The 115,343-nt window shown below is 46.2% G+C and carries 105 protein-coding genes, 1 other RNA gene and 1 pseudogene (2 of these 107 only partly in view); 42 read left to right on the top strand and 65 right to left on the bottom strand.

Annotated features, from left to right (window positions below):
- On the top strand, window positions 1-687 hold the 3' portion of the coding sequence (locus tag QP775_RS16825) for an efflux RND transporter periplasmic adaptor subunit (RefSeq protein WP_239326653.1). The gene continues 402 nt to the left of window position 1, outside the view; only the last 687 of its 1,089 coding nucleotides appear in the window; the start codon falls outside the window, past its left edge; its stop codon occupies window positions 685-687.
- A gap of 94 nt (window positions 688-781) precedes the next feature.
- Here QP775_RS16825 and QP775_RS16820 read toward each other — a convergent pair whose 3' ends face one another.
- The 9 genes from QP775_RS16820 to QP775_RS16780 form a co-directional block, all read right to left on the bottom strand.
- Entirely contained in the window at window positions 782-1,255 is a 474-nt protein-coding gene (locus tag QP775_RS16820; RefSeq protein ID WP_239326651.1) for a DUF309 domain-containing protein, read from the bottom strand.
- Window positions 1,206-2,021, bottom strand: a complete 816-nt coding sequence (gene yjbM / locus QP775_RS16815; protein ID WP_239326649.1) for a GTP diphosphokinase — start codon at window positions 2,019-2,021, stop codon at window positions 1,206-1,208. Before yjbM ends, QP775_RS16820 begins: the two co-directional genes overlap by 50 nt.
- Before the next feature lie 59 nt (window positions 2,022-2,080).
- Window positions 2,081-3,175: a quinone-dependent dihydroorotate dehydrogenase gene (locus tag QP775_RS16810; RefSeq protein WP_239326647.1), complete on the bottom strand. Its 1,095-nt coding sequence runs from the start codon at window positions 3,173-3,175 to the stop codon at window positions 2,081-2,083.
- Between the two features lie 431 nt (window positions 3,176-3,606).
- Window positions 3,607-5,025 (bottom strand): L,D-transpeptidase, encoded by a 1,419-nt coding sequence (locus QP775_RS16805; protein WP_285107975.1) that lies wholly within the window; start codon window positions 5,023-5,025, stop codon window positions 3,607-3,609.
- A 55-nt stretch (window positions 5,026-5,080) separates the two neighbouring features.
- Window positions 5,081-6,769, bottom strand: a complete 1,689-nt coding sequence (locus QP775_RS16800) for an NHL domain-containing protein (RefSeq protein WP_285107720.1) — start codon at window positions 6,767-6,769, stop codon at window positions 5,081-5,083.
- A 116-nt stretch (window positions 6,770-6,885) separates the two neighbouring features.
- Window positions 6,886-8,856: a FecR family protein gene (locus QP775_RS16795; RefSeq protein ID WP_285107718.1), complete on the bottom strand. Its 1,971-nt coding sequence runs from the start codon at window positions 8,854-8,856 to the stop codon at window positions 6,886-6,888.
- Window positions 8,857-8,922: 66 nt separating this feature from the next.
- The gene (locus tag QP775_RS16790; RefSeq protein ID WP_285107716.1) at window positions 8,923-10,791 is read right to left on the bottom strand and encodes a CHASE2 domain-containing protein; all 1,869 of its coding nucleotides are present in this window, start codon (window positions 10,789-10,791) and stop codon (window positions 8,923-8,925) included.
- 232 nt (window positions 10,792-11,023) lie between these two features.
- Window positions 11,024-11,257, bottom strand: coding sequence for a ferredoxin (locus tag QP775_RS16785; protein ID WP_239326639.1), 234 nt, complete (start codon window positions 11,255-11,257; stop codon window positions 11,024-11,026).
- A 229-nt stretch (window positions 11,258-11,486) separates the two neighbouring features.
- The gene (locus tag QP775_RS16780) at window positions 11,487-12,728 is read right to left on the bottom strand and encodes a DNA polymerase IV (protein ID WP_483312025.1); all 1,242 of its coding nucleotides are present in this window, start codon (window positions 12,726-12,728) and stop codon (window positions 11,487-11,489) included.
- Between the two features lie 327 nt (window positions 12,729-13,055).
- Here QP775_RS16780 and cimA point away from each other — a divergent pair, with 327 nt between their 5' ends.
- A complete protein-coding gene (cimA, locus tag QP775_RS16775; protein ID WP_239326637.1) occupies window positions 13,056-14,669 on the top strand; it encodes a citramalate synthase in 1,614 nt (537 codons plus the stop codon).
- A 66-nt stretch (window positions 14,670-14,735) separates the two neighbouring features.
- Here cimA and QP775_RS16770 read toward each other — a convergent pair whose 3' ends face one another.
- Window positions 14,736-15,299, bottom strand: coding sequence for a TlpA family protein disulfide reductase (locus QP775_RS16770; RefSeq protein ID WP_239326635.1), 564 nt, complete (start codon window positions 15,297-15,299; stop codon window positions 14,736-14,738).
- Between the two features lie 231 nt (window positions 15,300-15,530).
- Here QP775_RS16770 and QP775_RS16765 point away from each other — a divergent pair, with 231 nt between their 5' ends.
- Window positions 15,531-15,926 carry a M67 family metallopeptidase gene (locus QP775_RS16765; protein WP_285107712.1) on the top strand — a complete coding sequence of 132 codons (396 nt, stop codon included), beginning with the start codon at window positions 15,531-15,533 and terminating at the stop codon, window positions 15,924-15,926.
- 46 nt (window positions 15,927-15,972) lie between these two features.
- Here QP775_RS16765 and QP775_RS16760 read toward each other — a convergent pair whose 3' ends face one another.
- Together QP775_RS16760 and QP775_RS16755 are read right to left on the bottom strand one after the other, a co-directional pair.
- Window positions 15,973-16,803 carry an exonuclease domain-containing protein gene (locus tag QP775_RS16760; protein WP_285107710.1) on the bottom strand — a complete coding sequence of 277 codons (831 nt, stop codon included), beginning with the start codon at window positions 16,801-16,803 and terminating at the stop codon, window positions 15,973-15,975.
- Window positions 16,793-18,022, bottom strand: a complete 1,230-nt coding sequence (locus QP775_RS16755) for a DUF294 nucleotidyltransferase-like domain-containing protein (RefSeq protein ID WP_285107708.1) — start codon at window positions 18,020-18,022, stop codon at window positions 16,793-16,795. Before QP775_RS16755 ends, QP775_RS16760 begins: the two co-directional genes overlap by 11 nt.
- Before the next feature lie 395 nt (window positions 18,023-18,417).
- On the opposite strand from QP775_RS16755, the gene QP775_RS16750 reads away from it, so the two are divergent.
- Together QP775_RS16750 and QP775_RS16745 are read left to right on the top strand one after the other, a co-directional pair.
- Window positions 18,418-18,837, top strand: a complete 420-nt coding sequence (locus QP775_RS16750) for a MerR family transcriptional regulator (protein WP_239327719.1) — start codon at window positions 18,418-18,420, stop codon at window positions 18,835-18,837.
- A gap of 37 nt (window positions 18,838-18,874) precedes the next feature.
- Window positions 18,875-19,555 (top strand): zinc metallopeptidase, encoded by a 681-nt coding sequence (locus QP775_RS16745; protein WP_239326627.1) that lies wholly within the window; start codon window positions 18,875-18,877, stop codon window positions 19,553-19,555.
- A 61-nt stretch (window positions 19,556-19,616) separates the two neighbouring features.
- Here QP775_RS16745 and gltC read toward each other — a convergent pair whose 3' ends face one another.
- Window positions 19,617-20,528, bottom strand: coding sequence for a glutamate biosynthesis transcriptional regulator GltC (gene gltC, locus QP775_RS16740; protein ID WP_285107705.1), 912 nt, complete (start codon window positions 20,526-20,528; stop codon window positions 19,617-19,619).
- A gap of 83 nt (window positions 20,529-20,611) precedes the next feature.
- Entirely contained in the window at window positions 20,612-21,214 is a 603-nt protein-coding gene (locus QP775_RS16735; protein WP_239326623.1) for a rhomboid family intramembrane serine protease, read from the bottom strand.
- 146 nt (window positions 21,215-21,360) lie between these two features.
- On the opposite strand from QP775_RS16735, the gene tpx reads away from it, so the two are divergent.
- Complete coding sequence (tpx, locus tag QP775_RS16730; protein WP_239326621.1) at window positions 21,361-21,879, top strand: thiol peroxidase; 519 nt, start codon at window positions 21,361-21,363, stop codon at window positions 21,877-21,879.
- A 66-nt stretch (window positions 21,880-21,945) separates the two neighbouring features.
- On the opposite strand, the gene QP775_RS16725 is transcribed toward tpx, so the two are convergent.
- From QP775_RS16725 to QP775_RS16715, 3 genes are all read right to left on the bottom strand, one after another.
- Window positions 21,946-22,338 carry a DUF1499 domain-containing protein gene (locus tag QP775_RS16725; protein WP_028546341.1) on the bottom strand — a complete coding sequence of 131 codons (393 nt, stop codon included), beginning with the start codon at window positions 22,336-22,338 and terminating at the stop codon, window positions 21,946-21,948.
- Between the two features lie 169 nt (window positions 22,339-22,507).
- Window positions 22,508-22,690: non-coding RNA, 6S RNA (gene ssrS / locus QP775_RS16720), on the bottom strand.
- 52 nt (window positions 22,691-22,742) lie between these two features.
- Window positions 22,743-23,507, bottom strand: coding sequence for a YesL family protein (locus QP775_RS16715; protein WP_239326619.1), 765 nt, complete (start codon window positions 23,505-23,507; stop codon window positions 22,743-22,745).
- A gap of 165 nt (window positions 23,508-23,672) precedes the next feature.
- On the opposite strand from QP775_RS16715, the gene QP775_RS16710 reads away from it, so the two are divergent.
- Window positions 23,673-23,798 (top strand): sporulation protein YjcZ, encoded by a 126-nt coding sequence (locus QP775_RS16710; protein ID WP_239326617.1) that lies wholly within the window; start codon window positions 23,673-23,675, stop codon window positions 23,796-23,798.
- Window positions 23,799-23,896: 98 nt separating this feature from the next.
- Here QP775_RS16710 and QP775_RS16705 read toward each other — a convergent pair whose 3' ends face one another.
- Both QP775_RS16705 and cshA read right to left on the bottom strand, forming a co-directional pair.
- Window positions 23,897-24,469, bottom strand: a complete 573-nt coding sequence (locus QP775_RS16705; protein ID WP_239326615.1) for a hypothetical protein — start codon at window positions 24,467-24,469, stop codon at window positions 23,897-23,899.
- Window positions 24,470-24,681: 212 nt separating this feature from the next.
- On the bottom strand, window positions 24,682-26,337 hold the full coding sequence (gene cshA, locus QP775_RS16700; protein WP_239326613.1) for a degradosome RNA helicase CshA: 1,656 nt from the start codon (window positions 26,335-26,337) through the stop codon (window positions 24,682-24,684).
- 270 nt (window positions 26,338-26,607) lie between these two features.
- Here cshA and QP775_RS16695 point away from each other — a divergent pair, with 270 nt between their 5' ends.
- Window positions 26,608-27,435: a YitT family protein gene (locus tag QP775_RS16695; protein WP_239326611.1), complete on the top strand. Its 828-nt coding sequence runs from the start codon at window positions 26,608-26,610 to the stop codon at window positions 27,433-27,435.
- A gap of 292 nt (window positions 27,436-27,727) precedes the next feature.
- Here QP775_RS16695 and pfkA read toward each other — a convergent pair whose 3' ends face one another.
- From pfkA to QP775_RS16680, 3 genes are all read right to left on the bottom strand, one after another.
- Window positions 27,728-28,699 carry a 6-phosphofructokinase gene (gene pfkA, locus QP775_RS16690; RefSeq protein ID WP_239326609.1) on the bottom strand — a complete coding sequence of 324 codons (972 nt, stop codon included), beginning with the start codon at window positions 28,697-28,699 and terminating at the stop codon, window positions 27,728-27,730.
- Window positions 28,700-28,726: 27 nt separating this feature from the next.
- A complete protein-coding gene (locus QP775_RS16685; RefSeq protein WP_481857214.1) occupies window positions 28,727-29,809 on the bottom strand; it encodes a tetraprenyl-beta-curcumene synthase family protein in 1,083 nt (360 codons plus the stop codon).
- A gap of 101 nt (window positions 29,810-29,910) precedes the next feature.
- On the bottom strand, window positions 29,911-30,228 hold the full coding sequence (locus QP775_RS16680) for a hypothetical protein (RefSeq protein ID WP_239326607.1): 318 nt from the start codon (window positions 30,226-30,228) through the stop codon (window positions 29,911-29,913).
- Window positions 30,229-30,471: 243 nt separating this feature from the next.
- Here QP775_RS16680 and QP775_RS16675 point away from each other — a divergent pair, with 243 nt between their 5' ends.
- The 3 genes from QP775_RS16675 to QP775_RS16665 all read left to right on the top strand — a co-directional run bounded on the left by QP775_RS16675 (window position 30,472) and on the right by QP775_RS16665 (window position 33,953).
- Window positions 30,472-31,650 (top strand): MFS transporter, encoded by a 1,179-nt coding sequence (locus QP775_RS16675; RefSeq protein ID WP_285107697.1) that lies wholly within the window; start codon window positions 30,472-30,474, stop codon window positions 31,648-31,650.
- Window positions 31,651-31,810: 160 nt separating this feature from the next.
- A complete protein-coding gene (locus QP775_RS16670) occupies window positions 31,811-32,458 on the top strand; it encodes a nitroreductase family protein (RefSeq protein ID WP_239326603.1) in 648 nt (215 codons plus the stop codon).
- 124 nt (window positions 32,459-32,582) lie between these two features.
- Window positions 32,583-33,953, top strand: a complete 1,371-nt coding sequence (locus QP775_RS16665) for a M20/M25/M40 family metallo-hydrolase (protein ID WP_285107694.1) — start codon at window positions 32,583-32,585, stop codon at window positions 33,951-33,953.
- Window positions 33,954-34,057: 104 nt separating this feature from the next.
- Here the strand turns inward: QP775_RS16665 and QP775_RS16660 are convergent, their stop codons facing one another.
- A complete protein-coding gene (locus tag QP775_RS16660) occupies window positions 34,058-34,255 on the bottom strand; it encodes a cold shock domain-containing protein (protein ID WP_028546332.1) in 198 nt (65 codons plus the stop codon).
- A 217-nt stretch (window positions 34,256-34,472) separates the two neighbouring features.
- Here QP775_RS16660 and QP775_RS16655 point away from each other — a divergent pair, with 217 nt between their 5' ends.
- The 6 genes from QP775_RS16655 to QP775_RS16630 all read left to right on the top strand — a co-directional run bounded on the left by QP775_RS16655 (window position 34,473) and on the right by QP775_RS16630 (window position 39,755).
- The gene (locus tag QP775_RS16655; protein ID WP_239326599.1) at window positions 34,473-34,706 is read left to right on the top strand and encodes a hypothetical protein; all 234 of its coding nucleotides are present in this window, start codon (window positions 34,473-34,475) and stop codon (window positions 34,704-34,706) included.
- 14 nt (window positions 34,707-34,720) lie between these two features.
- On the top strand, window positions 34,721-34,900 hold the full coding sequence (locus QP775_RS16650; RefSeq protein ID WP_239326597.1) for a phosphoethanolamine transferase CptA: 180 nt from the start codon (window positions 34,721-34,723) through the stop codon (window positions 34,898-34,900).
- A gap of 301 nt (window positions 34,901-35,201) precedes the next feature.
- Window positions 35,202-36,998, top strand: a complete 1,797-nt coding sequence (gene pepF, locus QP775_RS16645) for an oligoendopeptidase F (protein ID WP_239326595.1) — start codon at window positions 35,202-35,204, stop codon at window positions 36,996-36,998.
- A 122-nt stretch (window positions 36,999-37,120) separates the two neighbouring features.
- Window positions 37,121-37,492, top strand: coding sequence for a LapA family protein (locus tag QP775_RS16640; protein WP_275444465.1), 372 nt, complete (start codon window positions 37,121-37,123; stop codon window positions 37,490-37,492).
- 131 nt (window positions 37,493-37,623) lie between these two features.
- Window positions 37,624-38,667: a M42 family metallopeptidase gene (locus tag QP775_RS16635; RefSeq protein ID WP_239327716.1), complete on the top strand. Its 1,044-nt coding sequence runs from the start codon at window positions 37,624-37,626 to the stop codon at window positions 38,665-38,667.
- A 53-nt stretch (window positions 38,668-38,720) separates the two neighbouring features.
- Window positions 38,721-39,755, top strand: coding sequence for an oxidoreductase (locus QP775_RS16630; RefSeq protein ID WP_239326593.1), 1,035 nt, complete (start codon window positions 38,721-38,723; stop codon window positions 39,753-39,755).
- 292 nt (window positions 39,756-40,047) lie between these two features.
- On the opposite strand, the pseudogene QP775_RS25780 reads toward QP775_RS16630, so the two are convergent.
- Together QP775_RS25780 and QP775_RS16625 are read right to left on the bottom strand one after the other, a co-directional pair.
- Window positions 40,048-40,198 (bottom strand): annotated as a pseudogene (locus tag QP775_RS25780) (3-hydroxyisobutyrate dehydrogenase); the annotation flags it as partial.
- A 9-nt stretch (window positions 40,199-40,207) separates the two neighbouring features.
- Window positions 40,208-41,152 carry an alpha/beta fold hydrolase gene (locus tag QP775_RS16625; RefSeq protein ID WP_285107688.1) on the bottom strand — a complete coding sequence of 315 codons (945 nt, stop codon included), beginning with the start codon at window positions 41,150-41,152 and terminating at the stop codon, window positions 40,208-40,210.
- A gap of 98 nt (window positions 41,153-41,250) precedes the next feature.
- Between QP775_RS16625 and QP775_RS16620 the strand changes: the two genes are divergently transcribed.
- Entirely contained in the window at window positions 41,251-42,162 is a 912-nt protein-coding gene (locus QP775_RS16620) for a helix-turn-helix transcriptional regulator (protein ID WP_285107686.1), read from the top strand.
- A gap of 176 nt (window positions 42,163-42,338) precedes the next feature.
- On the opposite strand, the gene QP775_RS16615 is transcribed toward QP775_RS16620, so the two are convergent.
- On the bottom strand, window positions 42,339-42,467 hold the full coding sequence (locus QP775_RS16615) for a hypothetical protein (RefSeq protein WP_285107684.1): 129 nt from the start codon (window positions 42,465-42,467) through the stop codon (window positions 42,339-42,341).
- Window positions 42,468-42,971: 504 nt separating this feature from the next.
- Between QP775_RS16615 and QP775_RS16610 the strand changes: the two genes are divergently transcribed.
- Window positions 42,972-43,121, top strand: a complete 150-nt coding sequence (locus tag QP775_RS16610; RefSeq protein ID WP_285107682.1) for a hypothetical protein — start codon at window positions 42,972-42,974, stop codon at window positions 43,119-43,121.
- Window positions 43,122-43,186: 65 nt separating this feature from the next.
- A complete protein-coding gene (locus QP775_RS16605) occupies window positions 43,187-43,675 on the top strand; it encodes a hypothetical protein (RefSeq protein WP_285107680.1) in 489 nt (162 codons plus the stop codon).
- Between the two features lie 845 nt (window positions 43,676-44,520).
- Here QP775_RS16605 and QP775_RS16600 read toward each other — a convergent pair.
- The 9 genes from QP775_RS16600 to QP775_RS16560 all read right to left on the bottom strand — a co-directional run bounded on the left by QP775_RS16600 (window position 44,521) and on the right by QP775_RS16560 (window position 55,743).
- The gene (locus QP775_RS16600) at window positions 44,521-45,966 is read right to left on the bottom strand and encodes a serine hydrolase domain-containing protein (protein WP_285107678.1); all 1,446 of its coding nucleotides are present in this window, start codon (window positions 45,964-45,966) and stop codon (window positions 44,521-44,523) included.
- Window positions 45,967-46,482: 516 nt separating this feature from the next.
- On the bottom strand, window positions 46,483-46,761 hold the full coding sequence (locus QP775_RS16595) for a hypothetical protein (protein ID WP_285107676.1): 279 nt from the start codon (window positions 46,759-46,761) through the stop codon (window positions 46,483-46,485).
- Window positions 46,762-47,182: 421 nt separating this feature from the next.
- A complete protein-coding gene (locus tag QP775_RS16590) occupies window positions 47,183-48,415 on the bottom strand; it encodes a hypothetical protein (RefSeq protein WP_285107674.1) in 1,233 nt (410 codons plus the stop codon).
- 383 nt (window positions 48,416-48,798) lie between these two features.
- Complete coding sequence (locus QP775_RS16585; RefSeq protein ID WP_285107672.1) at window positions 48,799-50,757, bottom strand: ABC-F family ATP-binding cassette domain-containing protein; 1,959 nt, start codon at window positions 50,755-50,757, stop codon at window positions 48,799-48,801.
- 110 nt (window positions 50,758-50,867) lie between these two features.
- Window positions 50,868-51,443 carry a TetR/AcrR family transcriptional regulator gene (locus tag QP775_RS16580; RefSeq protein WP_239326575.1) on the bottom strand — a complete coding sequence of 192 codons (576 nt, stop codon included), beginning with the start codon at window positions 51,441-51,443 and terminating at the stop codon, window positions 50,868-50,870.
- 98 nt (window positions 51,444-51,541) lie between these two features.
- Window positions 51,542-52,369 (bottom strand): DUF92 domain-containing protein, encoded by an 828-nt coding sequence (locus QP775_RS16575; RefSeq protein WP_285107669.1) that lies wholly within the window; start codon window positions 52,367-52,369, stop codon window positions 51,542-51,544.
- Between the two features lie 7 nt (window positions 52,370-52,376).
- Complete coding sequence (locus QP775_RS16570; protein WP_285107971.1) at window positions 52,377-53,018, bottom strand: fumarylacetoacetate hydrolase family protein; 642 nt, start codon at window positions 53,016-53,018, stop codon at window positions 52,377-52,379.
- 137 nt (window positions 53,019-53,155) lie between these two features.
- Window positions 53,156-54,574, bottom strand: coding sequence for a CapA family protein (locus QP775_RS16565; RefSeq protein ID WP_285107667.1), 1,419 nt, complete (start codon window positions 54,572-54,574; stop codon window positions 53,156-53,158).
- A 119-nt stretch (window positions 54,575-54,693) separates the two neighbouring features.
- The gene (locus QP775_RS16560) at window positions 54,694-55,743 is read right to left on the bottom strand and encodes a ThiF family adenylyltransferase (protein WP_239326567.1); all 1,050 of its coding nucleotides are present in this window, start codon (window positions 55,741-55,743) and stop codon (window positions 54,694-54,696) included.
- A 181-nt stretch (window positions 55,744-55,924) separates the two neighbouring features.
- Between QP775_RS16560 and QP775_RS16555 the strand changes: the two genes are divergently transcribed.
- Together QP775_RS16555 and QP775_RS16550 are read left to right on the top strand one after the other, a co-directional pair.
- On the top strand, window positions 55,925-56,863 hold the full coding sequence (locus QP775_RS16555) for a glycosyltransferase family 2 protein (protein ID WP_285107664.1): 939 nt from the start codon (window positions 55,925-55,927) through the stop codon (window positions 56,861-56,863).
- Window positions 56,864-56,901: 38 nt separating this feature from the next.
- A complete protein-coding gene (locus QP775_RS16550) occupies window positions 56,902-57,576 on the top strand; it encodes a glycosyltransferase family 2 protein (protein ID WP_285107662.1) in 675 nt (224 codons plus the stop codon).
- Window positions 57,577-57,657: 81 nt separating this feature from the next.
- Here QP775_RS16550 and QP775_RS16545 read toward each other — a convergent pair whose 3' ends face one another.
- The 5 genes from QP775_RS16545 to hemE form a co-directional block, all read right to left on the bottom strand.
- Window positions 57,658-58,950, bottom strand: coding sequence for a molybdopterin molybdotransferase MoeA (locus QP775_RS16545; RefSeq protein ID WP_285107660.1), 1,293 nt, complete (start codon window positions 58,948-58,950; stop codon window positions 57,658-57,660).
- A 71-nt stretch (window positions 58,951-59,021) separates the two neighbouring features.
- On the bottom strand, window positions 59,022-60,023 hold the full coding sequence (moaA, locus tag QP775_RS16540; protein WP_285107658.1) for a GTP 3',8-cyclase MoaA: 1,002 nt from the start codon (window positions 60,021-60,023) through the stop codon (window positions 59,022-59,024).
- A 168-nt stretch (window positions 60,024-60,191) separates the two neighbouring features.
- Window positions 60,192-61,691: a protoporphyrinogen oxidase gene (gene hemG, locus QP775_RS16535; protein ID WP_285107655.1), complete on the bottom strand. Its 1,500-nt coding sequence runs from the start codon at window positions 61,689-61,691 to the stop codon at window positions 60,192-60,194.
- Window positions 61,692-61,734: 43 nt separating this feature from the next.
- The gene (gene hemH / locus QP775_RS16530; protein ID WP_239326557.1) at window positions 61,735-62,679 is read right to left on the bottom strand and encodes a ferrochelatase; all 945 of its coding nucleotides are present in this window, start codon (window positions 62,677-62,679) and stop codon (window positions 61,735-61,737) included.
- Between the two features lie 13 nt (window positions 62,680-62,692).
- The gene (gene hemE / locus QP775_RS16525; RefSeq protein ID WP_239326555.1) at window positions 62,693-63,742 is read right to left on the bottom strand and encodes a uroporphyrinogen decarboxylase; all 1,050 of its coding nucleotides are present in this window, start codon (window positions 63,740-63,742) and stop codon (window positions 62,693-62,695) included.
- A 330-nt stretch (window positions 63,743-64,072) separates the two neighbouring features.
- Between hemE and QP775_RS16520 the strand changes: the two genes are divergently transcribed.
- From QP775_RS16520 to QP775_RS16505, 4 genes are all read left to right on the top strand, one after another.
- The gene (locus QP775_RS16520; RefSeq protein ID WP_239327715.1) at window positions 64,073-65,491 is read left to right on the top strand and encodes a spore germination protein; all 1,419 of its coding nucleotides are present in this window, start codon (window positions 64,073-64,075) and stop codon (window positions 65,489-65,491) included.
- Window positions 65,488-66,618, top strand: coding sequence for a GerAB/ArcD/ProY family transporter (locus tag QP775_RS16515; RefSeq protein WP_285107651.1), 1,131 nt, complete (start codon window positions 65,488-65,490; stop codon window positions 66,616-66,618). Before QP775_RS16520 ends, QP775_RS16515 begins: the two co-directional genes overlap by 4 nt.
- The gene (locus QP775_RS16510) at window positions 66,615-67,685 is read left to right on the top strand and encodes a Ger(x)C family spore germination protein (RefSeq protein ID WP_285107649.1); all 1,071 of its coding nucleotides are present in this window, start codon (window positions 66,615-66,617) and stop codon (window positions 67,683-67,685) included. Before QP775_RS16515 ends, QP775_RS16510 begins: the two co-directional genes overlap by 4 nt.
- Window positions 67,686-67,806: 121 nt before the next feature.
- A complete protein-coding gene (locus QP775_RS16505) occupies window positions 67,807-69,018 on the top strand; it encodes an MFS transporter (RefSeq protein ID WP_239326549.1) in 1,212 nt (403 codons plus the stop codon).
- 95 nt (window positions 69,019-69,113) lie between these two features.
- Here QP775_RS16505 and QP775_RS16500 read toward each other — a convergent pair whose 3' ends face one another.
- The 3 genes from QP775_RS16500 to QP775_RS16490 all read right to left on the bottom strand — a co-directional run bounded on the left by QP775_RS16500 (window position 69,114) and on the right by QP775_RS16490 (window position 72,632).
- Window positions 69,114-70,466, bottom strand: a complete 1,353-nt coding sequence (locus tag QP775_RS16500) for a sodium-dependent transporter (protein ID WP_239326547.1) — start codon at window positions 70,464-70,466, stop codon at window positions 69,114-69,116.
- Window positions 70,467-70,518: 52 nt separating this feature from the next.
- Window positions 70,519-71,859: a sodium-dependent transporter gene (locus QP775_RS16495; RefSeq protein ID WP_239326545.1), complete on the bottom strand. Its 1,341-nt coding sequence runs from the start codon at window positions 71,857-71,859 to the stop codon at window positions 70,519-70,521.
- Between the two features lie 137 nt (window positions 71,860-71,996).
- Window positions 71,997-72,632 (bottom strand): O-methyltransferase, encoded by a 636-nt coding sequence (locus tag QP775_RS16490; RefSeq protein ID WP_239326543.1) that lies wholly within the window; start codon window positions 72,630-72,632, stop codon window positions 71,997-71,999.
- Between the two features lie 113 nt (window positions 72,633-72,745).
- Here QP775_RS16490 and QP775_RS16485 point away from each other — a divergent pair, with 113 nt between their 5' ends.
- The 8 genes from QP775_RS16485 to QP775_RS16450 all read left to right on the top strand — a co-directional run bounded on the left by QP775_RS16485 (window position 72,746) and on the right by QP775_RS16450 (window position 82,760).
- Window positions 72,746-73,900, top strand: a complete 1,155-nt coding sequence (locus tag QP775_RS16485) for a THUMP domain-containing class I SAM-dependent RNA methyltransferase (protein ID WP_239326541.1) — start codon at window positions 72,746-72,748, stop codon at window positions 73,898-73,900.
- Between the two features lie 26 nt (window positions 73,901-73,926).
- On the top strand, window positions 73,927-75,909 hold the full coding sequence (locus QP775_RS16480; protein ID WP_285107643.1) for an LTA synthase family protein: 1,983 nt from the start codon (window positions 73,927-73,929) through the stop codon (window positions 75,907-75,909).
- Between the two features lie 328 nt (window positions 75,910-76,237).
- Window positions 76,238-76,999, top strand: a complete 762-nt coding sequence (locus QP775_RS16475) for an MBL fold metallo-hydrolase (RefSeq protein ID WP_285107641.1) — start codon at window positions 76,238-76,240, stop codon at window positions 76,997-76,999.
- An 8-nt stretch (window positions 77,000-77,007) separates the two neighbouring features.
- Entirely contained in the window at window positions 77,008-77,895 is an 888-nt protein-coding gene (locus QP775_RS16470; RefSeq protein ID WP_285107639.1) for a Cof-type HAD-IIB family hydrolase, read from the top strand.
- A 227-nt stretch (window positions 77,896-78,122) separates the two neighbouring features.
- Window positions 78,123-79,127 (top strand): ABC transporter substrate-binding protein, encoded by a 1,005-nt coding sequence (locus tag QP775_RS16465; protein WP_483312024.1) that lies wholly within the window; start codon window positions 78,123-78,125, stop codon window positions 79,125-79,127.
- A gap of 19 nt (window positions 79,128-79,146) precedes the next feature.
- On the top strand, window positions 79,147-80,898 hold the full coding sequence (locus tag QP775_RS16460) for an ABC transporter permease (protein WP_285107637.1): 1,752 nt from the start codon (window positions 79,147-79,149) through the stop codon (window positions 80,896-80,898).
- Complete coding sequence (locus QP775_RS16455) at window positions 80,895-81,941, top strand: ABC transporter ATP-binding protein (RefSeq protein ID WP_285107634.1); 1,047 nt, start codon at window positions 80,895-80,897, stop codon at window positions 81,939-81,941. The genes QP775_RS16460 and QP775_RS16455 overlap by 4 nt, the downstream gene beginning before the upstream one ends.
- Window positions 81,942-81,977: 36 nt before the next feature.
- Entirely contained in the window at window positions 81,978-82,760 is a 783-nt protein-coding gene (locus QP775_RS16450) for a Cof-type HAD-IIB family hydrolase (RefSeq protein WP_285107632.1), read from the top strand.
- Between the two features lie 105 nt (window positions 82,761-82,865).
- Here QP775_RS16450 and QP775_RS16445 read toward each other — a convergent pair whose 3' ends face one another.
- The 5 genes from QP775_RS16445 to QP775_RS16425 form a co-directional block, all read right to left on the bottom strand.
- Window positions 82,866-83,825 (bottom strand): sugar-binding transcriptional regulator, encoded by a 960-nt coding sequence (locus QP775_RS16445; RefSeq protein WP_239326527.1) that lies wholly within the window; start codon window positions 83,823-83,825, stop codon window positions 82,866-82,868.
- A gap of 301 nt (window positions 83,826-84,126) precedes the next feature.
- Window positions 84,127-84,408: a hypothetical protein gene (locus QP775_RS16440; RefSeq protein WP_239326525.1), complete on the bottom strand. Its 282-nt coding sequence runs from the start codon at window positions 84,406-84,408 to the stop codon at window positions 84,127-84,129.
- 101 nt (window positions 84,409-84,509) lie between these two features.
- Entirely contained in the window at window positions 84,510-84,731 is a 222-nt protein-coding gene (locus QP775_RS16435; protein ID WP_028546298.1) for a YuzB family protein, read from the bottom strand.
- Window positions 84,732-84,826: 95 nt separating this feature from the next.
- Complete coding sequence (locus QP775_RS16430) at window positions 84,827-85,111, bottom strand: hypothetical protein (protein WP_285107629.1); 285 nt, start codon at window positions 85,109-85,111, stop codon at window positions 84,827-84,829.
- A 108-nt stretch (window positions 85,112-85,219) separates the two neighbouring features.
- On the bottom strand, window positions 85,220-86,485 hold the full coding sequence (locus tag QP775_RS16425; RefSeq protein ID WP_239326521.1) for a M14 family metallopeptidase: 1,266 nt from the start codon (window positions 86,483-86,485) through the stop codon (window positions 85,220-85,222).
- Window positions 86,486-86,670: 185 nt separating this feature from the next.
- On the opposite strand from QP775_RS16425, the gene QP775_RS16420 reads away from it, so the two are divergent.
- Genes QP775_RS16420 through QP775_RS16405 form a run of 4 tightly spaced genes read left to right on the top strand, consistent with a single transcriptional unit; the run spans window position 86,671 to window position 92,372 of the window.
- Window positions 86,671-88,008: a YncE family protein gene (locus QP775_RS16420; protein WP_285107626.1), complete on the top strand. Its 1,338-nt coding sequence runs from the start codon at window positions 86,671-86,673 to the stop codon at window positions 88,006-88,008.
- Between the two features lie 54 nt (window positions 88,009-88,062).
- Entirely contained in the window at window positions 88,063-89,199 is a 1,137-nt protein-coding gene (locus QP775_RS16415; protein ID WP_285107624.1) for a DegT/DnrJ/EryC1/StrS family aminotransferase, read from the top strand.
- 18 nt (window positions 89,200-89,217) lie between these two features.
- Window positions 89,218-89,769, top strand: a complete 552-nt coding sequence (locus tag QP775_RS16410) for a GNAT family N-acetyltransferase (RefSeq protein WP_285107622.1) — start codon at window positions 89,218-89,220, stop codon at window positions 89,767-89,769.
- Complete coding sequence (locus QP775_RS16405; RefSeq protein ID WP_285107620.1) at window positions 89,766-92,372, top strand: glycosyltransferase; 2,607 nt, start codon at window positions 89,766-89,768, stop codon at window positions 92,370-92,372. The genes QP775_RS16410 and QP775_RS16405 overlap by 4 nt, the downstream gene beginning before the upstream one ends.
- 168 nt (window positions 92,373-92,540) lie before the next feature.
- Here the strand turns inward: QP775_RS16405 and racE are convergent, their stop codons facing one another.
- Together racE and QP775_RS16395 are read right to left on the bottom strand one after the other, a co-directional pair.
- Complete coding sequence (racE, locus tag QP775_RS16400) at window positions 92,541-93,350, bottom strand: glutamate racemase (protein ID WP_285107966.1); 810 nt, start codon at window positions 93,348-93,350, stop codon at window positions 92,541-92,543.
- A gap of 349 nt (window positions 93,351-93,699) precedes the next feature.
- Window positions 93,700-93,981, bottom strand: coding sequence for a hypothetical protein (locus tag QP775_RS16395; protein ID WP_285107618.1), 282 nt, complete (start codon window positions 93,979-93,981; stop codon window positions 93,700-93,702).
- 187 nt (window positions 93,982-94,168) lie between these two features.
- Here QP775_RS16395 and QP775_RS16390 point away from each other — a divergent pair, with 187 nt between their 5' ends.
- On the top strand, window positions 94,169-95,194 hold the full coding sequence (locus tag QP775_RS16390; protein WP_285107616.1) for a phosphodiester glycosidase family protein: 1,026 nt from the start codon (window positions 94,169-94,171) through the stop codon (window positions 95,192-95,194).
- Window positions 95,195-95,344: 150 nt separating this feature from the next.
- Here QP775_RS16390 and QP775_RS16385 read toward each other — a convergent pair whose 3' ends face one another.
- The 13 genes from QP775_RS16385 to QP775_RS16325 form a co-directional block, all read right to left on the bottom strand.
- Complete coding sequence (locus QP775_RS16385) at window positions 95,345-95,785, bottom strand: YtxH domain-containing protein (protein ID WP_239326509.1); 441 nt, start codon at window positions 95,783-95,785, stop codon at window positions 95,345-95,347.
- 53 nt (window positions 95,786-95,838) lie between these two features.
- Window positions 95,839-96,297 carry a phage tail length tape measure family protein gene (locus tag QP775_RS16380; RefSeq protein ID WP_239326507.1) on the bottom strand — a complete coding sequence of 153 codons (459 nt, stop codon included), beginning with the start codon at window positions 96,295-96,297 and terminating at the stop codon, window positions 95,839-95,841.
- A gap of 328 nt (window positions 96,298-96,625) precedes the next feature.
- Window positions 96,626-97,495, bottom strand: coding sequence for a MurR/RpiR family transcriptional regulator (locus QP775_RS16375; RefSeq protein WP_239326505.1), 870 nt, complete (start codon window positions 97,493-97,495; stop codon window positions 96,626-96,628).
- A gap of 60 nt (window positions 97,496-97,555) precedes the next feature.
- The gene (locus tag QP775_RS16370) at window positions 97,556-99,748 is read right to left on the bottom strand and encodes a metallophosphoesterase (protein ID WP_285107611.1); all 2,193 of its coding nucleotides are present in this window, start codon (window positions 99,746-99,748) and stop codon (window positions 97,556-97,558) included.
- A 26-nt stretch (window positions 99,749-99,774) separates the two neighbouring features.
- Window positions 99,775-100,677, bottom strand: coding sequence for an N-acetylmuramic acid 6-phosphate etherase (gene murQ, locus QP775_RS16365; RefSeq protein ID WP_285107609.1), 903 nt, complete (start codon window positions 100,675-100,677; stop codon window positions 99,775-99,777).
- A 181-nt stretch (window positions 100,678-100,858) separates the two neighbouring features.
- Window positions 100,859-101,893, bottom strand: coding sequence for an N-acetylglucosamine kinase (locus QP775_RS16360; RefSeq protein ID WP_285107607.1), 1,035 nt, complete (start codon window positions 101,891-101,893; stop codon window positions 100,859-100,861).
- A 57-nt stretch (window positions 101,894-101,950) separates the two neighbouring features.
- Window positions 101,951-103,093 (bottom strand): exo-beta-N-acetylmuramidase NamZ family protein, encoded by a 1,143-nt coding sequence (locus tag QP775_RS16355; protein ID WP_285107605.1) that lies wholly within the window; start codon window positions 103,091-103,093, stop codon window positions 101,951-101,953.
- Between the two features lie 52 nt (window positions 103,094-103,145).
- Window positions 103,146-104,000 carry a carbohydrate ABC transporter permease gene (locus QP775_RS16350; protein ID WP_239326495.1) on the bottom strand — a complete coding sequence of 285 codons (855 nt, stop codon included), beginning with the start codon at window positions 103,998-104,000 and terminating at the stop codon, window positions 103,146-103,148.
- An 11-nt stretch (window positions 104,001-104,011) separates the two neighbouring features.
- Entirely contained in the window at window positions 104,012-104,974 is a 963-nt protein-coding gene (locus QP775_RS16345) for a carbohydrate ABC transporter permease (protein ID WP_343224423.1), read from the bottom strand.
- Between the two features lie 105 nt (window positions 104,975-105,079).
- A complete protein-coding gene (locus tag QP775_RS16340; RefSeq protein ID WP_285107603.1) occupies window positions 105,080-106,417 on the bottom strand; it encodes an ABC transporter substrate-binding protein in 1,338 nt (445 codons plus the stop codon).
- A 183-nt stretch (window positions 106,418-106,600) separates the two neighbouring features.
- Window positions 106,601-107,566, bottom strand: a complete 966-nt coding sequence (locus QP775_RS16335) for a GNAT family N-acetyltransferase (protein WP_285107601.1) — start codon at window positions 107,564-107,566, stop codon at window positions 106,601-106,603.
- 103 nt (window positions 107,567-107,669) lie between these two features.
- Window positions 107,670-109,112 (bottom strand): (Fe-S)-binding protein, encoded by a 1,443-nt coding sequence (locus QP775_RS16330; RefSeq protein WP_285107599.1) that lies wholly within the window; start codon window positions 109,110-109,112, stop codon window positions 107,670-107,672.
- Complete coding sequence (locus QP775_RS16325) at window positions 109,109-110,524, bottom strand: FAD-binding oxidoreductase (RefSeq protein ID WP_285107597.1); 1,416 nt, start codon at window positions 110,522-110,524, stop codon at window positions 109,109-109,111. The genes QP775_RS16330 and QP775_RS16325 overlap by 4 nt, the downstream gene beginning before the upstream one ends.
- Before the next feature lie 299 nt (window positions 110,525-110,823).
- Here QP775_RS16325 and QP775_RS16320 point away from each other — a divergent pair, with 299 nt between their 5' ends.
- The 3 genes from QP775_RS16320 (at window position 110,824) to QP775_RS16310 (ending at window position 113,015) form a co-directional block, all read left to right on the top strand.
- A complete protein-coding gene (locus tag QP775_RS16320; protein WP_285107595.1) occupies window positions 110,824-111,522 on the top strand; it encodes a FadR/GntR family transcriptional regulator in 699 nt (232 codons plus the stop codon).
- A 210-nt stretch (window positions 111,523-111,732) separates the two neighbouring features.
- Window positions 111,733-112,329, top strand: a complete 597-nt coding sequence (locus QP775_RS16315) for a TetR/AcrR family transcriptional regulator (RefSeq protein ID WP_285107593.1) — start codon at window positions 111,733-111,735, stop codon at window positions 112,327-112,329.
- Window positions 112,326-113,015, top strand: a complete 690-nt coding sequence (locus tag QP775_RS16310; RefSeq protein WP_285107591.1) for a YqeB family protein — start codon at window positions 112,326-112,328, stop codon at window positions 113,013-113,015. Before QP775_RS16315 ends, QP775_RS16310 begins: the two co-directional genes overlap by 4 nt.
- 226 nt (window positions 113,016-113,241) lie before the next feature.
- Here QP775_RS16310 and QP775_RS16305 read toward each other — a convergent pair whose 3' ends face one another.
- Both QP775_RS16305 and QP775_RS16300 read right to left on the bottom strand, forming a co-directional pair.
- Entirely contained in the window at window positions 113,242-114,696 is a 1,455-nt protein-coding gene (locus QP775_RS16305; RefSeq protein ID WP_285107589.1) for an MFS transporter, read from the bottom strand.
- Between the two features lie 219 nt (window positions 114,697-114,915).
- Window positions 114,916-115,343 carry the 3' portion of a helix-turn-helix domain-containing protein gene (locus tag QP775_RS16300; protein WP_285107587.1) on the bottom strand. It continues 604 nt past the right edge of the window, so the window shows 428 of its 1,032 coding nt (coding positions 605-1,032); the start codon falls outside the window, past its right edge; the stop codon is at window positions 114,916-114,918.

Here is a 115,343-nt window from a genome sequence, read left to right as displayed (position 1 = left end):
GGCATGACAGAAGATGAGGTCAAGAAACAATTTGTGCAGAAGGAAACCGCTCGCCTGCAGCAAGAGCTTGGCAGCGTATCCCGTGACATTCAAATGCAAGAGATGGCTGATAAACGCAAGAAGATTGCAGCAGCCCGCTTCTCTTCACCTGCATCGGGTATTTTCCTTTATGATGAGGCGAGCAAGCTGCCCCAAGTGGTGCAAGAGAATGCTCGCATCGGCAAAATTGTAGATACGAAGAAACTTCAGTTAGTATCGCTTGTAGGTGAGCAAGACATTTTCTCCATCAAAGTGGGTATGCCTGTAAAAGTAAAGATTAATGCGATGAAAGAAGTACCTTTAAAAGGAAAAGTACTGAAAGTATCCAAATTTGCCAAGAGTGGTACGGATCAACCTTCGACAGTGACAAACCAAGCCGTACAATTCGAAGTCATCATTAGTTTGGAAGCTAACCAGAACCTTATAGCAGGATTAAGCTTAACTGGCCAAGTCGAAGCTGCTCGCAAACCAAATGTGATTGTAGCGCCAACTGTTGCAATTATGAAGCAGCAGGACAAAGCTTATGTTCAAGTGCAAAAGGCAGACGGTCAAGTGGAGCGCCGTGACATTAAGATTGGCATGGAAACTCCGGATAAAACTGAAATTATTGAAGGACTGAAACCAGGGGAAACAGTTGTGCTGCAATAAGCTGGTGGATGAAATAATGAGCCTAGACTGAATACAACATAAATACACAAGCAAAGAGCCAAGGTATCCTAACGCCTTGGCTCTTTGCTTAAACTTATTTGTCTATTAGGCCATCATCTGCTTCAACTAAATCAGTGAGCGAGCACATAATTACAGCATCCGCAAGCTCACTATCTTCAATGGTAATCGTCAAATGCTCCAAAGGGACAGCACCTTCTGACGTCCGTAACGCTTTAAGCAACCTGAGTGTATCATGGCGAATGAGGTCAAGCCGGATGCCCAACTCTAAGTCTGCATAACTATCGAGCTTCTGCAAAGCGGCTTCCCATAACTTCACGGCACCAGAATTGTTTCCATTATGCCAATGATGAAGTCCTACAGCCACTTGCAGCAATCCTTGATAGAGCGGCTTCCGTCCCTCCTCAAGCCATAATTCCTCCATGACGTCATGGCAAGCGTAATAGTCCCGCTCTTCATTAAAGAGCTTTATAAAAGCCACATACAGCCTATCGTAGCCCTTATTCGTCATCTGCGCTCCGACTGCTTCTCTTAGCGGTGCTAATCGCATTGATGAGATCTTCTTCCAGCCTTCTTAAGCCTGCCAAATCATTCTGCTCCCACAATTCGTTAAACCGGAGCTGGAAGTGAATCGCTTCCGTAATCTTATGATAAAAATACAGCTCTTGGATAAAGGACAGACAATTCTGCACAATCTTCGACTTGTCTTCAAAGCTCCGCTGCGCATCCAAGATCTCATGTCTAATACTTGTCATCTCATTATCAAGAATAAATGCTGCCTCAGCGGCCTTCTTCAGCCGCTCTCTTACATCGTCTGGCAGGCTGTCTTTATATTTATAGTTCAGAGAGTGCTCAATCGTAGCCCAGAAATTCATCGCCAGCGTGCGAATTTGAATCTCAGCAAGTACGATCTTCTGACCTAGAGCCGTCTGAACCGGATATTCAACGATCATATGAAAGCTTCGATAACCGCTGTCTTTGAAATTGGTAATGTAGTCTTTCTCATACAACACGCTCATATCTTTGCGATTGCGAATGAGCTGTGCCACATAACGAATATCTTCGACAAACTGGCACATAATGCGGATACCCGCAATATCCTCTATCCCACGTTCAATATGTTCCCGGGGAACATCAAGCCGCCTTGCTTTCTCCAAAATGCTCGAAATACGTTTGACACGACCCGTCACAAACTCGATAGGCGCGTATTCCTCACGCTTCTTCAGCTCCGAGCGCAGCGTCTTGAATTTGACCTTCAGCTCCTCGACGGCCTGTTCATAAGGCAGCAAAAATTTTCCCCAATCTCTTCCGTCCATCCGAACGCCTCCTGTCCGTCCAACCGTTCATCCAGCACATTGTATAGTTGCACTGCTGTTTATTTATGGTCTCTCCCTACTGCCTCTGAAATATGCTTATAACCATCCTGCTCAAGCAATTGTTTAATCCCTCGAGCAAGCTCACGCGTAATCTCGGGGCCACGGTAAATAAAGGACGTGTAAATCTCAACCAAACTAGCTCCAGCACAAATATGCGCATACGCATCCTTTGCTGTGAACACGCCTCCAGAACCGATAATAGGCAGCTTACCTTCTGTCAGGCGATATACCTGACGAATTACTTCAGTTGATCTTTCCGTTAGCGGCTTGCCGCTTAATCCCCCAGTCTCCACCCGATTGGAGTGCGTTGTCCCCATCCGGGACAACGTCGTATTAGTTGCAATAATGCCGTTTACACCGCTTGATACGATTGTATCCGTCATATGCGCCAACTCTTCGTCTGAGACATCAGGAGCAATTTTCACAAGCACAGCCTTATTCTTGCCGCTTGCCTTATTCTGTGTATTCATCTCGTTGACTACCGCTTCCAATAAGGAGCGGAGCTCGTCGCCGTGCTGAAGATTACGCAGATTAGGCGTATTCGGGGAACTAATGTTCACAACAAACAGATTAGCAACATCATACAACGTCCGAATACATGTTAAGTAATCCTCGTTAGCTTGCTCGTTCGGTGTCACTTTGTTCTTGCCGATGTTAACAAATACAGGCACAGTGTAATTATCCAACCGCTTCAGCCGTACGTTCAACATCTCAGCACCGTCATTGTTAAATCCCATTCGGTTAATTAAGGCTTCATCCTCTGGCAAGCGAAACATCCTAGGCTTCTCATTACCCGATTGACCGACAGGTGTCACAGTTCCTACCTCAATAAATCCAAATCCAACTGAGGATAACGCCTCAACCGAAGTCGCATTCTTATCTAAACCAGCCGCCAAACCAATAGGACTATGAAAATGCAGCCCAAATAGATCCGTGGCCAGCATAGCCTCCTCCTTTACGCCATACATGCCTCGTAAAAGTGCAAGTGAACCTGGAACTTTAGCCGCAGTCGCCATTCCGTCCAGCACAAGGTGATGGGCCCGTTCCGGATCCATGCGAAAAAACATCGGTTTACCAACATAACGATATAACAAAGGTTCCACTCCGTTCGTCTGTGATCATGTTATTTATTCTAACATATATTATTAAATTTGGTTAGAGGAACTCCCTGTCTACATCCGAGGGGAAACTGATCCTATGTTACAGTTTACTGGTTTCGCCGCTAAAAGAAAAGAGCGTCAAATCACACGCAAGACCTAGCCAAAACAAAAGAAAACGGTTACAATATAGAGTATAGAACCACATAAGAAAGGTGATGACCTATGTCAGCCAAACGCATGCCTCCTACTCGGACGTCTCACAATTCAGACCCCGTCAATAGCTCAGCGATCACCTGGATTTCCGGCATTCTATTGTTAAGCATTATACTTATTACAGTATTACTTATCATTAACGGTTAGACCTTTACGATATATATTCAGGAGCCGCTCCCTAGATCTAGGGAGCGGCTCTTTTGTCATCGATATTATCCTAACCATTTGTAAATCTTATTAGGGTTGTCCTGCTTTGGAGTAAGCGGCACTTGATATTTCTCACCCGAGGGCGGAGCTACGTCAACATCGGGAAGTACGCCTTTTGAAATCTGAACCTCTGTGCCAATTGGCACAAGATCATATAGCTCCTCCACGTCCTGCCTCGTCATTCTAACACATCCCAACGAGCGATTGGCTCCTATACTATCCGGCTCATCCGTTCCATGAATCGCGTATAACGTATTGGAAAGTGTCATGCCTCTGCTGCCAAAAGCTCCTGTAGCACTGCCATTCGGGTTCACAACCTTTTCCGATATTGTAAATTTCCCTTCCGGCGTCCGCTTACCACCCAATCCAACTTTATAACTGCGGATGATCTGATCTCCGCTTATAAGAGCAAGCCGATGTGAGCTTTTATCAACCACGATCCGCAGCGCTTCCTTGAAGGGCTGCTTCCCAGCTTTGGTTTTCGAAGCCCACAATAGTTTTAATCGTTCGCTGCGGGATGGAGTTGTCTTTGCACTGGAGTTCCATTGTTTCACGGCCTCCTCATAATAAGGAGCTGCGAGCGAATCTACGCCAGCGATCCGATTGCGCGGATATGATTTCGCCAGCGTCTCAAGTCGAGGCGGCGGCTCTGCCCCGCTGCGAATAACTGCCGTCACAATGGAACGTGCAATGAGCGTGCTCTCCGCTTGAGCAGCCCAAGCCTTTGCATACCGATTGGCTTTGTCCCGCTCTGGTTTACACTCACATTCGGGAAGTTTTAGGTTATCAACTTGAGCCTGGCCCTTTGTAGCTGCCGGTCGAATGGACATCGACGGTTCGGGGGAGCGACTCCACAGCAGCCAGCGCTCTCTCTGTTCCTGTTCAATAATAAGCGTGTTTGTCTGTGCTTGCTCATTTTGAGAAGCAACCTTTACTGCTTTCTTCAAAGCATTGCCGACTGCATCGGGAGAGTTCTTGCCAACTAGTTCAATAATCGGTATGACTATCGCTGGTTCTTTGACCTCTTCACTCGGCTTGACTTCTTCAGTCGCCTTCTGGAACGCAGGTGCAGCTGCTTCTCCACCTGGTATAGCAATTAATAAGGAGCTAAGAAGGAGAAGCAGCAGAACTGAACGGATTGCCAATTGACGACGTTGGCGCACCAATTGACGATGACGAAACGCTTGTTGTCTCAAGGATCGTTCCTCAGCAGCCGTTTCAGCGGGCAGTGGACCATTCTCAAACGCTTTATAAATATCTCCAGCTTGATTAAAGCAATAATTGGCCTTGTTGTTTTCTCCGGCGCGTTCATACTGCTTGCCTAGCAAATACCAAGCCATACGACTGTCTGGATGAGACTCCAGGTACTTTTTCATATACGCTTGATCTTTTTCTGAAAATGGCGATTCGCCCTGAATTTTCATCACCTTAAATGCTCATCTCCTTCCCCTGCCTGCTACTCCACAATGCCTACTACCGTTACTGCGGCGGCAGCGAAGATCCGGTTACTTCGTATCTGACAAATAACGTATCTCGGATGACAACCGTTCTCATGGTTGGCAGCCAATCTGCTTGAAATCCGAATTGTTCCGCAATAAATCGTATAGGCAGCATGACCCGATCTTGTTCGATATAAGGTGCAGCATGCATCCCTACAATCGTCCGCTGTCCTTGATCCACACGAATAGCTTCGCGGCTTCCAACTTTTAATTCATACTGAATTGAACCATAAGATAGTATTACCGTTCCCTCTTTGCTCATTGAAGTCTTCATTCCTACAGCATCAGCAAGAGCACGTAAGGGAAGCCACACGCTCCCGTGTTTGAGCTGCGGAGTAACTTCGTCAGGTAGGATCTGCTTATTGTAAACAAGAGAGATGTGTTCAGCTGCTGAACTACTTTGATGACTTGTCTTCATGCCTATGGGCAGCTCATATCGCTGCAGCACACGTATTTTATTGTTAAAAGAGTCTGTGAATGCTATTCGTCCATCCTTAAGTGCCGCTACTCCTGTCGGTTCATGCAGAGTCGCCCTCTCAGCAAAGCCGTCTATCGCTCCGCTCAGCTCTGGCTGCCCCGCTATCGTGTAGACTTTATCGTCTTTGATCATACGCAGCACATGATTCCAACGATCCGCTACTATAATGCTTCCATCAACTGCTATCGCAAGTCCGTTTGGACTATTAAACAGGGCTTGATTTGCAGCACCATCCCGATAATCTCCTGGTACATACAGCTCATGACTACCATATAGCCGTTGTGTCGACTTGTCATATGCCCCGCTGCCGGCAAGCGTGGATACCGTATTCAGCTTCAAATTTATCGTACGAATCCTCTGATTGCCTGTATCGCTAACGACCAGCGTATCTGGATTCAGCCATATTAGTGCGGACGGCTCATTAAAGAGGGCATCCGCAATGGTTCCGTCTTTATAATTGCCTGCTGCAGCCAGAGCCCCATCTATATACTCTACAACACGGCTTGAACGAGAAGTAATCGTCTTCACGTTCCCCGTCCGATCAATCGTTCGGATAACATGATTTAATGAATCCGCTACATATAATGTCCCGTCGTCTCCAATAGCGATCCCGCGCGGAGAATGAAATCTCGCCTGCTTCGCAGCGCCATCCTGCCAACCTGCCAATCCATCGCCCGCAACAGTTGATACAGTACCATCTATAGTTCGTTTACGAATAACATGATTACCGCTGTCCGCAACATATAATGTTCCGTCCTTGCCTATTGCCATTCCCATAGGAGATTGAAAGAGTGTGTTTGCGCTTTTCCCATCCAGCCATCCACCCACGGGATTCCCTTGTTCATTCAACCCAAGCTGCGCACCTGCTATTGTATTAACGTTTCCTACAGCATCAACTTCACGAATCAAATTATTATCCGTATCTGCTACAATCAGCTTACCGGCACTATCTACCACGAGACTAGTCGGATAACGGAAACGTGACAAGGCTCCCTCACCATCCTGCCAACCGGATTCACCATTACCAGATCTGTGAACCAGTTCATACCACTGCGAACCTTCCAGCCATCCTTCCAGATGCACCGCAGGAGACTTCATCTGAAGTAACGCATTTTCATTTGGAATGGATGCTTTGTCCACAGGAGGGGCTGACGCTGACACAGTCAACGGTTGTAACACTACCATTGCCATCATCACGCATGTGATCCCAGCTATGAGAATTCGCTTTGACTGGTGAGTTAATCTATGGATGCAATTATTCAAAGCCCTTTTCATCATTGACTTTCTCCTTTATGTTCATAAACCAATTAAGGAACAATCGGAATAATAAGCGGCTTCTGTGCAGCAGTCGCCGTTATCGTTTTACCTTCAGCATCATACATTTTAAGCTGCTTAATAGTCAGCTTCAGCTCCTTGCCGGCTTGTGCTACGTAAGGTAGACTTATCAAAACGTCATCGTTGGAGAGCTGAGCAGCTCCTGTCTTTGTCCTTAACAGCTGATAATAAAATAAGTTCCCTGTGCTGCTCCATTGATCTATAGCGTTACTAATCACATATTGATCAGCATTATGAGCTATCTTAAATTTCCCGTTGACCCCATGACGATAAATCGTAGATTGAGAATCAAGCAGCTTCGTATCGAGCTGTCCACCCTCGACTTCGATTGCCAACTCAAGAGAACCTACAAGCGGGCTCACTTGGAACCTTTTTAATACCGCGTGTACCAATACAGCCTTTCCAGCTTGTAAAGAAGCACTGTCACCTTTCAGTTCCAACACGTTTAATGTCTCAGGTGGAGGTGTAACAATTCCGCCACCATTCCCGCCTGCGCCCGCTCCTCCACTACCACCCGGATTGTCCTCATCGGTCTCGCAGCTAAGCACATTGGCCGCATTCTCGCACAGTTCTGTATGGGCTTGGTTTTTCCGCTCGTTAAATTGATCACGCTCTTTAGCTGTCAGTTGTTCGAGATAGCTTGCTACAAGCTGTTTTGATACCTCTTTGTCTAGCTTTTTTTGCACTTCTTCCCGCTGGCGTCCTTCTTCCATAAGCTTATCCTTTAGATCGCGCAATTCTTCGGATAATACCGTCACAGGAAGCGTCTCCTGCAGACGCTCCGCAACATAAGCCGTCTGCTTTAATTCATCAATAGACAGACGAAGCTGTTCCTGATTGGAACTAGAACCTGCTTGTTGCGAATCTCCTCCACGCTGCCGCCAGTTTGCAGCTTCACCCTCTGTAATGACACCTGTACGTACAGACATCGACAACACTGCATCCAGGTAGGACTGCACATTATGTATCGCTCTTTCCTTTAATGCTTTTACAGCTTCTGCAGACAAGGAAGATTCTTTACTATCGTTCGGCATGCCTAGCCGACTGTAGCTGTATAATGAAGAACATATCGACTCAACCGCGCCATTCAAGCAGCTTCGGCTCCATTGATCCAGCATGGTCTTATTCTCTGCCTGCGCCTCCGTATATCCTTCCACCATTGCTCGAATAATTGCCGTGTCCCCAGGAGCCACGCCCTTCGGGTCCGCATAGCTCTGAAGTGCCAGCATGCCAGTCCTGCTGCCACCTACAGGGATAAATGTACTTGACTGGGCCGGATAAATATCCTGCTTACCTAACGTAAGCAGCGGGCCCCCCGCTTTCATCCAGGAGGCGGGTGCAATGGCGTATGCCGCATTCCGATCCGCACCTGATACTTCACCCGCCATTAACGTGTCATCAGCAACCCCATACGGATAATACACCCTTACGACACCTGCTGACACAGTAAGTCGCGACCAACCAGCCATAGGATGGACGTAGACACCAAACTGAGTTCCACGTACCGCCATAACTGTTGTTGGTGTCTCCAGTTCAAAGCGGTCATCAGCGCCTGCAATCGATTTTACTTTTAACCAAGCCGAACCTGCCCAGACACTGATCCGGGTGACGACTCCTTTATCCTTTTTCAGCTCCGTGAAGCTGACATCTGAATTTTCACCAATCGTTACGACATCCTGTTCTGCTCCGCCTGCAAGTTGAAGAACTACTTTGGACTTCGCTCCAGTCGTAATCCGATCCCCTTGATTAATACTCATCTTCTTAAACACTTGGAGAGGCTTCTTGCCCCCTACTTTCTCGACTAGAACTTTACCTTTCCATTCGGTAACAACTGCTGCACGAACTAACTTAGCTGCTGCGGCAGTTGTTTGTATGCTTACTCCACCACAAATGGCGGCAAACAACATCACAAAGGACAACACGATACAAGTTACTCGTTTCATTCGTATACGCCTCCTTACTTATTTATCGGCTGTGATGGATCATTGTTCAAGATCTTAAGCACTCATTTATATTCGCTTTTTCAGATATTCGTCTCGCTGCAGCTCAAACACCATGACAGGCTCTGACTTGCCTTTGAGCGTCATCGGGCCAATCGTCCGCAATGGATATGAATCCGCTATGCGACTCGCTGCATTCGGGCCAATTAACAACTGCCCTGGTCCCGCCTTAGACTCCAGCCTTGCCGCAATATTTACCGTGTCCCCAATCGCAGTGTAATCCATGCGCAGCTTTTCAGACCCGACGTTCCCCACTACAGCTTCACCGCTTTCAAGTCCTACCCCAAACCGAACGATAATTCCTGACTCACGCTCTAGCTTTTCTTGCAGTTCACAAGCTTGAACAAGCAGCTCTGCAGCAGCTTCAACGGCTCGTTCTGCATGCTGCTCCATACAATTAGGCGCCCCAAATATAGCCATGACACCATCTCCAAGAAATTTATCCAGTGTACCTTCAAATCGAAATATAGTATCCGTACATAAGTGTAAATACTTATTTAAAATAGCTATCGTCTGCTCCGGAGGAAGCTGCTCCGACAGCGGCGTGAATCCCCTCATATCAATGAACATCACCGTTATGTCCATACGGTTGCCACCAGGTTTAATGGGTACTTGGGATTCTAACAGCTGTTTGACCACCTGTGGAGATACATACCGGCCAAATAAATGTGTGACATGCTTTCTTCCCCTTCGTTCCTCTTCACTTCGCTTGACTGCGGCGATCATGTATCCCAGAATCATACCTATCCAACCGTATAGAAAAGGAATATAGACCGATTTCCATTGGAAGCATACATAACCAAACACGACATAGGCGCCAATCATCAACATGATCATTCCCATTCCGCGAATTCCCCGCAGCATGTGGCCGCTTGCAAAGGCCAGCACTACAGCAAGAAGAATGACCAAGAACGCCGCAACTTTTGGGATCTCTTTATAAAAATGTCCTTCTACTAAGGACTGGATCATGTTGGCATGCACTTCAAGCCCATGCAGAGGCAAAGAACGGCTAATCGGAGTCATGTGCATATCCCCTAAAGATCTAGAGGAAGGTCCGATGATTACGATACAATCTTTGTAATATTCAGGTTCAATATTACCGAACAGTACATCTGCAAGGGATTGTCGGTCATACCCCTCTGTTACAGTTGATTTATCGTCATAAGCTGATGAATAAAAATCAACTGTCACCTGATTCCACCCCTCTGTCGGGATATCCGCTCCTCCACGTTTCCAGCTTTGGCTGCTTTCCTCCCATTCGATGCGCTGATCGACTGGAAGCAGCTCATTAGCCAGCAACACATCAATAGAAGGAATCCAATTTCCTGACTCATCCGGGAGTCCTATAGTCAACTTGCGAATCACACCATCTTTATCCGGCATTACATTGGCGTGCCCTACCTGCTTCGGGTTAACGCGCAGCGTTGCTGCCGGTCTATCAATTCTGGTTATGTTCATTCGATTCGCATAGTCCTGGAGCGGCGGGAAATTGACTTGCAATGGAACATATACTTGCGGCCACTTGTTTATCGTGGCAGCTAACTCTTCATCATCAGATAAGTCAGCAGAGGGTTCTAGCATCAGCAGATCTAGCAATACCGATTTGGCGCCTGCATTCATTAGCTGCTCAATCAATTGAGCATATATAGACCGAGGCCATGGATATGCGCCAAGCTGTTGAATGGAATAATCATCGATTGTGATCAACTTAATACGATCATTCGGTGAGCGTTCCTGCTCTGTTTTGAGTAGGAGTACATCTCGAACAGCATTTTCACCCATTCGAAACAAGCCGCCGTGTCCCATCAAGGTCATCGACAAGCTCAACACAATCGTTATCGTGGTAACTACAACTATAGAAAACGCTTTCTTACGCATCCGCAATTCCTTTCGCTTGCTTATTTAATAAGTATAAGGACATGCTTCTCAGGAACGCATACTTTTACTTTATTCAACATTTGTAATATTCATTGTAAAATGAAAAGGTAATTTGTGCAATTTGATGATGCACATTTCGACGCTTATCCGTATAAAATGTAAAAACCCCGCCATTGGCGGGGTTTTGGTTGGTTGTTCTCTCTCTAAATGTTATCCTCGTATGAATAGCAGATTAGTTGAAAGGCGCATCAGCAATTCTGATGGAATCTGTAGGACATCCGTCAGCTGCGTCTTGCAGATCATCAAACAAATCTTCCGGAATTACTGTAATGCCTTGATTGTTATCTCCATTGAAGATAACTTCTGCCAATCCCTCATCATCATAATCATAGATGTCCGGAGCTGTAGCTCCGCAAGCGCCACATGCGATACATGTGTCTTTATCAACCCAAGTGTATTTTGCCATTGGTTAGTTCCCTCCTGTTATCAGTACAGATCTTCTTGGTTCCTCCGTAATCAATATAATACAAACAGGGGTGAAATTCAAACGATTTCCAAGTTTTATCCAACAAAAATGCTAGACTACATATAGCTTTGACACCCCTGTCACCCATAAATCAAAATGATCGTGACACCAGTCTCAAATGACAAAATTGGGGGTACTATACATGGACTATGACGTTTGATATGTTAACTTATGATTTTTTGTCTCCTTGCTCCCAATCTCTTAGAAAATCAGTTTGCAAAGACGTGCCCCGCCGCCGATGGTTGCGAAGAAGTGAAGACGGGTCTTCTCCTACCATCCCTAACGTAATAAGCGAGCTTTCACCGAACTTATCCCTTATTTTGTCCATTGTTTCATTTAATTTATCCTTCTTAGGCTGCTGTTCATACTCAAATAAATCCAATTGCACGGCCGCTTCCTCTTTGGAAACCAAGTTTTGCCCTGTGATACCGAGCAATCGGATGGGATCGCCTTTGTTCCAGTGCTTCTCATATAGCCACCAAGCTTCTTCCATAAATCTACCAGTATCATCTGATGGCACATCGATGGTTACCGAGCGTGTTATCGTCTTCATATCCGGATTACGTATCGTAAGCTGAATTGTATGTGCCATCAGCGCTTGCTTACGCATGCGCCTCGTCACTTGATCAGCAAGATTAAGCAGCACCCTTCGTACCTCTTCATCAGTTCCAATATCTTGCGGCAGCGTTGTCGTATGACCAATCGATTTGCTCTGTTCCCGTTCAGACTTAACCAATGAATGGTCCAGTCCATTCGCCGCCAGTCTCATTGCATCACCATATACGCCAAAAGTGTGGTGAAGCCGTTCAATGTCCGCATTGGCTAATTCTCCAATCGTACGAATCCCCATCTTGAGCAACTTATCGGCGGTCTTCCGACCGATACCAAACAATTCATGACACGGCAGCGACCATAGCAGCTTCGGAACTTCCCGGATACGCAGCACAGTGATACCATTAGGTTTCTTCATATCCGATGCCATCTTGGCAAGCAGCTTATTGGGAGCTATTCCGATCGAACAGGGAATACTTAGCTCTTCTCGAATCCGCCGCTGTAGTTCTGCGGCAATCTGATGCGGTGTTCCAAATGTCTTGGATCCGGTTATATCCATATAACACTCATCAATAGATACAGCTTCGACAAGGGGAGTATATGAATTGGCGATTTCCAGAAACGCTCGAGAATAACGGCGATATAAATGAAAGTCTGGCTGAATCAGAATAAGCTGTGGGCAAATTCGCTCTGCTTGCCTCACAGTCATACCTGTTCGAATTCCAAGACCCCGCGCTGCATAAGAACAAGTCACAATAATCCCTTTTCTCAGCTCAATACTGCCCGCAACTGCTGTTGGCTTCCCTTTATACGTATCTGGATCTTCTGCTTCATGGACAGAGCAGTAGAATGCATTCATATCCAGATGTAAAATGACTCGGCCTTTGGTCGGATAATATTGACGGACATCTTGATGGTGATCTTCTCTGCCAGAACTCACTTTATTCACCGCCTTCCTTGTTCATTAATGTTTCCCTTTTTATTTTATCGGATTATACGCTTGATGTGCATCTCTTTTCCCGAAATAAACATCATCTGACCTCGTAATACGACATCGTGTGATCGCGTTAATGAAATAAACTCATTACAAAAGCAAGATCGCTCTATACAATCTTAAATCGAATGCTATAATAGGAAAATAATTGTATCCGGTTCATCCTCGCACGAACTGAAGGAGGTTTATCGCATGTCCAAATCTATCGCCATATTCGACACGACCCTTCGGGATGGTACACAGGGCGAAGGCATTAGTCTCTCCGCTGACGACAAAATTAAGATCGCACGCAAACTTGATGCCCTAGGCGTTCACTATATTGAAGGCGGGATTCCAGGCAGCAACGGCAAAGATATAGAGTTTTTTAAGCGTGTTCAATCTTATAATTGGCAGGCCAAGCTAACGGCCTTCGGCAGCACAAGACGTAAAGAGTCACGAGCAGAACAAGACACCGGCTTAAACCGGATAATCGAAGCGCAGGTCCCTGCGGCCACGCTTGTTGGAAAGTCATGGGACTTTCACGTGCACACCGCTTTGCAGACAACACTCGATGAGAATCTAGCTATGATTGCGGACTCCATCGCTTATTTGAAGCAGGCGGGCCTTGAAGTGATGCTTGATGCTGAGCATTTCTTCGACGGCTACAAACACAATCCTGAGTATGCGCTGGCTGTTCTGAAGCAGGCCGAGCAGGCAGGTGTAGACTGGGTCGTGATGTGCGATACAAATGGGGGTACATTACCGAATGAGATCTCTGACATTGTGCATGGCGTGTCACAAACCGTACAGGTAAAGCTTGGCATCCACACGCACAACGACTGTGAATTAGCCGTAGCTAATGCTTTAGCTGCCATTTCAGCAGGAGCACAGCAGGTTCAGGGCACGATCAATGGCTACGGTGAAAGATGCGGCAATGCCAATCTGTGCTCAATTATCCCTACCTTACAGTTAAAGATGGGATATGATTGCCTGCACAACAACAAGCTCCGCGATTTAACAAGCGTGGCACGCTATGTTAGTGAGATTGCAAATGTGCATATGCCTGTTAACCAGCCTTATGTTGGCAATGCTGCTTTTGCTCACAAAGGTGGCATTCATGTATCCGCCATCCTAAAGGATCCCCGTACCTACGAGCACATTCAGCCAGAGCTTGTAGGCAACACACAGCGCGTGCTGATGTCTGAGTTGGCAGGGCAGAGCAATGTCTTATCCAAGGCACAGCAGCTCGGTTATGAACTTGATGCCACGAACCCGGATACACGCTCTATTATGGAGCGTATTAAAGACCTCGAGCATCAGGGCTATCAGTTCGAAGGTGCTGACGCCTCGTTGGAACTTCTGCTGCGGCAAGCAACTGGCGTTGAGCAGGAGGCATTTAAATTTGAATCGTTTAAGATTATTAACGAGAAGTCCCAAGACCGCTCGGTAGGCTCTGAGGCAATCGTGAAGCTTACAATTGATGACGAGACGATATATATGGCAGCTGAAGGCAACGGCCCTGTTAACGCGCTCGATAACGCGCTGCGCAAGGCGTTAGAGCGCCATTATCCATTTATTCATGAGATGCACTTAACGGACTACAAGGTACGTGTGCTGGATGAAAACGACACAACAGCAGCCAAAGTTCGTGTCTTGATTGAATCCACTGATTTCGTGAATACATGGAGTACAGTAGGGGTATCTTCCAATGTGATCGAAGCAAGCTGGGAGGCTCTTGTAGACAGTATTCGTTATGCATTAATCGACAAGGAGAGGCTGTCAACCAGCTCCGAACGCAAAGAACATCATGGCATAGTGAACCACTAATGCCTCTAATACAAACACCGCCTTCGGAGCAAACTTCCGAGGCGGTGTTATTTGTATAGTCCCTGATTATTGATCCTCAATAACTTTTTTTATTGCCTTTTCCATCTCATTGGCAGGTCTCATGCCTACAAATATTTCCCGCACAACGCCATTGCGGTCTATAAGAATGTTCGTTGGGAAAGCAATACCGTTATACTTCTTAAACACTTCACCTTTGGAGTCCGTTAATATGGGGTTAATAAGACTGAACTCATCCACAAACCCCTTTGCATCTGCTAACGAGTCATTAGTGGTCACATTCACAGAATACATGTCCAATTGCTGCTTGTATTTGGCATATAACTTCACCAAATCAGGTGCCTCAGCCTTACATGGACCACACCAGGATGCCCAGAAGTTAATAAACACTGGCTTACTGCGTTTGCCGCCAACTTCATAATTGTCATTCCCCTCTAGACTTGACAACTTAAAGCTAGGCGCCATGTATCCGACACGAGGAGACTCTTGAGTCGAAACAACTGCCGATTGAGCGGAAGCAGAATCGGTGTTCCCCGTTATTCCACTGTTGTTCACTACACCTAATACGATTAGGACAACAGTTAGAATCAATATGCCCGTACTTTTTCTCATACCATCGATGTCCTTTCCATTTTAACAGGTTACCTATTCATTATTTTACCCGTTTTATCACAGAAATACGACTGCCCTTGGCCTCTTATTTACACTTGTATTTATAATGCTTGAGATTAACACAAGAATGACTTATCAAGCCTAAAGAGTGACAGGAGCTATTGATTGACGACTTACTTTAGGACACATATGATTAAAACATATGTGAAGGATGACTAAAGGAGGATATGTATGCGGCAGACTGACATACAAATTAGCGATCGTGCGCATCAGCAATTGCTGGAGCATGCTCTAACAGCTGCCCCTGAGGAGTGCTGTGGCCTCTTGCTGCGCAGCCATGCCAATGCACCATTGGTATACCATACATATGAGGAGCTTACAAATGCAGCGTCGAATCGTACGCATACGTTTCTGCTGGAGCCGAATCAGCTTATTGACCTTGTATATCGGTATCCCAAATCCATGTGGGACATCCTATTTGTACACTCACACCCCTTAACTCCTCCTACCCTGTCAGCCACTGATATCCAGGGACTTGCCTTATCCGCGCGACTCTTTAATGGGATATTTATCGTATCGCTTCAGCATGGAAGCGAGCATCCTAGCTACGCTTGTTACGAGTTATAGAACTGCGACTCAAACAAAGTGCAAAGTCGCCCCACATCAGAGATCCTTAATATTGGCTGAGATACATGTACAATTCACGCAATGTTGTCACCCGCCGTGCCACTGCTTGCTCTACAAATTGTATCCATAATGCCCCCGTTGCCTGTGCATCGTACAATGCATGATGACGTCTCTCGTTCTGGATTCCAAGCAGATTAGTCAATGAATCCAAATCCAACTGCCTTTGCTGCGGATACAACCACCTGGCTACCAACATAGTGTCCAGCATCCGATACTTCCATGACTGCTTATGATAGCGCCATAATGCCGCTCTTAGAAATGCTTTATCATGACCACTCGCGTGTGCAATCAGAATTCGGCCATCAACGAAGCTGCTGAATCTCGTTAAACCTTCGCCTACCGACACCGCACTCACAGCATCAGCATTCCTAATTCCAGTCAATTCTTCGATGAGCGCTGGAATAGGAATACCTGGGTTCACGACCGTATAGAATGCCCCTGCACCAGCTTCATCCGACACCCATTGTGTACCATTAATATGCCAGGCACCAAAAGAAATAATTTCATCTGCATGTGGTTCAAAACCTGTCGTCTCCAGATCAATTACTGCAATTGGCAGCTCTAATAGTGGAATATCAAGTAGTTGGGCACGCCCTTTCATGCCGACTCCTGATTTCTGCTGCTTGGCTAGGGAGCGTTCATAAGCGTATCTAGCTCCCATTGTATGCAGTTCTTGCTGCGTCGTGACGTGAAGCGACTCTACATCAGGCTTATCACTTGCCGGAGGCATAGAGGATGGCGAAGGCCCTGTAATCCTGGTACGCGCGCGCAGACGTTCAAGCCAAGCCGGACCACTTCTTCTTTCATCATTTCTCATTTGTATACCTCCGCTCCAAATGTCTAAGCCATTTCGTTATCGCATGTGAATTTTGTCTAAGTGCCATCTTTCGTGCAGGCGGCAACACAGCGGGATCTACCATGCCAGAACAATTCCACCATCCATCTGCTTGATATCCACCTGCCTGCCACCTGCTCAGCAGCACATCATCCCACCATTGATACACTTCGCTAACAGCTGCTTTAATTGATACATCATCGAGCAGATGTGCTATCGCTATTGCAGTTTGCAGGCGCTCTCTTGTTGCCATCGATCGATTCAGCCTGCCGCTTATCCACATACTACTTCTTGCCAGCTGTGCTATGGGCACATAGGCGCGGTATTTTATATCAAAAAGACCCGCATTTACACCATATCGTTCACAAATCAACTGCCCAAAGGTGTTGTGTGCACGCTTGCGATGAAGCAGGTTGCTTACGATAGCTTTGTTCAATTCATAGCCGTGTTGCTCATGGATCTGTTGAAGGTGTGCACGCCATTGCTGCTCAAGGCACGTCTCACCAAAGCACGTTCTCATATCAAGCGACATCGAAAAGTAACGCATGTTCTCCCAATTCAGATGCTGGGTCCAACATTCTATACGCTGCCGCCATTCTGATATTGAACCACGCCATTCTGCTTCGCTTGCCAACACTTTACCCGAGCAGGGCGGAAATCCAAGACGTGCCAGCAGTTTCGTGTATACACTCCCCCACTTGTCAAAATAGATAGCAGCACCTGCTTGTTGGTCAGCAGGAACATCAGCCCATAACAGACCGTGATCCTGGTCACTCCACGGGGTCATCTCTCTGCGCCCCCCACTGCCAAATAGCACGCAAGCGTAGGCCGCAGGCGGCGAACCGTATCCAACCTGCCGCAGCAAAGTCTCGACTTGCAAAGCCGCAGCCTGATAAAATGCGTCTACAATTAAAGCAACCATCTCATATCGTGCAGTAGCTGAAATTCGACTAGAATCCATCAAAGCACTCTGCTCATTCTGTGCCCCATGGCATTCGCACAAATACTTATCGGTAGGTAAAGGAGGGCTCGAAGTATCGGAATCAGCAACAAGTGGAGAGGTCATCCATTCCGTCCTTACTTGTAACCAGAATTGAATTCGATCTTCAAATAACGTGTAAGGGTTATGCATAATCCGTTCCACCCAAGGCTTGGCTAACTGTTCTCCCTGCGACGGAGCATGATTTTGATTATCAAACATGCAGCACCGCCTTTATGTCATATTATATAACATATGTTTTCGATTATTGATGATTATTATAAGCAAAACCGGTCCATTTTGGCAATTGAAATGTAATATTAGTTTCATACAACCATAAACAATATCATTTTCTTATTTTACGTTATATTATCTGACATAAATAAAAACCATTACGTTTGACTGTATGGTTTGTTATGCAGTATCATAGAATAGAAGTAAGCATTATTACCAAGAAGTATTTACAACTTGAATTATGGTGTGTATATTGGAATCTTTCTTGTTCTATTTGAATTCGTGATCGGTATCACATCCGAAGCCATCCAGATCAGAAAGGTTACATAGCGCACTAGAGTGAATCGAGGTGAGGTAACGATGGGGATACGCAACTTTTTCGTATCGGCGAACTAGCTCGGGTCGCGTCCGTAAGTCAACGCACAATTGATTATTATACTTCAATCGGACTCATACAACCCGCTACACGCACCGATACCAATTATCGGTTATATCCTTACGAAACGATAGAGCGTCTCAATCGTATTAATCAATTAAAGCAAGAGAAGTATTCTTTAGAAGAGATCAAAGAATACTTTAGGCAGCTTAAGCAGATCGCAAGCGAATCAGATCTTGCCAAGCGTCTAACTGACCTGCAGGTTCACCTACAGCAAGTAGAACGTGAGGCCAAGGAACTGAAACCAATGCTCGAACAATTAAAGCCTAAGCAGGCTAAGTCCTTATTCCAACGGATTGGCCCTCAAAGCGCAGCATGTATCGAGGTATTGGTTGCCTTGCTTGATAAGCAGCAGCATTTGCTTTAAAGACTATTTATGAATGGGACACGAAGGAGGCTTCTCAATGTTTTTTCACCCTATGGATTTTTTAATTCTCATCGCGTTTGGCCTGTCCATCTGGGCTCAATTCCGAGTAAAGGGTACATTTACACGCTGGTCTGAGGTACGCGTCATGAGTGGTATGACAGGCTACGACGCTGCACGACGAATGCTGGACTCTAACGGATTGCATGATGTACCTGTTGAGCCTGTTCAAGGAACATTAACAGACCACTATGATCCGATCAAACGAGTCGTTCGTTTGTCGGAACCTGTATACTATGAAAGCTCTATCTCAGCAATATCTGTTGCTTGTCACGAAGTAGGGCACGCCATTCAGCATCAGCATTCCTATCCGATGCTCGTCCTACGTCACCGGATGTTCCCGGTCGTTAACTTTGCATCCGGAGTTGCACCATTTTTGTTAATCGCAGGTTTCTTGTTTAATGCAATGAACCTTGTTGGTGTAGGTATTATCTTTTTCTCCGCAGCCGTTGCTTTCCAGCTCGTTACACTCCCCGTGGAGTTTAATGCCAGCAACCGAGCTCGTGAGTTGATGATTTCGGAAGGCTTTATTACCAACGAAGAAGAACGAGGTGTCGCTAAAGTGTTAAATGCCGCAGCATTAACATATGTTGCTGCAGCGCTCATCTCATTACTTGAACTTATCAAGTACATTATGATCTTCACTAGCAACAGGGATTAAGTCCCTGTACAGCAAGAAGCCCCCAAGCATGTATTGATCATGCTTGGGGGCTTCTTTGTTATTACTGATGTGTGGATGGTTGATTATGCACATTAAAGTATTCCAACAAAAAGCGATGAAACGTCTTTGCCACAAGCGGAAGCTTCTCATCTGCTCGACGAATAAGCCCAATTGTCCTCATGACTTGAGGCTCCGAAATCCGAACTGCAACCGGCTGCAGCTCTGTCATATGTTTTAATGCCATATCAGGCAGCAGACTGACACCCATTCCTGCCGCAACCAAACCACGAATTGTGTCCGTTTCTTCACCTTCAAAACCGATATGGGGAGTAAAACCCGCCTTGATACAAGCATCCCACACTAGCGGACGAAGTGAATAACCTTGACTGAACAGTACAAATGTATCATCTTTAAGCTGCGCTAGACGAATTTCTTCTTGCCCAGCTAGCGGATGCGTAGGAGGAAGGATTGCATACAGTTGCTCCGTTAACACAACTTCACCGTCAACCTGATCACAATCTTCCGGGAAAGGAGAGATAAACGCAAGATCAACCTCTGCTCTAACAATATCCCTAATCAATGAAGGATACATCCCTTGTTTAAAACGAAACTTCACGTTAGGATGAAGCTTGCGGAATGCCGCCACGACAGAAGGAATAAGGTGAACCCCCAGACTGTGCGGGAAGCCAATTCGAATTTCCCCTAATTCAGGGTCCATAAATTCTTGAACTTCCTGTACCGCTCGATCCAGCTCCTTCAGAATGACTTCTGCTCTTTTTAGAAAGAGCTGCCCTACTGGCGTCAGCTGGAGGTTACGACCTTTCTGCAAAAACAATTTAACGCCAAGCTCTTCTTCCAACTGATGAATTTGGCGGCTAACTGCGGATTGTGCCACATGCATCTCTTCCGCAGCCTGTGTGACATGTTCCTTTTGCGCTACTTTGACAAAGTAGTGTAACTGCCTAAGCTCCACGACAATTCAACGCTCCGTTCTGTATTATGCTCCTACTTTTGCATCCAACTGTTCGAAATGCACGCCAATCTACTAATACCACCTTACTTGCGATGAATCCACCGCATTAAGCCGTACACGACAAAACCGGCTGCAAGTCCGCCCAAGTGTGCACTCCAGCTGACATTGCTCATCAGAAACGACTGAATGATGCCTAAACCTAAAATAATATATAACGTCTTGCGTGAAGCTTCATCCAGTGCCCATCGTTGAAATAAAGCAATAAAGAAATACGCACCGTACAGACCGTAAATAGCGCCTGACGCGCCGGCAGACAGCGTCCCCCATTCTGATAACCATACACTCACCGCACTCCCAAGAACACCACTCGCCAGATACAGCACTGCATACTTAAAGCTGCCAAGAGCCTGTTCGATCGGGGGTGCAAAAACATACAAGGCAAACATATTAAACAATAAATGGTCAAAACCGATATGAAGGAACATAGATGTGAACATACGCCATGTCTCATGCACGTACGGTTCTTCTTTCCACATCGCTCCAAATCGGAGAAGCGTCTCTCCGTCCTTCGAACCACCGCTAATCGCTAAAACAATAAACATGATTATGTTCGCCAGCAGTAAGAGCGTTGTCACAGGATACTGCTTCACATAAGTCCGCCATTTCTCATAGCGAATAAAGATCATAACGTCTTTAGCTCCTTTACGTTAACATCGTTCTCACAGGTGTGTGCAACTGATAGCACAGCAACATTGGACAATGTATGATGTCACCCCTTATAATAAAGGGGGTTTACCAAATATTAGCCCCTATCGCAAGGAGGTTTCCGTTAATGACAACAGAACGCACTGGTGTTGCCACACTTAAAGGCAACCCAATTACACTTATCGGCACACAACTACAACCAGGTGATCAAGCGCCAGACTTCCAACTTAACAAGTCGTTAGTGGACACCGTAAGTCTCAATGACTTCACTGGCAAGATCAAATTGATCAGCGTAGTGCCATCAATCGACACTGGAGTATGCGACATGCAGACTCGCCGTTTTAATGAAGAAGCAGCTAAGCTTGGCGATCATGTCGCTGTATTGACAGTCAGCGCAGACTTACCAATGGCCCAAGCACGCTGGTGCGGCTCTGCCGGAGTTGATAAGCTCGTTATGTTGTCCGATTATAAAGACAATAACTTCGGTGCTGCATACGGTGTTCTGATCAAAGAACTTCGCCTTGATATGCGCTCGATTTTCGTATTGGATGCAGACAACAAAGTAACTTATGTTGAATACTTAAGCGAAATGACAGAGCACCCGAACTATGAAGCAGCACTTGAAGCTGTTCGTGGACTTCTGTAAGGAACTACAATACAAAAGCGAGAGAAGGGTTTCGGCTCTCCTCTCGCTTGCCTTATTTCCGAATAATCAGCCCTTAATAACGTTAGCAGACATCTTCTTATCAAGAATCGCGAATAGGTCCAGCACAACGCGATAATTAGCTCCCAGATCCCCCATACCACCACGAGAAGCGGAATAAACATCTACTGCTGTCTTGGCAGGACTAACAGAAATAACAGACACTGTAATATCCATCACACGCCCCATGGCTGTACGCTTCTCCATCGTAATTTCACCTACAGATGGAACTTCATGCAGTATCTTGTACCCTTGAATCTTCTTCAGCGTAGATGTAACCTCTGCCCAAGCCTTGTCTTTCGATAATTGGTAATAATGCGTTTTCAATTTCGGGTCTTTGGCACGGTCACTGCTCGATTCAAAGCTTCGAACAATCCCTACTAGAGTTCTTTTGAGTGACAAAAGCGTGTTCCTCCTTTATTCGACTGCCGTTGCTCACTTATGTATAGTTTATCATTGAAAGCCTATAGAAGGAAAGTGCAAAACCTCACGATCACCAAAATGGTTACGTTATGTGTATTAAAAAAGCCTTCAACATGAACAATGTCCATATTGAAGGCGCTTCATGAAAAGGTAACCCGCTAATGCCGTTCGGCTTTAATGTTTCTGAACCTGCTCTAGCAGGTGGGTGTCCGCAAAGGCGCCTTTGACTACTCTAACAAGAGAGCTTGTCAGTAACGACTCAATATTGAACTCCCGGGAAACAAACATTGGTTCAAAACAACGAAAACCGTGACGCACATCGCAGGATGTTCCTTTATTATAGTGTTCTTTTCGACAAAAGTAAACCCAAAGCCAGGTCGAAATTATTTCAACTCATCTTTAATCGTGCCTTCTTCGGCCGCTTCCTCTTCATCCTTCGCGTTCAGCTTTTCTTGCTGATCCTGCATCTTCTGATACGTTGTGTAGAAGTTAAAGAATGCGTAATAAGCGATAATGGAGCCCGCGAAGAAAATAAAGATAACGGGCCACTTCATGCCAAAGTACAACAGCATCCCACTTACAACAGCAGTTAGCACAACTCTTACTGGACGGAACAACGTCAGTAAGATACTGTTCTTTAATATCTGGAACGTCTTCATATGGTAATGTGAAACCATCGAGAAGAAGTTAAATAACGACACAAACAATACAATCAACAAACCTAACATCACATAGCCAACTACTTGCAGCGTTTGGAGCTGGGTCATGTAGACAGTATAGTCAATATACATAATAACAAACAACAATGTATAGAAGAAACCACCAATCATCGCTTGCTTGTAATTATCTTTGTAGGACTTAAAGAACGTTTTTACAAGCTTAGCATCCGTGTCCCCCATTACCCATTTACGTGCCACAGAGAACATTGCAGCGGTTGCAGGGAACAATGTAAACGGTGCCGCAATTCCCATCATCCAATTCATCTGCAGCGATTCATTGGCCAGATTGCTCTGCAATACTAACAACTTCGTTACCATAAAAAAGAAAAACGGGGACGAACAAAGCAACCACAATATGTTCGTTACCGAGAATCGCATGATCCATTCGGATATGCGGTAAAACCCACCCATTATCCCACGATATTCCAAAACAAACTCCTCCTCCTACACATCCTGTCCCTTTAACTATAATACAAACGCGAAGTGTAAGCCAGTGCCTAATTTAACACAATTGGGTTATGGTCTAAGCCGAATAAACGTCTAGACCATATGATGTATCGTGTTAGATGAGTTTAGATTTAAGGAGGTTACAATATGAGTCAAGTCGGTTTTGGTGGCGGGTATGGCGGCGGTTGCGGTGGAGGTCTGTTTACTTCCGCAGGTTCTATCCTCGTACTTTTTATTTTACTTGTTATCATAAGCCGTTCCATTTTGTACTAAATGGATAACTTTGCGGCACCCCTCTGGGGAGTCGCAGTTCAAAGGAGAAGGCAACTCGCCTTCTCCTTTGAATTATCAGGCTAGATTCGTATGCCCTGTTATGCCGATACCATATGATTAGTATTAGCATCAAATGAGCTAACTACATCTTTTAAGTCCCCCATAAACTCAAGCTTTAATGCTTGACAATGCCTAAAATCATCCGGAGTAACCATCTCAGCTTCTTTACTCATTAAACGCAAACCGCACTCCTGAAATAACGCAGCAATAAATTGTGAACAAAAATACGCATTTTTGCGGGCGATCGGAATTCTCAAAGCAATTCCCAGCAAGCCCAGAAAATTATATTTATAATGATGCTCATTTCGTTCTATATCTTGAATACGACTGCGAAATCGATTGTACACCTCAAGACTCACCGTACAGCTATACAATGCGCATCTAGTCCGGCGTGACTGCGAACGAATAAGATCACCCATGACACGTTCACGCACAAATCCGCCAACAAAAGGATTCACCGGGTCTTTACGACCAAAGCTGAATACCTCATTTAACGATTCATCCAAGGCTACGGAGGCATGATTCATGGGATGCCTGGTATACATCTTAATCACCTGCGAGAACAAAGTCCCAGTATCAGTTAACAGCACATAAATACGTTTTTGTTCCAATGTTCGTCCACCAACTTGTCGTCAATAATTAATATTATTGTAAATGAATAAGACAGCTTCAGATACAATCTTAAGACGTAAATGGTTCTCGACCATAGTCGGGGAAGCAGTGCTGTTATATTGTACTTTATGCGCATTTGCGTACATATGTACTGCTGCGAAACAAATAAAAAAGACAGCTCCCGAAGGAACTGCCTATTTCATTTGAAATATTATTCAGAATCAGGCGTGCGACGCGGCTCACGATTCTCATATGGACGACGTGGACGACGATCTCCGCTTCCACTGCGATCGCTGCTGCTGCGTTCGCCACCACGGTCACTCCACTCACGACGTCCACCGTTGTCACGGCTTCCGCCAGAACCGCCACCGTAGCCTCCACGGTTGTTGTTATCGCGGCTGCCGTAGCCTCCACGGTAACCACCACCACCGCCACTGTTGCCTTGACGACGGTCTCCATCGCCACGTGGAGCACTGGAGCGTCCACGTCCGTATGGAGCGGATACTTTACGACCGCTAGTGCGAACATCAGGCTTGCGACGTTTCGCACGAATCGGATCTTCCGGTGTTAATTGAACTTGAACGTCCTTCTTCTCACCTGTCAACAACTTGAATGCTGCTGAAAGAAGCTGTACGGAATCATATTGCTCAAGCAATTGAATTGTAATTGCTTTGTATTCGTTAATCTCTCCAGCTTGAAGCACTTCAAGCAAACGCTCACCAACGATACGTTGCTTACCTTCAATCGCTTCTGCCAAGCTAGGCATCGGCTTACGGGAGATACGATGACGTGTAACACGCTCAATAAAGTGCATATGATCGATCTCACGTGGAGTTACGAAGGACCATGCGCTACCTTCTTTACCAGCACGACCTGTACGGCCGATACGGTGTACATAAGATTCTGGATCTTGTGGCAAGTCAAAGTTAATAACATGTGTAACGCCAGATACGTCAAGACCACGTGCAGCAACGTCTGTCGCTACTAGTACATCAATGCTGCCGTCACGGAATTTGCGCATAACCGCATCACGTTGGTTCTGAGACAAGTCACCATGGAGACCATCTGCAGAATAACCACGTTTCTGCAACGCCTCTGCTAATTCATCGACACGACGCTTCGTACGACCGAATACGATCGCAAGCTCTGGAGATTCCATATCAAGCAAGCGGCTTAATGCGTCAAACTTATTCCGTTCGTTAACTTCAATATAAGATTGCTCGATAAGCGGAGCACTGATCTGCTTAGGCATAACGGACACATGCTCTGGGTTCGTCAAGAAAGTGTTAGCCAACTTCTGGATGTTAGGTGGCATTGTTGCGGAGAACAACATCGTTTGACGATTGTCTGGTACAAGCTTCAGAATGGAAGTAATATCTTCCATGAAGCCCATGTCCAGCATTTCATCTGCTTCATCCAATACTACAGTGTTTACATCATTAAGACGAATGGTCTTACGGTTGATGTGGTCAAGAAGACGACCAGGTGTACCGATAATGATCTGAGGGTTTTTCTTAAGGGCACGGATCTGACGTCCGATATCCTGTCCGCCATAGATCGGCAAAGAGCGGATGCCTTTAAAGCGGGACAATTTACTAATTTCTTCAGCAACTTGAATCGCAAGCTCACGTGTTGGTGTCATAATCAATGCAACTACGCGGTTCTCTTCTGGTTGGATCTTCTGGATAAGCGGAATACCAAAGGCGGCCGTCTTACCTGTACCCGTTTGCGCTTGTCCAATCATATCACTACCGGTCATCGCTATAGGTATTGCTTTTTCCTGAATTGGAGTCGACTCTTCAAACCCTAATTCTGTGATTGCTTGTAGAACTTTCGTTTCCAAGCCAAATTCTGCAAATGTCTTCAAAATTATTCAAGCTCCTTCATTGTGGACAATCCACAGCCATATCTGTATTCTTAAGTAGCGTGATCAATTGGTGACGAATGGCACATCGGGCCGGCCGTCTCATCATATACAATGCGAGGTGGAATACGGAATCGTTTCCCCCGCTAGTTCGTTCATGTGTACATTTCAGAAAAAAAAGCATACTCAAGAATATCCAACACATTATAACACAATCATAACGAGGAATACCAGTAAGGAACTCATTATTCCTACATTTTGGGGTGAAATGGTTTGAAAAGACTGCTCGAATGCTTCGTAATCATTATTGGAGGCGCACTTATTGCTTCTGCTTTTAACCTGTTTCTCGTTCCGCACCACTTCTTGAGTGGGGGCGTATCCGGTGTATCCATGATTACAAGTTATTTTACAAAATGGAATATCAGCATCCTTTATTTCGCATTTAATGTGCCGTTGATCATCTGGGGATGGTTCATTCTTGGACGACGGTTTGTTACATATAGCATGCTAAGCGTAGTATCGACTACTTTGTTCATCTCCATCATACCTGTTGTATCCATCTCCAAAGAACCGCTGCTTGCTGCTGTATTTGGAGGTACATTTGTTGGGATCGGAAGCGGATTGTCACTCCGAGTAGGAGGATCGTCAGGCGGTTTCGACATCATAGGTGCTATCGTTACCAAATTTCATGACTTTCCAATTAGCACCGTATCGGTATCCCTGAATGCAATGGTTATCCTCACCCATGGCATGCTAACGCAAAGCTGGGAATTAGCACTGTACTCCATGGTTTCGATTTTCACTACAGGTAAAGTGATGGACACCATTTATATTAACCACTATAAGGTCACTGTATATATCATTACAGGCAACAAAGATTTACTATTGGAGAAAATGTTAAGCCTGCCTCATGGTATTACCGTCATTAAAACACGCGGCGCATTTTCTGAAATTGAGCGAGACATGTTGATGACCGTGACAACGCGGTATGAATTACAGGATCTGAAGCGCGTTATTAAAGAGGCTGATCCTAAAGCTTTTGTGAATATTGTAGAAACGGTTGGGATTATGGGTAACTTCCGAAGACCTAAACATACTTAGATTACTTACATAAGTATTATTACCACACACATAAGAGCTGCCTGTTACGTCACCATTAATGACGACTAGGCAGTTCTTTTTTTATACTTCCATTTAATAATACAGCAAATCGTTAATGCCTAGATCATTCCCCATACAACTTTGTTCTCATAGTTCTCATAGAGGTATGAGCACTTAAATGCTTCCCATCTCGTCCGAATGAACGGAACTTATCATAATTTAATAGAAAAGCCGTTCCCTGCCTACAACAGGAAACGGCTTGCTTATTTATATGGAATGTAATACGAATCAACTACTGAGACAGGCGTGTCGCAAGCTCATACAATTCCATATTAAACTCTTTCTTTGTATTAACAACAAGATCAATGTCGGTTGCAACCAATTGACCGTTAATGATACCACAGCCTTTGCCAGAGATACCTTCCATCAAGCTTCGTACAGCAAAGTCGCCCAAGCGGCTTGCCAAAATACGGTCAGCCGGTGTCGGCGCGCCGCCACGTTGAATGTGGCCTAGTACCGTAACACGTGGTTCAATCGAAGGTACACGTTCGATGATGCCGTTGCAAATATCTTCACCTTTGCCCACGCCCTCTGCAACAAGTACAATGCTATGGCGTTTGCCGCAATCGAAGTTGTACTTCATACGTTGAGACACCTCGTCAATGCTGAACGGCACTTCTGGCACAAGGATTGATTCAGCACCACTGGCAAGACCCGCATACAATGCGATGTCGCCACAATGACGACCCATAACCTCGACAACAGAAGAACGCTCGTGAGAGCTCATCGTATCACGAAGCTTGTTAACTGCGTCTACAACTACACTTACGGCCGTATCAAAGCCGATCGTAAAGTCTGTAAACGAAATATCATTGTCAATTGTGCCTGGAAGTCCCATTGTTTTGATACCAAGTTTGCTTAATTTGTTGGCACCTTGATAAGAACCATCACCACCGATAACGATAAGTCCATCAATACCATGAGAGCGAAGAATCTCTGCACCCTTCTCCTGACCTTCCGCTGTGCGGAACTCTTGGCAACGTGCTGATTGTAGAATTGTACCTCCGCGCTGAATGATATCCCCTACGCTGCGAATGTCCATTTGTCTAATATCATTGTTAAGCAAACCTTGGTAGCCCCGCTGAACCCCATATACCTCGATACCGTGGTACAAAGCGGTACGCACAACAGCGCGAATAGCAGCGTTCATCCCTTGAGAGTCTCCCCCGCTCGTAAGAACGGCAATTTTTTTAACAGCAGACATGATGTTTCCTCCCTCGTATCCTCTAGTCTAATACATATGTTTGCGAATCCAGCGACTGTTGATCCAGAAGAAAAGCCTCATTAAAGGACTACCCTTCATCAGCCGCTTGGAAACGTTAAGCACTTCTTTTTGTTCGCGCACTTTCGGATCGGACAAATAAAGAGCAAGCAGCCCTTCTATGATCATCCGATGGAATCGTGGATTTTCAAGCTGTTCCACACGCTCAATTGCGGTGTTCGCGAAATACTCAATGCGACGGATAACAGCGTCATTATTCTCGTAATAATTGCAGAAATTCAAATCTCCCCCGATACGGTCCTCTTCTTGATCAATTAAATAATCAAGTAAAATGTGAAGACCATTTACATAAGGAAAATAAGCGCTGCGAATCAACCGGGCTTGTCCTTCATCTGCATCTTCATTCACTGCCACTGCAAACAGTTGGAACATCCCCAACGTCGAACCTGTAGCAGCCGCAAACTCATTCCATTCAATCTCGGCATAACGGGACGCATATGGCTCCCACCAGTTCAGCAGGGCTGCCTCCCGATCATTACGATGGATATGCTTGTATATTTGCAATTCGGTGTACATACGAACAAGCGGAACAAGTTCATGACGTACAGATTCATAACCTGGTAATTGAGAAATGCAAGTTCGGCACTGCTTGACTAATGCGTGTAAATATCCACCGTCATCTTGTTCCTCACGCAGCGCATAATAATCAGCCAACTGCCCTTCAGGCTGAACGGCATCCAGCATCGATTGATGCAGTAGTCTAAAGTCCTCCGGGTCAAGAGAGGTGCTGCGATCACACAAATTGTCCAAATAATCGCTGATCGTCTGAAATGCTACAATAAGCGGAATCAACACCTGACGCTGATTCATATAAGGAGCAGCATACACAGCGCCACCTTCGCAATGGAATTGCTTGGTCGCGATGCTTGCCAATGCTTGTCTCTTCAATTCATCATCGGGAATCGAATGGGCGTGCTGCGTCCATCTGGCAAGCTCGGACCGAACTTCCGGCAATATGTATTTATATACGCGGTACATTAATCGAACAGGTTCTTGTGGCGCACCTTTTCGATACTGCCTCTGACGGTCCAATGACAGCCTCCGTTCTACACGCTATTCGTGGTTGTGTTGATGTTCTCATTTTAGCCAAAAACTATTATATTACGAAGTGACAGATTGCACAAACGTTCTATTCAATGGTGCATTTTGACATCTACGTCCTGCTGTGTGCGATACCACAAATGCAGATCGGTAATCATGCTGGCATGCTCCGCAATCTCGCTATTCAGTTGGCAGGACTGTGCAAAGTCATCCTCATCGTATAACGCTTCTTGCTTCGCAACAATAATACGTTCCAATTGCTTGATACGTTCTGGAATTCGCCCGCGAATCCCTTCCCATTGAGACAAGATCTGACTCTGCGCTTCGATGTCCAGTGACTCCCAAGGACAATGCAGCAAAGGCGTATGAATACCCAAGCGTTCATTCCATACAAAGTGTTCATTATCCATACCTCTAATGCTCCCCTCTAACACAGCAAGATCCATACGGCCTTTTATATTTCATATCCATATCGTAAATTCATACAGCCATCCAACAACATTCGTCCCGCTATTCCATCTTTCAGAACCATGTTATACTAAACCATATTTTATATATGAAATACGACTAATCTCATACCATATTATTCTTATACCTGCATCACCGTATCTCGTATTTACAAGTGTGAGCGAGGTTGGAAGGAGTTATGCATCATGACCAGTCAGCATCGTCGAGAGACAACCGCTCTGCGCGCCTATTCATTCGCAATCTTTATGACATCTGCGGTAATTATCTCGTACATGCCCTTGTACTTTAAGTCTCTTGGGTTCTCAAGCACCCAGATCGGCTTTCTGTATTCGTTAGGTCCACTTATTAGTATTGTATCAAACTTTATGTGGGGCGTCACAAGCGACCGCATGCAGACAATTAAAAAAGTTCTTCTCATTCTGTTAGCTGCACAGACCGCTATGACCCTGCTGCTTGGATTGGCTTCCTCTTATGGTGCTGTGATTGTTCTGCTGTGTGCGTTTAACTTTTTCTTTTATCCGATATATCCCTTGACGGATAGCTTATCCATAGTAACCACACAAATGCAAGGACGCAGCTTCATTGGTATTCGAGTGTTCGGATCAATTGGCTTTGCAGTATCTGCACTCGTATTTGGCTTTCTGATTGGCAAGCTGGGCGCATCCTATACGATATATGTCGTGTTCGGGCTAAGCCTGCTCTCGCTTGCATTGGCCTTTACAGTTGCTGATAAGCGCGCCTCCGTCAAGAAGATGGAGTTCGGTGGCTTATGGAACATTTTGAAGCAGCGCGAGGTCATGATGTTTCTGTTGTGTGCCCTGCTGCTGGCAGTTGCACATCGATTAAATGAAGCTTTTCTTGGCTTATCTATTGTGATGTTGGGCGGGAGCGAGTCATTGGTCGGATATGCCTGGATGATATCTGCAGTCAGCGAGATCCCGATGTTCTTTCTACTTAATGCTTATGGTGAGCGTTTCAAAGAACTGCCTTTGTTAGCGTTATCAGCAGTATTATACGTCATTCGCCTGCTGCTGGCGGGACTAATTCAGAATCCATTGTGGTTGATGAGCACTCAATTGCTGCATAGTATTACGTTTGCAATCTTTTACTTTGTAGCTGTGCGATATTTGAACCGAGTTATTCCTGAGGAATATCGAGCAACAGGCATGGCCATTTATACAATAGTATGGTCAAGCTTGGCAGGACTGCTCAGTGGCACAATCGGAGGTCCTTTGCTTCAATCTTATGGTAAAGACATCGTCTATTTTGTGGCTGCCTGTTTTGCTGCAAGCGCGTGTGTCGGATTCACCCTTCTTACTTGGTATTCCGCACGAAGCAATCGAGGCTTGCATAGCAGACCTTAGCTGCTGTTAATTACCCAGCTTATATGTTCGCAGCTAAGCTATTGCATAGAACCAATTGCATTTTTATGCCGCTCGGATATAATATTAGTAGGTCTTAGTACTTGGTCTTAATTATTATTAAATTGTGACGTCATTTCACCGTGAGAGGACGATTAAGTGTATGCATTACAATGCGTTTAAAGATATTATTCATGGACGACGAAGCGTACGTCATTATACAGAGCAGCGTGTTACCGAAGAAGATGTACGGGAATTGATCGACTGCGCCCGCTACGCACCAAGCGATACGAATTCACAGACGTGGGAATTTATCGCGATTCTGAACACCGAGATCATCAAGCAGATTGAATCGTTAACTTGGGATGCCTTGCACGAACGAGCGCAAGCTGCTGAAGCCAAGGGCTTAACGAGAGAAGCACGCATGCTGGTGAAATCATTTGGACCCTACGCGACCGCCTTTTCAGGCGCACCGGCTTTAATTATTTGTCTTGCAACGCCCTATACGTCAAAGTTTCGTGAAAAGATCTTTGATCCTATTGAGTTGGTTCCGAACTCAGTCTGGGAAGAAGAAGGGATCAAGAGCAGCTGCTTAGCTGTTCAGAATCTCATGCTGGCTGCTTATGCTCGTGGTATGGCAACGTGCCCAATGACGGGACCTGTGCTGCTTGCTGAGCAGCGTATTAAAGATCTGCTTCAGATAGACGAAAGTCGTACCATTAATATGGTTCTTTCCCTTGGCTTCCCTACTGATACACCTGCCAAGCTTGCACGGAAGCCTGTCGAAGATATTTTAACGATCGTGCATTAATTTACCTCTACTCCATACAGCCAGGGAATTTCCTTGGCTGTACTATCCTTAGTTAATTTCATTGGTAAGCCTGCTATCAACGACATCCGTTCTGTCTTTTACCTAGATAACGGGGGGATTCCTTATGAAACTTGCACCTCATCTGAACAGGTCCCGATCAGAGGACCAACAAATCCAGCGTTATCCCGTACAACTACTTCAGCAATTAATCTCATTTAATACCTCCAACCCGCCTGGCCATGAAGCAGCCTGTATTGACTATATCCGAACTATTCTCGAGAATATTGGAATTCCCTGCTGCATTATTGCTTCTGACAATGAGCGGCCTAATTTGATCGCACGTATTAAAGGCAGCGGCAAGGCCCCTCCCCTCATGTTATATGGACATGTTGACGTTGTTGGTGTTGATAATCAAACATGGACGCAAGACCCGTTCGAAGGTCAATTGATAGATGGTTTCGTCTGGGGTAGAGGTGCGCTGGACATGAAGGGCGGCGTAGCTATGATGATTGCCGCCTTTATGCGCGCATATGTAGAGGGAACTTACCTAGCAGGTGATGTAATATTACTCGTGGTAAGCGATGAAGAAGCAGGCGGTGAGTATGGCGCCAAATATTTGGTCGAGCAGCATCCTCACCTTTTTGATGGTGTAAAGTATGCAATTGGCGAATTTGGAGGATTCTCGTTATATGTAGGAAACCGTAAATTGTATCCGATCATGATTGCAGAGAAGCAAGTATGTTGGCTGCGTGCTACGATACGAGGGGATGGCGGGCATGGTTCCCTCAGTGGAAATGGCGGAACGAATAGCATGGCAAAGCTTGCTGACATGCTGCTGCGACTGCAACGAGCAAAGTGGCCTGTCCACGTTACACCAGCTGCTGCACATATGATTCATGCGATGGCGGATGCCCTGTCTTGGCCAACGGGCACCGTGCTGCGTCAACTGCTGCGTCCACGACTAACCAACCAAGTACTGCAGGCACTTGGTGACAAGGGCCGTTTGTTCGATCCGCTGCTGCATAACACCGTTAACGCTACGATTGTTCAGGGCGGCGAGAAGATTAATGTCATGCCAAGTATGATCGTTGTGCAGTTAGATGGCAGACTGCTTCCAGGTTTTAAGCCTGAACAGTTGATAAGCGAGCTGCACAACATCATCGGACAGGACATCGAATTGGAAGTCATCAAGTATGATCCTGGTGCATCTCTACCCGATATGGGACTATTCCCGCTGCTATCACGCCTGCTAAAGGATGCTGATCCCGCAGCACACCCTGTTCCGATGCTGCTTCCAGGGGGAACAGACGGACGTTTCTTTGCTCAACTTGGCATTCAGACTTATGGTTACTTGCCTATGCCTCTTCCAGCAGAGTTACAGTTCACTTCCCTTATTCATGCTGCTGATGAACGCGTACCTGCAAGAGCGATTGAATTTGGTACAGACGTTCTTTACAGTCTGTTACAGCAGTACGGACACGACGAATCCGTATAGCTATGTATACTAAAAAGCAGTTCTGACCGGGTCACGGTACAGAACTGCTTCTGCGATGCTATTGTGCACTATTTATGAATGATGTCCCTCAGCGGGTGATACCATTATAATTTAATGACATTAGCCGCCTGTGGTCCACGATTTCCTTCTGTCACATCAAACTCAACCGCTTGGCCTTCATCCAAAGACTTAAAACCATCAGTTGCGATTGCGGAGAAATGAACGAACAATTCGTCGCCGTTTTCTGCTTGGATAAATCCATAGCCTTTCTCTGCGTTAAACCATTTAACAGTACCTTTCAAAGTCAAAACCTCCTCTTACTTCATCACCTTTAACAGGCGAATATTCACATTATACTGGAGCGATTAAGCGATTGCAAATTTCAGCCCTGCGGTAACTACCGCTATTTCATTTGATTTCAATTATGCCCTGCGTTATGATGAACTTTAATGGGCAGTTTGTTGATGCTCTACATTATATGCAGGCTGATTGCAGCAACACAGAAATGAGGTTTAATGAATGGCTAAGAAATATGTAATTTACAAGAAAGACAACTGGAACATGCTGACGGTTGAAGTTCAAGGTCGCCAGATCGTTCTCCGTGAAATATCAGACCAATGGGGCGAGGAATGCCACAACTTTATTGCACGGGCTGAGATGATGGCATGGGTAAACAGACGCTTCCCTAAGTCTGACTATGTTGGCAATGAAGAAGAGTGGGAGCAACTGATGTCCGCTTTTAAAGAAGTGTAAAGGCTGGGTGGGTTATGGATTCGACATCTACGCTTATATTTATTATTTTAGCCTTTTCATTAGGTGCTGTGCTTATATGGAAGAGAGAATCCGTGCCTGCACGTTTGCGTCGCTCTATGGCGCTTGGCGCGATCGTATTTATCGCGTTTGCTTTTTTCCTGATCGTCTACTCTTTTGCTACAGCTGGAGGCTAAGCTTCTGTTAACGACTTAACCATCTCGTTTGTGTGTGGTAGCTCTATTTCCTGTAATTGTACTCGCTGAGCAATAACATCTTTTAATTCAGGCTATACTACTGAAAAGTCTGGGTTAATTGGCAGCATACAACAGGAGGTGCTATATGGCTTGCCGCACTACATTCAGATGGATTATGTGCTGTCTACTTGTCACGATCATACCGGCTCCGACCAGCTTGACTGCACTTGCAAGCCCACATTCGGAGACTCCGGCTGTGATAAGAACACACACAACATACAACGATTCGAGGAGGATACATATGCATCAAGTAACAAAACGTTCGGAAGTCTTGCCAGAAGATCGCTGGAAGTTGGAGGATCTGTTTGGCTCTCAAGCAGAATGGGATAAAGAATATACACTTGTTCAACAGCTTACTGAGAAGATGAAGCAATTTCAAGGCAAGTTAGGCGAAGCAAGTGCACTTAAAGCTTGTTTTGAGCTCGAAGATGATATTTCCCTACATACGGAACGTTTATATGTATACGCTAATATGCGTCATCACGAAGACACTGCGGAAGCGACGCACCAAGCTTTGGCAGAGAAATCAACCAAATTGAGTATTAATGTAGGCGAAGCCATGTCATTTATTACTCCTGAGGTACTCGCCTTGTCAGATGAGAAGCTCGATGAGCTCATTGCAAATGATGAACTTAAAGCTTATCGCTTCACATTGCAGGAGATGAAGCGCCAAAAAGCGCACGTCCTAACAAAGCAAGAAGAAGCACTGCTAGCTCAGGTAGGCAATTTATCCAAAGCACCGGAATCCATATTCAGCATGATTAACAATGCAGACATGAAATTCCCTAAAGTAAAAAATGAAAAAGGCGAAGAAGTTGAATTAACGCATGGCAGTTACGTTCAATTTCTGGAAAATCGCAGTCCTGAAATACGTAAGGCTGCATTTGAAACCGTCTACAGCACATACCGCAAACAGCGTAATACGATTGCTGCTACCTTAAGTGCCAACGTAACCAAGAACCTGTTCTATGCGCGTGTACGCAAATACCCTTCTGCACTGGAAATGTCCTTGTACGGTGACAACATTCCGAAGGATGTTTACACGAATCTGATTAACACTATTCATAAACATCTGCCGCTCATGCATCGTTATATGAAGCTCCGCCAAAAGCTGCTTAAAGTGGATGAACTCCACATGTACGATCTATTTGCACCTGTTGTTGAACAATTCGATATGAACATTTCCTTCCAAGATGCTAAAGCTACAGTTAAAGAAAGCTTGAAGCCGCTGGGTGAGGATTATTTGAATGCGCTTCAAGACGGCTTTGATAACAGTTGGATTGATGTATATGAGAATGAAGGCAAGCGTTCCGGTGCTTATAGTTGGGGGGCTTATGGCACGCATCCATACGTGCTGTTGAACCATAAAGACAACCTAAACAGCATGTTTACATTGACGCATGAGATGGGTCACGCGCTTCACTCGCACTATTCAGACAGCAGTCTGCCATACCGTGATGCTCAATATACGATCTTCCTTGCCGAGGTTGCTTCCACGCTGAATGAAGCACTTCTTATGGATTACATGCTGAAGAAATCAACAAATGCAAAAGAGAAAATGTATCTGCTTGCCTATTACATCGACCAATTCCGCACGACGGTATTCCGTCAAACGATGTTCGCAGAATTCGAGATGCTCATTCACGAGCGGGCTGAAAATGGTGAGGCGCTGACGCCACAACTGCTAAGTGAAATTTACTATGATTTGAACAAAAAATACTACGGCGATGCTATGGTTGTCGATCAAGACATCGAAATGGAATGGGCGCGTATTCCGCACTTCTATTCCAGCTTCTATGTTTATAAATATGCTACCGGCTTCTCGGCTGCACAAAGCTTTGCCAAACAGATCCTCGATGAAGGTCAACCGGCAGTCGATCGTTATCTTGGCTTCTTAAAGAGCGGCGGCAGCGACTTCTCCATTAATATTTTGAAGAAGGCTGGCGTGGATATGTCCACTCCTGCCCCAATTGAGGAAGGCATGAGCGTACTCGAATCACTTATTACGGAAATGGAAAAGATGGCCGAAGCGCAATAAACAAGCCAAAAGGGGGGTCATGGATGCCATGAGCCCCCTTCTTCCATACAGCTTGCATACTTAATATGGTTATTCCAGGTTAAGTGTAAGCAAGTCTACATACATCAAGAAGGAGTGGCATTATGAAAAAAAATTCAAAAACGCCCGTATCCAAAAAAAAGACACCGATCCGGATGCAATGGATGCTGCTTGCGACACTCTTTTTTGCATTAATCACTGCTATTTTTGCTGTAATTAATGTAAATCCGGTTCAAGTTAACGTGTTATTTGGCACATTTGATGTACCGCTAATTCTGCTTATTTTGGGATGCACACTGCTTGGTGCTATTATCGTTGGCTCATACAGTCTATACGTTCAATACCGAACACAGCGTAAAGTAGCACGATTGGAGACACAGCTCGCGCAAGTTCTGGAAGCGACTGGTTATGATTTCGATCAGCCTATCGCTACTGAACAACTTGAACCGTTACAGGATCAGGCGAATTTGAAATAAGTATAGTTAAGACCACTCTTGCCAACTAGTTACCACGTTTCTGATACGAACTTTTTATTCTCATATAAAGGAGTAGAACTACTATGACTTTGATCTTTGACAATCCGTATCCTGATATTACAAATAAACCACTGCATATAAACATAGATAAAAACTATGTGATGTCCTTGCTTCTGGAGTGCCTGCAGACAGCCAGTCCTACCGGGTACACCCACGCGCTAATGAATCGATTAAGTGTTGAAGCCGAACACCTCGGCTACAAGATGGAGCGTAACGCTAAAGGCTGCGGTTATATTCGCGTCAAAGGCTCCAATTCGAGCTCCAATCGTGTCATTGCCTTGTCTGCGCATGTCGATACACTTGGGGCGATGGTCCGCTCTGTAAATGCAAACGGCACACTTCGTCTTACCTCATTGGGCGGATTTATGGCAAATGCTATGGAAAATGAGTATTGTACGATACATACTAGCTCTGGAAAAACATATACAGGCACCATTATGACCAATCAACCATCCGTGCACGTCTTTGCTGGTGCTCGAGATCTGAAACGTGAAGAATCTGTTATGATCGTCCGCATCGATGAAATGGTCAACAGCAAGGCCGATGTTGAGCAGCTTGGTATACGTACCGGTGATTATGTGTCCTTTGACGCACGACCGCAGCATCTTCCAAGCGGATACATCAAGTCACGCCACCTTGACGACAAAGCAAGTGTTTCTGCGTTATTTGGTTTGCTGCACAGCATGCGCGAGCATAATTGGCAGCCTGTCCATGACATTGTTATTATCATTACGAACTATGAAGAAATCGGACACGGCGCTTCCTTTATTCCACAGGACATCACTGAGATGGTAGCAGTTGACATGGGCTGCATCGGTGATGACTTAAACTGTAAGGAAACCGATGTGTCCATCTGTCCAAAAGATTCAAGTGGACCGTACGATTATTTTATGACGAATCGTCTGATTGCGTTAGCAGAGCGCGAGGACATTCCTTTCGCGGTTGACGTATACCCGCATTATGGCTCAGACGCTTCCGCAGCGCTTCGCGGGGGCAACGATATTCGCGCAGCCCTTATTGGTCCAGGTGTACATGCTTCTCATGCCATGGAACGAACTCATGAGCAAGCTGTTATCAATACCGCCATCTTGCTGGCGGCTTATATTACGGAGTAACAAAATTTTATTATTTAATAGTTATACTGAATAATGTTGTAAAGGAGACCGTTATGAATTCTTCCTCAGAACTAACAGCTTTGCCCTCATCTTTTTATGCTCTTGTCGTTGACAAGGATGAACAGGGTCGTATAACGCCAGCGGTCAAAGAAATAACGTTTGCTGACCTGCCTGACGGCGATGTTACGATACAGGTTGCTTATTCCAGCCTTAACTACAAGGACGCCCTTGCCTGTTCTCCAGACGGTAACATCGTGAAGAGTTATCCGTTTATCCCAGGTATCGATGCTTCAGGCATCGTTGTAGCTTCTAAGGATGATCGTTATCAGCCTGGTCAAGCCGTTATCGTGACTGGTTATGAGATGGGTGTATCTCACTTTGGTGGGTACAGCCAATATGCACGTGTGCCTGGTGACTGGCTCGTGCCACTGCCTACCGGTCTCAGCCTGCGTGATGCAATGGTGTTTGGGACAGCTGGCCTCACGGCTGCTCTCTCTGTCAAACGCTTGGAGCAGCACGGCATTAAACCCGAGGACGGGCAGATTCTGGTCACCGGCGCTAGCGGCGGCGTAGGCAGCCTGGCACTTGCAATGCTGGCGAAGCTCGGTTACAGTGTGACCGCCGCTTCAGGCAAGAAGCAGGCGGAGCCAATGCTGCGTGCGCTAGGTGCAGCAGAGATTGTCAGCCGTGAAGCTTGGCTGCCGGAACGGCCGCGCTCACTGGATAAGCAAAAGTGGGCTGGCGCAGTAGATGTATGCGGCGGCGATATATTGGCAGCTGCGCTAGCATCTGTAAAATATGGTGGTGCCGTAGCCGCGAGCGGGCTGACGTCAGGTGGGACGCTGCCAACGACGGTGTATCCTTTTATACTGCGTGGCATCACCTTATATGGAATCGACTCTGTGTATACAGAGCAGGATCATCGTGTTCACGTGTGGGCGCGAACGGCGTGGGAGTGGAGCTCCATCTCTCAAGTAGAAGGTTTTGTCAATGAGGTGACGCTGCAAGAACTGCCTGCATTGGCTAGTCGAATGCTGCAAAGTCAGGTGATGGGAAGAACAATCATTCGTATTGCCCATTGTCAATAGCAAGCACTTTTTATTATGATAAATGAATTCAGCAGGGTTCAATATTCTCTATCTAGACTTTAAGATGTGTGATATAGATCCATCGTTGTAGAAAATACGTATTTGAAATGCAAGGAGCTAAGCAGCCTATTCTGCCTAGCTCCTTTTCATTTGTCATCCTTTATTTTTTCTTAAGCAGATTCGAGCAAACGAAACAAAAACAGACGCTCTTGTCAAAAGAAAATAGAGTTCTAGACAGAAAATTATCAAGACCTAAACTTAAGGAAATCAAATAAAATAAAGGGTTCTACATAGCTGCACTCATGATGATTTTTTTATGGGATAGGTCATTGCCAGCGACCGCTATAGCAATGCGTCCATCCGTCCCTTCAGGAGTCCCATGATGCTAGCGTATAGGCTAAGAAATTGTTGAATGCTTTAATGATTGGTCTTCCTAAATGATGCTCTTGGGACTAGATGGAATTCTGCTGTTCCAGCCATCTCAAAATCGCTTTATTTGATTCCTCCGGCTTTTCTTCCTGGATCCAATGACCGCAATCCAGATTGACCACTTCCACATTGGGCACGAACTTTGTCAGGTTTTCAGACTTCGCAACCATATCCCGATCACCGTAGATCATGAGGGTCGGCTGCTGGATGATTGGGTTCACCTCCGCCAATAAGTGCCAGTTGCGGTCAAGGTTCCTGTACCAATTTATGCTGCTCGAGAACCCTGATGTTTCAAAAGCGGAGACGTAAACGGCCAGATCGCTTTCGCTCATTACGGGCTCACCGAGCGGTGTTTCCGCGTTGGCGAGATTGATCAACGCCATACCTGGCTCAGGTGCTCTGAGAGGCTCGTTCTTCCGGTATAGGTTACGAAGGAATCTGTACGTATTGTCTTCGAATACGGCGTCCGCGACGCCTGGCTGTCGATTGAAGTGGACGAAATAGAAATTGCCGCCAAGTATTTCTTCCATGAACTCGATCCAGGGTTTTTCTCCGCGCTCTTGGTAAGGCAAGCTCAGATTTATCACTTTATTGACGCGGTTTGGATGCAACAAGGTCAGTCCCCAAACGACGAATGCACCCCAGTCATGACCGACAAAGGTAGCGTCTTCGTATCCGTAGTGATCGAGAAGGGCGACGAGATCACCCGACAAGTGTTCAATGTCATAGTCTGTTACTTCGGTCGGACGGGATGAGTTGCCGTAACCCCGCTGGTTGGGGACGATGACATGGTAGCCCGCTGCAGCAAGTGCGTCCATCTGATGGCGCCAAGAAAAGGCATGCTCTGGCCAGCCGTGGCAGAGTACAATAGGTTTTCCTGCGTTTTCTCGGCCTGCTTCAAACACTTCGAGTTCCACACCGTTGACTGAAATAAGGGTGGGTTTAGGAAAATTGGTTGAATTAAACATTGAATTAATACCTCCTTCTTGTGATACATGTAGTATAATCGATAAACGGTGACATCTTATTGTCACCGTTCTGAAATCATGTAAAAAAGAGGGCAATTATGGACAAAGTGGAGAGACTCATTTCAATTATTATGATATTGCTGAAAAAAGAGGTTGTTGCGGCAACGGAATTCTCACAACTATTCAATGTCTCCAAAAGAACGATCCTTCGCGATATGGACACATTGGGCTTATGTAACATCCCCATCTACTCTGTCATTGGGGTCAAAGGCGGCTTCGGCATAATGGATGAATACAAGGTGGATAAACGCTTATTAAGCAGCTCCGATTTACAGAATATATTAACTGCGCTGGGTGGATTGGAACAAATTCTCCTTACCGAAGAAGTTGAAAGAACGATAAAAAAAATAGAGGCAATGGTTAGTCCATTGTCTCTTAATCGTTCCATTCAACTATCGTTTTATGATTGGAAAGGTCGGTCCGAAATTCTTGAAACCGTAAAGACATGTCAAGAATCCATAACAAAGAAAAGGCTGGTTTCGTTTAATTATACAGATAAAGACGGGGCTGTAACGGATAGAATGGTTGAGCCCTATGAGCTGCATTTCAGCGAATCAAGTTGGTACTTGAAAGGATTCTGTTTACATCGACAGGGATCTCGAACATTCAAGTTATCCCGGATCGATCATATTTCTATGGATGAACGCGCGTTTCATCCAAGAGACGATTGGTCTGAGCAAGGACACGAAGCAAGTTATCTACCGCAGTTCGTCACGATTAAGGCATGGATATCGCCTAGCATAAAAGATCAAATCATCGAAAGGTATGGTCGAAAAAGTATTGAAGACCATGGTCCTGGACTTTTATTAGCAACCATATATGTCCCTCAAAATTATATGGGATTTCAACTTTTAGCAAGCTTCGGCACTCATCTAAAAGTTGTAGAGCCCAAAACCTACGTTGATGACTTTCGAAATTATTTATCTCAAATGATGGATAACTATTCCTGATCAAGGTCTTTTCTCGGCCTATATGACTTATTTCACATGAGTTGGGGCTTTACGCGCTTCTTCATAGATTTAGCATCGAAGCTTCAACCTTCAACTCAACTTTTCGCCGCTACTTATAGTAAGGTTCAGCGCGAATAATCTTCAACTATCCTGCCAGTTAGCTCAATGTAGTGCAACTAAATTTTTTCGTAAATCTGAGCATAAGCCTTTTTCATTTCTTCTCGTAATTCTTTGTTCTCGTTCTCCAGTGCTTTGATTTTGCGTTTTAACGTTTCGATGAGTATATCCTTTTTCGCATCATTCATCTCACACTTTATTTGCTTTGAAGTAGGTGCTTGTAATTGTTGACGGCGTAAGGATTCGATCCTCTCGCGGATATCTGAATTACCCCAATCATGATATAGAGGTAGCTGGTTAAATGATCAGATGCCTTTTTCATTGAAGTAACGGCAGATTAACACAGTATTCAGCAGCTAATCTGTGGTAGTATGAAGTGGAAAGTTTCACTAGGAGGGTGTTAATTTGACTACGCCTATTGAATTGGACGGAGCTAAGGTTTTGTACTTCACGGACAATAAAAGTACTAATGACTTTGGGTACGTATATTATCAAGAAGACGAAAAAAAGTTATTATAACTGCTCTGACGATAACTCAATACGAAGGAAGCGATGGTTTTTATCTTTTTTCGTGCGACCTAGAATGGAACGTAATTGGTGATACTATACATGACGCCGGTCTGAATATTAACTCACCCGTTGCTACACTTAATACGAAGAAATGGTCCGATTATGAGTATGAGTGGCACTGGATGACGATCACTAAGTATTACCGTGATGCAAATGACAATCGTTGGATTGCCGTCTCCACGTGGGGTCAGCGCCGCAGCATCGATTACTGGGTACATTTCGATGCTATGCAAAATGGATGGTTACAAGGCGGAGTGATGTATTTCAAATAAAAATCCCATAGAATGAAGGATAGTGCTATGATTCCCATAGTGCTATCCTTTAATGGAGGGATCAAATGAAAAAAATGATACCGGTGGTTTTATCACTCCTAATCCTCTTAACCGGATGCACGACCCATAAGACGATAAAAACAGAACAATTGACCGACTTTAAGTCGAAAATTCTTAGGGTCCACAAGGAAATTAACGATCTAAAATTCCAAATGTCACCTACCCTAATCGAGTTTAACTACTACCTTAATCGTAAACCGGACATTGGAAATGACAAAGAGATTTTCTTGAAGACGAAGGAACTTGCTCTCTCTTCCGAGTTCCAGAATACAGTTATTGAAGAATTGTACTTCAAAAATTACTCCAAGGACGACCGGAATTATCCAAAGATCAAAATTAAGTTCTTTAGCACTGATAGAGATCGGATTGAGTATGAATATTATGCCTTTTATTACGGACCTGGATTTGAGGGAGAGAGAGATCGGCCGATCGACAGGTACAAGACGTGGTTCTTTAGTAACTTCAAAACAAATGACGTGCAGGTTACACCATGAGATAACAAACAAGAAAATGGGATACGATTATAGAAATAGTTGACTTTCTATTAGAGTGGAACAATCGAAAAAAGCAAGGTCCACTAGTGGGGACTCGCTTTTTCTATGTATATAATGTCCTATTCTCCTTGGCCTCGAACTAAAATTAATCGTTTAGCATGAAAGAATCATTATCGCGGCAGCGGTAGTAGGCACATCCCTCTACGATATTTTGACGTTCAAGCATTTCTGGGGGATTTGCAAAAACCATTCCGGTTTCAATTCGTGAATCAAGATCAGCATGATGGAAGGAGGTCAATCCGCCCACATTACCCAAAACTTTTTCTTATGATCGAGTTCGAAATGAAGGTGACCCCGACACGAAATCCTCTAGCTAAATTGGCGAGGTTGAGGATATCGTCAGATTGATACGCGACGCGGGACTGAATGGTAAGAAAAACTGGAATCTGATCCTCCGAATGCCTAGATATGCACTTCTCGAAGTGCTTAAGAAATTCATTAACCATTCGTGATTTGAAAAATGTTTTAGCATTTTTAGGTTAAGGGCTGTTGACCCGTTGTGTACTCCCATCGTACAGAGGCGCTCTTCCTTATTCAATCTCCTAATTATTCGTTCCACAGGAATTCTAACGGGACACGATAGCTGAATCATGATATAGAGGCAGCTGGTCAAACGCTCATTGAAGTAACGGGCAGGATAGTTTGAGATCATTTGCGGTGAACCCTACCATAAGTAACGGCGAAAAATAGGGAGTGTGCAGACACTCCCTTTGTGCTAACATTGTTTGTTATCAAATGTCTACTTCACAATAATCCAATAAGGCGAACGAACAAAATGCTTATTTTCACAGCGAGGTATTATATCGGTGAGTGTATACAAACCATGTAATGCTTGCTGTTAATAATGCCGACGAAATCAAAGCTGTAAGAACACTATATGTTTGCCAAATAAGTATCGTTGACCAATCTAATGCACAGCACATTATACACAGGGCAATCGTAGCAATCAGCAAAATAGCTGTTACGATTATTCGCTTTTTTGTCATTGGCTGCCGCTCATTCGTTTTCCTTCTGCGTAATCCTAAGAGAAAGAACAGAACGGCCAATAGGCAAAGAATAATTGTGGTAGACGATAAAATGATGTCCAAAAGCTGTGTGCCGCTTATTTCATATGACTGCGTTAGATTGCCGTCTAATATATCTTTGACTTTTAGTACCATGCTTCTATTGATATTTGCGCCGTTGGTCAGCAAGCAGACGGCTGTTCGTTCAATTGGCATTATGGCCACTTCGGTTCCGAAATTGGGATTGCCCCCTGGGTGCTCTATAATCGTTTGGTTGGCGTTTACCGACCAGCCCGCCGCATAATACATTTCGTTGACAGCCGGAACAGACATATCACCCTGATGTGATTTTTCGATAACCGTATGGAATATTTCGGGTATGTCCTGCACAATACCCATCTGTATGCCCATCCAACGCGCCATATCTTTTGTACAAGAAATGATGTAGCCTGCGGGTTTATTCCCGGAATAATCCGGCGCGTTATATGGAGTTGTCATAAAAAAGGAAGAACGGTAGCCCTGTGCCAACTGTCCGGTGGCTTGAGCATCTTCTTTATAAACATACGTCTGGTGAAGACCTAACGGCTGAAATACTTGTCCCCTCATAAAGTCCTCATAGCTTTGTCCCGACACAATCTCAATAACCAAACCCAATACGTCATAATTAACGGTTCCATAGTTATACTGTTCACCGGGAGGGAACGCCAACTCAGCATCTACCAGCATTTCCACAGTCTTTTGCAGCAAATCTGGCGTATTGCCTTGTGGAATATTTTGAGTATGCCTACCATTTGTTAGGCCGCTAGTATGGTGAAGAAAGTTATTGAGTGTAAGGCTTTGCACATCAACAGGTTTCCCTTGATACTTTAACGTAAACCAAGGTAAATATTTTTGGACAGTGTCAGTCATTGACAGCAGCCCTTGCTCTTCCAAGAGCAGAATACCCATGCCGGTAAAAGCTTTACTGACCGAGGCCAACTCATATAGTGTATTTTCACTTGCAGACAACCCACTTTCACGGTCTGCATACCCGGAAGAAAAGTAGAACACTTCATCATCAGCAAGTATTGAGATTGACATTCCCGGCACACCTGATATACGACCGGCATCATCCAGCAACGCTTGTATTGCCGCAGATTGCGTATCTGACAACGACGCATAACTTTGTGTTGCGAATCCTGAAAATAATAAAAGTATCGTTAATACAAAAACAATAGTCTTTTTCATAAACTCTCCATTTCGAAAAAATTATGCGAGGATAATAGTGTCTGAAAGTATTCCTCAACGTTATCATCAAAGGTTAACTGGATCTCTTCAATCTGTTTCGTTACAAAATCCTATTTATTTATAATATTATACAAACAATCTTTAATCCTCAACATATATACCTTGTTCATTAATTTATTATCCATCATCTAATCGATACATTCATTAGTATTGCTAAACTTGAGTAAATTTTGGTGCGATTTTGCAGAAAAAAACGCAGGTTGGCCATTAGAATTGCACCGGTAATTAATTAAGCTAACGGGACACGTTAGTTTAATGAAACAGCGACAGTCTAGGACTTTATTTTCTTATCCTTGGTCTGTCGTTGTTTTATTTTCGAGGGTCAGTCTAAAACTTATTATATACAGTCTGACATTATAACAGTTTAAAAAGTCGCCTCGATCATAGACATACAGTCTAATACTTTATTTTCTGCTGACATCTCTGATCATAAGCGTCTCTCAAGCAAGCCCTTGCTCAAGGCTGATTCTTTACCTTTTTTCTGTATATCCATTGTTGTCGTGCAAGACCGATAAACGCAATTGTAAGCAAAATAGACAGAATCCAATTATTACTATTCTTGAATGAATTGTAGTAGGACACAAGAACTCCCAGTGCTACAAGTCCTAAAAATATATAATTCCTTAACAAAATATTCTTCCTGAAAATGAAGTGAATAGCTAAAACGACTACCAAAGCATATATAGTAAGAAAAGCAATGATGATTAAAATGGGTTCAAACTGACTAAAATCCATACCTCTCCTCCTCTATGTTTTAACTTCACTAGGCCATCGCAACTTCGTAGTAGATAAATGGACGCCAATGAGTAATCTAATAAATACATAAAACAATGATGGTTTCCCCGCTTAATCAGTACAAATAACAAACGAATTTGATACCTCATAAGCCTTTACTGCTTTCAACTGATCTCTCGCTTAATTATTAGAATAACGATGCTTGAGGATATTTATTACCAAAATTACAACAAAGCCAATAAGCAAATTGATATACTACCAAATTAAAAACAGACACCTGTTTAGGTGCCTGTGACGTTGATTAAAAAAATTGTGAAAGCTAATTACCACGAAACAATTACTCCACTTGCAACTAATGGAGTGATTACAGCAACTAGTGAAACGGTCATTAAAACTACCTGGGCGATTTTTCTTCCTTTTTTCATATGAAGGCGCCTCCCTTGTTATTGTTGTTCTGTAAGTACTCAATAACCTGATGAAATTCTTTTTCAAAACTGTGAAGTGCATTAGGGAATCTACTCATCGCGCTTAACAGCATACCGATGCTTTTCGATGCCTCACGGTGCCTATCAACAGATATAAACATTATAATACTCTTAAACAAATTATGGAAGGCTTGTTCAGGCTTATTAATAGTAAAATAATACTCGCTTTTCTTTGAGAAATAATCAGCATGTTCAGAAATCAATAATGGATGATTAGTTGATGTGAAGTCGATAAAGTCTTTCTCGTGTTTGATCAATCTTTCGATAGCATCCACGTCATGTTGTTTTAGGTACAAATCTAGTAAATCATACATGACAACAACTTTATGTGGGTGTTTATCCAAAAATTCCTCTAACTGTAGAATGGCTAAGTCGATACTAATTTTCTTACTATCAATTTTGGCCTGTAAGTAACCCACTTGATCATTCAGCCAAGGAAAATTAAATTTTTTTAGAGTGCGGACGTATTTTTCGGCGCTATCAAAAAGGCCTAATAGGAAATAGCTTGATGCAGATAATAACAGGGCCTCTGCCTTCGTTGTCCCTTCAGAGTAATCAAGGGTGAGGACTTCCTTACAGTGTTGGATGCACTCTTCGTACTTACCTAAGTGGTAGGCATGTACTCCGATCTTGTAGTAATACACGATTTGGTCATCTACTGGAAGAAATTTTGCATGATATTGAATACTTCGTCCATATTCGTAAGTATCTCCTAATCTCCGTAAATCACCGCGTTCAATAAGATAGGATTGAAGCAATGACTTAGCCAAAGAAGGCCGAATACTGTGATCGTCCGTGAACTGGCTAATCACTTTAAACAAGGCAAGTTTTCGGGGAATCTCTTGTGTTTCGGTTGCAAGAGCATATAATCGTTCAACGGACTCTTCAGAGGTTTCACGCTGATTGATAGCGAGGAAATTAGTAGCAATCTTCATAATTAATGGTATAGGCAACGATCTCGGAATCGATTCCTTCAGAACGGTAAACAAGGACTCCGGGCCGCCCTCTACTTCGATATAGGATTCTGTAATCTCTTCGATCGGAATATGTAAGGTAGAAGCAATAGCTAAGAAGCTGCGGAACTCAGGGGCTGTTGACTCGCCTGATTCGATTAGGTTCAAAGTTCCTTCGGGGATGCCTGATAAGTCGGAAACTTGGGGTAATGTCATCTGCTTATCTATTCGTTTACTTCGTATCAGTTCCCCCGGCCCCGACGTTAGCGTTGAAGCGGAGATATCAGTCAACGGGTACACCTCACTTAATGGATTATGTATAGGAATCAACCACCTACATATTACCATAATATTTCGTGTTGTTCTATTTATTTCAAAAAACATAAAGATGTTAATTTACTCCCCCTTTGCCATGAAGCTAAGAGCGAGCGATCTTAATCCTGCATTCTTAGCCTAGTATCCTAACCTAGTAAGCGACCGCTTCCCTATAGAATAACAAGAAGCGGTCGCCACGTAAAACCCTTTTATTGATGTCTAGCTATGGGCGCAACAACCGCTATAGCAAATCGTTGGGTTGTCTTTGACTAATGCTGTCTCTATTACGAGCCTCTAGAAGCTTCAATCTGCTCCGCCAACTCGCTCAATTCGGTCCATCGATCCATCAACTGCTCTAACTTAGACTCTGCTTCCCGCTGCTCTTTCATGAGCTCTTGTAGACGAGAGGAATCGCTATAAGCTGCTTCCATGTCACGGGTGATCCGCTCCAGCAACGCTTCTGTGTCAGTGACCCAGCCTTCAATCTGTTCATACTCTCGTTCATCCTTGTAAGACATCTTTAACTTTGGCTTACGCTCTTGCCGTCCCGCAGTACCCTCTGTTCCCGCCGAATCCACTTGTACATCCGCAGACTTTGTAGCAGCAGGTGATACATTTAGTGCACTCTCGCTCAAGGAAGGCATTCCATTCGCTGCTCTCCACTCCATGTATTCGGAATAATTTCCAACATGTTGATGGACATTCTGCTGTTCAAATGACCAGATTCGCTCCGCCACCCGATCCAAGAAATAGCGATCATGTGACACCGCGATGACAATACCGGGGAAGTCATCTAAATACTGTTCCAGGACAGCGAGCGTCTGCACATCCAAGTCGTTGGTTGGCTCATCAAGCAAAAGTACGTTAGGCGCAGTCATGAGCATACGCAGCAACTGCAAGCGACGCTTCTCGCCGCCTGACAACTTGCCGATCACCGTCCACTGCATCGTTGGACTGAACATAAACCGTTCCAGCATTTGCGCTGCACTAATCGTCTCACCTTCCGCAGTACTCACAGTCTCTGCCGCTTCTCGTATATATTCAATCACACGCATCGATTCATTCATTTCTTCATGCTCTTGCGTAAAGTAGCCAATACGTACTGTCGGGCCTAATACAACTGAACCTGCCTCAGGCTCGCGGCGCCCGGCAATCATTTGCAGCAGCGTAGACTTACCGCTGCCGTTCAGCCCGATTATTCCAATCCGGTCGCCTGCTACCGCAATATAAGAGAAATCTTGAAACAGCACCCGTCCGTCCGCTTCCGCGCGAAGTGCATCGATCTCCATAATCTTTTTGCCAAGACGAGCACTGGCAGTTGAGACTTCAATTCCGGAATCACGCTGCGCTGGCCCCTGTGAGCTCAGCTCTTCAAAACGTTCAATACGTGCCTTCTGCTTAGTCGTACGTGCCTTCGCACCACGTCTGATCCAAGCTAATTCCCGACGCAATATGTTCTGTCGCGTATCCTCGGCAGATGCCTCGCGCGCTTCACGGTCTGCTTTCAACTCCAGAAACCGTGTATAGTTTGCTTCATAAAAAAAAGCGTTCCCCTGGTCCAGCTCAATCATCTTGTTGGCAACCCGGTCTAGGAAATACCGATCATGCGTAATCATAATCAGGGCGCCAGTCCGCTTCTGCAGCATCGACTCCAACCATGCTACCGTCTCATTATCTACGTGGTTCGTAGGCTCATCCAAGAGGAGAACATCAGCTTGATGTATAAGCCCGGCAGCTAATGCCACTCGCTTGCGTTGTCCACCCGATAGCTCCCCCATCTTGGCTTGATAACGCTGGATTCCCAGCTTAGACAGAATGGTCTTGGCTTCACTTTCCAACTGCCATGCCTGTAAACGATCCACGTCATCACTTGCTTTGACCAATCGATTCTGGAGCGTGGCATCCTCCGGATGAAGGCTAAGCGCTTCCAGCACCTCTGTGTATTGTCGAACGGCCGTCATCTCAGGAGAACTGCCGCTCATTACCGTATCCAACACCGTTGACGACGGATCAAACTCCGGTTCTTGTGCCACGTATTCTACCGATACGCTGCTGCCTCTCATCATCTTGCCTGACTCGATCGGCTCCAACCCTGCTATCGTCTTCAAAAATGTGGACTTACCTGTCCCATTTACTCCGATGATCCCGAAGCGATCTCCCTTCTCTATGCCAAAAGAAACGTCTTTAAATAACGTTTTCTCCCCGTAACTTTTACTAAGCTGCTCAATCGTCATTACATGCATGCTGCTGTAAGCCTCCATTTCCTAACTATCCCTGCTGTTCCTAGCACTTACCCTGAATCTTATAAAAAGGGAGAACCAGAGGTCCTCCCTTTACACGATTACACTCTTCATCACCTGAGGTCAGACTTGCATCCGTTCATAAACAGCTCGGCTGCAAATTGGACACGCTTGTCCATGTCCTGCTCGACAAATTCCGGACTAAAAATCATGTCCATCTTAATCATATCTAACATGCCAGCATAAGACTTCGCATGCAGCATGGGTTCAAGCAGCCCAAACTGTGCAAACGCATTTGCCATCAGGTTCATATAACGCTGCATAAAGCTCCGAATCACTTCCATCATATCCGGGTCGTTATTAGGTGCTTTAAAAAATAACTTCGTATATCGCTTACGCTCATAATAATATCTTAGATGATGTCCTGCAATAAATCGCAATTGCTCTTCCAGCGAGTTGAATTGGTTCAAACCAAACTCCAAATCACCTAGAAAATGATCAAAATCACGCTGCGACATCGCCGTAAACAGCTGTTCCTTGCTATTAAAATACAAATATAGCGTTCCTTTGGCAATGCCCGCCTTATCGGCAATATCGGACATCTTTGTTTCGTAGAAGCCATCGGAACCGAAGAGTTCATAAGCCGCATCCAGTATCAAATGCAGTTTGTCTCCTTGACCGTAACTCACCGGCTCACCTCCTTCGGCAATTGCCTATCAGGCTTAATGCTCTAGATGCTGCTCCTTCGAATATAACATGGGAAGCCGTTATTGTCGATTTATATGGCTTATAACCAAAATATGCCTATCAACCACGCTATCACACCTCCGAATACCGAACTAACCCCATTTACGATATCGTTAGTCATCCAGCGAAAACCTTTCACCAGTGTTGTTGGTTGCCCGCAGTGAGTCGTTCTCTCCGTGTTCGCACCACACTTCTCACAATGGTAAGCCGCTTGAATCGTCGCCCCAAGAAATGAATCGGTAAAAGCGCCGACGATACCACCAACCGTGCCGCATATGCCAATCAAGATTAGCAGACTCCATTGATATGGAATTGAAAATGCCGGATCAGCAGCAATGTACAGGCAAACGACAGCAGCACCCCCAATTGTCGCAGCACCCAGCATGGTAGCTATTGTCCCGATCGTGGATACAGCCCCTGAAGTTCCTGCAGGCACTCGCTTGCCAGTCAGCACGGAGCGCGGCAAAGATCGACTAAGACTGCCAATCTCTGTGGCCCATGTATCTGCATTAACGGTAGCCATGACACCTGCAAAGGAGAACAGCCATCCGGGGTGCGGAAATATAGCATTACAGACGCATAGCAACATGCCGAGGCCACCATTGGCCATGACCTGATGAGCGTCCCTTTCCCCTGTCTTCTTATAGATCTGATCGAAGCGGCTTTTCTTTCGTTTATTCCATTTGGACCAAAATGTCGACGTTATAAAAAAGGTCAGCAGCAGCCCAAACCAGATCAAGCTCCCGCTTCCATAGTAAACCGTCCCCATGACAACCGCCGCCAGTGCGCCCGATTGCGTCAAAGATCTTTTTCGATATGCCAGTCCGGCAACGATAATACTTCCTGCCAGCCCAATCAACCAATCCATATGACGATCACTTCACTTCCGTAGTCTGAATAACACCCTTTCCTACACATTCGCCATTCCATAACAACTCCAACGTATCCCCTGCCTGCACAGCACCAACCCCTGCAGGTGTGCCGGTAAAGATAAGATCACCTTCACCTAATCCATAGTGGATGGCAACATATTGAATCAAATCATCAAAATTAAATATCATATCACTTGCAATTCCCTGCTGCACCGTCTTTCCATTTAACTTGAGCTGAAATGGCGTATGAATCGTTGCTTCTGTTCCTGGATACGCCATAAATGGCGTGAGTGGTGCGGAATGAAGAAACCCCTTCGCCGCAAGCCACGGATGCCCTTGCTTCTTTAGCACGTCCTGCACGTCGCGAAGTGTAAAATCAATGCCTAATGCCAAGCCATCAACGGCCTCGTCAGCCGTCATTCCCGGTTCTACCTGTCGTTCGATGCGCAGTACTAGCTCAAGCTCATGATGTACAGCACCCTTATGTAATGGAAGCGGCAGTCCTTGCTGCCCATCCAGCCATGTCAATGCATGGGACGGCTTCATAAACACCATCGGCTCCGCAGGAACGGCATTGCCAAGCTCTGCCGCGTGCAATTTATAGTTACGCCCAATGCAATATACGTTGCGAATTAGACTTTTTATCGGAGCATCCTTTTGCAGCACTATTTCATCCACTGTGGTTCGTTCTATTCCGGTGCTCCTATTAACAGTGTCCTCACTAGACAACCCTGCCGTTGGCCCTGTGTTCATTTCGATCGCCCCCTAATGTAGACTATTGGTCAACGCTTCGTTACATGTCCATAACGATCAACTCTAGTTTGAAATGAAATGCTCTCCATGCGCGATATCAGTGCTTGCCCCTTGGTTCCTATGAGCGGAACTGCTCGGCCAAGCTCTGTATAATAGGGATGCATTTGGAGCTTGCATGTGCCATTTTTAGTACACTCGGCTTCCAGCACCATCGTATCCCACGTTTTAGGTTGTGTAGCACGTGTAAAAATAAAGTTACCCATACTGTAAGCAATCCACTTTCCCTTATACGGCTCAAACCCTTGCAGGACGTGCGGATGCCCGCCAATGATCAGGTCAGCGCCAGCATCAATGTAAGCATGGGCAAGATCTTGCTGGTGTTTAACTGGATAGTCGACTTTCTCTTTGCCCCAATGGGCAACTACGATGACGATATCTGCAGCTTGCTTCGCCTTGCGAATCGATTCCAGCGCTTTTGTTGGATCATACGTTGCTGCAAGTCCTGGCTTATTCTTGCCTGCATACCAGCTGACATCAGGAATCACACGACTAAACCCCAGGACAGCGATTGACATCCCATTGCGCTTTACGATGACAGGTTGATAAGCCTCTATCCCATTCTTGCCTGCGCCAACATAGCGGATATCAGCCCCTTGCAGTGCGGCAAACGTATCTATTAGACCTTCTTCTCCTTGATCCATGACATGATTGTTTGCGAGATTAACAACGTCAATTCCCGCTTCTTTCATAGCACTGGCCATTTTGGGGGATGACTTGTATACAAACTCTTTATGCTGGGCGGGAACTCCCCGCTTCGTAATTGGTGTTTCTACGTTAGCGATCGTCAGATCATCTTGTTGGAAGATCGACTTTACATAAGAATATGGATAATGATACCCCGATTTCGCTACTACATCTGCTACTTTTCCCGCATTGATGATATCGCCAATAAAAGTAAATCGAACGACATCGCTAGTTGGATGACGCTTGCCACTCTGATCATCAGGTAATGAAGACAGCGGAGACTTGACTTCCATCGATCCAGTTGACTCAGTTAGTTCAGTTGATGAAATGGATTCATGTGACTCCTTTAATCCAGCACCTCCGATGGCGGTCATACCTTTATCCCCAATAGGTTCTGAAGCAGCCAGATTCTGTGGAGCGGTCTCCTCACTCTTATCTTCTCCTGGTTTATCTTGAGATTCTTGCTGGTGTTCAAGCTGATAGTTGCTGGAAGCCCCAGTCTCCTGCTTGCTTGGCTGATCATGTTGGAATTGAGGCGATGTAGAGTGGCTTTCAGGGATCACAAGTTGACCTGAATACCAACCATACAACGCTACTATAACGATAGCTGCAGCCAGGCCCAGATTAAAGGCAAACAATCTGCCTCGCCTACGCTGACGCTGCTGCTTCTCATGACGCTTGCGCTCGCTTCTCGATTGTCTCACTTCGCCTACTCTCCTTGCTACTTGGTTATAAACGTAGAGAGCATCACCTCCGTGGCTCGCTGCGATAACTCATATCAAGTAGAATACGGATGGGTGTTCTCTTCGTTCCGCTGTACTGCTTAACCGAACACTCGATCAGCAATCGTTCTGGCTTCTACAGGGTCTTTGGTCCCATGTACTAAAATACGTCCATCTTTAAACATCACTAAGCGATAATGATCGATTGGAACAGACAACAAGTAATCATTACTATGAACCGTAGGCCCCCATACATGACGGAGACGTGCAGCCACTTCTGCTATTGGAAGCTGCTGAGGCTGAGCAGGACGGATCTGTACCGTATCCCGTCCGCACAAAATATCGGTCTTGCGGTGGTTCGAAGCTTCCAAGTATGGATAAGCGGCATCCTTACCACAAGAAGGACAATCGTCACGACGTGCTGCCGAAACATCAAGTGCCGTACTTTGATTCGTCCACAGATCAAACGAAACAAGCTTACGCCGAAGTGCAAGCGGATTGCCGCTCAGCCACTTTAATGCTTCTGCAGCCTGGTATGCAGTAACCATCTGCACGGCTGGTGGAATAATACCCGCAGTATCACATGTGGCTCCGCCAATCGGGACCGTATCCATTAGGCAATGCAGGCATGGCGTTATCCCCGGCTCAAACATCATAGACATGCCATAGCTGCCAACACATGCACCGTAAATCCAGGGCACGTTATGCTTCATCGCATAATCATTCAGGAGCATTCGTGTGTCAAAATTATCAGTTGCATCCAAAATTAGATGCTGTCCAGCAGCCCATTGCTCCAATTCGTACACGGTAACGTCCGCTACGATGCCTTGAATCTCTACGCCGCTGTTGACGGCTTGTAGTCTCCGCTCAGCAGCTATCGCCTTAGGCAGTCGCTCATGCACATCCTGCTCCGTGTATAGCTGCTGCCGCTGCAGGTTGCTCCATTCGACGTAATCTCGATCGATAATCGTCACATGTCCCACTCCGGCCCGCACTAACATTTCAGCGACACCTGATCCTAAAGCCCCTGCTCCTACAATTAATACACGGCTGTCCATTAGCTTGCGCTGACCATCCACCCCAATCGGAGCAAATCGTTCCTGCCTTGAATATCGTTCAGCATTATGAATATTCTTCAAAGGTGTAACCATCTATTTTCCCCCTCATCTATATAGGGCTTGTCTGCTTGTATCAATTTGCTTATTTCATCTGCATATATCTATGCATTCACGTACACCTCTCTTATTTTACATGAACCTTTTCCAAAAACCTACTCTATAACCAGCAGACTCGTCATACAATGAACCAACCGCAAATAATGGAGGTCGTACCATGGAACAACAGCGCGTACTAATTGCCAGCCCTATTCGTCAGCGACCAGATATACTGGAGGCTTGGCTTGAATCATTGAGCCGCTTGCACCAGCAATCGTATACAGCGAGCTTTGCCTTCTTTGACGATAATGACGATGAACATTCACGTCAATTACTACTGAAATTCCAACGGGAACACCCTGCTGTGCGCATTTACAGAAGTGAACAGCAAAAAGTAGCCTATGAATGCGATGAAACAACACATTTCTGGAATGAACATCTGGTATGGCGTGTTGCGGCAATGAAAGATTTCTGCATACAAGCAGCCCTGGCAGATCAAGTAGACGCCTTGTTTCTGATTGACTCCGATCTGGTCCTCCACCCGGACACGGTTGATAGGCTGCTGGCCACGGAGAAGGATATTATAGCAAACATATTCTGGACAATATGGGAACCGGGAACCGTTGAAATGCCACAAGTATGGGTACAAGACGTATACTCGCTCATTCCAAAAGGCCGCAATGAAAAGTTAACGGAAGAGGAAACCAATCGGCGTCTATTTCAAGTGCTAGCCCAGCTTCGTCAGCCTGGCATTTATGAAGTCGGTGGGCTAGGAGCGTGTACTTTAATTAAAAGGAAGGCATTGGAGGCTGGAGTGTCGTTTGCGGAAATTCCAAATGTGTCATTCTGGGGTGAAGATCGGCATTTCTGTGTCAGAGCAGCCGCACTTGGCCTAAAACTCTATGTGGATACACGTAAACCTGCCTTTCATCTATATCGTCCATCTGACCTTAATAATCTGGCAGCTTATTTACGGTCATGCGACATCAATCCAGATTCATCGCCGCTCGATAGCAAGCACAAGGTTCAGGTATCTTCCACTATTAAAGAAAATGGACGGCCTGCTACACTTGGTACATCATCAAGTAAGCCTTCTGAATCCAGACAGTGGCCATGAAAGCAGGGAGAAGCTCCTCTTATCGTTTAACGTTGTCCATGGTCGTAAAGAATGAAGCAGACCGTTATTTGCCTCAAATGCTGGAGCGGCATCTTCCCTACATTGACGAGGCTGTCATCGTTGATGATGGCAGCACCGATCAGACAATAAATATATGCGCGTACTTCTTGCAATCTATCCCGCATCGTATTGTACATAATGAGAGCTCACGATTCGAGCGGGAGCACGAATTGCGCAAGCAGCAATGGGAAGCAACGATTGCAACACGCCCGTCCTGGATTCTTAATCTAGATGCAGATGAGCAGTTTGAATTCAGCTTTAATCATGAGATTGAGGCTCTATTGCGTCAACAATTTGCAGATGTGTTCTACTTCCGATTATTTGATATGTGGGATGCTGATCACTTTCGGGAAGATCCATATTGGACAGCCCATCGTATTTATCGGCCTTTCTTAGTTCGTTATCGGCCGCATATTCGATATACTTGGCTGCAAACCAATCAACATTGCGGCAGATTCCCGATAGAGATTGAACGGCTGCCCTATGCATGCCACCCCGCACGAATCCAGCACTTCGGGTGGTCCAATCCTGTTGACAGGCTGTACAAGTATGAACGATATCGTCAACTGGATCCGGAGGGAACCTTCGGGATTAAGGCTCAATACGAATCGATATTGGCAGCGTATCCGACGCTCATCCAGTGGGAGGAATAAAGTCGATGTGATCGTTAAGCCGAGAGCTCCGATCAGGAGCTCCCGGCTTGTGTATAAAGGCATATATGCAGCAGTTATACGTTAATTGAATAGTCTAAGCGGGACTATATCAACAATTGCACCTTTCTTAAGTCCTGACGGTGAAGGCAGCACCACAAACAAACAATTGGCCTTCATAATAGAAATTGTCGCACTCGACATATCAACACCGACAGGACGAACAACCACTGCGCCGTCCTCCTGCGTCCGCATCACTCCTCTTACAAACCGCACAAACGTATCCGATACATGATAAGATTCTTCCAGCTTACCTCTCAGCGGAGTCCGATAAGGTTCAGAAACACCTTGCATCCGTAAGAGCGCTGGCCTCACAAACATCTCACATCCGACAAAGCAGGCGCTCGGATTGCCTGATAACGCAAATAGCGGCTTTCCATGGAGAAACCCAACCGTTGAGGGACTGCCTGGGCGCATTTTCACCTTGTTAAATAATAGCTCGCCATCCCAATTTTGCGTGAAATCATACAATATGTCGTGATCTCCTACTGAAACCCCGCCTGTTGTAATAACCGCATCATATTCTTGAAGCGCTTCTTGTAACAATTGAGTCAGCTGATGCAGATCGTCTGCCACATGCGGGAGCAAATATGGCGTACCGCCTGCTTCCTGAATTTGAGCCAAAAGCATATAACTGTTGCTGTTCCTTATCTTTCCAGCCTCTATATCGGCGCTTATAGACAACAACTCATGACCGGTAGAGATAATGGCTACTCTCGGCTTGGTGTACACATGAACATATTCATAACCAAACATCGCAAGCAAGGCCATCTCGCCAGCTTCCAATCGACTGCCTTTCTCGATCAGAAGCTGTCCTTCCACCATTTCTGTGCCGATAGCATTAACGTTCTCGCCTATGCTCACGGCTTGATGGACAAGGATCCTATCATCCACGGACTGCCCCGTCGTCCGCCGCTGCAAATCTGATGTCGCCTCTAGCTTGATGACCGCATCAGCCCCCTCAGGCAGTTGGGCCCCCGTCATAATGCGTACAGCTTCGCCTGTCTCAACCGGCCTCTTCCATACGTCTCCGCACGCTATGCTGCCCACGACCTGCAACTGAGCAGCCATGTCTTGCTTAACGTTACAGGTGTCCGCTGCCTTCACAGCAAAACCGTCCATCATAGAGCGCTGGAAATGCGGAACTGGCATGTTAGCTCTGATTGTCTGTGCAGTGCGCCGCATATAAGCCTGCTCCAATGGGATGACTTCAACAGATTCACTATTGATTCGATGAATCAACGCGTGCTGTGCTTCATAGATCGTAAGGGGATTACGCTGAAATCGTGCTTGATAATCAGTCTGCGATGGTTCCATAAGGTTTGCCTCCTTTATAGATTATCCTGAATATGCCTTCACGGATGCTGCCTGTCAATGGCTCCCGGCATTTACCCGCCTATTTGTGACATCGTACGGGTTGTCGGCTCATGCGACAGTTGCTGCCCTGACAACTCACGTGCCATCTCATGATTCAACGGTTTAGCGTCAAGTGATCGTATTAATGCATCCATTAATGCATGCTCATCTCCGATATATCGGCGGATTTGGAATTCGTCGGACCAGTACAGACAAGGCTTCAAGAACCCGTCTGCGGTTAAACGCAATCGATTGCACGTATCACAGAAATGCTCGCTAACGGGGTGAATGAGCCCAAAGCTGCCTAAAGCATTAGGCAGACGATAATATTCCGCAGGCCCACCATGTTCCGGTTTTGCGATCGGTACTGCTGATCTGCCTAATTCGCTTGCATAAAGTCGTTCTTCGAGTGAAAGGTAATTCTGCTTCCAGTCTGCTTGTCTACCTCCGATTGGCATATACTCAATAAACCGTACAGTAAGAGGTTGATCAACTGTAAGCCGCAGGAAATCATCAAATTCATCCTCATTGTACCCACGTACCAGCACCACGTTCAGTTTGATAGGAGAAAAGCCAATTCTGACACATTTCTCAATCGCCGTAAGCACTTTACTCAAGTCTCCGCCCCTCGTCATCTGCTTGAAACGCTCTGGCTGCAAGGAGTCAATACTGATATTAACTCGCTGCAAACCTGCTGCATGCAAATGCGCCGCCATATTTCCCAATAACAGGCCGTTGGTCGTTAAAGCAACGTCTATAATACCTGGGATGGACGCGATACGTTTGATCAATTGGGGCAAGCCGGGACGGACAGTCGGCTCTCCGCCTGTCAGACGGATCTTGCGAACACCCAGCTTAGCTGCTGCTCGTACTACTTCTTCTATCTCATCGTCTGTTAGCAGCTTATTCTGCGACATAAATTCCATTCCCTCTGCCGGCATGCAATACAAGCAGCGCAAATTGCAACGGTCTGTCACGGAAATGCGCAAATAATCGTGAACTCTGCCATACCGATCCACTAGTCGAGTCTCCACATGAATCCCTCCTAACTGATCTAGTTCTTTCCCCCGTATTACACGCTTCCTGCTTATTTTCCTCATTGTAACAAATAAACTGCTCAATAAAAAACAAGAGGATTGACTATGGTTCCAACACCCCATAGCCAATCCTCTTATCTTGTAAATTGATTCCGCATGCTTGGGTCAGAATGCCGTTGCTTCTGACATTACCGCAGATTCAGCTTCTGCCGTATGTGTCTTTACCTGTGCTACAGCAGCCTCACCTGCGGTACGCCCACTACGGATACAATCGGGCATACCAATGCCGTCGTATGCGAATCCCGCAATATGCACACCTGGCAGCTCCTCTTTAAGTCGGGAGCGGAATTGAGCCAGACTTTGCACATGCCCGACCGGATATTGCGGCATTGAACGATGAAGCCGCGTAATCTCCATAAATCTCGGCTCTACCTCAATGTCCAGCAGCTGCTTCAATTCATTCTTAACGGTTCGCTTTAATGCTTCATCAGGCCAGTCAACGCGCTCTTCATCGCCTGCTCTGCCTACATAACAGCGAATAAGCATCGTGTCTTCTGGACTCGTGTGTGTCCATTTGATTGACGTCCAGGTACAAGCGGTTATTGCCCGCTTCTCCTCTCGTCCGATAACAAAGCCTGTTCCGTCCCACTTATTCTTCAGCTTCGCACGGTCAAATGCACTGACAACGTTAGCTACAGACACATAATGGATATTATCTAACATCGACACATCCAGATAAGGCCGCAGCAATGGAGCCGTGTCAAAGGCAGGTGTTGTGAGAATGACCTGCTGCGCCGCGATGCTCGTATCGTCCGAAAGCAGAACCTCATATGTCCCATCCTCCAAGACATTAAGCTGAACAACCTCAGCCTCATTGCGGATGTTTACGTGCGGACTCAACTGTTCCCGCAGCCGATCAACAAGTGAGCCCAGACCATTTTTAAATGTCAAGAACATCGTTCCTTTTGCTACATCAGGCAGACCTGGCAGCGACTGCCCTTGCTTCCGATTTGCCATCATGCCGCGAATCAGACTGCCGTGCTTGCGCTCTACTTCCTCAAACTGTGGGAACGTAGCTTGCAAGCTTAGCTTACTCAGATCGCCTGCGTAAATGCCAGCAAGCAATGGCTCGGCCACATGGGATGTCACTTCATGGCCCAAGCGACGATCAAGAAAACTGCCAAGTGACTCGTCCTCTGTTGATTCTCGAGGCTTCTTCACCAGATCAAGCAGAGCTCTTGCTTTTCCCCATACAGAAATTAATCCAGTCTTCATAAACGGCTTTAATTGTGTAGGGATGCCCAGAACTAGCCCTGGCGGCATCGGATGAAGCTTGCCACGACACAGAATATAGGTCTTTTTGGCGTGTGGATTTGTTGCTACCAGCTCTGATTCAAGCCCAAGCGATTGAGCGAGCTCCACCATCGGCAGCTTGCGCGCCAGAAATGAATCAGGCCCTTTCTCTATGACGCAATTGTCACGTCGCAGCGTATTAATTTTGCCGCCTAATGACTTTTCTTTTTCGATAATAGTAATCGATATGGATGTTCCTTCGGCCTGAGCCTTCTGCCAAGCGTAATAGGCTGCGGACAATCCTGTCAGACCCCCGCCAATCACGACGATGTCTTGACGCTCGTTCATCATGAGCCCTTCTTTCTGCATCATTCGAATTCATTTCACTTCAAAAGATTGGACCACCGTTATGTTCTTATTGCTCTGCAAGCATAACGGAATCGGCCAGCACCTGAATGTATAACGGATCATGGTTCAAGGAACGCGTGCGCTTAAAGCCCACACCAAGTTCCTGTGCTCGCTGAGTAGTCTCAATGTCCAGATCGTATAACACTTCCAGATGGTCGGATACAAAGCCGATTGGAGCAGACAATACATGTGTCTTGCCTTCCGCTTTGACGGTTTGCAGCGTGTCCAAAATATCCGGACCTAACCACGGCGTTCCTGTCTGACCGGCACTTTGCCACGTGAATCGCCACTGGTCTTCATCTAGAAAACATTGCTCGGCAATCGCCTCGGACGTCTCGAGCAACTGCGCTGGATAAGGATCATTCATCTCCAGTATCCGAGTTGGCAGACTATGTGCGCTAAATAATACATGAACGTCTTCACTGCTGACGCCTTCTTGCTCATACGCTTCCAGCTGCTCTTTGACGCGGATCGCCAAAGCTTCCACCAGCTTCGGATGCAAATGATAGCTTTCCACTCCACGGAAATCGATGTCATGCTTCTCCGCTTCTTCCTTCGCGCGCTTTAAGTATCCGCCAATACTCATGACGGAATAATGCGGCGCCAATACAATACCGATAGCCTCATGTATTCCATCCTGCGCCATACTCGCGATGCCGTCTTCAATAAACGGTGCAGCATGCTTCAGCCCTTGATAGCACACATACTGTACATCCTGTGCAGAAGTGCGCTGGTCAAGCTCGGCTTGCAAAGCAGCAACCTGTAAATTTGTGTGCTCTCTCAACGGGAATACGCCGCCTACAATTGCCTCATAGCGGGAGCTAAGCTCCTCCAATTGGTCCGCAGAAGGCGGATTTCCGCGTCTAATATGCGTGTAATAGGCCTCGATCTGATCCATTCCAGACGGTGTGCCGTACGACATGACCAGCACACCAACTTTGCGTTTACTCATCCTACATGCCCCCTTACTTCAGCTTGGACAACTGTTCTTCAGAATAACGGTGAACGAACGCTGTCAACTGCTTTAATTTATCTAATGAAGCTTCTGGGAATAATCCATGCCCTAAGTTAAAAATAAAGCCCGGTTCTTTCATGCCAAGATCCATAATGTGCTTAGCTTCTCGTTCTATAACAGACATTGGTCCTGTTAATAAATAAGGATCTAAGTTGCCCTGAACAGCAAACTTATGGTCCAATCTGCGACGTCCCTCTTCTATTGATACGCGCCAGTCTAAGCCGATTACATTCGTTTGCAATTGATGCAGTAACGGCAGCAGTTCTCCCGAACTTACACCTGGGAAATAAATTTTGGGAACGTTAAGGTCAGACACCGCATGAAAGATACGCTCCATCGTCGGCAGCACATAGGTAGAAAAATCACGTGGCGACAACGATCCAACCCAGCTGTCAAATAATTGGAACGCCTTTGCTCCATGCTTGACTTGGGCGCGCACATATTCAATAACCATGTCCCCAAGCTTATCCATTAAGGAGAACCACAATTCCGGCGATTCATACATCATCGTCTTCGTACGGATGTACGACTTGGAAGGTTTTCCTTCGATTAAATAACTTGCAATCGTAAACGGTGCTCCTGCAAACGTAATAAGCGGAACATCCAGTTCACGATCCAGAATACGAATCGTTTCCAGAATATGACCCAGATCTCCTTCTGGATCAACTGGACGCAAACGATCTATCTGTGCTTTCGTGCGGATCGGATCGTGTATAACAGGTCCTACCTGCGCCACAATATCAAAGTCTACGCCGATAGAAGCAACCGGATTCATAATATCAGAGTACAAAATAGCTGCATCTACACCCAACTTACGTACAGGCATCATTGTCACTTCTGCAGCAAGTTCGGGCTGTTGGCATATTTCGAGCAGGCTGTACTTCTCTTTTATTTTGCGATAATCCGGATCATATCTGCCTGCTTGACGCATATACCATACCGGAAGACGGTCTACCTGCTCCTTGCGGCATGCACGAATAAATCGATCATTATATGTCATTTACGTATCCTCACCTTGAATGGAATAATGTACTTTTTGGAACAACCTACCGCTACCATTATGCCCTGTTTCTCATCTCGCCACAACTACACCCTTCTATGAAGCTATGACAATCTGTTGACATTCGTACGGAAATGAACCGGATGAATCATGTCCATATACCTTAATTATAGTCCTGCTGTAAATAACCTTTCTGTCTCGTCTGACTTGCAGTCGAGCACACATCACCTTAATGAACGAGTATGTTTCAAAGAGGAAACTCATAAAATCCTTTTTCTTGCACACCCTAAAGGCTAATCATGGTATGAAGGAGGTGTCTAAGCTGTGACTATGTCAACTTACGGGACCATCGAAGAGGATATCGACTGGAACGCCCTTTTTCTCCAGCGATTTCAGGACTGCGCTGATTTGACAATACAGGATATAGCTGATAAACAGATGACCCTTTATTACTTTGACCATCTGCTGGACAAATCGCAATATCACGAACTGGTATCACGTTTCTTTGAAGATGCATCTACGACTGTGGGTTTGCAGCGTCTCATACACGTCTGGAATGAAGTAGAGGGCCAGACGCCGGAGCAAATCCTCCAAACACTGGAGGAAGCCGTGCTGGATGGTGAGCTAGGTGGAATATATTGCGGCAAAATATATCGCATCTCGGCAGGAAGTCCTGACTCTCGTGCCATAGAATCGTCCAATAGAGAGGCGATCATAACTGGGCCGCACGACGCGTTTGTAGAGCAATCCACTACAAACATCTCGCTTATTCGCAGACGTATTCGTTCTCATTCCCTTAAAGTTCATAAGTTTGATGTTGGTCGATATCAGCCTGTTATCGCATACTTGCTCTATTTGGAAGGCACCGCTCATCCTCCTGTCGTTGATGAAGCCATAACACGTTTATCCAAGCTCAAATTAAAGCAGGCGCTTGACGGCAACGTCATCGCAAAACGGATTGAAGACAATTCGTATTCTATATTTCCGCAGTGGCTTGGAACAGAACGACCAGATGTAGTCAGCAATCATCTAATTCATGGAAAAGTAGCTATTATTACAAGTGAAAGTCCGACCGTTATTATAGCGCCTGCTCGTTTAACCGACTTTTTTGCCGTATCGGGCGATGCATATGAACGATGGCACTTCAGCTTATTTATCCGTATACTGCGGTTTGTTGCTTTTGCCCTATCGCTTGTGTTTAGCGCCTTCTACGTAGCCGTTACAACCTATCATTATCAGCTTGTCCCGCCTTCGCTTCTGCAAACCATCGTGGAATCGCGGCTGCGTGTTCCATTTGAACCCATGGTTGAGGCACTGTTGATGGAGGGTGTGATTGAGCTGCTGCGTGAAGCAGGGGCCAGGCTTCCCACAAAGATTGCTCAGACGATAGGCATCGTAGGTGGTCTTGTAATCGGTCAAGCCGTCGTACAAGCTGGTTTGGCCAGTAACGTACTAATTGTAGCCGTAGCAGCGAGCGCGTTGTCCTCCTTTATTGTGCCCAATTACACGATGGAGACGTCCATGAGGATTCTGCGATTTGTCAGCATTATTCTTGCTGGATATTTAGGTTACTTTGGTATTTTTTTATTTATTGCCCTGTTTGTTACACATGTCTGCCATCTAAGGACACTTAAACAAGAATATGTACTGCTAGATAATCTATTTCAATTTGCATTTTTAAGTAAAGAAAAGCTGCCGCACACTGTAGCTGATTCATCTACATCCCCTAAAGGAGAGTCTGACTCATGAACCCGCAGCTAAAAGGATACGCCGTTGCCACTCTCATCTTTATGGTTGTACGCGGAGTGCTGTTCTTTCAACTGCCGTCTGTCGTAACTAGAGAATTTGGAACAAATAGTTGGATCATGTTGATTGGTTATACGCTGCTAATGATCGGCGTTATGCGACTGATGTATGTGGGCCTGCACAAACATAAGCGCCAATCTATCTTCCAAGTACTGCAGCACCATTTTCCAAAATGGATCGCTCACCCACTTATTTCTTTTTCCATTATTCTTTACATCTGTATCGCCTTTGATATCGTGTTCACCTATGTAAAGATGCTGCAGTTCACCAATGACGTCACCGTTAATATCACCATGACAGGGTCGATTATGATCGTGGTTATTTTGTATATTTCCTATCACGGGTTGTATACGATGTCTAAAACGTCGATCGTTCTGTTTCTGCTGTCCATCTGGATTATTGCACTGGAACTGCTGCAATTTAACGATTTTACCTTAACCCGCTTAACACCCTTCTTCCTACAAGGCGGGGAATGGACAATAAAAGGGGCATTACAGGTAATCAGCGCCTTTTTAGGTTTTGAAATGCTGCTGATAATGAGTCCACATATCTCTCCTGATACCAAATGGATTCGTCATACAACCGGAGCCTTAACCCTTGTTGGTTGTTATTACACGATGTATTGCATTCTCGCTCAAGGCTTGCTTTCTCACTACCATCTTGTAAACGTACGATACGTTGTTCTGCGCCTATACGGAGCTACTAGGCTGTCCACATTAGAATATTTAACCGATCTATTGTTTATTTTCTTTCTATTCTCGTCACTCTTAAGCAGCAGCCTATATTTGTGGGGTGCGAATGAAGGGCTTAAGCAGATGCAAAAAAATGACCATAAGCTGCATAACTATGTCGCATTTGGCTTCGTATTGGTGCTGCTAAGTCATGTACCGCTTAATGAAGCACAGCGTGAGATCGTCACAACGGTACAAGGTGCGGCTGGCTTTAGCTTGTTGATCATATACATCGTTTTGCTGCTGTGCTTGCCATATAAGCCCCTTCAAGCTAATGCATCTGATCATCCGGTCGAACCCCATTCATCCTCCCAGCAGAAAGGGGTAAATCCGGGATGAAACGTGTAATTATGACTATGCTGGTGCTTGTTGCCCTGGCATCGTTAACGGTATCCTGTCAGGCAAAACGTATCATTAACCAGAACGGCTATATTCAGACCATCACCATCGACAAAACCGATGACCCGAATCAATATTTTTTTGGCATCATGTATGCAGAACCGCTTGCGGAAGGTAAAGCCAAGTCGACCTATCAAGGTTACAAGGCGCATGATTTCACAGAGGCTTACAATCATTTTACGCTGCAATCACGGTTTGCCTTAGTCGTGGGTCACGTCCGAAACATTATTATTAGTAGAGAAATTGCTGAGTCTGATGTAATTAAAGTGATCAGCAATTTATTATTTCAGCCTAAGTTTCCTTTAACGAGCCGAATTTTGGTGTATGAGGGACAAGCCAAAGATTTTCTACAGCAAAAGGAAGACCTAACAGACTTTCACCTGTATCTTTTGCTGGAAAAGCTGCAAAAAATTAATGATTACTCCTTATCCACCGTGTTTAACTTCGTACGAGATCAGCAGCAGCTTGGCATTGAACCGATTACCAGTATCGTAAAGCTGAAGAATGATGCGGTCATTGGAGGGATGTCCTTGTTTAGGGGCGGCAAAATGATAGGGATCGTACCTGAAAAGGAAGTGAATTATATGCTCTTGCTGCGAAATCACAGTATTAAAGGAGCTTTTTATATTAATGAGAACCAGCTTCCTGGAAATGAACCGATCATTTTGGACAACGCAAAATCAAGGCGTTCTATAGAAGTCGTACATACTGCACCTGTCCCTAAGATCATTATTCGGCTTCACATCACCAGTACATTAACAACGCCTATGAGTGAAACAACGCCAGAAGACAAAATATCGGAGGCACTGATTCAGGAAACACTTCAACGGAAGTTTAATCAATTTGTTCAAAGTGTTCAGGAAAAGGAGGCTGATGTAATCGGTGTAGGTATGCATGTACGCAATAAGATGAGATATTCAGAATGGAACGAGGCCAAATGGCCGAAGCTTTTTAAGAACGCTGATATCAAATGTATAGTTCGTTATTACAAAGAAAATGAGATCTAATGAAAATACTCACTCCCTATTCCCAATGAAGTTATCGAAAGCGATATGTCCGAAGTGTGATATAATAGGATCCAGTTGTTGGTATCGGACGAACGGTGACCTGAGAAAGCGGTGAATCGTTATGCAGCAATGGAAGTTGAATCTAATCATCTTATGGTTCGGCAACTTTCTAGTTATGGCAGGAATGACGATGGTTGTTCCTTTTCTTGCGCTTTATTTGCAGCAAGATATCGGTCTCACAGATCAACACCAGATCGGTGTCTGGTCTGGGCTTATCTTTGCGGGCAACTTTGTCACCTCGTTTATATTCCAGCCGATTTGGGGAAAATTTGCTGATAAGTACGGACGGAAAGTAATGCTGCTTCGTTCTGGGTTTGGTATGGCTGTGGTTACAGTGTTAATGGGCTTTGCGACAAGTCCCCTTCATCTGTTGCTGCTGCGCATGCTGAACGGTACCATTTCGGGCTTTAATCCTGCTGCCGTGGCGCTCGTTTCTTCTACAACCCCCAAGAAGCAAATGGGGTTTGCGATGGGTGTCTTGCAATCCGGTGCTGTCGCAGGTACCATACTTGGTCCGCTTATTGGTGGCTTGTTGGCCGACTGGGTGGGATATCGCCCCATCTTCTACATCACAGGCACGCTTCTATTTATCGGTTCGATGTTAGCGCTGTTGATGGTAAAGGAGCAGTTCAATAAGGAAGAAGCAATGGCCAAGCCGCAAATATCAGTAGTCGAAGGATTTAAGCAGCTTAGCCGAATTCCGCAGCTTACTGCATTGTTTGCGGTAACATTTTTGCTCCAGTTTGCCATGCTGAGCCCGATGTCGCTCTTGCCGCTCTACGTTCAGGATTTGCACGGATCACGTGAGAATCTCGCTTTTCTGGCGGGACTCGTCAGCGCGGTTACAGGCCTGTCTAATATGATTGCCTCACCGCTCCTCGGCCGACTAAGCGACAAGGTTGGATCTCATCGTATCCTGATGTTTTCTTTAATAGGTGCGGCATGCACCCTAATTCCGCAGGCCTTTGTCAGTACCGTATGGCAGCTTCTTGTCATTCGTTTCTTACTGGGCATGTTTATGGGTGGATTAATGCCTTCCGTCAATTCGTTAATTCGCAAGTACACGCCTGATGGCATGGAGAGTCGCGCCTACAGCTTTAACAGCAGTACGTTGGCACTCGGCAATGCGATTGGCCCAATCGTTGGCGGAGCATTATCCGGTTTTATTGGCATCGAAGGACTGTTTATTATGTCCGGCATCTTTTTATTCCTGAATGTAATCTGGGTGCGTTATTCTCTATACAGCCGTTCGCGATCTTCCGTTCGTCCGTAAACTAAGCGTTCGTTATCCATCATGTACAGGTCACACGAAGCATCACGCAAAAAGGCTGGCGCCTAAGCGCCAGCCTTTTTGCTGTATTGCAATATTTAGGAGCCTAACGGGAGCAGACCCAGCACATTTAAGAAGACGATAATAATAATAACCGGAATCACATAACGAAGCATAAACACATAGGCAGCTAAGCTCTTGCGCCACCACAAAGGTTCTGTCTTCATCTCTTCGACTAATCTATCTTTTGGAAAACGGTAACCGACAAACAAGGCAATCAATAGAACTCCAATTGGCATTAATACATTCGTAACCAGATAGTCTGCCGCATCAAATAAAGACTTGCCAAACAACGTTACATCTCCTAATACGCCAAACGAAAGTGCAAATGGAACCCCAACAACAAAAATGATACAGCCGAATATCCAACTTAGTCTTTTACGATTGTGTACTTGGGGCTTTGCATATGCCGCAACCAAAATTTCGAGCATTGAGAATGCCGAAGTGAATGTAGCAAATAAAAACAAGGCAAGGAAGATCGCGATAAAGATCGAACCACCCATCATTTGCTCAAACACAGCCGGCAGCGTAACAAACAGCAAACCAGGCCCTTCCGCTGGCTTCATCCCCAGCGAGAACAGCGCAGGAAAGATTGCCAGACCCGCCATAAAGGAAGTAAGCACGTTTAATCCGACCACCGAAACGGCAGAACGTGTAAGTGACTCTTTCTTGTTCAAATAGGAACTGTAGGTCACCATTACGGATACCCCTACACTCAAGCAGAAGAACGATTGCCCTAGCGCATTCAGAATCGCCTTGCCCGTCATATGTTCAAAGTCAGGCATGAGGAAATAACGAATTCCTGCTTCCATGCCGGGCAATGTCAAGGATCTAACAATAAGCACCAAAAACAGGATGAACAAACCAGGCATTAATAGACGGCTTGCACGCTCAATCCCCTTCTTAACCCCTTGTCCAACCACAAGAATCGTAATAAGCATAAAGCCAAATTGGGCCAGTACAGCCAGCCACGGATCAGATACTGTGTCCGCAAACAGCTGGCTGTACGAATTGCCCGCATGCAGCAAACTGCCAAATATACTTCGTACAAAATACAACAAGATCCAGCCGCCAACTACGCTGTAATAGGATAACAGCAAAAAGCAGGTTCCCATGCCTAAATAGCCTACCCAATGCCACTTGGTTCCGGGTGCAAGCTTCCGATAAGCAGAGATCGCTTCTTTCCCTGTACTGCGTCCAATTACAAATTCCGCTATCAAGAGCGGCATCCCTATCAACAATGTAAACAGTATAAAGAGCAGGAAGAAAGCCCCGCCCCCGCTTGTTGCCACTGTATTTGGGAATTTCCATATTGCGCCAAGTCCGATTGCTGACCCGGCGGACGCCAGTATAAAGCCCAGTTTCGACGTCCATTGCTCCTTCGTTTCCAAGACAACTTCCTCCATTCATGCTGCCATAGCTCCCCTGATGGTTACGCATCTATTACAAAGGCAGCCACTTCATCCCGTTCAGAAACACAATTAATACGATAATTGGCAGCACAAACCGCAGCATAAACAAATATACACGCAAGCCTGTGCGCCATGCCGGAGCTATGCTTGACCACTCTGTCTGCAGACGCTCCTTCGGATAGCGATATCCGACAAAGACAGAGATTAACAGTACCCCAAGGGGCAGCATCACATTGGTAACGGCAAAGTCCGCCCATTCGAATACGGTCTTGCCCATGAAGGATAGTTCTTCCATGCCAAATGACAAAGCAGAAGGCACGCCGAGCAAGAAAATAATGGTCCCGAACAGCCAGCACATGTTGCGCCGACGCTTCGGTTCGCCATGTGCAAACGCAGCCACTACAATCTCAAGCAGCGAAAACGCTGAGGTTAGCGTTGCAAACAGGAACAACGCTAGAAAGATTGCGATAAACAGCGTGCCATACGGCAGCTTCTCGAACATTGCAGGCAGCGTAATAAACAACAGCCCCGGTCCGTCCGCGGGCTTCATACCTAAAGCAAACAACGCTGGAAAAATCGCGATGCCGGCCATTAAGGACGTCATCAAATTTAGCCCTACGACTGTCAGCGCCGGTTTGCCCAATGGGTCCTTTTTTCCTAAGTAGGAGCTATACGTTACCATGCAGGAACCCCCTACGCTTAAGCAGAAGAAAGATTGCCCCAACGCATACAGCACCGCTTCCGAGGTCATCCGGCTAAAGTCAGGCTTCAGAAAATAAGTAAGACCTGCTCCCATCCCTGGCAGCGTTAGGGATCTGATCATGAGAATGACAAATATAATGAATAGCCCTGGCATCATAATACGACTCGCCTTCTCGATGCCACCCTTTACACCTCTGGCAACGATTAGAATCGTAAGCAGCATAAAACCTGCCTGAGATAGCACAGCCATATACGGATCGCTGGTCGTCGTTTGGAACAGAACACCGTAATCCTCGCCATGATGCAGTAGTTGACCTGTCAGTGCTTTGATAAAATAAAGGACAATCCAGCCGCCTACTACACTGTAAAAGGATAACAAGATCGAACACGTTGCCATACCTAAGTAACCAATCCAGTGCCAACGACTCTTTGGCGCCAAGTCCTTATAGGCAGAAACTGCTTCTTTGCCTGTACTGCGACCGATAACAAACTCCGCAAGCAGCAGCGGAAGGCCGATGCCTAACGTAAATAATAGAAACACAAGAAAAAAAGCGCCGCCTCCGCTCGTTGCTACGACATTTGGAAATTTCCAAATTGCCCCCAGCCCGATAGCAGATCCTGCTGACGCTAATATAAATCCAATCTTCGAAGTCCATTGCTCATTTTTCATGCTGTCTCTGCCTCCGTCTAAGCTATGCTCTACTAGTCTAAGCTCTTGCCTCAAAAATATGTCCCATTATAACACAAGCGTCAAAAACGGGAGATGAGAAATGTTTACATTGCTTCATGTTTAGTAATGTTGCGTTATTAACGTACGATTGCAATCGCAAGACCGTCATAAGCTGGCAGCATCGTACTCATCAGACGCTCATCTTGAGCCATTCGTTCATTAAAATGGCGCATTGCCAGTACAGAGGGTCCTTGCTTGTCCAAGTTCAGCGTACGACCACGCAGCATCAGATTGTCTGCTGCAATAATAGCTCCGGGTCTTGCCAGTCGAATAGCGCACTCCAAATAATTCGGATAATTTTCTTTATCCGCATCAATAAAGAAGAAGTCAAACTTGCGTCCTTCTGCTTCCAGCGCTTCCAACGCATGTATAGCTTCGCCGATGCGATATTCCACGCGTTCGCCAACTCCCGCAGCCGTTAAGTTCTGCTGTGCGAGTGCCGCATATTCTTCCCGCAGCTCTAACGAGACAAGCTTGCCTGACGCTGCTATGCCTCGCAGTATACACAATCCGCTGTAACCACCCAGCGCGCCAATCTCAAGCGCGTGCTCTGCCCCAGACATCTTCGCCAGCATGGTCAGCAATCTTCCGTAACTTTCGGCTACTGATATCGCAGGCATCCCATTGTGTTCAATGGAACGCTGAATTCGAGTTAATTCGGCATCTTCAGCATATAATCCATCTAAATATGTCTCTACGTTATGCATGGTCATTTTTTTCACAACCTCCCTCAATTATGATATGATGGTTCCCATGTGAACACAAGTTAACATCTTATTAACAAATGCAAAAGCAACGCTGAATGAGAACGGAGTGAACATCAGGGATGAATCAACCTTGGTCTCTTATTGCAACGACCCCCATGGGTCTGGAAGCTATCGCCGCACGTGAATTGCGCGATCTAGGCTACGAGGACGTTCAAGTCGAGAACGGAAAAGTAAATTTTAAAGGCGGTCCAATCGATATATGCCGCACCAATCTGTGGCTGCGCACAGCAGACCGCATCTTGGTCAAGATGGCTGAATTCCCCGCCCATACGTTTGAAGATTTATTTCAAGGTACTAAAGCAGTAAATTGGCATGAATGGATTCCAGCAGACGGAGAGTTTCCTGTAGAGGGACGCTCACTTAAGTCGCAGCTGTCAAGTGTGCCTGCTTGCCAAGGAATCGTAAAGAAGGCGATTGTAGAACAGCTGAAAGAACATTACCATACGGAATGGTTTGAAGAAACGGGCGCTTATTACCGGATCGAAGTCATCCTCCATAATGATATTGCGACACTGGTGCTTGATACAACAGGCCCAAGCTTGCATAAGCGCGGTTATCGCAAGCTGATCGGCAAAGCTCCGCTCAAAGAAACGATGGCAGCAGCTCTTGTCTTGTTATCACGCTGGAACCCGTCTCGGCCGCTTTATGATCCGTGCTGCGGTTCAGGCACATTGCTGATCGAAGCCGCCATGATTGGCTGGAACGTTGCGCCTGGCTTGCGCCGCTCCTTCCCTTCCGAAGCATGGTCATGTATTCCGGAGGAAGATTGGGAGCAAGCCCGAGATGAAGCCTTTGACGCCGTCAAGGACGATATTGAGCTGCAGCTGTATGGCTCAGACATCGATCCGGAAGCGATTGAGCTGGCTCAAGCGGCGGCCAAGAGCGCAGGCTTTGGACAAGAAATTGAATTTAAGGTTGCACCGCTCGCCAAAGCAAGGCCTATGGGCGAGTACGGTGTTATGATTACCAACCCTCCTTATGGAGAACGACTGCTTGAGAAAGAAGAAGTCGAACGTTTGAACCGTCAGATGGGCTTTATGATGAAAACGTTGCCTACCTGGTCGATGTTTGTTATTACGCCAAGTCGTCAATTTGAGCATTATTTTGGTCGTCCTGCGGACAAGCGGCGCAAGCTGTTCAACGGGAATATCGAATGTCAATTTTATCAATATTTTGGACCATTACCACCACGCCGGCATCATGAAGAAGCTTAATGTGACGCTGCAGAAAGGATAGTAAGATGCAATCGATACCGAGCAGCCCTATTCATTCATCTGAATCAGGACGGAAATGGTCGAAGCTGCTGACCGTAAACGGGTTCACCTTTGTTCTTTTTTTGGCTGTTATGTGCTGGAAATGCTACTGGCTGAACAAGACGTTAAGCATTCCCAATATGGCGTTTGATTTAAGCGATTTTAGCGTAACGCTAGGCGCGCTGTTTGTCATCGGCGGTTGGACATGGTGGCTGCCCAAGCATTGGCGTCCCTTGACTTTGCTCATTCTGAATATACTGCTGACGATCCTTCTGTTCTCGGATCTCGTCTATTTCCGTTATTTTCAGGATTTTATTACAGTTCCTGTGCTCATGCAGGCTTTTCAGGTCAGTGCTTTGGGAGATAGTATCGTGTCCCTTATTTCTTGGAAAGACTATAAACTGTTCCTTGACTGGTTGATCTTCATTCCGCTAGTAATCTGGCAGACACGTGCCCTGAAACAAGCGCGCAGGCAGGCGCTATCTTCCACCTCTAACTACAATAGAGGTCCTCGTCGCGGGTGGGTTCGCCTGTTAAACGGCGTGCTTAGTCTGATCTTGGGAGCCGTATTATTATTTGTACCCATACAGCATGCCACGACGACCTGGGCTAAAGGTGTATTTTCCGGCAACTGGTGGAATGCATCACTCTATAACATCACAGGATTATACGGCTTCCATGGTTATGATATCTATCGCTATGCACGTGAAAATTGGTTCTCTTCCAATTCAATCAGTCCGGAAGATGAAGCGCTTGTCGGACAGTGGTTTAAAGAGCATGAGCCAATGCTTAGTGGACCTGCCTCCACTTTTGGCAAATACAAGGGCAAAAATATCATTATCGTGCAGGCTGAAGCCTTTGAAAATTTTGTCATTGGCAAGAGCTTTAATGGACAAGAGTTAACACCGAACTTAAATGCACTGCTGAAGGAAAGTATGTACTTTAACCGTTTCTTCCATCAGACGGGACAAGGACGTACATCTGACGCAGATTTTGGCGTTCAAACCAGCTTGCATCCGCTGCCGACAGGCTCCGTATTTATTCGTTATCCTAATCATACGTATGATGCGATGCCGCACATTCTGAAGGAAAACGGCTATACAACAGGCGCTTATCATGCTTATGACGCTGGATTCTGGAATCGATACATTGTGTATAATAATTTGGGCTATGACTTCTTTATGAGCCGCAAAGACTATACCGTTGACGAGCCGCTCGGCTGGTCCGTTGGGGACAAGTCGTTCTTCCGCCAATCGGTAGAACGGATGGCTAAGGAGAAACAGCCTTTCTACAGCTTTATGATCACGTTAACGAGCCACCATCCATATAAGCTGCCGACAAGCGTCCAGAAGCTCGATGTAGCACCTTACAAGGATACAATATTTGGCGACTACCTAGAAGCTGTTCATTATGTAGATGCAGCTATGGGCGAGTTCATTTCCGATCTAAAGAAAAATGGACTGTGGGACAACAGTATTTTGATGTTCTATGGAGACCATGACAATTCTATCCCTGATCGTGAGCCGCTTGAGAAGCTGCTTGGCCATCCTGTAAGCGACTTCCAAATGCTTGAAATGAAAAATCAGGTGCCACTGATCGTACACTTGCCTGGAGGAGCAGAGGCCGGAACGTATGATACTGTAACGGGTCAGCTTGATCTCTCGCCTACTGTTATGCACTGGCTGGGTATTACGCCTGCAGATAAGCATTATATGGGCAGTCATATTCAAGCTGCTGGCGAACACTTAATAGTGCTGCGCAACGGCTCCTATACAAACGGAACGATATACTATGTACCTTCGGCGGACGGCATATTTGAGAATGGCACCTGCTACAACTATGCAACGGGCGAGCCAGGAGACGTCGCTCCGTGCAAGCCTCTCCATGACGAGGCGATGAAGCGTCTCACCGTGTCCGATATTGTGATTACACAGGATTATATTGGACGCAGCAAGGCAGCCAAACCGTAACACGTTAACTACAGGTAGTTCAACGTCATTTCACAGCAGCACAGCAGCATATCGATAGCTTTTCCGTGGTTGAGCAGACGCTCAACCACTTTTTTTATATTCCGCTCCATCCTCGTCCATTTGCTTGTGATATCGACATCATATCCCCTTTCCATTGACGATGTCTAAGCGCTGCAATTGAACAGGCAAGCGCATCATGTAAGCATAATGTAAGCGGACTGTAAACGCATTGTAGGCAGCATCCATTTACACGAACTTAACTTGACCCTCTTACCCCCAAGACCTATATTTATTACAAATGTATATGATGTGAACAAATGTTAAGCGATTGAAGCAAGATCATCGAGGTGAAGACATGAAAGTATCGATTCTGGGGTACTGGGGAGGGTATCCCTTGGCCGGTGGTGCAACGTCTGGCTACTTGGTTACAACGGAAGAAGGGCATATTCTGCTGGACTGTGGCAGTGGAGTAATGAGCCGTTTGTCGCATCATGCGACAGTGGAACAGCTATCTGGCGTCATATTGTCTCATGTGCACCATGATCATATGGCAGATATCGGCGTGCTGCAATACGCCGCCTTAGGTGCTATTCGAAACAATCGAATGCAGCACAAATTGCGGCTGTTCGCTCCTGAACAACCAGCAGACATATTCGGAACACTGTCTGGGCCGCATACCGAAGTTACACAGATTGATTCAGCATTAAAAATTCGCCTGGCAGGCGCGGACATCGAATTCGCTCCCGTGGAGCACACGATTACTTGTTTTGCGGTCAAGATTACCTATAAAGGCAAGGTACTCGTCTACTCTGGAGACACTGCCTATTGTGAATCGCTGGTGAAGCTGGCGAAGGATGCAGATATTTTGCTCTGTGAAGCCACCGTGTGCGAAGGCAGCTCACATACAACGGGACAAGGCCATATGAATGCAGCGGAAGCAGCCACGATTGCCGAAAGAGCAGGCGTTAAGAAGCTTGTGCTTGTGCATTTGCCGAGTGATGGCAACCTGTTGCATATGAGGCAAACGGCAAGTGCCGTTTACCGAGGGCCGGTCTTGCTACCGGATGGTATAAGCAGCTACACGATTTGACATCACATGTGAAACGGAGAAAAGCGATGTATCAATTACTTGCACTGGACATGGATGGCACACTATTAAATCGAAACAAAGTCATCACCCCCTTCGTTCAACAAACTTTGCAAAGCCTCATCAGAAAGGGGGTGAATGTAACGATCGCTTCAGGGCGTTTTCCTGCTTCGGTCTGGCTTCATGGACAGCACATCGGCATGACTTGTCCATTGGTTGCATTTAACGGTGCTGTTATCCTGGATGCAAACACAGGTGAACTTAAACACGGGTATCCGATTGTACCCGCTGCCGCCCGGCGCATTGCCGAATTGGCGGAGCAGACAAGCACATATGTACATTTCTATGGCTATCAGGAACTTTTTGTCCGGGAAATAAATGCGATGAATGCGAGTTGGCCATTAGCTAATGTCGTCATCGATCCTCGGAAACCGCTCGCTTATGAACATTATCAGGAGCAAGCCGATAGGATTCAGGTAAAGGCTGTTGGAAGCCTGCTTAACTTTGTCCAAGCGAATGATGTTCCATTGTATAAGGCGACTATGATCAGCGATGACACGCAGCTGCTAGACGAATTATACAAAGAGCTTGGGGCACAGCAGGAGTTCGCGCTGACAAGAACCGGTCAAAGGCGCTTCGATATTAATGCCGCTGGGGTGAGCAAAAGGTCGGCCTTAGAAGTGGTGAGTCATACGCTCGGCCTTGCACCTTCTGCAGCTGTAGCAATCGGTGACTACGACAATGATATCGATATGCTCCAGTGGGCAGGACTCGGAATTGCTATGGCAAATGGCAGCGAGCTGGCCAAACAAGCTGCCAACGCGATCACGGCCAGCAACGAGGAAGACGGTGTTGCCAAGGCAGTAAACAGATACTTTCTGTCCTGTCAGCATGCCTAATCGGGATTACATCCCATATATCACTATCGTATATCTTTCTCGTGTCTCGTATACTATCCACTTATCATGATTGTCCGTATTTACAAAGCTAATCTTCCCTGTTAAGCGTCTATTGACAAATGCTCTTTATATTTAATAGGAAATTTCAGAATTGTATCTCTTATACACAAATACTATCCATAAATTAACGTAGGGAGAGAATCATCTTGTTAAAAAAAGGACTTGTTATGTTAAGTTTAACGGCTTTATTGATCTTCAGCGGCTGCAGCACGGGTGCACAACAGTCAACCTCCAAGTCTGAGGCCTCTTCCTCCGTATCAGGAAAGCTATCTTTCTATACATCCCAGCCAGAGGCGGATGTGACCAAGCTGATAGCCGCATTTAATCAAAAATATCCAGATGTCACGGTCGAAAGCTTTCGTTCTGGAACCGAGGAAGTAACGGCCAAAATACAGGCGGAGCAGCAGGCAGGCAAAGTCCAAGCTGATGTGCTTTTGCTAGCTGATGCGGTCACTTTCGAAGGACTGAAGAAGCAGGATCTGCTGTTAACGTATAAATCACCTGAATTGTCTAAAATCCCCGACAACCTTGTGGATAAAGACGGGATGTACGCGGGTACAAAAGTTATGGCAACGGTACTCGCTGTAAATACACAAAAGGTGAAAACTATACCAACCTCCTGGCAGGCACTGACAGCACCCGAAAGCAAGGATGCCGCTATTATGCCTAACCCGCTCTACTCAGGAGCCGCTGCATATAACGTAGGCGTATTAAGCCGCACGGATGGCTTCGGTTGGGACTACTTTAAAGGCTTAAAGTCCAACAGCACAACAGTAGTTAAAGGTAACGGTGCCGTACTGAACGCAGTATCCAGTGGAGAAAAATCTTACGGGATGGTGGTTGATTTCCTCGTAGCCCGTGAGAAAGCAAAAGGTTCCCCCGTGGAGTTGGTGTATCCAACAGAAGGCGTACCCGTTATTACGGAGCCGATTGGCATTCTAAAAAATACAACAAACGACACAGCGGCTAAAGCATTCGTCGATTTTGTCCTGTCTGAGGACGGTCAAAAGGTATCTGCCGAAATCGGGTACACACCGATTCGTGATGGTGTTGCTGCTCCAGCAGGATTAAAAGGGCTGGGCGAGTTCAACGTGTTATCTTCGGATATATCCACACTGACTGAGGCCCGTGACGCGGATAAGAAACAATTCACTGAGGTGTTTGGACAATAACAGACGGAGCGTATACATCATGATGGATTCGAAAAAAATTTATGCGGCTAAGGGAGAACACGGGGGTAAATGGTCTCTTCCCTCCCTGCCGGGGCTGCTTGCAAAACGAACGACTTTGTTGCTGCTGCTGATCTTATTGTTTTTATTCTTCGTACTGCCAATAGGCAAACTGGTTTATTTGAGTGTACAAGGTACTGAAGGATTCTCATTACAGCACTATACTGAAATGCTGCGTCAGGATCGACTGTGGAACACGTTGATTGATACTTTAATTATTGTTGTTGGCTCCTCCATCGTATCGATTGCCTTAGGTGTGACCGCTGCCTGGTTAATGGCTTATACCGACCTGAAACATAAAAAAGCACTGCATATGGCGATGCTGCTGTCCTTTATTTTGCCATCATACGTGCTTACACTGTCTTGGTCCTCCTTTATGGGCAGCCAAGGACTGGCAGCTCAGTTTCTGCGTCTATTTCATACCGATGCTACACCTTGGAGTATGTATAGCTATGGCGGCATTATTTTTGTAATGGGGATTCACCATTTCCCCCTCGTTTACTTGTTAACTGTGGATGTACTCAAAAAAATTCCACGTGATTTGGAATGGGCTACACGCGCCAGTGGAGCTGGCAGATGGAAAACGTTCTGTCTTGTCACTCTTCCTTTAGCATTGCCCGGACTGACTGCAGGAGGATTACTCGTCTTTCTGGCGTCGCTGGACAACTTCGGCATACCTGCTTTTCTTGGTATTCCAGCCCATATATCTGTCTTAAGCACACTGATATACGAGGAAATTATCGGGTTTGGTCCGTCAGCATTTGCCCGTGGAGCAGCTTTATCTGTCCTTTTGGGGATATTCGCTATTATAGGCACACTCCTGCAATGGCTTTCCGTCCGTAAAATTAGAGCTGTCGACACGGTTGTCATCGATCACAGTCCGCGCTATTCACTAGGCAAGCACCGGAGATGGGTTTCAGCTGGCATCTGGACGTTCTTAACTGCGATCACGATTGTTCCGTTACTATCCATGATCGCAATTTCATTAAAAAAAGCGTACGGATTGCCGTTCCAAGCGGCTAATCTAACATTATCTAATTATGAATTCATTTTGTTCGACAATCCAAAAGTATGGGAATCGATTCAGAACAGCCTCCTTCTTGCTGTGTCAACTACGATCATCTGTCTGCTTCTTGGATCGCTGCTTGCCTACGTTCGGGTAAGAAAGCCTTCTTGGATGACGAAGTCTGCAGAACTGGCGGTTGCACTCCCTTACACGCTGCCTGGCATCGTGTTCGGATTATGTATGATCTTGACCTGGATGGAACCGATTCCTGGCTGGAATCCCGGTATTTATGGCTCCATTCGTATATTATTTATTGCATATGTATGTCGATTTCTTATTCTACAAGTACGAGCCGGCATCACAGCATTTACTCAAATTGACGCTTCGATGGAAGAGGCAGCACATATTTTCGGGGCGGGTATGTGGCGTAAGTGGATTTCTATCCTGCTGCCTTTGCTGCTGCCAGCACTACTTAGCGGAGCATTCCTAGTATTTTTGACGGCACTGACGGAACTTACCGTGTCCGCACTGTTATGGTCAACAGGCTCACAAACAATCGGGGTTACCATCTTCAGCTTTGAGCAGGCCGGCAGCACGCTGTATTCTACCGCTTTGTCCAGCTTAATCGTGATCGTTATTGTTGCAGGTATGGCCATCTTGCATTTCATACAAAAGCTTCAATCCAAAAAAGGAGTTCAGCCACAATGAGTATTCAAATCGTCGAAGTCAGCAAGAGATTTGGGAATTTCCAAGCACTTAATACGTTGAATCTCAACATCGCCAACGGTGAGTTTGTTGCTATTCTGGGTCCTTCCGGCTGCGGAAAAACAACCCTGCTGCGTATGTTGGCGGGGTTCGAGCAGCCAACTACTGGAGAAATCCACATGAACCAGACGCTGGTTGCAAGCGCAAGCTTCAGTCTGCCTCCAGAAAAACGTCGAATCGGCATGGTGTTTCAGGCGTTCGCCTTATGGCCGCACATGAATGTTACAGAACACGTCCGCTTCCCGATTCGCCATCATAAGGAAACACCTGCCGCTATCCGGGAGAAAGAGCAAGAACGTATTACCAGTGTGCTGCAAATGGTTGGTTTGTCCCAACACAGTGCCCGTATGCCCCATGAATTGTCTGGCGGCCAGAAGCAGCGCGTAGCCATTGCAAGGGCGATTGCTGCCGAGCCGTCTCTGCTGTTGATGGACGAGCCGCTAAGCAGTCTGGATGCAATGCTTCGTATGGACATGCGCAAGGAGATACAGTCCATTCACCGTCAAACGGGAACAGCTATCGTATATGTGACACACGATCAGGGAGAAGCATTGGCCATGGCGGATCGCATTATCGTCATGAAGGACGGACAGATTGAACAGGTTGGAACTCCGCAGGATATTTATTTGCGTCCGCAGACGGAATTTGTCGCCCAATTTGTATCCAAGGCCAACCTTGTGCATGGAAGCTGGCACCACGATCAGTTTACACCACTGCATACGGATAGAATGATTCAATGGCATGGAAACCAGGTTGCAGATTACTTCAAGACGTGCGGATTGTATCCCGTCCGACCAGATCAATTCCATCTGAATGCTTCTCATGTACCAGGGATTCTAGGAGAGGTGACCAATGTGCAGTTTCAAGGAAAAGAATTTCATTATCATATCCAGACCGAGGACGGCTTGTGGGAAATTTTCTCCCCCCAGCAATTTCAACTGCATACGACAGTATCGCTCAACTTATTATTAGACGAACTCACATAACAAGCTTTAACTACAATCGCATCAAGGGGTGTGTACATGACAACGACAAAACGTATGATTTTTTTTGATATTGATGGAACGCTGCTTGATCATCACAAACAATTGCCCGCTTCCGCCAAGGAAGCTGTCCTTGCCTTGAAAGATGCTGGACATGAAGTCGCCTTTGCTACTGGCCGCTCTCCCTTTATGCTGAAAGCATTACAAGATGAGCTCGACATTCACTCCTTTGTTTGTTTCAACGGCCAATACGTGATGCTGGATAACAAAGTAATCTATCAGCATCCTATTCCGTCGGATGTGCTGCGCTCCTTATCAGCGCATACCTTGCAGACCGGTCATCCACTTGTATACTTGGATCATGAAGCGATGCGAAGCAGCACCCCTTTCCACGCTCGTATCGAAGCAGGAATCGGTTCATTGCAATACAAGCATCCTGCATATGATCCAGAATACTATAAGGAACGCCATATTTATCAGTCGATGCTATTTTGTACCGAAGAAGAGGAATTAGAGTACAGGCAGCGTTTTCCGCAGCTGGAGTTTGTCCGTTGGCATCCGGCTGCTATGGATGTACTGCCGTCTGGCGGTTCAAAGGCTCAGGGGATCAAACGATATATTGAACACCTCGGCTTTGCCAAGGAGGATGTGTATGCCTTCGGCGACAATTTAAATGACTTGGAAATGTTTTGTTATGTTGGACACAGTGTAGCTATGGGCAATTCGCCTGATTCCGTAAAGGATGCAGCTCGTTACATTACAAAAGACGTAAGCCAAGATGGGATTGCCCACGGATTAAAGCTTGTAGGCTTGCTGCAATAATGACATAAAACAAGCAAACCCCCTATGAACGAACCTTTACTTCGAACAAAGGTATGACGATCATAGGGCTTTTAGATGTTAGAAGTTCTCCTCGCATAGCAGTGGTCACCGTGTCTCCTTCAAGCGGCCAACAAGCTCTGCTGCCGTCAATTCGTCGGTAATGAGCACATGTACATACTTCCCTTTCAGAGCAGCCAATATACTGTCGACTTTATGTATCCCCATTGCAATGCCTATGACCAGACTTACCGCTCTTAACTGCTCCAACTCCATACCAATGACCTTATTATGGATCGGATGAGCACAAAGATGACCTTCTTGGTTAATAAAGCGGGAATTAATATCGGCTACTGCATTTAACGACTTCAACTCCTGCAGCACCTCTTGATTCAAATAGCCGATCTGTTCCATCGTTGAACAAGCAAATGGATTGCCGATACCGACCAAAGCTATGTCGATTTGTTGACCTTCTTCCAGCACAGCAGCAATATGGGGAAGCTCGATGAGTTTATTTCGGAGGTCTTCTGTTTCTACGACGGCAGGCGCGTAGAGTGATTCACATTTGCCGCCCAGTTTTTTGGACAGCTCATACGCAATTTGGTTGGCATGAATCTCTGTATTATCATTCCCCATTCCTCCAACCAGTGGGACAACCTTTAGCCCCTCCCTTTTCTCAAAAGGAAACTCCTTCACAATATGGTACAGCGTCGTCCCCCACGATACTCCGATACGATCGACTTGTTTCATCGTTCGTAATACAAAGTTAGCCGCTGCCTTGCCTACTGTGCTGTATACTAGGTCTTGATTCAGATCTCTTGTTGGCACAACCAGCACCTGCTTCAGATCAAACGCTGTCTCGATTTCATTTTCCAAATCACTAGTTTCGAGCGTATCATCGTGAATGAGAATTTCAACAATCGCCTCATCACGTGCCTTTTGCAGCAGCTTGGAGACAGCAGGTCTCGATATTCCGAATTTTACAGCTATTTTCTCTTGAGTCATCGATTCGAAGTAATACAGCTTGCATATTTTCACGATCAATTTTCGTTCATCTGCATTTAACATGAACATCCGCCTAACATTTGTTCTTATTCCATACATTTGTAATAAATATATGTTGCATATAGATGAAGGTCAAGTTAAGAAATCGTAAAACTGTTGGTGCGCGGAAATGCTTACACCAGCAGCAGAATAACCACTCAACCCGCGTAACATTATGAGATGGAGACATAAATGATCACCCTTCCGTTGCATGAAAAATATCCCCTTTGGATCAACAGTGTCGAATTCATGCCGCTATGAACTCAATTCTTCACTGTATACCTTAAGGGGATATTCCTACGGATAAACCACCGTCTCATCTGAATTACTTATGATTCTTCCACTGCTCGCTCTCAAGCAATGATTGCAGTCGTCCATGCTCTTCTCCAAGCAATTCCTCCGCGAATTCTACCGCCTGCTGATTCACACTATCTCCCGCTTGAGTCACAGCACGATCTGCCCGCTCTAAAGCATGCTCAGCCTGAACTACAGACTGATCAGACGGATGTGACATTGCTTGCGATATGGCGTGGTGTGCTGTCTCCACTGCATTTTGCGCCTGAGAAATTGGATTCTGCGACTGTAAGCTTGAATCGTACTTCGACATCGTCCTTTACCTCCTCGGTATAAACAGCTGCTCAAGATATAAGCTGTTCAACATCCTTGTTAGGATGCGATGCCGATACTGCAATTATGCATCCGTTCCCTCTATTTGATAAATGGCTTCGCTTTCTCGATCGCCTCATCTTCCGTTGGCGCTGTAATATAACGGCCATTCACATAAATAAACACACGCTTCGTGCAGTGACCGCAGTAGGACTTGCAGCCAATCTTAATCTCTGCTTCAGGGTCTAGCTTTTTCACTTTTGGAAGAAAGGATTTCATCTTAATATGGCGGCATTTATCACAAATACGTATATCGTTACTCATCTTATGTCACTCCGATTTATCCCCATTATGTTCAACCTTACGAGCAATACTATTGTAAGGGAACTCTAAAGGTTAAGCAACCATATCCCTCACTTTCACCTGCCAGGGCTGGCATTTGGAGGCTCATATTTCTTGGCTTGCTTAGAAAACCAAGGGATCAGCACCATCGTAAACACAATGTCATCAATCGGCATAAATGGCATCAAGTCGGGCATAATCCAGTACAAGAACACAGCTCCTACAAAGAAAAACTTAAGCTTAAACGGTACATAACGTGAGCCAAGCAGTGCAGGGGCAGAACGGAATAGAAACCATAGTCTACCCCACGTACGCTTAGGTGGCCGCGATGATGACGGTTGGTTAAGTCGATTTGCTGACATGACACACACCTCCTTATGCTCTTAGCATAGTGTATGCCATTTCATTTGTCACATACAGCTAATAGATCCCTGGACTTCTACGCGTGAACCTACCTTACGGGCAAATTTTCACCCTAATAACTCAGACTCTTTGCCTGCGGAAACCCTCGATTCTTGAGCGGGCATTCCGTTTAGTGCTGCCCGCATAATGGAGCTTACTTCAACATATAACCTTTCAAATTGATTTAATGGCAGCGGATTAACGCCCATACCAATCTCCACTGTAAAACCAGGCTTACGGAAAGTCTGAATAAACCAATCCTTAAAACCGGCATCACTGCCGGACAGCTTCACTGCACGATATCCGCTGGCCAATTCAAATGTTCTAGCCCACGCCTCTGAAACATCAGGCTCAAAGTCCCGATAGTTCCAATAGATTTCTTGACCCTGCGAGTGAAACGATAACGCAAGCTCAAATGGCTCCCGCAGCGTAAATTGAGCAAGCGCCTCCGCCTCCGGTTCACAAAGTGGTGAGTCCCCGCTGTAATTCATGGGCGATGGTCCATCTACTTGCCTCCGCTCTTTTTCCTCGTCCCAATACGCTGGAAATTGATCATTTAGATCAACCCCCCTAATGTTCGCTTTCCATAGCGAATATTGTTTACCATAGACGTTCCAATCGGCCAGTTGTGTACCATAAGGGTGCTGATATGTAACCCCCTCCTGAACAAGCTCCACTCCGTCTGGATTAACCATCGGTACAACCCATAGTGCCGTTCTATTGTATGCACCATGCGGATCCCATCCTTGCCATAAGGCACACCTCTCATAATGCATTGCGTAATCCTCTACAAATTGCATCAGCAGTGCTGAGGTTATCCATTCATTAGCATGCACCGCTCCATTGGCCTGCACACGAAAGGGTCCTGTACCTATACCTAAAGCAAAGATTGGCTTTCCCATTACGCTCGTCCCAATCTGTTCACTTGCTATAAAAGGATAACGCTGCAGCAATCGTTGTATATCATCAGCCAATTGATTCGGTCCATATTCCGCTTGTGTGCGAACGTCTCGCTCATCTGTCCAGTACGGTATAACGATGCTTTGCCCCCCATTCAATCTGCGGGGATTCACGGTTGGATTCGCATTGGCCAGCCATTGTGCGGGGACTCGAAAGCGAGACGCAATCTCATAGAAGCTTTCTTCTTGCTGTACCACGTAAATGTTGGTTGGCCGCTGTGGAATGTAAATGAGTTGACCCGGAATAGCGTACTCTTCCACTCGAATATGTGGATTTATGGCCAATAAAGCTGGAAGGTGGATACCGTAACGCAAGCAAATGCGCAGGTAGGTATCCCCTCTTTGAATCGTATACGGTATAGCCCCATTACTCACATTGCTCTCTCCTCTCCTTATATGCATCCTTTTACAACTATTTATATGCAGCAATTCTCAGCATCAATACCCGATGAACAGCGCCTCTTTCTATCACTCTAGTATTATGGTCCAAGTAGAAGCTGCGCCTGATTCATATAGTGGTGATAGAGAAATTCAGCTACAAGAAGGAGGAGATTCCAACAATGTTTGTTTACGAATACGGTCCTCATGATAATCGACCAAACAACGGTGTTGCTTCCGTCGATGTAACCTTAACCAACCTGTCCAACTTGACGGTGACCTGTGTAGTCCGCTTTTATGCATTTAACAACACTGCTGGAGCACAAACACCTTCCATTTATGGTTCACAAATCATAACGTTAAGCCCATTTGGAAATGGAGCCTCCACTTATTTAATTAAAAACGTGCCAACTGCTACCGCCTTTTTTGGTGTAAAAGTCAGCGCCAATAATAATGAAGCTGAGCTGCTACGTAGCGTAATTACCTTTAACAATGCCCTTAGTCAGCCAGTTGGCTCCATTCCGATCCCACTCATCAGCTCCATGCCAAAATACGCCTACATCGTAAATAGCGGAGATGACACGCTGCTAGTCATTGATCAAGTAACTAAACAACAAGTAGGCGGCCTGATTCAGCTGCCCCTCAGCTCGATGCCTGTCGATGTAGCACTGCCTTATTTCAGCATTTATGCATTTACAGCCAACAGCAATAGTTTAAATGATTCCCTCATCTTAACGGATACACGCCAACTAGGTTTGCTGCCGATTGGGAAGGAAAGCATTGCGATCGACACGGATGAGCCGTATGCGATCCGCGTTTTTGCGTTAAACAACGATTCGCCCAACAGCTATGTAACTGTATTTGACATCACAACCAATACGCAGCGTCCAGGTTCCCCTATTACGGTGGGAGATAATGCTGTAGCTCTGCAATTTGTTCCGTCCACCGAAAGACTATACGTCGCCAATAAAGATGATGGCACGATCTCCGTCATTAATACGATTACAAATACGGTGATCACTACCATTCCACTGCTGCCTGGAGTTCCAAATGCAAGTGCGCCTGTCCACCTTGCTGCAAGCTCTAATGGCAAGTACATCTATGTCGCAGCGCAAGGATTGCCAGGAGAAATTCAGGTCATTGACGGTTTTACCAATACGATGCTGACGCCTATCCCTTTACTTGGTATTCCTTCTGCTTCCGGATTAATCCCTTATCGAATTGCCCTGTCTCCCGATGATGCCGCATTGTATGTAGCCTCAGCTAACAGTTCGGATCTGGTGAGCCTGAATGTGCACAGTCCTGCAAAGCCTGCCCTTTATCGTAATGTGACAATGACAGGGGGACCCCCGGAAGCTCTTGCAGTCACTCCTGACGGCAGTGAAGTATATATTGTGAACAACTGGTCCTCTGGCAGTACGGTAAGTATACTGGATCGCTCCACCAATTCACTGCTGCCGGTGCCTATTCCAACTGGCTTCCAGCCAAAAAGCATTTCTTTTTCCAACTTCATATGGTAAATCAGGGCAGCTTCATTCGAACGGCTTGAATATGATAGAACGGAAGTGATTACAATGAACATTCCATTGTTCGTCCCTACCTATCGCGTCGATGAATGTCTCGCCGAGATTCGCGATTGTTTGGAAAAAGGATGGACGGGACTAGGTTATAAAACGGTTGAGTTTGAGGAACGTTGGAAGGAATATACCGGCTTCAAACACGCACATTTCCTTCATTCAGCTACCGCTGGGCTGTCTTTGGCAATAGAAGTGCTCAAAATGACTAAGGGATGGAAAAAAGGCGATGAAATCATTACGACACCACTTACCTTTGTTTCGACGAATCATACAATACGCTATCATGCTTTAAAACCCGTGTTTGCGGATGTTGATTCTTACTTATGCTTGGACCCAGATGATATGGTGCGGCGAATAACGCCAAGGACCCGGGCCGTCTTATTTGTAGGCATGAGTGGAAACACAGGGCAATACGAACGAATCGTAAAGCTGTGCGAGCAGTATGGTCTAGCTCTAATTTTGGATGCGGCCCATATGGCAGGGACTCGTTTGCACGGGTGCATACCTGGGAAAGAAGCGGATGCCGTCGTGTATTCGTTTCAGGCGGTTAAAAATTTACCTACCGCCGATGGCGGTATGGTGTGCTTTCATGAAGAGGCACAGGATCACCTAGTACGTAAGCTGTCTTGGCTTGGTATTAATAAAGACACATACACCCGCACGAATGCTGAGGGCCAATACAGATGGTTGTATGACGTTGAACATGTCGGCTACAAATATCATGGCAATTCAATTATGGCGGCAATCGGTCTGGTACAGCTCCGTTATCTCGATCAGGATAACGCGTACCGCAAACAATTGTGTACCTGGTATGAGCAGGCATTGGCTGACGTGAAGTCTATCATTCCTTTTATACCAGTAGCACCAGATTGCGACAGCAGCCGACACTTGTTTATGATTAGCGCCCCGGCGCGTAATGAACTTCTAGCCTTGTTGAACGAAAATGGTATTTTTCCAGGCGTGCATTATCGTATAAACACGGCTTATCGCATGTACCGACATGCACGAGGTCAATGCCCGACAGCGGAAACGATGTCGGACCGTATTATCTCGCTGCCGCTGCATCTGCGGATGACCTATGCAGATGTACAAACCATCGCGAGTGTCATCAAACAGTACGTTAGCAACCTATAGGGAAGGAGCGCATTGAAGATGGATCATTCATACCGGATTCTGAGTCCGCGACTGCTGCTTCGCCCTTTAACCGAGCATGACCTGGATCAGGTCCGCTCTTGGCGTAATCAAGAGCATATCCGGATCTGGTTTCAAGACGACCACGTCATTGAACCTGAACAACATTTTAATTGGTACGAACGTTACCGCACCAATGATAGTGATATGATGTTTATTGCCGTCAGACTGGATAAAGAGAAGCCGATCGGCACGGCTGCACTCTATCGTATCAATCCTTATAAACGCAGAGCTGAATTCGGTCGGGTGCTCATAGGGGATTCCGAATCACAAGGTCAGTCATACGGTGAAGAAATTGTCAAAGCCGTGACTCAATTTGGCTTAAATACGCTCGGACTTCAATCTATTGAGCTGTTTGTGAAAGTAACCAACACACGGGCTATTCGCATTTACATGAACTGTGGATATGTACACGATTCATCCTATCGCCATCCCGTCGCACAAGGCTCCTCCGCCCTCATTCGTATGGTGTGCTTTGCGTCGAAAAGGCACAGGGAGGGGCGGGGTTCATGACCGATGCTTCATTATTTATGCGTGACCAGCACATTATATACCCGCATCGTTTAATTGAAGCGCCCGAAGTAAGTATCATTATGCCAACTTATTGTCGCAATCAGTCCGGCTTATTAAGCCGCGCCATCAACAGCGTGCGCGCACAAACCTTTGCCAACTGGGAGCTGATCATCATAGATGACGGCTCCCGTGACGGCAGCTTGGACACCATTCGTGAGCTGCAAAGAATTGATCATCGTATCATTCATGTGCGGCATGCTTACAATTCCGGACTGCCTGCCATCCGGGTTAACGAGGGGCTAATACTGGCCAGAGCCCCTTATATCGCTTATCAATTTGACGATGATGTTTGGAAGCCAAAGCTGCTAGATATCCTTCTAAAACAAATCCGAAAAGTACACTCTCCAGCACTCGTATATGGTAAGGCACAAGCCTTTCCACCTGACAGCCGGATCATCGGGAGTAACTTCGCAGCAGGCTCTAGTCGACTTATGGATGCTAATTTCATTGCTAACAACAGCGTACTCCACTCCAGGGAATGCTTCGAGCAGTATGGCATGTATGATACACATGTTGTCATGCGACGGGTTTGCGACTGGATGTTATGGCAGCGCTGGTCCCAGCTTGTCCCGTTCTATGATGTGGATGTCATCGTGAGCCAAGTATCGATCGGACAGGATAACGCGATCGGTGAGATCGCTCCGTATGATCTGCTAGCTTATCGTATCTTTAACGGCTTGAATCGGGAGAAGGTGCTGCTGCCCCACAATTGGCTTCATACCGAGGTTGATAATTTGTCACCGTGGGCAGATGCTGTGTCCCTCACTTGTAAGAACCGAATGGAGCAGGAGCATATCCAGTTATGGAACACACAAACCGCGCACTCCAGTGCAGCTCTGGCACAACTACAACATGCAGCACGTATATCTACAGGGCACGTCTTATTCACCCGGAACGATGACAACGATCACGCGAATACGTGTCTCTGGAAGGCGAGTTCAACCGATCTGCAGCCTCCATATTCGGACACCCCCATGCAGAGCGGTAGATCATTGAAGCGTAAACGTTCCCTTGTAGTCAGTAAAATGCATTACGATCCTTCTGTCGATATAACGTTCCAGCATTTTAATCGCATTGATAATCCACTCTTCCAATCCTTTTATGTGCCGCTTCATCAGATAGACACTTCATATATGAAAGATTCCGATCTCGTTGTGCTCCATCGGGCTTGTTACGACTTCTCCGTCTTGCAGCATTATGCGGCACAACAAATAGGCAAGCCCGTCATTTATTTAATGGACGATGATTTTTTACACTTGTATCAAGTAAGTCCTGAATTTCATTACCTGGCACCAGGAGAAAACTATTATAATCAGCTATTGATTCATTTGCAGGAAGCGGATATCTGTGTAGCCTATTCGGATATTACCGCTGACAGCATACGACCCCACAACCCCCGGGTGCTGACGCTGAGCACCAACATACCGGGGAGTTACCTAAAGCGTCCGTTTGTCAGAAATAATGGCATGCGGCCATTCCGGATAGGATACACGGGAGGAAATTCAAGAACCGAAGAATTCGCGCAGCTGTGGGAAGCTTTTCAGCGCCTGTCACAAAAATACGGAGAACAGATTGAATTTGTATTCTGGGGTATGAACCCGCATACGTTCCCTACCCTGTCATCACCTGTCAGCTACGTGCCTTTTACGTACAGTTATTACGAATATTTAAATCGGCTTATGAACATTGACATTGACCTCGGGGTTGCACCTCTTGATGATTCAACCCGCGCCAAATCTGGGAAATGTCCGATTAAATATTTAGAATATACAGCGGCAGGAACGATAGGCATTTATTCGGACGCCTTGCCTTATCGTTCTATTACACATCAGGTCACGGGATGGAAAGTTGCAAATACAGTGCAGGATTGGTACGAAGGCATAGACACCCTTATTCAAATGCCTGTTGAAGCAAGGGAGCGGATATGGCAGTCTGCCCAAGAAGATGTATACCGTTCTTTTTCTACGGAGAAGGAGCGAATTCGGGTAGCAGCCGTGGCCGAAGCCGCGATTCTCCATCATCGCTTTCGTGATCAGCGTGCTGCAGATGGCAAACCTTGCATTGTCTTGTTGTGGAACGAGCCTTTTGAACAGCAGTATGCCTTAACCTCATTTGTGACCGCGCTGCGCGCTTACGCGATTGAGCCGCTTATCTTAACGGGAAGCCTGCTTGATAATCCAGAAGCATTAGTGTCGTACTGCAAAGATCATCGTATTATTCATCTAGCCGCAGAACAATTGGACCAGCTAAAGACCCTTTCAGAAACTAACGCAGCAGATTCCCCCGTGCCAGCATTTACACAAATTGCAGCCTGTATCCAAATGCATGCCGATTCCGAATCCAACCATTTGATCACCCTGCTTCTGCAATTGCAGCACGAATCTACTGCCGCATCCCAGCAACCGCAGCTGCTTATATCTCACTGGGACGACATCGAGCAGCATCTAAACGTTATAGAGCAATTAACTGAAGTAGAGCTGCGGGCCGTCGTTTCCGATACGATGCTAGCTTGGGCAATACTACGTTCCTTTAATGATAGCTAGTTATGTAGTTAACATCCATGCTCAAGATGTAAACTTGGTTAACTTAGTTAACTTGCTTACATCTGCCCCATTTTTCAAGTATGAATCAAACTGTCGAAAGGGCTGTATTTCATCTGTCTGTTCAGACAAAGAATACAGCCCTTCGCAGTAATGCTATAAACTTGTGAATTAATAAATATGAGGCACTTGCCAAATACATGGAATGTCTTGGATCTGATCTCCCAGCCACTCCTTCGCAATACGTTGAAACATTTCTTGATCACCGCTGCAAAAAAATTGATGAACTGGCATATCATCTTTCTCCGCAAGCTGGTTCTTATCTTGTAAAATGGTACTTACTTCACGAGCCGTCTCTTCGGCTGAGTTAATTAACTCAACACCGGACCCCATCACTTCCTGAATCGGCTCCGTCAGGAAAGGATAATGTGTACAGCCCAGTACTAATGTATCAATTGGCGTAGCTCGAACAGCGTCCAACGACTCCCGAACGACACTCCATGTTTCTTCCGATCGGTACATACCTTTTTCCACAAGCGGTACAAATTGAGGACAGGATTGCGAGATTACCTCTACATGCGGGGAAAGCCGTCTAAGTGCTTGCACATAAGCACCACTTTTCACTGTTACATCTGTCCCGATTACACCGATATATCCAGATTTGGTAGCTGATATGGCTGCCCTGGCCCCTGGGTGAATGACACCAACCACAGGTACTGATACATGCTGACGTATGTCTTCCAAGGCAACTGCTGCTGCCGTATTACAAGCAATTACGATCATTTTGGGTTGGTACTGGATCAAATAATCTACAATTTGACGGGTAAACAGTCTTACTTCTTCCGATGAACGAGGTCCATAAGGAGAGCGAGCTGTATCGCCAAAATATATAATTTTCTCTCTAGGGAGCTGGCGCATGACCTCTTTAACAACCGTCAAGCCTCCGACTCCTGAATCAAGCATTGCTATAGCTTGTTGCACGAAAACACCGCTTCCTTCATCTCTTGTTTGACTGACTCGGATCACACTCGTTATGACGTATTCCGTACGTAATACCATATGTACAGCGTGGATAAAACGTACCTCGATTCTAACTGATATATAGACAAGGTTCAAGTATGGGTGGCGCTCCTCCGAAAGGGGAGTGAAAGTTAGATTCCGTAACCTGCCAGCAACTTTTTATCGATTCGCGCGTTATTATTGAAAGATAAGCTGAAACGGGTGCTTTCATTTTCAAATCCAGAGAGAGAATAAACGAACGCAAATAGGTGCCATAAGATGAGCAAGCTTATAGGACGAGAGGAACTACCATGCGAAATACAAATTATACTCAGAAGCCGACATCTTCTAGACAGCTCCCGCCACGAAGGGTAAAGCACACTCTACCCGAACCCACACAAGTGCGTGCTGCTGCGGAGACGTCAAGTAGATATACACCGTCTAGCCCGGAATTCAGACCTTCGAGAAGAAGCTCTGCCGGTAGCCCTGACAATAGACCTGCAAGATCAAGCACATCTGCAAGTGCAGTTACAAGAACTGTAGATAGAGGTTCTGTAGTTGATTCAACCACTAGACCTGCGGCGGGAGGGCGCAGATATAATGCGTCCGCCAACGGTTCTTCCAGCAGGCTGACAACGCCAAGTTCACCATCACCTGGAAGAAGCAGACAACGAAGAAACGACAGATCTTCAAGAAGGAACAGGGTTGCCGAGACCGTTCCGCCAGAAAATCAGAAAGAGAAGAAAAAGAAGAGCAAGGGCGCACGTAAACGTGCGATATGGAAAATTATCCGTATTTGGATGGCTATTTTCATGTTATGTATCACATTTGGGGCAGGTTGGCTGCTGTTCACGCCTTCAGGCGAACAGTTCCGGTTTATGATTGCCGATACACTGCTGACGACTCGGCATCGTCATTGGGCCAAGTTTATTATTGGGGAAGAAGAGATGAATCGAAGAATCCAGCAATACAATAATCGATTTGAACAAATGGGAGACGAACAAGCGAACACAAATCTTATCAAAACACCCGAACAACCTAAAAATGACAAGCCTCTTACCGAGCTAAAGGAAATTAGTGGTCAAGGATATAGTGGATACTTGCTTACGATACGGGACCCTAAATCCATTCGGGTTGCCGTCACTAATGAGATGGGCATGGGAGAAAAAGTATCCAATATGGTCAAACGGACCGGAGCCCTCTTTGGCATTAACGGGGGCGGGTTTGCCGATCCGAATTGGAAAGGTAATGGATTTCAGCCGATCGGCATCGTTTATGCAGATGGCAAGCTGTTCTATAACGGGATCGGCAAAAATAAGCGCACCCAAATCGTTGGCTTCGATAAAGAGGGCAAGATGGTTGCAGGCAATTATACAGTCGGTCAGATGGAAGAGCTCGGGGTAAAAGAAGCGGTCAGCTTCCAACCTAGAATCATAGTGAACGGCAAAGGGTTAATCAAAAATGCCGCCGATGGCTGGGGAATTGCTCCTCGTACTGTAATCGGGCAGAAAGAAGACGGAACGGTATTATTTCTCGTTATAGACGGAAGACAGACACATAGCATTGGCGCTAACTTATATGACTGCCAACAATTGATGTTGGAAAACGGGGCTGTCATTGCCGCCAATCTGGATGGTGGATCTTCGACCGTGCTGGTCGGAGAGGGAGGCAAGCTAGTAAACTCGCCTGCCAGCCAATATGGTGAACGGCTGCTGCCAACCGCCTTCCTTGTATTTGACCAACCAGAAAAAGCCATCATAAAAAATATATGGGAAGGTCTTGATCCAACCAAGATTGATCCGAGCACGTGGAAACGTCAGTCCTAATGTATCAGCCAACAAGGAACTATCGTAACCTTTAAGGTATAGCTTTAACTGTATATTAGCGTTAGAACAAGTCCCTATCTTTATGGAGCACGACAACTCATGCTCCTGAAGATAGGGACTTTCTTGTGCCTATCCCGATGGCTGTACGCACTATTTGATAAGTTGAGCTTTTTGCTTTACAGATGTATTGTCGCTGACCACTGCGATGGCCTCTTTTTTATCCGATGCTAGGCAAGTGTCGCTCGTCTGCTCAGACATGGCGATCTCCGCTTGCACCTCGATATCGATGCCATCCGCTTGCTCGTTTACAATCGAAGAAACCAGTGCCTTTTCCTCGTGGCTGCTAAAACGCTCCTGAAGTGCATGCTTCCAGTCGGATGTTTTCTCCTTGGCAGCTTCTACCCATTCACTCGTCTTGTCACTCACTTGTTTTGCTAGCTGCTGTGACTTCTCGTTTGCTTGCTTTGCACCCTCGGCAAGATCATGACGAAGCTCTCGTCCCGCCTTTGGTGCCAGCAGCAATGCCGAAACCGTTCCGACGACGCTGCCTACCAACAAGCCTATCCAAAATTTACGGTTTGATTGTGCCATCGTGTTTCCTCCTTATGCATAGCCTTCGCCCTGTTATTGCCTAGTAGATTCATTTAATCCAGTCGATCCTTATCAGGGGTGGCATGTGATGTTGAGCGTTGACGGCGAGTCTGGATATCAGACCAGAATGTGTAGGCCAAGTCCGCCCATTGCAGCGTATCTTGAATTCGACGCTCGTTAGCCTGGTGTGCGGCTTCAACCGCCGATTCTGTGCGTTCAGACCAACGCGCTAGACGGCTGTTCCACCCCTCAACCATATTACGGGTCCGTCCAATCGTTTCTCTCCACTCTGCTAATTGCTCTGCCGCTTCTTCCGCTTTCTTCAACGCTTGGTCTCCCCGGCGGGTCAGGTCGCTCAATTGCTGAACAAGTTGGGTAGACTGCGTATTTAACAAACTTAAAGACTGGCTCGCCTGTCTTACGAGAGATAGCCCACGCCATATGGCAATTACTGCTGCAAAGCAGAGCACAAGCCAGGCCCCTGTGGCTACAGCAACGCTCCATTCCACCATGATATGCCTCCCGGATTCAGCATCGACCAGGACGAATGCCCATGTCGTAATCACAGTATAAGAAGTATGGGCTCGTCTTGACACACCAGGGCTTGGTTTAATTTTCACACGCTTGACTTATCCTGTTGTATTCATGTCATATTGTCACTATAAAACGTCACTATATAACCTTAATCCTGCATAATCCTAAAACGTCAAATACCCCTTCACTGGTTGTGGAAATTAAATTTCCGAGGGCAGCCAAAGAAGAGGTATCCAGTAATCGTGTATTCAGTTGCCAGCCTTCCGACTAGTATCCATGATCCTTAATCAATCTATGTCCACATCATTACGAACGTTGTTCTTTAATAAAGCGAATAGCTTCTCTTGTCTGATCCAAATACTGAACGGTCTTGTCATATTGATGAGAGGCAACGCACATAAAGAGGACGTCAATAATATGCAGTTGGGCAAGCCGAGAAGACGTAGCCGCACTGCGGAAGGTTGCTTCCTTTGTGGCGGATATAAATAAATTAAGCTGCGCCTCTGATGCAATTAGCGAGTTGCCGTAGTGAGTCAGACTTACGGTATGGCTCCCCTTCTGATTTGCAAGCTGTAAAATATCATATACTTCAGACGTTTCTCCAGAGTAGGAAATGCCGAACACAACATCTTCCGATGTCATGTTAGCGATATTCATGGCTACCACATGCACATCCGTAAACGCCGTCGCCGGCTTGTTAATCCGCAGAAACTTTTGCTGCGCATCCAACGCAATAATAGAGGAGGCCCCTACACCGAAGAAATGAATATGGCGCGCGTGAATTAATACATCTACTACTTTTGCCATATCAGCAAGATTAACAATCTCCGACGTTTCCCTTAAGGCCTGGATACTGTTTGTTGTCATCTTCTCCAACACAGCATCCACGCTCTCGTTTGGTTTGATATCCCGATAGCCTTCGTGCTCTGACTTATTAATATCACCCACAATGCGGAGCTTCAATTCCTGAAAGCCTTTGAGCTTAAGTGATTTGCATAGGCGAATGACAGCCGCACTGCTGGCACTGCATCTTTCCCCTAGCTCAGAAGCGGTTAACGAGACTGCCTCCTGCGGGTATTCGAGAATATACTGCGCGATCTTCTTCTCCGAAGGAGGCAGCTTGGACAGCATATCAGACAGCATAACCAAGCCGCCCTTAGTCGGCGATACGTACATAGGGATTCCTCCTTTGGACTGTTGCCCTCTATTGACTCCATAATATGTAAGCGTTTATCTCTATTCTTTATTTGTGTGCACCCTGTGCCCCGTATCGCAATCATCATCGCTAATCACCTTGATGTCTATACACAGCGTACATCCTCCACAGGACAATGTTGCAACTGCTCGGCCTTCACGGACTCCAATAACGAATCCAGAAGCTGTCACCCTGACGACCTGCAAGTTCGATGAACTCCATGTGTAATGCAGCGGCGGCATGATGGGCATTGCCATAGCCATTAAACCTTGAGTCACGAACTCCCCTGTAGCCGTTACTTGTACAGTTTGCCCACGCTTTATGATAAGGGTAGTACTAGCATAATCGCAACGGATACGCTCTAACAAGGGAACTACTTTCCAGCATACACGCTCTTCGTCCACACAAAGCTGGATATAATGATAAAATCCTCCGCTTTCTGGTGGGACATGCGTCTGCTTGCCTCCACCACCAGTAATGAGATAATGAACATTGTCCACTTTCTTATACATATAGGCATGAAAATCTCCGCAAAGGACCAGCATCTCTCCAACTGCTCGCTGTACTTTAGCTTGGGCAAGTAGTGCATACAACCGTTGAGCCTCACCTTCATCCATAAAGCCATGTCCTGTTTGGTGATCATATCCACATGCATCCGACTCATCAGGAGGGGTATGCATCAGAATTACGATATGCTGCCCAGCAGCCTGATCCATCATATCGGCAAGCCAAGACCATTGAGAACGGTCGGAAGCGCTAATATGTCCAGCTGCGGTATCTACACCAATGATCGTAAGATTCGCATAGTCTAACACAAAGTTTGTTTCCCCAAACGCCTGCTGATAATGGGTACGCTGATTCGTGCCTGCAATTTCATGATTGCCAATCGTCATTACATACGGCAATCGGAAATTCTCCATCCGTTGTACCGCCAGCTTGTAGTTGTCTAGCGTATCACACTCTACAATATCCCCCGTATACAATAGCAGCTCCGAAGACTCATTCTGAATTCGGGCAATATGTGCCTGAAGCTGCAGGTCACACACATTGACCTGCAGGGCAGAATTCAAATACCCACCATCTCCGATAATCGTTATTTCAAACGCTTTATCAGACGATGGCTGAGGAATCACCGCCCCAGTCTGGAATGTCCATGTCAGCTCGCTTCTATTTCCCGCCAGATCAGAAGCCTCTACCTTTACAAAATATTCACTTTCAGCATTTAAAGTCTCACTAGGCGTATAACAAGCGGTGTCATCTTGATAACGGTGGATGACCAAACATCCGTTTAATTCTATTCTGATTGAATTTTCATCTACCCCTGAATGACTATCCTCAATTCTGAGAGCTATTCGCGGTCTCAAAGAACGAGTCACCGTTCCGTCCAGCGGCATCATAACTCGCATGATCGGTGCCTTCTGATCTGGGCCCAGTTCTACCGTAAACGCCCACTCAGCAGGTGGATTAGCAGGATTGCCCGCGCAATCATGAGCTTGGACGAGGATATGGTATTCTCCTGACACAAGTGCAGCAACTGGGGCATGAACCAAGCCTGTTACTCCATCATAGTGATGGTCCAGCCATTGATTATTTATCCTCATCTCAATCGATTCCGGTTGTACGCCTGATTGATGGTCTAATACTCGCAGCGACACAACGAGTGCACTCGCGTATACCGTCGTACCCGGCTTCGGATCATAATCTGACCATTCAGGCCCCCGCAAGTCCTCACTTTCGTGACCTGAGATAGTAAAAAGATCGCGAATGTCCACATAGCCGACGTTTTTATCTGCCATATCTGTCTCAACGATATAAATATGACGCACGTACGCCGGTTCCTCTAAAGCGAAAGGAAGGTCAGCAGTAACGCATCTCCAGCCGTGCCAATTCATACCTTTTGGTGATGTAAGGTCAAGAGACCTCTCTGTGCCGTCTCCGTTTACTATTGCGATTCGCAGCCAGTGACCGCATGGCTCGGCATGAATCCAGCAGCCGATAGCGGACGCACAGCTATTCATCTGCCACCGCTGTACATCAATAGGCGCCAAGTAAGCAGCCGAAGTTCCTGCTCGGCTTCGGCAATCATAATGAAGCCGAACGGCCTGGTGATGAGAGGAATGGCTCCATTGCCCGGGGCGCGGCATGTCAACAGCCTCCATCGTCACTCGTTCCATACGAATGCCGTAACATTGCAGCTCTGTTGTTGAATGGAGTGGATCTACGATACGGATCATGACACTTCACCTGCCCGTCGGATCAATTAAGTTAGATGAATCGCTTGACGTACCAACCCACCCGTGAGCTCCAGCCTTTCTCTTGCTTCCTTGGCGCTGAGTCCAGCCTCCAGCATGACGATTGCGGTTTTAACTTCCTGATCTGCTACAGCAAGCGTGGATGCCGCTGTCTCATAATCTACTTCCGTAATGTTCATTACAATGCCGCGGGCGCGTTCCTGCAGCTTGTAGTTGCTGGCGTTCAGATCTACCATCAAATTCTCATATACTTTTCCCAACCTAATCATGACAGAGGTCGAGATTGTATTCAGTATCATTTTATGAGCGGTGGCCGCCTTCATCCGCGTCGATCCCGTTACGACTTCAGGTCCTACCAGCACCTCAATCTTAATGTCTGCAAAACGGCTAATAGCCGAACCGTCGTTACACGTCAGCGATACCGTAGATGCGCCTATACCTTGCGCGTATTGCATAGCTCCAATCACATATGGTGTTCGGCCGCTGGCTGCGATGCCAATAACAACATCCGCTGCGCTTAAGCCGCGCTCCGATAAGTCAGCAGCCCCTTGCGCCTCATTATCCTCTGCCCCTTCTACCGCTGCAAATACCGCGCCGCTGCCGCCTGCTATCACGGCCTGAATCAATTCCGGCGGTGTGCTGTATGTCGGGGGGCATTCCGCGGCATCCACAAAGCCTAAGCGACCGCTTGTGCCAGCACCCACGTAGAATAAGCGGCCTCCATTTTTAAGAGATGCATACACAAAATCTACTGCTTCTTCCACACGAGGTAGCACACGATAGACCGCCTCCATAACTGAACGATCTTCTTGATGAATCACGTTGACGATATCATGCGTACTCATCTGGTCGATAGTCATCGTACGTGGATTGCGCTGTTCCGTTAATAAAGCCGAAATGTTCGTATCCATATCCTCACAACCTATCCGTTGTATATTTCTGAGCCTGTCACTGCACAGTCCTCACACTTCCCTTAATTCGTTCTCATACAACCACTGCATCCATGTTCCGCTGACGCTGGTTCAGCATAGTCCTGCTGTGCTGGCAGCTTTACTGCTTACGGCATTCACAATGTGCTTCTATTCATTAGACTCACTGTACCTTCATTGCTGCCAGTTGCTGACTTATCTGCGCACACAATTGCGAAGGAAGTGGAATATTTAAGCGACGTAATCCGGCAAACACGGCTCCTGCTACAGGTGGGTGATCAGGTAATGTAAATTGCGCTTGCATCCCCGCAGCACAGCATACATTCTCGATTGTAGGCAGCAGTAGATCCGCTCGCTGGAATACACCACCGGTCAATACAACTTGTATTCTCTTGCTCTTTTCGCTCGTTTCGCTCGACTCGCTTAACACGGATGGGAGGCCGCCATACAATTTTCTATACAGCGCTGTGATCGCCTGCCCCATTTCCTGCGCGGCTTCCATAACGATCCGCAGCGCTGCTTCATCACCTAAATCAGCGGCTCTCAGCACAAAAGGGGCCACCGCTGCTACTTGTTGACGGCCATTTTGCGTATAGATCATCGGAATCAGCTCTGTTATCGTTTGTAGGGAATACGATTCTTGCAGGATAGGGGTGATCACAGTAGGCGCGTCAAGACCATCCCAAGCCCGAAAAACAGCAGTTAACCCTGCACTGCCAATCGCATAACCACTGCCTGCATCACCGATGATGTATCCCCAGCCCCCTACTCGCTCTCTCGTTCCATTTGCATGTACACCATAAGTAATCGAGCCGGTCCCAGCAATCTGTACGATGCCCGGTTCCCCTAACGTGCCGGAGTACAAGGCAGTAACCGCATCGTTATCCACTTCAATAAGGGTTTCTTTCATCAACGGGCTCTGTTGACATAACTGTTGGAGATGAGTTTTCACTTGCTGTCGGTTATCCCCTTGCTCAATACCAGCCAAGCCTGCAAATATTACCTCAATCTTTTCACCGCACTGAATAGCCACGCCGCAAAGACAACTCACAACATCTGTCAAAGCCTGAAACGCACGAATATGGTCGCCATTCATATTCGATGGCCCTCGTTGCACGGCAGACAGTAAAGTGCCATCTGACCGCACAAGCACACCAAGCGTCTTTGTCCCGCCTCCGTCAATCGCTACAATGCCCATGGCATGGTTCCCCCTCTTCATTAGCGCATCAACGAAAACCAGCAGACTCCTCAAGCGCTAGCTATATAATAGATATGAATTTGACTCTTTACTGAATCTGTATAAATCCGATTCATAACGGTCCGCATAAGCGACAGCTGTTCCCTGTTGAATATGTTTCTTTAGCTTCCTATCGCCCGCCAATTGATCAAAATGCTCAGCTTCCTTGTATTGGAACGACTCTGGATACATCGCCGCAATCGTTTCCAGAAGCTGCAATCCAACAGAAAATGCACGAAGGACTTTGCGATCCGTCACATGAAGTTGAACACCCTCGCACCGCTCCCCGTTGTATTTCTGATAGTTGGGTACAAATGATACTGGGCGGGCAATGACACCCGGCATCTGCCGTTCATTAAGTATTCTCGCCAAGCTGTAACCGTCCATGAAAGGTGCTCCCACCACCTCAAACGGCTTGGCAGTCCCACGTCCTTCGGACAGGTTTGTCCCCTCAATTAGACACGTTCCTGGATAAAGCAAGGCCATGTCAATCCCGCTGGCATTCGGAGAGGGCGGAACCCACAATAACCCTGTCTCGTCAAAATGCATCTGTCTGGACCACCCCTGCATCGGGATCACGGTTAGTTCGCACCGTACGCCAAATTGATCCACAAACAATTGGGCCAATTCGCCAATCGTCAATCCATGACGAACAGGGATCGGGTATAAACCCACAAACGATCTGCACTCCTCCGTAACCAGATTCCCTTCCAGGGTAATCCCGTTGATCGGGTTGGGACGGTCCAGCACAACAAACGGAATGCCTAGTTCCCCACATGCCTCCATCACGTAGGCCATTGTGTAAATATAGGTATAATAACGTGAACCGATATCTTGAAGATCAAAAAGGATCACATCGATATCGCGCAGCATTTCCGGGGTGGGCTTGCGTGTCTCTCCGTACAAACTATGCACAGGCAAGCCAGTCACTTTATCGATTGAGGAGCTGACCGCTTCTCCTTCCTTGGCATCTCCCCTGATACCGTGTTCAGGCCCGTAAAGAGCCGTTACGTGAAGATGCTCATGTTGATGGAATATATCAATCGTTGGAATCAGCTTATGGTTAACTCCTGTCAAATTCGTTACCAATCCGATCCGCTTTCCCCGATACTGCTCGGCATACTGTTGTAAGAATACTTCTACACCTAATTTTAGTCCCATTTCTCCTTTTCCCTCCTCGGAAGACGTCAGCAGCAGGAACTTGACGCTTTCCTTAGCCTTTCGAACCTGAGATCACAATACCTCGAATAAAGTGCTTCTGAGCAAAGAAGAACAGCAAGAGCGGTGGTGTCACCGCAATAATGGAAGCTGCCATTAGCAATTGCCAAGGGGTAGAGCCGTAGGAAGCCGTAAAGTTCGCCAGTCCAAGCGACAGTGGATAATGCTCCGTACTATTCAAATAAATCAACGGTCCCATTAGGTCATTCCAGCGGTACATAAATTCCAAAATGGCACCTGTAGCGAGTGCTGGCAATGACAAGGGTAAAATAACACGGAAAAACATCGTAAAGTATCCGCCGCCGTCAATCTTCACCGCTTCATCCAACTCATGGGATATCCCCATATAAAATTGGCGCAGCAGGAAGATCAGGAACGCACTGGCTGTGAACGCAGGGACGACAAGCGGCAAATATGAATCGACCCAGCCTAACTTATTAAACAACAAGTATTGTGGAATCATCACTACTTGGGGCGGCAGCATCATCGTGCTAAGAACAAGCCCGAACATCAGCTTGCTGCCTCTGGCCCGTAGTCGCGCAAAGGCAAAGGCAACAAAAGCAGACGTCAACACCGTTGCAAATACGGTAATGCCCGTATACCAGATCGTATTCCACATATATGTCCCAAACGGCGAAACACGGAACACTTCGACGTAATTGCTCCATTGCGGCGAGCTTGGAAACCATACCATCGGCAGTTGAAACACTTGCCCCAGCGTCTTCAACGAAGTGGATGCCATCCAAAAGATTGGGAATAAAAATAATCCTATAAACAAGAACAGTACTCCGTATATAACAGCTTTCTGCATCAGGGACAGCTCCCCATGAACATATCGTTTCGTCTTCATTAGCTGCCTCCTTATTTTCGGCTCGAATACTCGTAGTGGACATATCGTTTGGACAGCATCAGTGACAGCATAGTCAGTACAAAAATAATGATAAATAAAATCCATGCCTGTGCAGATGCGTACCCCATACGGAACTGCGAGAATGCAGTATCAAACAAGTAGTAGACGTAGAAGTAGGAATTCCACTCCGGTCCGCCTTTGGTAATGACATAGGCTTGCGTAAAAATTTGGAACGAAGAAATAATGGCCATAATTGTGTTAAATAAAATAACAGGTGAAATAAGCGGCATCGTAATGTTAAAAAATTTGCGAAAGCTGCCCGCGCCATCTATATCTGCAGCCTCATACAAATCCTTTGGCAGCGATTGCAAGCTGGCAAGGAAGATAACCATCGTACCCCCTAGACTCGTCAACTGCATCAGTACCATCGAAGGAACAACTAGCTTCGCATCGGTGAACCATCCCAAGCCAGCAACTCCGAACCATTCATGCAAAATATTGTTGACGAACCCAAAGTCCGGATTCAACAGCCACGACCATAGAAACGCAATCGATACTCCTGATACGATCGAAGGCGCGTAGAACAAGGTCCTGAATATAAGCAGTCCTTTAATCTTCTGATTCAGAAGTACGGCTAGCAGCAGCGATAATACGATCGTAAAAGGCACAGCCAGCACCACGTAATAAGTGGTTACACTTAGCGACTTAAAGAACAAGGTGTCCTGGAACAAGGAAACGAAGTTATCCAGTCCTGTAAATCGTGGCGAGCTAACTACATCGTAGTTCGTAAAGCTAAGCCATAAGGAAGCGACCATCGGTCCTCCCGTAAATAATATAAAACCGATAATCCACGGTGAAGCGAATATCCAGAAGGCTCGTTCTTCCTTTTTCCGTTCAGGATGAACCTTCATCTTTGTCTTACGGCCGGTCATCATCGAGCTATTTTCCGAAGCCGCTTGTTGTTGTGTATGCAATAGGATTCACCTCATCTTAGATAAGACATCGGGCTAATCCGCAATCTGGCATCAGCCCGATAAGTCTTATATTTGTTCATGAACAGGAGAAGCTGCGTTCAACGATCACTCCAAATTCAACGAACGTAAGTTTTTGTCAATATCTTTAAGACCATCATCCACGCTTTTGGTTCCGTTATAAACCGCACTCATCGTCTGATTGGTTGTCTTCAAAATGCTGTCAAACTTGGCGATCAGGTGGTTATCTGACTCGCGGCCGTACTTAACGACACCCTCGTTTAATTGCTTTACTTGTTCTGGCTTCATGTCCATCGCTTTAGCCATATCTGCATACCAATTGGTCAACAACTCGTCAAATACTGGCGTTGCACCTGTATTTTCAGCGTATGCCTTAGCAGCGCCTTTCGGGTCCATTAAGTATTTGATGAACGTCCAAGCTTCTTCCGGGTGCTTTGTGTGCTTATAAATGTTCCATGGATCTACATACAGCGGGATCTGGCGTCCTTCGATATTAGGCAGTGCTGCCGCACCCCAACGGAACTCCGCTTTCTTAAAGTTCTGGAAGCCCCAGCCGCCGCTGATCATCATCGCCACTTTTCCTGTCATAAACGGATTGCCCAACTGAGTCATCGCTTCTGTTTGAGACGGGTTAGGCGAAATTTTATGCTTTAATACGAGTTCGGCATTTTTTTGAATCGCCTCAGCATTTTTTGGATTGCTCAACAACTGCGGCTCTCCCATCTTGCCCGTTTTGTAAGCTTCTTTGCTAAAGAAGTCACCACCAAACAACCATGCGCGTTTATTTGCCGTTTCATCATAGAGCAGACCATATTGCTGATTGCCTTTATCAGTCAGCTTCACCCCATACTCGACCATCTTATCCCAGTTCCAGGACGTATCCTCCCAGTCTGTTGTCGGATACGGCACACCTGCCTTATCTAACAAATCTTTGTTATAGAATAAGAACGTTCCATAGTTTAACATCGGCATCCCGTATGTCTTCCCGTCCACTTTATAAATATCTAACAATCGAGGGTTAATCCCTTTGACCACGTCAGGCTCTTTCTCAATGTAAGGTGTCATATCCAGCAGCACGCCCAGTTGATTAAATGTAGCAAATCCTGCCTCACTCCAGTTGGCAGACCATACATCCGCCATGTTTTTGCCGGAGATCATTGTCTGGATTTTCTGATCGATTTGTGCGTACGGAAACGTCATTAATTTGACTTTAATGTTTGGATGCTTCGCTTCAAAGTCTTTGACGGTCTGGTCATACCAAGGCTGCTTAGCCGGATTTGAGGTGACCATCCAGGATATTTCTACCTTTGCGCCGCCGTCCTTGCCTGTTCCCGTCTCAGAACTTGAACCGCACCCTGCCAGTATGACTGAGCAGGCTAGTATTAACGTTATTGTCAGAAGCAAGGTTTTTCGCAATTGATTCATTCGAATACCTCCATTAATATTAAAATATTATTTCATTATAAATTATATATATATAGAAATATTATTTCAGAAAATACATATAGCTCTTCCTTGCAGCAGCGAGACTTAACGTCTCTCTGTGCATTGCATTCAAGCTGTGTCTCATGGCTATCCGTTATCGTTATCATGTATTTAGCTGCCTTGTTAAGACAGCTCTTTTTTCATTAAATCGTAGCCTTTCCACGTCTGAAATCCCAGCTTCGCATAGAAATCAACCAGCTCTGTCCAATCAATAATCAGATGTTTCATCCCACGAGCGCCAAGCTCCATCATTCCTGCTTGAACTAACGCAAGTCCATATCCTCTCCCCCGGTAACGGTCATCTACACCCAAAGGCCCGATGCCGCCGAGTGGCTCTGCAAATAGTGGGGCCCAATACGTATTCTGGGCAATTAGGGGTGCATGCTCATCGTTGACCCGACAGAAGCCAATCATCTCCTGACCTACAAACAGACCGAGAAACTCTCTCCCCTTTCCGCCACGCTCCCAGTAACTTAACGCTTCATAATACCATCTGCCGGGGAAGCATCTGCGGAAGAAACGAAGCATTTCAGCTTGATCTTTCAGTTCCAGCAACCTGACGTAAGCGCCTTCAAAATGAGGTGCGTCAATCGTTTTGTCGGCTTCTAGTGAAGCATACAAATCAAATACTTCATACAACTGCTCATAGCCTTTGTGTGCACACCATTCCCGACTGTATGACAGCGCTTTCGGAACTCCGGGAAAATAATGCCACGGATCGCGTCCCATATAGACTAGCCCGACCCCCGCCTTTTGCAGCGCTTCTTCCGCCAGAGTCAGCAAGCGACTGCCAATCCCTTGTCCTCTAGCCTCTGATCTTACTACAATGGCTTGAATCCATCCTGCTCCTTCTCCTAGCTGCATCTCACGCTCTTGTTCCTGCCATTTCTTTGCTATCACAAAGCCGATTAAAGTACCGTCATTATCGTGTGCAAGCCAAGATGCAGGATAGTAAACGTTGCTATCTTGAAAGCTGTTCTGCCGCAGCAGCTCCTCACGCAGTGGGAACCAGTTCCCGATCTCCCGATTCCACAGTTCACATATTTGAGAGATCCATGCGGCTTCCAATGGAATAACGTTCACGATCATCTCCCCCTAATCGAATGAAGTCCACCCTCATTTGTTAGATGTATCATTTATATGCAGCTTAAATGAAATTTAATTACAAACTTATTATATTTAATATAAAATTTTATTTCAATACCTTTTCCGCAAAATAATCCACTACATGCATTACTTTTATGCGATCATTAGCCTGCTCACGCTCCACGCCAATTTTCATCTGCAGCAAGCAACCTGGATTACTCGTCAAGATAACTGTTGCTTTTATCTCTTCGATTGCTTGCATTTTACCATCAATGATGGCATTGGCCATATCCGGTTGTACGAGATTGTAGATGCCCGCTGACCCGCAGCACATCTCTGCACCCTCAAACTCCTTAAAATTGATATCGGGTAAGAGTCGCAGCAATTGACGCGGACCATCGCTTCCTCTCATCACATTACGAAGATGACAGGAATCTTGATAGGTTATCGTATCTACCGTTTCGTGGCAGGTGCTGTCTCTCGATTGTATCGCTGCTGTAGGAAATGCAACATCTCTTAACGTCACGCCCGCATGTAACGGCATATTACGCTGAAACAGCCCCCCAGTCCAGTGATTCGACCTCAGCAATAGCTCTGCGACATCTTTCACCTGAGCAGCAAAGCCCATCGCCGCTTCCTTCCATTCTGGCTCACGATCAAACAAATGAGCATATTCAACCAGCATGGAACCACAACCGCCTGCATTGGAAGCAATAAAATCCACTCCCGCAATTTTAAACACGCTCATGTTCTGCTTTGCAAGCTCCTTCGCGGTATCTCGGTCTCCACTATGGGCGAACAATGCGCCGCAGCAAGCCTGCTCATCCGGAATAATCACATCATAACCGGACTCGGCGAGCAGTCGAACCGTATTTACATTGGTATCTGTAAATACAACGTCCATCACGCATCCACGGAATAACCCGACAGTGCCGATCTTCTTTCCCTTTGCTGCCACATGTGTGCCCCCGACACGCTTTACGACACCTGCGTTGTCCGCAAACGGCATCACTCGTTCCATCATCTGCACCTGTGGCGGCAGCCACCGCAAGAGTCTGCTCTTGCAAATGATACGCTGCAATCCCGAGCGTTGATAAGTTTGCAGCAGACCGCTCATCCGTCTAAGTCGCGTGTGGTTCTTAAATACAGGTTTCATGAACCGATGGATAAGACGCATCCGTTGTTCTTGACCTGCCTCTGCAGAATGCTCAAATAACGCATCTTTAGCTTGCTCAAGCAGTTGTCCGTACTTAACATCAGACGGGCATACAGGTTCGCAGGCACGGCAGCCCAAACAAAGGTCCAACTGCTGCTTAAAAGCCGCATCCGGTTCCATCACACCGTCCGCAACCGCTTTCATTAATGCGATACGCCCACGCGGAGATGCTGCTTCAAGGCCCGTCAGTTGATACGTCGGGCATGAGGGCTGGCAGAATCCACAGCGCATGCAGTTCATCAGTTCCTCATAATCCAGCGCTTTGACAAGCTTTACTTGAAGTTTATTTTCCACAGATCTGCCCATAGCTAAGTTGTCATCATGAGTGCTCACTTGGAGATCACCAGCCTTTTCCGTGCAGACTTGGCAAATATTTTGCCTGGATTCATGATGCCATTCGGATCAAACGCCTGTTTAATACCCTTCATCAATTCAATGCCTGCTTCGCCTACTTTCCACTCCAGATAGGGTGCTTTTACCATGCCTACACCATGTTCACCCGTAATTGTACCGCCCAGCCGAATCGCCTCTTCAAATATTTCTGCAAATGCTTCCTCTACCCGATGAATCTCCTCTTTATCGCGCGCGTCTGTCGTGCATGTCGGATGTAAATTACCGTCGCCAGCATGGCCGAACGTACAAATGTTTATCTGATGTGCCTCTGCAATGCGATTAATGGCCAGCACCATGTCAGCAATGCGAGAACGCGGCACGGTTGCATCCTCTAAGATTGTCGTCGGCCGTATGCGTGCCAATGTAGACAGCGCGCTGCGTCTCGCTTTCATCAATTGCTCCGCCTCCTGCTCATCTGCAGCAGTCTGTATGCGATCCGCTCCTTCTTCCGCGCAGATCGCAGCAATCGCTTCCATATCCTTGCGCACGCTTGCCAGCTCCTGTCCATCCTGCTCAATTAACAGCACGGCTTGCGCGTCTGTGGGCAAGCCAATATGATTGTAGGCTTCCACCACCTGAATGGTCGGTTGATCCATAAACTCCAGTGTAGCCGGAATAATACGTGCCCCTACAATACGTGATACAGAACGGGCAGCCGCATAAATATCCGTATAGGCAACCAACATCGTCTGCCTGACTAACGGAGCGGGCAGCAGCTTCACTGTCGCTTCCGTCACAATCGCCAGCGTCCCCTCCGAACCTACGAGCAGCTTCGTTAGGTCGTAGCCGGCCACATCTTTGTACAGCTTGCCGCCTGTGCGAAGGACCTCACCAGAAGGCAGCACCGCCTCCAGCCCAATCACGTAATCCTTTGTGGTGCCATATTTCAGGCCACGCAAGCCGCCCGCACCCTCCATAATGTTGCCGCCCAGCGTTGAGATAACCATGCTGCTCGGGTCAGGTGGATAAAACAATCCCTTCTTCTCCACTTCACGATGGAATTGTTTCGTATTCAGGCCTGCCTGAAACGTCGCCGTCAGATTGTCCGTATCCAACTCCAACAGCTTATTCATACGAGTTAGTACAACTACGATTCCACCGGATACCGGAACGGTGCCTCCGCATAAGTTGCTGGCGGCACCTCGCGGTACGATTGGAATACGGTATTCATTCGCCAATCGTAAGATGCACTGCACTTCTTCCGTAGTCTCGGGATAGACTACTGCGTCAGGAAGTGCTTGGAGCATGGGGGTCGCATCGTAGGAATGCGTAACTAACGACTCCTGATCGAATCTGCAGCGTGCTGGTCCTAGAAGCTGCAGCAATTGTTGCTGTACTTGCGCAGCAATCATCGCAATCACTCCTTATCTGTGAATGGTCAACCACCAAGTTAAATATCGTCTTGCAGCATCTTCTTAGGCTGAGATGTTGCGCTTAGCCAGCCCTTGCATTCACCCCCTCTGTTTACAGGATCAGAGATGTACAGACTTATGTCTTTCTGGTTAATAAGAATCTACCTACTTCCCTACAACTGTTCAGGTCATCTGATGACTTTTGGCACATTATACCTTATACTAATCAAAAATGTATACATCAGATTTTATTTAACACGCTCACTTTCACTCTAATGATTAGGATCAGGAGGATATATATGAACAACGTATTTCCCGTCAAAAAAGGTGCTGACCTTGTTAAGGATCATCTACTTGAACAGCTGCAGAACGGCTTCTATGCGCCAGGAGATCGGCTCCCTTCGGTCGAATCGCTTGCCAGCCAGTATCAGGTTGGACGATCCACGATACGCGAAGCATTAAGTGCGCTCAAGGCCGTTGGTTGGTTGGATATTCGCCATGGAGGCGGCACTTTCGCTAAAAGGCAGCCGCAAGCATCTGCCGATATGTTGCACAGCTGGCTGGCGGACATCGATTCGTTGCAATCGCTAATTGAAGTTCGCAAAATTATTGAGGTCGGATCAGCTGCGCTAGCCGCCAAGCGGCGTACTGCCGGAGACCTGGACGCAATGGCTGAATGCCTGCAGCTTATGGAGACACATCTCGGAGATGAGGAAGCAAGTGAGCAAGACGATCTGCTGTTCCATGTCCATATTGCGCGCGCGAGCCATAATGAGATTTTGATTCCAATGCTGGAACTGTTACACCAGCAATGCGCCCGCCACATGGGGCACACACGGCGTATGTGGTTGTTTGGTGAACGTTCTACTGCTGCCCAATTACATAAGGAGCATCAGCTCATATACGAAGTTATTGAACAGCAGCAGGAGTCACTAGCCTCCAAGCTGATGTTAGATCATTTGAACAAAGTTGAAGCACTGCTAAATGACCATGCATAAGGAAGAATTATGGGAAGAAGTACGATAAATAGTGCGGTAAGCAGTACGCTAAAAAGATCCCACTACTGAAAAGCAGCTTATTGAACATTCATTTTTTACCATTCGGTAGGTAAAATATTGACGTTTGCTTCCTTGTTGTGATTTAATTTAACTATCGGTAGGTAAATATTATAACTTCAAACAATGGAGGAATAATAAGGAGGCAATCCATTGAAGAAAAAGGAGCTCACAGCCAATCAGCTGCTGGAATCGGCATTCGAATTGTTTGCAAAGCACGGCATTGAAAAAACAAGCTTGGCCATGATCGCCAACGAGGTGGGTATTACAAAGCCATCCATTTATTATCATTTTTCATCCAAAGAAGTACTCGTGCAGCGTGTATTCGACCATATATTTAGCGATTACAAGTTCGCACATTACTTCCCGATTGAGCAATTCCATGCCCATAACTTTGGCGAACTGTTGTATCAAGGGGGGCTTCGTATGATCCCTGAGCCTCATGAAGAAAACTATGCCGCCCTGCGGCTTGTGAATGAGTTTATGTTGTCAGCTGGACGTCAGGAGAACTATGCTCAGCGTCTAATTCATATGCAGCAAGAGTTTCTCGATGGTTTCCATGAACTGCTTCAAAAAGGCGCCAACTTAGGGGTTGTATCGTCTACCCATCTTGAGCCTAAAGCCCATATGCTTGCTCTTGTCATCGATAACATCACGACTTACATGATGATGCAGCTTGAACTCAACTATGAGCAAATCTGGCAGGAAGCCGTTAATCATGTTCTTCTAAGCGGGCGTGATCAGCGATGAACGTTCATTCTCATCGTACCACCCTAGGGTTCTCGTATTTGGACAAATTGCTCATTTGGATTGTCCCCCCCATTTTAGGACTTACGCTTGGCTGGTTTTTGCCATCTGTTGCAAAATGGGCAATTACTCTCCCCTGGGTTCCGCTCAAAGGACCGCTGGAGCTGATTGCCTCTTATACAGGACCGTGGGTGATCGTTGTGACAAGCTGTATTGGCTTGATAGCCGGATTGTGGCTCACTTATGCTGCATTTAATGAAAGTCTAGTCATTTATATCTCCGACCATACAATCTGCATGGCCATCAACGGCAAAGAAGAGGTATTCGCCAAGGAACAGGTATCAACGGGATTTCTCGATGGCAAGCAGCTCGTTCTGATTGGCACGCGGGGACAAGAACTGTATCGAGAGAAACATGAGACCACTGCGCTGAAGGTAGCAGATGCTTTTATACAGCACGGCTATGACTGGTCGCAAGCAGATCCTTTTAGCGACCAGTACAAACGGTGGGTGCCTGACTCGCCTGGACTCCCCCTTGGCGCCAATGCCTTGCTGAAAGCGAGAGAGGTTGCCCTGCAAAGAAAAGAGCAAGAAAACATCAAAGATCTGCACCAAGAGTTGACGAAGCTTGGAATTACTGTACGAGACAAGGATAATCGTCAATACTGGCGCGAACACAAACTGCAATAGCAGAAATCTACTATTGGATCAAGAGTATGATTTTATGATGATAATGTGGAGCCGATCTAGTCTTACATAAGCTAGTTTTACGTAAGAAATCTCCTTATGTCAGAATCGCAGCCTATAGTGAATGAGCACCATCAGCATGTTATTTCTTCATATAGGCTGCTTTGTTATTGTACTTCTATTAATCCTGTACAAAGGATACAATCTATCCGCTCTCCTGCAACTAACCTCACCTTCTGTGCTGGGGCAGAAAGCACAGACACACCAAGCCTGCCAGAGCCAGTCCTCCACTTGCCCCGAGCGACACTGAAAATGCGCGTACATAATCCGTTAGTTGCGCTTCAACGAGAGATCTTCCTAACATGGAAGAAAATAATATACCGATCAAAGCCACGCCAAACGAATTCGCCAAGTAAGTGCATGTCGTAAGCAGGCCAGATCCCGTGCCCGCAGCCTCTTCAGGCACTGCACCAAGCACCACGCTGAAGAGAGGTGTGGTAACCATGCCAAGTCCGAATCCATACACGAGCAGAACAACTATGTTGCGCACATGCAGCATGTGTGAAGCATCGATTTGTATCGACCAGATGAGCAGAAGATTGCCAATTGCCATAAGGAGCGCGCCTATTTTCAACACACGTAGTCCCCACTTCCTAACGATACGCGAGGACACCAGTGAGGTTAAAAAATATCCGATGCCTAAAGGCAGAAAGACCATGCCTGTAGCCTGAACATCCCAATGAAGGCCAAACTGCACATAATAACTTAAAACAAAAAAGAACGAAAACATATTCAAGTAGATGACACTTACAGTAAACAAGCCAACACTAAAGGGACGCAAGCGAAAAATCGTCAAGTCAATCAGTGGGAATCTCCCTAGCTGCCGCTTTCGATTTTCTACCGCAGCAAAAACATTCATCACAGGCAGTGCCAGCAGCATACTGACCCATGTCCACAAGGGCCATCCTTGCTTCTGGCCCTCAGATAACGGGAAGATCAGCATAAACAATCCCGTTATTAGCAGTACAGTTCCTAGCCAATCAATATGCTGCTGCCGATCACCTTGTGTCTCGGGCAAGATTGGCAGGCAGAGCAGCACTAGCAGTCCAAACGGGACATTAAAAAAGAATACCGTGCGCCACCCTAATTCAAACACATTTAAGTTCACAAGCATTCCACCCAATAAGAGCCCAAAAGCAAAACCAACCCCGATCACGGCACCATATATGCCAAATGCCAGCGCTTTTTCTTGCGGTAAAAAGCTGGTCTGCATTAAAGACAATACCTGCGGCTGGATCAGCGCCGCTGCCAATCCTTGCATGATACGAATCACAATTATGATAGTCGGATCGGAAGCTAGACCTCCCAATGCAGCCGTCACTGTAAATGTGATAACCCCGATGACCAACAACCGTTTTCGGCCATACATATCACCGAGCTTCCCACTTACAATTAGCGCCATCGCCAGCCCCAAGGAATATCCCGCCACTATCAGCTGTGCCTCTGAGAAGCTGGCATGAAGACTATTCTGCATGGATGGCAGCGCAACCTGAATCATATAAGTGTTTAACGTAATCAGCAATGTCGGAAGCAGCATCACAGCTAGTGCATACCATCGGCGTGAATCTACTCGCTGTTCCAGTCTGCTGGTTACAGTCGATTCTACGGTTGAATGTGCTGACATTTCAGATCCTCCTTGTGCGTATTGATTCATCATCACCATTATCAACTACGGCATCTTTGTGTTCTACCTAAAGGGGAACTAATTTCCCCTGCAAGCGGAGCGAATGGGAATACAAGGCACACAAAGAACCTCTAAACATATCCATGTCTAGAGGTTCTGTATGCTTATACGTGCTAACTTCAAGTTAAAATTGGCATCATTCAACAGCTTGTGATGCCGTTATTGCCGTTCAAAGCCGCGCTTCATATCCTGCTGTTTCATACGTCTGACGTATTCGCTTGGATTACATCCATAATGCTTGCGGAACATCGTCGTAAAGTTACTAGCATTACTATAGCCAACTGATACGGCTGCCTCCCCTACGTTCATCTGCTCCACTTCCATATGCCACAGCGCTTTTTCCATCCGTTCCCGACGTACAAGCTCAAAAATCGTCATGCCATAGCGTTCACGAAAGCCCTTTTTCAGCTTAAACTCATTAAGTCCCACAAGACGCGCCAGTTGCCTGATCGACAAAGGGTGTTCATAATGGCTGACTATCAATTGCTTGGCATCATGCAGGCGGTCCATATCATTACGTTGAAGATTTAGCTGCGGATTGGTCACTTCAAGCCCGTCGATCTCGCCAAATAACGCGATATACTCCA

The organism is Paenibacillus sp. UMB4589-SE434 (assembly GCF_030226685.1).
Classification (GTDB): domain Bacteria; phylum Bacillota; class Bacilli; order Paenibacillales; family Paenibacillaceae; genus Paenibacillus_B.
This window is presented reverse-complemented; position numbering and strand designations above follow the sequence as displayed.

Excerpts from the sequence above, each read along its gene's own strand:
- QP775_RS16515 (WP_285107651.1), top strand. The coding sequence starts at position 65,488 with ATGAACCCGCAGCTAAAAGGATACGCCGTTGCCACTCTCATCTTTATG.
- QP775_RS16480 (WP_285107643.1), top strand. The coding sequence starts at position 73,927 with ATGCAATCGATACCGAGCAGCCCTATTCATTCATCTGAATCAGGACGG.
- QP775_RS16610 (WP_285107682.1), top strand. The coding sequence starts at position 42,972 with ATGACGATCACTAAGTATTACCGTGATGCAAATGACAATCGTTGGATT.
- hemE (WP_239326555.1), bottom strand. The coding sequence starts at position 63,742 with ATGACATATAATGATCGATTTATTCGTGCATGCCGCAAGGAGCAGGTA.
- QP775_RS16785 (WP_239326639.1), bottom strand. The coding sequence starts at position 11,257 with ATGGCAAAATACACTTGGGTTGATAAAGACACATGTATCGCATGTGGC.
- QP775_RS16675 (WP_285107697.1), top strand. The coding sequence starts at position 30,472 with ATGACCAGTCAGCATCGTCGAGAGACAACCGCTCTGCGCGCCTATTCA.
- QP775_RS16745 (WP_239326627.1), top strand. The coding sequence starts at position 18,875 with ATGTTTTTTCACCCTATGGATTTTTTAATTCTCATCGCGTTTGGCCTG.
- QP775_RS16450 (WP_285107632.1), top strand. The coding sequence starts at position 81,978 with ATGACAACGACAAAACGTATGATTTTTTTTGATATTGATGGAACGCTG.
- QP775_RS16805 (WP_285107975.1), bottom strand. The coding sequence starts at position 5,025 with ATGAAAATTCAGGGCGAATCGCCATTTTCAGAAAAAGATCAAGCGTAT.
- QP775_RS16575 (WP_285107669.1), bottom strand. The coding sequence starts at position 52,369 with ATGGATTGGTTGATTGGGCTGGCAGGAAGTATTATCGTTGCCGGACTG.
- pepF (WP_239326595.1), top strand. The coding sequence starts at position 35,202 with ATGCATCAAGTAACAAAACGTTCGGAAGTCTTGCCAGAAGATCGCTGG.
- QP775_RS16370 (WP_285107611.1), bottom strand. The coding sequence starts at position 99,748 with ATGATCCGTATCGTAGATCCACTCCATTCAACAACAGAGCTGCAATGT.
- QP775_RS16640 (WP_275444465.1), top strand. The coding sequence starts at position 37,121 with ATGAAAAAAAATTCAAAAACGCCCGTATCCAAAAAAAAGACACCGATC.
- QP775_RS16310 (WP_285107591.1), top strand. The coding sequence starts at position 112,326 with ATGAACGTTCATTCTCATCGTACCACCCTAGGGTTCTCGTATTTGGAC.
- QP775_RS16510 (WP_285107649.1), top strand. The coding sequence starts at position 66,615 with ATGAAACGTGTAATTATGACTATGCTGGTGCTTGTTGCCCTGGCATCG.
- QP775_RS16735 (WP_239326623.1), bottom strand. The coding sequence starts at position 21,214 with ATGATCTTTATTCGCTATGAGAAATGGCGGACTTATGTGAAGCAGTAT.
- QP775_RS16410 (WP_285107622.1), top strand. The coding sequence starts at position 89,218 with ATGGATCATTCATACCGGATTCTGAGTCCGCGACTGCTGCTTCGCCCT.
- QP775_RS16520 (WP_239327715.1), top strand. The coding sequence starts at position 64,073 with ATGTCAACTTACGGGACCATCGAAGAGGATATCGACTGGAACGCCCTT.
- QP775_RS16625 (WP_285107688.1), bottom strand. The coding sequence starts at position 41,152 with ATGTTTAATTCAACCAATTTTCCTAAACCCACCCTTATTTCAGTCAAC.
- QP775_RS16595 (WP_285107676.1), bottom strand. The coding sequence starts at position 46,761 with ATGGATTTTAGTCAGTTTGAACCCATTTTAATCATCATTGCTTTTCTT.
- QP775_RS16335 (WP_285107601.1), bottom strand. The coding sequence starts at position 107,566 with ATGATCGTGAACGTTATTCCATTGGAAGCCGCATGGATCTCTCAAATA.
- QP775_RS16305 (WP_285107589.1), bottom strand. The coding sequence starts at position 114,696 with ATGTCAGCACATTCAACCGTAGAATCGACTGTAACCAGCAGACTGGAA.
- QP775_RS16600 (WP_285107678.1), bottom strand. The coding sequence starts at position 45,966 with ATGAAAAAGACTATTGTTTTTGTATTAACGATACTTTTATTATTTTCA.
- QP775_RS16560 (WP_239326567.1), bottom strand. The coding sequence starts at position 55,743 with ATGGTTACACCTTTGAAGAATATTCATAATGCTGAACGATATTCAAGG.
- QP775_RS16355 (WP_285107605.1), bottom strand. The coding sequence starts at position 103,093 with ATGGGACTAAAATTAGGTGTAGAAGTATTCTTACAACAGTATGCCGAG.
- QP775_RS16385 (WP_239326509.1), bottom strand. The coding sequence starts at position 95,785 with ATGGCACAATCAAACCGTAAATTTTGGATAGGCTTGTTGGTAGGCAGC.
- QP775_RS16590 (WP_285107674.1), bottom strand. The coding sequence starts at position 48,415 with ATGACATTACCCCAAGTTTCCGACTTATCAGGCATCCCCGAAGGAACT.
- QP775_RS16415 (WP_285107624.1), top strand. The coding sequence starts at position 88,063 with ATGAACATTCCATTGTTCGTCCCTACCTATCGCGTCGATGAATGTCTC.
- QP775_RS16340 (WP_285107603.1), bottom strand. The coding sequence starts at position 106,417 with ATGAATCAATTGCGAAAAACCTTGCTTCTGACAATAACGTTAATACTA.
- QP775_RS16555 (WP_285107664.1), top strand. The coding sequence starts at position 55,925 with ATGGAACAACAGCGCGTACTAATTGCCAGCCCTATTCGTCAGCGACCA.
- QP775_RS16430 (WP_285107629.1), bottom strand. The coding sequence starts at position 85,111 with ATGTCAGCAAATCGACTTAACCAACCGTCATCATCGCGGCCACCTAAG.
- QP775_RS16445 (WP_239326527.1), bottom strand. The coding sequence starts at position 83,825 with ATGTTAAATGCAGATGAACGAAAATTGATCGTGAAAATATGCAAGCTG.
- QP775_RS16630 (WP_239326593.1), top strand. The coding sequence starts at position 38,721 with ATGAATTCTTCCTCAGAACTAACAGCTTTGCCCTCATCTTTTTATGCT.
- QP775_RS16760 (WP_285107710.1), bottom strand. The coding sequence starts at position 16,803 with ATGAGAAATGATGAAAGAAGAAGTGGTCCGGCTTGGCTTGAACGTCTG.
- QP775_RS16770 (WP_239326635.1), bottom strand. The coding sequence starts at position 15,299 with ATGAGAAAAAGTACGGGCATATTGATTCTAACTGTTGTCCTAATCGTA.
- QP775_RS16655 (WP_239326599.1), top strand. The coding sequence starts at position 34,473 with ATGGCTAAGAAATATGTAATTTACAAGAAAGACAACTGGAACATGCTG.
- QP775_RS16550 (WP_285107662.1), top strand. The coding sequence starts at position 56,902 with ATGGTCGTAAAGAATGAAGCAGACCGTTATTTGCCTCAAATGCTGGAG.
- QP775_RS16360 (WP_285107607.1), bottom strand. The coding sequence starts at position 101,893 with ATGGGCATTGTAGCGATTGACGGAGGCGGGACAAAGACGCTTGGTGTG.
- QP775_RS16665 (WP_285107694.1), top strand. The coding sequence starts at position 32,583 with ATGAAACTTGCACCTCATCTGAACAGGTCCCGATCAGAGGACCAACAA.
- QP775_RS16670 (WP_239326603.1), top strand. The coding sequence starts at position 31,811 with ATGCATTACAATGCGTTTAAAGATATTATTCATGGACGACGAAGCGTA.
- tpx (WP_239326621.1), top strand. The coding sequence starts at position 21,361 with ATGACAACAGAACGCACTGGTGTTGCCACACTTAAAGGCAACCCAATT.
- QP775_RS16605 (WP_285107680.1), top strand. The coding sequence starts at position 43,187 with ATGAAAAAAATGATACCGGTGGTTTTATCACTCCTAATCCTCTTAACC.
- QP775_RS16780 (WP_483312025.1), bottom strand. The coding sequence starts at position 12,728 with ATGAATGCATTCTACTGCTCTGTCCATGAAGCAGAAGATCCAGATACG.
- QP775_RS16485 (WP_239326541.1), top strand. The coding sequence starts at position 72,746 with ATGAATCAACCTTGGTCTCTTATTGCAACGACCCCCATGGGTCTGGAA.
- QP775_RS16435 (WP_028546298.1), bottom strand. The coding sequence starts at position 84,731 with ATGAGTAACGATATACGTATTTGTGATAAATGCCGCCATATTAAGATG.
- QP775_RS16680 (WP_239326607.1), bottom strand. The coding sequence starts at position 30,228 with ATGGATAATGAACACTTTGTATGGAATGAACGCTTGGGTATTCATACG.
- QP775_RS16545 (WP_285107660.1), bottom strand. The coding sequence starts at position 58,950 with ATGGAACCATCGCAGACTGATTATCAAGCACGATTTCAGCGTAATCCC.
- QP775_RS16325 (WP_285107597.1), bottom strand. The coding sequence starts at position 110,524 with ATGATTGCTGCGCAAGTACAGCAACAATTGCTGCAGCTTCTAGGACCA.
- QP775_RS16495 (WP_239326545.1), bottom strand. The coding sequence starts at position 71,859 with ATGAAAAATGAGCAATGGACTTCGAAGATTGGATTTATATTAGCGTCA.
- QP775_RS16405 (WP_285107620.1), top strand. The coding sequence starts at position 89,766 with ATGACCGATGCTTCATTATTTATGCGTGACCAGCACATTATATACCCG.
- QP775_RS16800 (WP_285107720.1), bottom strand. The coding sequence starts at position 6,769 with ATGGCAATGGTAGTGTTACAACCGTTGACTGTGTCAGCGTCAGCCCCT.
- QP775_RS16620 (WP_285107686.1), top strand. The coding sequence starts at position 41,251 with ATGGACAAAGTGGAGAGACTCATTTCAATTATTATGATATTGCTGAAA.
- QP775_RS16440 (WP_239326525.1), bottom strand. The coding sequence starts at position 84,408 with ATGTCGAAGTACGATTCAAGCTTACAGTCGCAGAATCCAATTTCTCAG.
- QP775_RS16455 (WP_285107634.1), top strand. The coding sequence starts at position 80,895 with ATGAGTATTCAAATCGTCGAAGTCAGCAAGAGATTTGGGAATTTCCAA.
- QP775_RS16790 (WP_285107716.1), bottom strand. The coding sequence starts at position 10,791 with ATGCGTAAGAAAGCGTTTTCTATAGTTGTAGTTACCACGATAACGATT.
- QP775_RS16390 (WP_285107616.1), top strand. The coding sequence starts at position 94,169 with ATGGCTATTTTCATGTTATGTATCACATTTGGGGCAGGTTGGCTGCTG.
- QP775_RS16350 (WP_239326495.1), bottom strand. The coding sequence starts at position 104,000 with ATGAAGACGAAACGATATGTTCATGGGGAGCTGTCCCTGATGCAGAAA.
- QP775_RS16615 (WP_285107684.1), bottom strand. The coding sequence starts at position 42,467 with ATGAATGATGCGAAAAAGGATATACTCATCGAAACGTTAAAACGCAAA.
- QP775_RS16490 (WP_239326543.1), bottom strand. The coding sequence starts at position 72,632 with ATGACCATGCATAACGTAGAGACATATTTAGATGGATTATATGCTGAA.
- QP775_RS16420 (WP_285107626.1), top strand. The coding sequence starts at position 86,671 with ATGTTTGTTTACGAATACGGTCCTCATGATAATCGACCAAACAACGGT.
- murQ (WP_285107609.1), bottom strand. The coding sequence starts at position 100,677 with ATGGATACGAACATTTCGGCTTTATTAACGGAACAGCGCAATCCACGT.
- QP775_RS16465 (WP_483312024.1), top strand. The coding sequence starts at position 78,123 with ATGTTAAGTTTAACGGCTTTATTGATCTTCAGCGGCTGCAGCACGGGT.
- hemH (WP_239326557.1), bottom strand. The coding sequence starts at position 62,679 with ATGAGTAAACGCAAAGTTGGTGTGCTGGTCATGTCGTACGGCACACCG.
- QP775_RS16755 (WP_285107708.1), bottom strand. The coding sequence starts at position 18,022 with ATGTTTGATAATCAAAATCATGCTCCGTCGCAGGGAGAACAGTTAGCC.
- QP775_RS16380 (WP_239326507.1), bottom strand. The coding sequence starts at position 96,297 with ATGGTGGAATGGAGCGTTGCTGTAGCCACAGGGGCCTGGCTTGTGCTC.
- QP775_RS16460 (WP_285107637.1), top strand. The coding sequence starts at position 79,147 with ATGATGGATTCGAAAAAAATTTATGCGGCTAAGGGAGAACACGGGGGT.
- hemG (WP_285107655.1), bottom strand. The coding sequence starts at position 61,691 with ATGATGCAGAAAGAAGGGCTCATGATGAACGAGCGTCAAGACATCGTC.
- cimA (WP_239326637.1), top strand. The coding sequence starts at position 13,056 with ATGTCCAAATCTATCGCCATATTCGACACGACCCTTCGGGATGGTACA.
- QP775_RS16765 (WP_285107712.1), top strand. The coding sequence starts at position 15,531 with ATGCGGCAGACTGACATACAAATTAGCGATCGTGCGCATCAGCAATTG.
- QP775_RS16585 (WP_285107672.1), bottom strand. The coding sequence starts at position 50,757 with ATGCATGTAATGACGATTGAGCAGCTTAGTAAAAGTTACGGGGAGAAA.
- pfkA (WP_239326609.1), bottom strand. The coding sequence starts at position 28,699 with ATGTCTGCTGTTAAAAAAATTGCCGTTCTTACGAGCGGGGGAGACTCT.
- QP775_RS16820 (WP_239326651.1), bottom strand. The coding sequence starts at position 1,255 with ATGCGATTAGCACCGCTAAGAGAAGCAGTCGGAGCGCAGATGACGAAT.
- yjbM (WP_239326649.1), bottom strand. The coding sequence starts at position 2,021 with ATGGACGGAAGAGATTGGGGAAAATTTTTGCTGCCTTATGAACAGGCC.
- QP775_RS16320 (WP_285107595.1), top strand. The coding sequence starts at position 110,824 with ATGAACAACGTATTTCCCGTCAAAAAAGGTGCTGACCTTGTTAAGGAT.
- QP775_RS16375 (WP_239326505.1), bottom strand. The coding sequence starts at position 97,495 with ATGTACGTATCGCCGACTAAGGGCGGCTTGGTTATGCTGTCTGATATG.
- QP775_RS16650 (WP_239326597.1), top strand. The coding sequence starts at position 34,721 with ATGGATTCGACATCTACGCTTATATTTATTATTTTAGCCTTTTCATTA.
- QP775_RS16505 (WP_239326549.1), top strand. The coding sequence starts at position 67,807 with ATGCAGCAATGGAAGTTGAATCTAATCATCTTATGGTTCGGCAACTTT.
- QP775_RS16795 (WP_285107718.1), bottom strand. The coding sequence starts at position 8,856 with ATGAAACGAGTAACTTGTATCGTGTTGTCCTTTGTGATGTTGTTTGCC.
- QP775_RS16710 (WP_239326617.1), top strand. The coding sequence starts at position 23,673 with ATGAGTCAAGTCGGTTTTGGTGGCGGGTATGGCGGCGGTTGCGGTGGA.